Origin of the sequence: Brevibacillus sp. B_LB10_24 (assembly GCF_046036945.1) — a bacterium.
In the GTDB taxonomy this organism is placed as follows: Bacteria; Bacillota; Bacilli; order Brevibacillales; family Brevibacillaceae; genus Brevibacillus_C.
The window spans coordinates 115344-230686 of the sequence record NZ_JBJQOQ010000002.1 but is presented as its reverse complement, the minus strand read 5'-3'; the positions used below and the strand labels follow the sequence as shown (position 1 = coordinate 230686).

The 115343-nt window shown below is 52.9% G+C and carries 106 protein-coding genes and 1 pseudogene (2 of these 107 cut by a window edge); 7 read left to right on the top strand and 100 right to left on the bottom strand.

Going from position 1 to position 115343, the window contains the following annotated elements:
- From ACI7RC_RS03925 to ACI7RC_RS03725, 41 genes are all read right to left on the bottom strand, one after another.
- A protein-coding gene (locus tag ACI7RC_RS03925) for an S-layer homology domain-containing protein (RefSeq protein WP_408106921.1) crosses the window boundary here: on the bottom strand, window positions 1-3310 show its 5' portion. 1301 nt of this gene lie to the left of the window's left edge; 3310 of the gene's 4611 nt are visible here — the first part of the coding sequence; the start codon lies at window positions 3308-3310; its stop codon lies off the left edge, out of view.
- Window positions 3311-3581: 271 nt separating this feature from the next.
- A complete protein-coding gene (locus ACI7RC_RS03920) occupies window positions 3582-3917 on the bottom strand; it encodes a hypothetical protein (RefSeq protein ID WP_408106920.1) in 336 nt (111 codons plus the stop codon).
- A gap of 109 nt (window positions 3918-4026) precedes the next feature.
- Window positions 4027-5130 carry a glycosyltransferase family 4 protein gene (locus ACI7RC_RS03915; RefSeq protein ID WP_408106919.1) on the bottom strand — a complete coding sequence of 368 codons (1104 nt, stop codon included), beginning with the start codon at window positions 5128-5130 and terminating at the stop codon, window positions 4027-4029.
- A 15-nt stretch (window positions 5131-5145) separates the two neighbouring features.
- Window positions 5146-5889, bottom strand: a complete 744-nt coding sequence (locus ACI7RC_RS03910; RefSeq protein ID WP_408106918.1) for a WecB/TagA/CpsF family glycosyltransferase — start codon at window positions 5887-5889, stop codon at window positions 5146-5148.
- Window positions 5890-5962: 73 nt separating this feature from the next.
- Window positions 5963-6418, bottom strand: a complete 456-nt coding sequence (gene fabZ, locus ACI7RC_RS03905; protein ID WP_408106917.1) for a 3-hydroxyacyl-ACP dehydratase FabZ — start codon at window positions 6416-6418, stop codon at window positions 5963-5965.
- A 147-nt stretch (window positions 6419-6565) separates the two neighbouring features.
- Entirely contained in the window at window positions 6566-7084 is a 519-nt protein-coding gene (locus tag ACI7RC_RS03900; protein WP_408106916.1) for a CDP-alcohol phosphatidyltransferase family protein, read from the bottom strand.
- A gap of 126 nt (window positions 7085-7210) precedes the next feature.
- Window positions 7211-7456: a DNA-directed RNA polymerase subunit beta gene (locus ACI7RC_RS03895; protein WP_408106915.1), complete on the bottom strand. Its 246-nt coding sequence runs from the start codon at window positions 7454-7456 to the stop codon at window positions 7211-7213.
- Between the two features lie 73 nt (window positions 7457-7529).
- Window positions 7530-8348: a flagellar hook-basal body protein gene (locus tag ACI7RC_RS03890; RefSeq protein WP_408106914.1), complete on the bottom strand. Its 819-nt coding sequence runs from the start codon at window positions 8346-8348 to the stop codon at window positions 7530-7532.
- Between the two features lie 13 nt (window positions 8349-8361).
- Window positions 8362-9351, bottom strand: a complete 990-nt coding sequence (locus ACI7RC_RS03885) for a flagellar hook-basal body protein (protein ID WP_408106913.1) — start codon at window positions 9349-9351, stop codon at window positions 8362-8364.
- A gap of 12 nt (window positions 9352-9363) precedes the next feature.
- Complete coding sequence (gene mreB / locus ACI7RC_RS03880; protein WP_408106912.1) at window positions 9364-10380, bottom strand: rod shape-determining protein; 1017 nt, start codon at window positions 10378-10380, stop codon at window positions 9364-9366.
- Between the two features lie 98 nt (window positions 10381-10478).
- The gene (gene spoIIID / locus ACI7RC_RS03875) at window positions 10479-10763 is read right to left on the bottom strand and encodes a sporulation transcriptional regulator SpoIIID (RefSeq protein WP_019121103.1); all 285 of its coding nucleotides are present in this window, start codon (window positions 10761-10763) and stop codon (window positions 10479-10481) included.
- 173 nt (window positions 10764-10936) lie between these two features.
- A complete protein-coding gene (locus ACI7RC_RS03870; RefSeq protein WP_408106911.1) occupies window positions 10937-11662 on the bottom strand; it encodes a peptidoglycan DD-metalloendopeptidase family protein in 726 nt (241 codons plus the stop codon).
- Between the two features lie 90 nt (window positions 11663-11752).
- Window positions 11753-12754, bottom strand: coding sequence for a stage II sporulation protein D (gene spoIID / locus ACI7RC_RS03865; protein ID WP_408107042.1), 1002 nt, complete (start codon window positions 12752-12754; stop codon window positions 11753-11755).
- A 128-nt stretch (window positions 12755-12882) separates the two neighbouring features.
- Window positions 12883-14211 (bottom strand): UDP-N-acetylglucosamine 1-carboxyvinyltransferase, encoded by a 1329-nt coding sequence (gene murA / locus ACI7RC_RS03860; RefSeq protein ID WP_408106910.1) that lies wholly within the window; start codon window positions 14209-14211, stop codon window positions 12883-12885.
- 19 nt (window positions 14212-14230) lie between these two features.
- A complete protein-coding gene (locus ACI7RC_RS03855) occupies window positions 14231-14986 on the bottom strand; it encodes a YwmB family TATA-box binding protein (protein WP_408106909.1) in 756 nt (251 codons plus the stop codon).
- A 137-nt stretch (window positions 14987-15123) separates the two neighbouring features.
- A complete protein-coding gene (locus tag ACI7RC_RS03850) occupies window positions 15124-15360 on the bottom strand; it encodes a DUF1146 family protein (protein WP_019121098.1) in 237 nt (78 codons plus the stop codon).
- 98 nt (window positions 15361-15458) lie between these two features.
- Entirely contained in the window at window positions 15459-17009 is a 1551-nt protein-coding gene (gene nuoN / locus ACI7RC_RS03845) for an NADH-quinone oxidoreductase subunit NuoN (protein WP_408106908.1), read from the bottom strand.
- Window positions 17010-17013: 4 nt separating this feature from the next.
- Window positions 17014-18564 carry a complex I subunit 4 family protein gene (locus ACI7RC_RS03840; protein ID WP_408106907.1) on the bottom strand — a complete coding sequence of 517 codons (1551 nt, stop codon included), beginning with the start codon at window positions 18562-18564 and terminating at the stop codon, window positions 17014-17016.
- Window positions 18554-20464 (bottom strand): NADH-quinone oxidoreductase subunit L, encoded by a 1911-nt coding sequence (gene nuoL / locus ACI7RC_RS03835; protein WP_408106906.1) that lies wholly within the window; start codon window positions 20462-20464, stop codon window positions 18554-18556. The genes ACI7RC_RS03840 and nuoL overlap by 11 nt, the downstream gene beginning before the upstream one ends.
- Before the next feature lie 25 nt (window positions 20465-20489).
- The gene (gene nuoK, locus ACI7RC_RS03830; protein WP_408106905.1) at window positions 20490-20801 is read right to left on the bottom strand and encodes an NADH-quinone oxidoreductase subunit NuoK; all 312 of its coding nucleotides are present in this window, start codon (window positions 20799-20801) and stop codon (window positions 20490-20492) included.
- A complete protein-coding gene (locus ACI7RC_RS03825) occupies window positions 20801-21310 on the bottom strand; it encodes an NADH-quinone oxidoreductase subunit J (RefSeq protein ID WP_408106904.1) in 510 nt (169 codons plus the stop codon). Before ACI7RC_RS03825 ends, nuoK begins: the two co-directional genes overlap by 1 nt.
- A gap of 2 nt (window positions 21311-21312) precedes the next feature.
- Window positions 21313-21726 carry an NADH-quinone oxidoreductase subunit NuoI gene (nuoI, locus tag ACI7RC_RS03820; RefSeq protein WP_019121093.1) on the bottom strand — a complete coding sequence of 138 codons (414 nt, stop codon included), beginning with the start codon at window positions 21724-21726 and terminating at the stop codon, window positions 21313-21315.
- Between the two features lie 48 nt (window positions 21727-21774).
- Window positions 21775-22782 carry an NADH-quinone oxidoreductase subunit NuoH gene (gene nuoH, locus ACI7RC_RS03815; protein ID WP_408106903.1) on the bottom strand — a complete coding sequence of 336 codons (1008 nt, stop codon included), beginning with the start codon at window positions 22780-22782 and terminating at the stop codon, window positions 21775-21777.
- On the bottom strand, window positions 22782-23903 hold the full coding sequence (locus ACI7RC_RS03810; protein WP_408106902.1) for an NADH-quinone oxidoreductase subunit D: 1122 nt from the start codon (window positions 23901-23903) through the stop codon (window positions 22782-22784). The genes nuoH and ACI7RC_RS03810 overlap by 1 nt, the downstream gene beginning before the upstream one ends.
- A 3-nt stretch (window positions 23904-23906) precedes the next feature.
- Window positions 23907-25373 carry an NADH-quinone oxidoreductase subunit C gene (locus ACI7RC_RS03805; protein ID WP_408106901.1) on the bottom strand — a complete coding sequence of 489 codons (1467 nt, stop codon included), beginning with the start codon at window positions 25371-25373 and terminating at the stop codon, window positions 23907-23909.
- Window positions 25370-25888 (bottom strand): NuoB/complex I 20 kDa subunit family protein, encoded by a 519-nt coding sequence (locus ACI7RC_RS03800; protein WP_408106900.1) that lies wholly within the window; start codon window positions 25886-25888, stop codon window positions 25370-25372. The genes ACI7RC_RS03805 and ACI7RC_RS03800 overlap by 4 nt, the downstream gene beginning before the upstream one ends.
- Window positions 25879-26250: an NADH-quinone oxidoreductase subunit A gene (locus ACI7RC_RS03795; RefSeq protein WP_019121088.1), complete on the bottom strand. Its 372-nt coding sequence runs from the start codon at window positions 26248-26250 to the stop codon at window positions 25879-25881. The genes ACI7RC_RS03800 and ACI7RC_RS03795 overlap by 10 nt, the downstream gene beginning before the upstream one ends.
- Window positions 26251-26631: 381 nt before the next feature.
- Window positions 26632-27372 (bottom strand): DUF6042 family protein, encoded by a 741-nt coding sequence (locus tag ACI7RC_RS03790; protein WP_408106899.1) that lies wholly within the window; start codon window positions 27370-27372, stop codon window positions 26632-26634.
- 121 nt (window positions 27373-27493) lie between these two features.
- Window positions 27494-27898, bottom strand: coding sequence for a F0F1 ATP synthase subunit epsilon (locus ACI7RC_RS03785; protein WP_408106898.1), 405 nt, complete (start codon window positions 27896-27898; stop codon window positions 27494-27496).
- Window positions 27899-27925: 27 nt separating this feature from the next.
- The gene (gene atpD, locus ACI7RC_RS03780) at window positions 27926-29335 is read right to left on the bottom strand and encodes a F0F1 ATP synthase subunit beta (protein WP_408106897.1); all 1410 of its coding nucleotides are present in this window, start codon (window positions 29333-29335) and stop codon (window positions 27926-27928) included.
- A gap of 47 nt (window positions 29336-29382) precedes the next feature.
- Window positions 29383-30246 carry an ATP synthase F1 subunit gamma gene (atpG, locus tag ACI7RC_RS03775; protein WP_408106896.1) on the bottom strand — a complete coding sequence of 288 codons (864 nt, stop codon included), beginning with the start codon at window positions 30244-30246 and terminating at the stop codon, window positions 29383-29385.
- Between the two features lie 78 nt (window positions 30247-30324).
- Window positions 30325-31836: a F0F1 ATP synthase subunit alpha gene (gene atpA, locus ACI7RC_RS03770; protein ID WP_408106895.1), complete on the bottom strand. Its 1512-nt coding sequence runs from the start codon at window positions 31834-31836 to the stop codon at window positions 30325-30327.
- A gap of 37 nt (window positions 31837-31873) precedes the next feature.
- Window positions 31874-32392 (bottom strand): F0F1 ATP synthase subunit delta, encoded by a 519-nt coding sequence (locus ACI7RC_RS03765; protein ID WP_408106894.1) that lies wholly within the window; start codon window positions 32390-32392, stop codon window positions 31874-31876.
- Window positions 32389-32892, bottom strand: coding sequence for a F0F1 ATP synthase subunit B (atpF, locus tag ACI7RC_RS03760; RefSeq protein ID WP_408106893.1), 504 nt, complete (start codon window positions 32890-32892; stop codon window positions 32389-32391). Before atpF ends, ACI7RC_RS03765 begins: the two co-directional genes overlap by 4 nt.
- A gap of 97 nt (window positions 32893-32989) precedes the next feature.
- Window positions 32990-33217: a F0F1 ATP synthase subunit C gene (gene atpE / locus ACI7RC_RS03755; RefSeq protein WP_408106892.1), complete on the bottom strand. Its 228-nt coding sequence runs from the start codon at window positions 33215-33217 to the stop codon at window positions 32990-32992.
- Window positions 33218-33264: 47 nt separating this feature from the next.
- Window positions 33265-34068 (bottom strand): F0F1 ATP synthase subunit A, encoded by an 804-nt coding sequence (gene atpB, locus ACI7RC_RS03750; RefSeq protein ID WP_486303975.1) that lies wholly within the window; start codon window positions 34066-34068, stop codon window positions 33265-33267.
- A 49-nt stretch (window positions 34069-34117) separates the two neighbouring features.
- Window positions 34118-34486: an ATP synthase subunit I gene (locus ACI7RC_RS03745; protein WP_408106891.1), complete on the bottom strand. Its 369-nt coding sequence runs from the start codon at window positions 34484-34486 to the stop codon at window positions 34118-34120.
- A gap of 10 nt (window positions 34487-34496) precedes the next feature.
- Window positions 34497-34706 carry an AtpZ/AtpI family protein gene (locus tag ACI7RC_RS03740; RefSeq protein WP_408106890.1) on the bottom strand — a complete coding sequence of 70 codons (210 nt, stop codon included), beginning with the start codon at window positions 34704-34706 and terminating at the stop codon, window positions 34497-34499.
- Window positions 34707-34839: 133 nt separating this feature from the next.
- Window positions 34840-36030 (bottom strand): acetyl-CoA C-acetyltransferase, encoded by a 1191-nt coding sequence (locus tag ACI7RC_RS03735; protein WP_408106889.1) that lies wholly within the window; start codon window positions 36028-36030, stop codon window positions 34840-34842.
- Window positions 36031-36156: 126 nt separating this feature from the next.
- Window positions 36157-39318 (bottom strand): phosphodiester glycosidase family protein, encoded by a 3162-nt coding sequence (locus tag ACI7RC_RS03730; RefSeq protein WP_408106888.1) that lies wholly within the window; start codon window positions 39316-39318, stop codon window positions 36157-36159.
- Between the two features lie 143 nt (window positions 39319-39461).
- Window positions 39462-40913 carry an aminotransferase-like domain-containing protein gene (locus ACI7RC_RS03725; RefSeq protein WP_408106887.1) on the bottom strand — a complete coding sequence of 484 codons (1452 nt, stop codon included), beginning with the start codon at window positions 40911-40913 and terminating at the stop codon, window positions 39462-39464.
- Between the two features lie 148 nt (window positions 40914-41061).
- Here ACI7RC_RS03725 and ACI7RC_RS03720 point away from each other — a divergent pair, with 148 nt between their 5' ends.
- A complete protein-coding gene (locus tag ACI7RC_RS03720; RefSeq protein WP_408106886.1) occupies window positions 41062-41676 on the top strand; it encodes a LysE/ArgO family amino acid transporter in 615 nt (204 codons plus the stop codon).
- Between the two features lie 102 nt (window positions 41677-41778).
- On the opposite strand, the gene wecB is transcribed toward ACI7RC_RS03720, so the two are convergent.
- The 35 genes from wecB to ACI7RC_RS03545 all read right to left on the bottom strand — a co-directional run bounded on the left by wecB (window position 41779) and on the right by ACI7RC_RS03545 (window position 79615).
- Entirely contained in the window at window positions 41779-42945 is a 1167-nt protein-coding gene (wecB, locus tag ACI7RC_RS03715; protein ID WP_408106885.1) for a non-hydrolyzing UDP-N-acetylglucosamine 2-epimerase, read from the bottom strand.
- A gap of 9 nt (window positions 42946-42954) precedes the next feature.
- On the bottom strand, window positions 42955-43584 hold the full coding sequence (gene upp, locus ACI7RC_RS03710) for a uracil phosphoribosyltransferase (protein WP_408106884.1): 630 nt from the start codon (window positions 43582-43584) through the stop codon (window positions 42955-42957).
- Window positions 43585-43806: 222 nt separating this feature from the next.
- Window positions 43807-45057, bottom strand: a complete 1251-nt coding sequence (locus ACI7RC_RS03705; RefSeq protein WP_408106883.1) for a serine hydroxymethyltransferase — start codon at window positions 45055-45057, stop codon at window positions 43807-43809.
- A gap of 43 nt (window positions 45058-45100) precedes the next feature.
- The gene (locus ACI7RC_RS03700; RefSeq protein WP_408106882.1) at window positions 45101-45670 is read right to left on the bottom strand and encodes a TIGR01440 family protein; all 570 of its coding nucleotides are present in this window, start codon (window positions 45668-45670) and stop codon (window positions 45101-45103) included.
- A 1-nt stretch (window position 45671) separates the two neighbouring features.
- On the bottom strand, window positions 45672-46127 hold the full coding sequence (rpiB, locus tag ACI7RC_RS03695) for a ribose 5-phosphate isomerase B (protein WP_408106881.1): 456 nt from the start codon (window positions 46125-46127) through the stop codon (window positions 45672-45674).
- 67 nt (window positions 46128-46194) lie between these two features.
- Window positions 46195-46653, bottom strand: a complete 459-nt coding sequence (locus ACI7RC_RS03690; protein ID WP_408106880.1) for a low molecular weight protein arginine phosphatase — start codon at window positions 46651-46653, stop codon at window positions 46195-46197.
- A gap of 35 nt (window positions 46654-46688) precedes the next feature.
- Complete coding sequence (locus ACI7RC_RS03685; RefSeq protein ID WP_408106879.1) at window positions 46689-47252, bottom strand: manganese efflux pump MntP; 564 nt, start codon at window positions 47250-47252, stop codon at window positions 46689-46691.
- A gap of 53 nt (window positions 47253-47305) precedes the next feature.
- Complete coding sequence (locus ACI7RC_RS03680) at window positions 47306-48373, bottom strand: L-threonylcarbamoyladenylate synthase (RefSeq protein WP_486303976.1); 1068 nt, start codon at window positions 48371-48373, stop codon at window positions 47306-47308.
- Between the two features lie 160 nt (window positions 48374-48533).
- Entirely contained in the window at window positions 48534-49196 is a 663-nt protein-coding gene (gene spoIIR, locus ACI7RC_RS03675) for a stage II sporulation protein R (RefSeq protein ID WP_408106877.1), read from the bottom strand.
- A gap of 89 nt (window positions 49197-49285) precedes the next feature.
- Window positions 49286-50197, bottom strand: coding sequence for a peptide chain release factor N(5)-glutamine methyltransferase (prmC, locus tag ACI7RC_RS03670; protein WP_408106876.1), 912 nt, complete (start codon window positions 50195-50197; stop codon window positions 49286-49288).
- On the bottom strand, window positions 50184-51257 hold the full coding sequence (gene prfA / locus ACI7RC_RS03665) for a peptide chain release factor 1 (protein WP_408106875.1): 1074 nt from the start codon (window positions 51255-51257) through the stop codon (window positions 50184-50186). The genes prmC and prfA overlap by 14 nt, the downstream gene beginning before the upstream one ends.
- 109 nt (window positions 51258-51366) lie before the next feature.
- Window positions 51367-51867 carry a sporulation protein gene (locus ACI7RC_RS03660; protein WP_408106874.1) on the bottom strand — a complete coding sequence of 167 codons (501 nt, stop codon included), beginning with the start codon at window positions 51865-51867 and terminating at the stop codon, window positions 51367-51369.
- A gap of 83 nt (window positions 51868-51950) precedes the next feature.
- Window positions 51951-52568 carry a thymidine kinase gene (locus ACI7RC_RS03655; RefSeq protein WP_408106873.1) on the bottom strand — a complete coding sequence of 206 codons (618 nt, stop codon included), beginning with the start codon at window positions 52566-52568 and terminating at the stop codon, window positions 51951-51953.
- A 234-nt stretch (window positions 52569-52802) separates the two neighbouring features.
- Window positions 52803-53003, bottom strand: coding sequence for a 50S ribosomal protein L31 (gene rpmE, locus ACI7RC_RS03650; RefSeq protein ID WP_408106872.1), 201 nt, complete (start codon window positions 53001-53003; stop codon window positions 52803-52805).
- A 107-nt stretch (window positions 53004-53110) separates the two neighbouring features.
- Window positions 53111-54376, bottom strand: a complete 1266-nt coding sequence (locus ACI7RC_RS03645) for a radical SAM family protein (RefSeq protein ID WP_408106871.1) — start codon at window positions 54374-54376, stop codon at window positions 53111-53113.
- A gap of 80 nt (window positions 54377-54456) precedes the next feature.
- On the bottom strand, window positions 54457-55365 hold the full coding sequence (locus ACI7RC_RS03640; RefSeq protein WP_408106870.1) for a peptidoglycan DD-metalloendopeptidase family protein: 909 nt from the start codon (window positions 55363-55365) through the stop codon (window positions 54457-54459).
- A gap of 59 nt (window positions 55366-55424) precedes the next feature.
- Entirely contained in the window at window positions 55425-56738 is a 1314-nt protein-coding gene (gene rho / locus ACI7RC_RS03635) for a transcription termination factor Rho (RefSeq protein ID WP_408106869.1), read from the bottom strand.
- A 46-nt stretch (window positions 56739-56784) separates the two neighbouring features.
- Entirely contained in the window at window positions 56785-57747 is a 963-nt protein-coding gene (glpX, locus tag ACI7RC_RS03630; RefSeq protein ID WP_408106868.1) for a class II fructose-bisphosphatase, read from the bottom strand.
- A gap of 14 nt (window positions 57748-57761) precedes the next feature.
- Window positions 57762-59033, bottom strand: coding sequence for a UDP-N-acetylglucosamine 1-carboxyvinyltransferase (locus ACI7RC_RS03625; RefSeq protein ID WP_408106867.1), 1272 nt, complete (start codon window positions 59031-59033; stop codon window positions 57762-57764).
- Between the two features lie 107 nt (window positions 59034-59140).
- Window positions 59141-59785, bottom strand: a complete 645-nt coding sequence (gene fsa, locus ACI7RC_RS03620) for a fructose-6-phosphate aldolase (RefSeq protein WP_408106866.1) — start codon at window positions 59783-59785, stop codon at window positions 59141-59143.
- A gap of 12 nt (window positions 59786-59797) precedes the next feature.
- Window positions 59798-60652, bottom strand: coding sequence for a class II fructose-1,6-bisphosphate aldolase (gene fba, locus ACI7RC_RS03615; protein ID WP_408106865.1), 855 nt, complete (start codon window positions 60650-60652; stop codon window positions 59798-59800).
- An 84-nt stretch (window positions 60653-60736) separates the two neighbouring features.
- A complete protein-coding gene (locus tag ACI7RC_RS03610) occupies window positions 60737-61102 on the bottom strand; it encodes a response regulator (protein ID WP_019121051.1) in 366 nt (121 codons plus the stop codon).
- A 151-nt stretch (window positions 61103-61253) separates the two neighbouring features.
- Window positions 61254-62849 (bottom strand): CTP synthase, encoded by a 1596-nt coding sequence (gene pyrG, locus ACI7RC_RS03605; RefSeq protein ID WP_408106864.1) that lies wholly within the window; start codon window positions 62847-62849, stop codon window positions 61254-61256.
- Window positions 62850-63055: 206 nt separating this feature from the next.
- Window positions 63056-63574, bottom strand: coding sequence for a DNA-directed RNA polymerase subunit delta (gene rpoE / locus ACI7RC_RS03600; protein ID WP_408106863.1), 519 nt, complete (start codon window positions 63572-63574; stop codon window positions 63056-63058).
- Window positions 63575-63697: 123 nt separating this feature from the next.
- Window positions 63698-66955 (bottom strand): fused isobutyryl-CoA mutase/GTPase IcmF, encoded by a 3258-nt coding sequence (icmF, locus tag ACI7RC_RS03595; protein WP_408106862.1) that lies wholly within the window; start codon window positions 66953-66955, stop codon window positions 63698-63700.
- 25 nt (window positions 66956-66980) lie between these two features.
- Window positions 66981-67616: a TetR/AcrR family transcriptional regulator gene (locus tag ACI7RC_RS03590; RefSeq protein ID WP_408106861.1), complete on the bottom strand. Its 636-nt coding sequence runs from the start codon at window positions 67614-67616 to the stop codon at window positions 66981-66983.
- Window positions 67617-67720: 104 nt separating this feature from the next.
- A complete protein-coding gene (gene meaB / locus ACI7RC_RS03585) occupies window positions 67721-68686 on the bottom strand; it encodes a methylmalonyl Co-A mutase-associated GTPase MeaB (protein WP_408106860.1) in 966 nt (321 codons plus the stop codon).
- A 14-nt stretch (window positions 68687-68700) separates the two neighbouring features.
- Complete coding sequence (locus tag ACI7RC_RS03580; protein WP_408106859.1) at window positions 68701-69843, bottom strand: acyl-CoA dehydrogenase; 1143 nt, start codon at window positions 69841-69843, stop codon at window positions 68701-68703.
- A gap of 21 nt (window positions 69844-69864) precedes the next feature.
- Window positions 69865-71004 (bottom strand): acyl-CoA dehydrogenase, encoded by a 1140-nt coding sequence (locus tag ACI7RC_RS03575; protein ID WP_408106858.1) that lies wholly within the window; start codon window positions 71002-71004, stop codon window positions 69865-69867.
- A gap of 40 nt (window positions 71005-71044) precedes the next feature.
- Window positions 71045-71896 (bottom strand): 3-hydroxybutyryl-CoA dehydrogenase, encoded by an 852-nt coding sequence (locus tag ACI7RC_RS03570; protein WP_408106857.1) that lies wholly within the window; start codon window positions 71894-71896, stop codon window positions 71045-71047.
- A gap of 13 nt (window positions 71897-71909) precedes the next feature.
- Window positions 71910-73091: an acetyl-CoA C-acetyltransferase gene (locus ACI7RC_RS03565; protein WP_408106856.1), complete on the bottom strand. Its 1182-nt coding sequence runs from the start codon at window positions 73089-73091 to the stop codon at window positions 71910-71912.
- A 216-nt stretch (window positions 73092-73307) separates the two neighbouring features.
- Window positions 73308-75389, bottom strand: coding sequence for a (Fe-S)-binding protein (locus ACI7RC_RS03560; protein WP_408106855.1), 2082 nt, complete (start codon window positions 75387-75389; stop codon window positions 73308-73310).
- A 215-nt stretch (window positions 75390-75604) separates the two neighbouring features.
- Window positions 75605-76561: an S-layer homology domain-containing protein gene (locus ACI7RC_RS03555; protein ID WP_408106854.1), complete on the bottom strand. Its 957-nt coding sequence runs from the start codon at window positions 76559-76561 to the stop codon at window positions 75605-75607.
- A gap of 160 nt (window positions 76562-76721) precedes the next feature.
- On the bottom strand, window positions 76722-78065 hold the full coding sequence (kamA, locus tag ACI7RC_RS03550) for a lysine 2,3-aminomutase (protein WP_408106853.1): 1344 nt from the start codon (window positions 78063-78065) through the stop codon (window positions 76722-76724).
- A 125-nt stretch (window positions 78066-78190) separates the two neighbouring features.
- Window positions 78191-79615 (bottom strand): sigma-54 interaction domain-containing protein, encoded by a 1425-nt coding sequence (locus tag ACI7RC_RS03545; protein ID WP_408107040.1) that lies wholly within the window; start codon window positions 79613-79615, stop codon window positions 78191-78193.
- Window positions 79616-79818: 203 nt separating this feature from the next.
- Here ACI7RC_RS03545 and ACI7RC_RS03540 point away from each other — a divergent pair, with 203 nt between their 5' ends.
- Window positions 79819-79965 carry a hypothetical protein gene (locus ACI7RC_RS03540; RefSeq protein WP_408106852.1) on the top strand — a complete coding sequence of 49 codons (147 nt, stop codon included), beginning with the start codon at window positions 79819-79821 and terminating at the stop codon, window positions 79963-79965.
- A gap of 94 nt (window positions 79966-80059) precedes the next feature.
- Here the strand turns inward: ACI7RC_RS03540 and argS are convergent, their stop codons facing one another.
- The 4 genes from argS to speE form a co-directional block, all read right to left on the bottom strand.
- A complete protein-coding gene (gene argS / locus ACI7RC_RS03535) occupies window positions 80060-81730 on the bottom strand; it encodes an arginine--tRNA ligase (RefSeq protein ID WP_408107039.1) in 1671 nt (556 codons plus the stop codon).
- A 9-nt stretch (window positions 81731-81739) separates the two neighbouring features.
- Entirely contained in the window at window positions 81740-82159 is a 420-nt protein-coding gene (locus ACI7RC_RS03530; RefSeq protein ID WP_408106851.1) for a YwiB family protein, read from the bottom strand.
- A gap of 87 nt (window positions 82160-82246) precedes the next feature.
- Window positions 82247-83119, bottom strand: a complete 873-nt coding sequence (gene speB / locus ACI7RC_RS03525; protein ID WP_408106850.1) for an agmatinase — start codon at window positions 83117-83119, stop codon at window positions 82247-82249.
- Between the two features lie 15 nt (window positions 83120-83134).
- Complete coding sequence (gene speE, locus ACI7RC_RS03520; RefSeq protein WP_408107038.1) at window positions 83135-83968, bottom strand: polyamine aminopropyltransferase; 834 nt, start codon at window positions 83966-83968, stop codon at window positions 83135-83137.
- Between the two features lie 220 nt (window positions 83969-84188).
- Between speE and ACI7RC_RS03515 the strand changes: the two genes are divergently transcribed.
- Window positions 84189-86237 carry a transglycosylase domain-containing protein gene (locus tag ACI7RC_RS03515; RefSeq protein ID WP_408106849.1) on the top strand — a complete coding sequence of 683 codons (2049 nt, stop codon included), beginning with the start codon at window positions 84189-84191 and terminating at the stop codon, window positions 86235-86237.
- 86 nt (window positions 86238-86323) lie between these two features.
- On the opposite strand, the gene ACI7RC_RS03510 is transcribed toward ACI7RC_RS03515, so the two are convergent.
- The 16 genes from ACI7RC_RS03510 to mnmH all read right to left on the bottom strand — a co-directional run bounded on the left by ACI7RC_RS03510 (window position 86324) and on the right by mnmH (window position 106529).
- Window positions 86324-86581 (bottom strand): hypothetical protein, encoded by a 258-nt coding sequence (locus ACI7RC_RS03510; protein ID WP_408106848.1) that lies wholly within the window; start codon window positions 86579-86581, stop codon window positions 86324-86326.
- Window positions 86582-86837: 256 nt separating this feature from the next.
- Window positions 86838-87341 carry a YwhD family protein gene (locus ACI7RC_RS03505; RefSeq protein ID WP_408106847.1) on the bottom strand — a complete coding sequence of 168 codons (504 nt, stop codon included), beginning with the start codon at window positions 87339-87341 and terminating at the stop codon, window positions 86838-86840.
- Window positions 87342-87460: 119 nt separating this feature from the next.
- On the bottom strand, window positions 87461-87745 hold the full coding sequence (locus tag ACI7RC_RS03500; protein WP_408106846.1) for a hypothetical protein: 285 nt from the start codon (window positions 87743-87745) through the stop codon (window positions 87461-87463).
- A gap of 20 nt (window positions 87746-87765) precedes the next feature.
- The gene (locus tag ACI7RC_RS03495) at window positions 87766-88050 is read right to left on the bottom strand and encodes a hypothetical protein (protein WP_408106845.1); all 285 of its coding nucleotides are present in this window, start codon (window positions 88048-88050) and stop codon (window positions 87766-87768) included.
- A 31-nt stretch (window positions 88051-88081) separates the two neighbouring features.
- Window positions 88082-90490, bottom strand: coding sequence for a lipase/acyltransferase domain-containing protein (locus tag ACI7RC_RS03490; RefSeq protein WP_408106844.1), 2409 nt, complete (start codon window positions 90488-90490; stop codon window positions 88082-88084).
- Between the two features lie 66 nt (window positions 90491-90556).
- Entirely contained in the window at window positions 90557-94447 is a 3891-nt protein-coding gene (locus tag ACI7RC_RS03485; RefSeq protein ID WP_408106843.1) for a collagen binding domain-containing protein, read from the bottom strand.
- A gap of 533 nt (window positions 94448-94980) precedes the next feature.
- Entirely contained in the window at window positions 94981-95814 is an 834-nt protein-coding gene (locus tag ACI7RC_RS03480) for a stalk domain-containing protein (protein WP_408106842.1), read from the bottom strand.
- Window position 95815: 1 nt separating this feature from the next.
- Entirely contained in the window at window positions 95816-96373 is a 558-nt protein-coding gene (locus tag ACI7RC_RS03475) for a hypothetical protein (protein ID WP_408106841.1), read from the bottom strand.
- 223 nt (window positions 96374-96596) lie between these two features.
- Window positions 96597-97103 (bottom strand): YwgA family protein, encoded by a 507-nt coding sequence (locus tag ACI7RC_RS03470; protein WP_408106840.1) that lies wholly within the window; start codon window positions 97101-97103, stop codon window positions 96597-96599.
- Window positions 97096-98391 (bottom strand): HD domain-containing protein, encoded by a 1296-nt coding sequence (locus tag ACI7RC_RS03465; protein ID WP_408106839.1) that lies wholly within the window; start codon window positions 98389-98391, stop codon window positions 97096-97098. Before ACI7RC_RS03465 ends, ACI7RC_RS03470 begins: the two co-directional genes overlap by 8 nt.
- Before the next feature lie 90 nt (window positions 98392-98481).
- A complete protein-coding gene (locus ACI7RC_RS03460) occupies window positions 98482-101568 on the bottom strand; it encodes an efflux RND transporter permease subunit (protein WP_408106838.1) in 3087 nt (1028 codons plus the stop codon).
- On the bottom strand, window positions 101565-102836 hold the full coding sequence (locus tag ACI7RC_RS03455) for an efflux RND transporter periplasmic adaptor subunit (protein WP_408106837.1): 1272 nt from the start codon (window positions 102834-102836) through the stop codon (window positions 101565-101567). Before ACI7RC_RS03455 ends, ACI7RC_RS03460 begins: the two co-directional genes overlap by 4 nt.
- The gene (locus ACI7RC_RS03450; protein ID WP_408106836.1) at window positions 102833-103153 is read right to left on the bottom strand and encodes an ArsR/SmtB family transcription factor; all 321 of its coding nucleotides are present in this window, start codon (window positions 103151-103153) and stop codon (window positions 102833-102835) included. Before ACI7RC_RS03450 ends, ACI7RC_RS03455 begins: the two co-directional genes overlap by 4 nt.
- 116 nt (window positions 103154-103269) lie before the next feature.
- On the bottom strand, window positions 103270-104199 hold the full coding sequence (locus ACI7RC_RS03445) for an RluA family pseudouridine synthase (protein WP_408106835.1): 930 nt from the start codon (window positions 104197-104199) through the stop codon (window positions 103270-103272).
- A gap of 107 nt (window positions 104200-104306) precedes the next feature.
- The gene (locus tag ACI7RC_RS03440; RefSeq protein ID WP_408106834.1) at window positions 104307-105419 is read right to left on the bottom strand and encodes an aminopeptidase; all 1113 of its coding nucleotides are present in this window, start codon (window positions 105417-105419) and stop codon (window positions 104307-104309) included.
- Window positions 105420-105449: 30 nt separating this feature from the next.
- On the bottom strand, window positions 105450-106529 hold the full coding sequence (gene mnmH / locus ACI7RC_RS03435) for a tRNA 2-selenouridine(34) synthase MnmH (protein ID WP_408106833.1): 1080 nt from the start codon (window positions 106527-106529) through the stop codon (window positions 105450-105452).
- Window positions 106530-106630: 101 nt separating this feature from the next.
- Between mnmH and selD the strand changes: the two genes are divergently transcribed.
- The gene (gene selD, locus ACI7RC_RS03430; RefSeq protein ID WP_408106832.1) at window positions 106631-107680 is read left to right on the top strand and encodes a selenide, water dikinase SelD; all 1050 of its coding nucleotides are present in this window, start codon (window positions 106631-106633) and stop codon (window positions 107678-107680) included.
- A gap of 64 nt (window positions 107681-107744) precedes the next feature.
- Here selD and ACI7RC_RS03425 read toward each other — a convergent pair.
- Window positions 107745-108333 (bottom strand): annotated as a pseudogene (locus ACI7RC_RS03425) (transposase).
- A gap of 256 nt (window positions 108334-108589) precedes the next feature.
- Here ACI7RC_RS03425 and ACI7RC_RS03420 point away from each other — a divergent pair.
- Window positions 108590-109846: a dicarboxylate/amino acid:cation symporter gene (locus tag ACI7RC_RS03420; protein WP_408106831.1), complete on the top strand. Its 1257-nt coding sequence runs from the start codon at window positions 108590-108592 to the stop codon at window positions 109844-109846.
- Window positions 109847-109931: 85 nt separating this feature from the next.
- On the opposite strand, the gene ACI7RC_RS03415 is transcribed toward ACI7RC_RS03420, so the two are convergent.
- Both ACI7RC_RS03415 and ACI7RC_RS03410 read right to left on the bottom strand, forming a co-directional pair.
- Window positions 109932-110147, bottom strand: a complete 216-nt coding sequence (locus ACI7RC_RS03415) for a hypothetical protein (protein WP_408106830.1) — start codon at window positions 110145-110147, stop codon at window positions 109932-109934.
- 59 nt (window positions 110148-110206) lie between these two features.
- Entirely contained in the window at window positions 110207-111157 is a 951-nt protein-coding gene (locus tag ACI7RC_RS03410) for a DMT family transporter (protein WP_408106829.1), read from the bottom strand.
- Window positions 111158-111332: 175 nt separating this feature from the next.
- Between ACI7RC_RS03410 and ACI7RC_RS03405 the strand changes: the two genes are divergently transcribed.
- Window positions 111333-112784, top strand: a complete 1452-nt coding sequence (locus tag ACI7RC_RS03405) for an aminotransferase-like domain-containing protein (RefSeq protein WP_408106828.1) — start codon at window positions 111333-111335, stop codon at window positions 112782-112784.
- A gap of 471 nt (window positions 112785-113255) precedes the next feature.
- Complete coding sequence (locus ACI7RC_RS03400) at window positions 113256-114542, top strand: MDR family MFS transporter (RefSeq protein ID WP_408106827.1); 1287 nt, start codon at window positions 113256-113258, stop codon at window positions 114540-114542.
- On the opposite strand, the gene ACI7RC_RS03395 is transcribed toward ACI7RC_RS03400, so the two are convergent.
- Window positions 114539-115343: the 3' portion of a THUMP domain-containing class I SAM-dependent RNA methyltransferase gene (locus ACI7RC_RS03395; RefSeq protein ID WP_408106826.1), read on the bottom strand. The gene runs 353 nt beyond the window's last position; the window shows 805 of its 1158 coding nt (coding positions 354-1158); its start codon lies off the right edge, out of view — the gene reads right to left on this strand; its stop codon occupies window positions 114539-114541. The two genes, ACI7RC_RS03400 and ACI7RC_RS03395, sit on opposite strands and share 4 nt — an antisense overlap.

Genomic DNA, 115343 nt, shown 5'->3' with positions numbered 1-115343 from the left:
TAAACTTCACCGTATTCAAGCCGCTTTTCAGCGGAACAGTCGCTTCGAATACATAGTAGGTTTGCGGAACCATCTTGCCCAGATCATCGTCGTATTCGTAATCGGGCTTGGTGGTATTCAGCACGGTCGCTTCTGTCTTCCCGAACAGCACCTTGTCTGCTTTCTCCGCGAAAATCCGAATCGGTACGTTATTGGTGTTGACGATGATATACTGGTCGGTTTCCCTCTCTTTTACAGGCGAGATCACCATCCAGCTTGCAGAGCTCTGCGAAATCGTCACGTCATAGCGGACGACAGAACCCAGATCATCCTGAGCGACGATGGTATAGACTGTATCTCCGCCTTTGTACAAGGTCAGCGGGAACTGCGCCAAGAGCTGCTCCTGATCTTCCGGCAGCGTAACAGCGCGCTGAACTTTATCTACCAGACTCCCGTTCTGGGAACTGCTCATGTCTGCCTTGAAGCTGCCGCTGCGAGACGTCGATGTAAAGTTGCGAGCATCAAAGATTCCCTCAAGGTCACTGTCCACCGAAGCTTCCCTTTTTGTTTTGATGTATTCCTGGCTGTCTTCGATCTCCCAATCACCGTTTTTGTAGCGGTAGTCGATGATCCGCTTGCCGTTTTTCTCGACGTAGACGCGGGTAGCGTTTTTCGCGTCAAAAGAAAAACTGCGCAGGAACGACGCTTCTGTGCGATACGCGATGTCTGTCGTCTTTTTAGTCAGTTCTGTACGATTGTTGTTTTGTTCTACCTCCAGCTTGACATTTTCAACGCTGGGCAGTTTGGAGGTAAAAAACGATACATTGTAGGTAAAGGTTACCTTCGGCTCATCCGTCAGCTCGACCTTGAGCTCGTTGTTGCCTTTTTTAAAGGTCAGCTTTGATTTCGGAAGGCGAAACTCATTTTTTCCATTGGATACATTTACATCACTATCATCAACGGTTATTTCGGTGCCATTTAATTTTACCTTGAAATTCCAGTTGCCGCCCTGTTTTTGCAGCGGATAGTTGTACACTTTCGCGTCCAATTGGCGGATCTCATTCTCATCTTGCAAGGTAAAGCCATCTTCAAAGGCTCTTACGTCACCGAGTTTATCTACATAAGTAAACTGCAGATATGGAGCGATGTGAACATTGACCGGCAAGCTGATTTCTTTCTCGTTCGCTCCACCCTTGTCGTAGTAAATGGTGATCTTCCCTTGGCCTGATGGAAGCTTATTTAGCTGCAGCAGGAATGTTCCGTAATCAGTCTGGCCTGAAACAGCTTGCTCATTGGATATTTCGTAATCAACCCCTGATGTCAGGGCAGTCGTATTGTAATAGACACTGATTTTGGAATTGTCGGGTACGCCGCCTGTGCCCATTTTAAAGGTCTTGACGATGGCCTTGTACGGAGACTCGGAAATGATGTTCTCCGCAGTCGTCGATAACTGCATTCCCGTCAGCGGGTGGGTAACGCTGACAAATCGCGGTTTGCTTTCGTCCGCATAGGTAAATTCGTATTGATAGTTGGCAATTTCTACAGGGTTGTTAACGGTCATGTCCCCGTTGGTATCAGCTGTCAAATAATTGTAGCTCAGTTTTGCCCGGTATGTTTTCCCATCCTCAAGAAAGCCGGTTACATCCGAGTCGATCTTATACAGCGAGAAATTGCTTTGCCCGCTGGTGCCTGCCGTCTGTGTCACCGTAAACGTCTGGCTGTTAGCCGAGTTGCCAACCTCTTGGATCGTCAGTGTAAACTTGTCAAACTCCTGCTGAGTAGGAATCTCGACAAAACGAATCAGCGCCTGACCTGCCAAGGCTAACGTACCTGTCATCGGGCTGCCCGTGCCGGGAACGGAAACAATCCGATCCGGTTTCAGCTCTACTCCTCCCATAGAAACCTGGTAGAACAGATCGGAACCATTGGCAGTAGTGGTCACCACAAGAATTTTCCGTTTAATAACGCCTACCTCTTTGTTGGCATTATAGGCTCGGATCTCCAGTTCATTTTCCCCAAGCTGAGAAGGAAGCCTTAGACTAAATACGCCTGTTCGGCTGGCACTTGTCTTGATGACATCACCTGTACGGGTATTGGTCACTTCAACTGTGTCAGCGTTTCTGGCGTCACCTTCCATATTTAAAGTCAAACGGTTGGCAGATGGAATGGTGATCACCGTCAGCGCGGAATCATTCAGCGGAGTATCTTCCACCTTTAGATTGCTCACAATCGGCGTGTTGTTGTACTGTACGTAAAATTTGTAGATTTCCTTTGTGATGTTGCCTACCTTTTCATAGAAGGCGATCTGATTTAATCCCGGCTGAAGATTGACGTCGTTAAACATGTATCTCGATCCGGTAATGGTAGGCGCCATGCTGCTCAAATCCTGGGTTTGGCCGTTGCTCGTCGTGATCTTCAGCCGCAGGTTGCTGCCGATTACACCAGCGCCAAAATAACCGGTTAACGTGATCTTGGAATCGCCGTAAATGACCGGATCGCTTATGCTTTTCCCTTTATCCCCGAAGCCTTCGACCGTAATCGGGGTTTCGCCGGAAGCGTACTTATAGTATATAGTAGAAATTTCACCAGTATTCACGGCATAGACGACAACCGTGTTGGTGCCCGGATCCAGGTCAATATCCTTCACCTGGAATGTGAGGTTTCCGCTATCCGGGTAATCAAATGGCCCGAACGTCTTTTTCACAATCCCGCCTACTCTGACTTCAAAGCTGGGCTTTTTGTCGCTTGCCCGGCTGTAAACCATGTTTAATTGCGGAATAGTACTGCTATTGGATACGATTGGATCGTTAAAACTGGTACCCTTGCCATCAGCCGGCCGATTCTGAATCTTCAAGTTCACGTCTTCGTAAAAGTCATCGTAGTAAATATAAGACTCGATGTACCGAACGTAAAACTTCCCGATTTCAGATGAGCCTTCCGGTTGGATGGTGACGATCGTTGACTTGCCGTCTTTTCGCAGCGGCAATTCCTTGTCAAGAGTTACGGTATTTCCGACAAATGGAACCGTCGTCACAATGGCGTTGTCCACCTTGACTGTTGCTTTCTTGGTATCGAAAGTGGCATCATTATACTGGAACTTCACATCGTATAAGCGGCTATTCGTTACGAAAATTGGATTGGAATCCGAATTGGGCTTCGTGCCGTCAAACGATTTATAATCACTGTTATTGATATCTATGGTCCAATCACTGTTCGTTTGCGTTGCCGCATCCGCAACTCCAGCCCCAGCCGAGAACAAACTGGAAACCAACAGCATGAACGCCATGACAGCAGCCAGCCACGGCTTAGCTTTAAGCTTTATGCAATGCACTCTATTTCACCTCTCCATATGTATGATCCATGTTTCCGGGAATTTCTCATTGAGATACGCTTTGAAATTCCACCTCCACCCGCGGTACATATTCACTCTTTCTAATCTCTCTATACTATTGTTTATCGGCTAGTTACCCGCCAAATTTTAGGCCAAAACAGAAAAGGAGCCCGCGGAATCGCAGGCCTCTTCGTCACTATTCAGTTGGCGATAGCCTTTTTTATGACTTTAACTTCCGTCTCTAAACTGGTCAGCCTTTCTTCAATTCCGTCTAATTTCTGTGCCTGCTCGGCATGGAGATCATGTCCAATTTGTTCCCAGCGTATTTACGGAAATCAATAAATTCTGTTCGAAATTGATCATGTCCGACCTTACGGGCAAGTACGTTTATTTTGATATCGACCACATTCGTTTTAATTTCTCCAACGTCTAACTTCACCCCGGCTACGTCGGTCTTCAGGATATCCACGTCCGTCCTTAACCCGGCTACTTCCGACTTCAGAACATGAACATCCTTCCGTAATTCTGTGATCTCAGTGCCCATTTTATCCTGTGAGGTCCTGACGCTTTTTACTTCCGTCAGTATCTCCTGCAACAATATCTCCATCCTTCGCCCACCTCCCTTTTGCTATTTTACTTAAGCTTATTCTATCAAAAGTTAGTACCTTTCGAAAAAAGAAAAACCGCCAAACCGGCGGTCAGATTAGGCCCTTACACTATGAACTTCTTCTCACGTATTTCAACTTCAACCGCCGATAGGCATTGATCAGCGGGCGATGGCGCCGGCCGACCAGGCCGACTACTTCTGTAGCCATGTGGATAATGAACAGCAGCACAGCAATCGTAATAATCGAAGTCCACAGGGCGGCTTTTGTATTTGGCACCACTTTCGTCAGGAGTATCGCCGTGGCGCCGAAGAAAATGCTCATGCCGTAGATCGTGACGACCGTCGCCCGGTGGGACAGCCCCATGTTCAGCAGGCAGTGGTGCAAATGCCCCTTGTCAGGACTGGAGATCGGTTTTTTGTTGATGATCCGGCGGACAATTGCGAAAAACGTATCCCACAGGGGAACGCCCAGTACGACGATCGGAATGATAAAGGAGACGAACAGCGCCTGCTTGAAGCCCATGATGGATAGCGCCGCAAGGTTAAACCCGAGGAACAGCGATCCCGTGTCTCCCATAAAGATGCGCGCCGGATGGAAATTAAAAAACAGGAATCCGACGATCGCGCCGAGCAGTACAAAGCAGTAGATCGAAACGTTAAAATCCGCCATGATGATCGCCATCACGGCCATCGTAGCAGTCGCGATCCCGGAGACGCCGGCAGACAGTCCGTCCAGCCCGTCGATCAGATTGACGGCATTGGTCACGCCAATGATCCAGATCATCGTGATCGGGATCGCCAGCAAGGCGAGCCAGCCCTTGGAAAAATCGATGCTGCCGCCAAAAGGCAGTTCGACAATGCCGACCTTCAGTCCAAAGGGAATTACCACCACCGCCGTCGCCACCAGCTGTCCGAGAAGTTTCCACTTGGGAGACAACTGCAGCTTGTCGTCGATCATCCCGACGAGCATGACGATGGTTCCCCCGAAGAAAATGCCGAGCATTTCCGACGTTTGCGGCACGAAGGCGAAGAATGCAGCGGCAAAGGCGATATAAATGGCCAAACCGCCCATCCGCGGCATGATTCTCGTATGAACTTTTCTATGATCAGGCGTATCCACCGCTCCGATTTTTATTGCCAATTTTTTTACGTATGGTGTCGCAATCAACGCGATTATCAATGACGTGATAAATCCGTATAGATAGATTGGCATATGAGTTCTCCTCTCCTACGATGGCGATTGCAATCGCTGCCCCCGCTTTTCGCGAAGAACTTTCCAGACAAACCGCGGAATCGCAAGCTGCCGCTTCCAACGGGAAGGTTGTTTCATCAATCGGTACAGCCACTCCAGATGCAGGCGCTGCCACAAGACGGGTGCCCGTTTTACTTTCCCGGCAATGACGTCAAGACTCCCGCCAACTCCGATCATCAAAGGCACTTGCAGCAGGTCCCGGTACGCAGCAATCCACTCTTCCTGTTTGGGAGCGCCGAGCGCAACGAGGAGAAGATCCGGCTTATGCTTAGCTATATTTTGAGCAATTTCAGCCGATTCTTCCTGCCTAAAAAAACCATCTCTGCGACCGACGATGGCAGCGCCCGGATACCGGTTCGCCAGTTTTTCAGCAGCCAGTTGGTTGACTTCGGGTGAGGCCCCGAACAGGTACACCTTCCAGCCATGCTGATCAGCACGCTCCATCATGGCTTCCACCAGTTCAATACCCGTTACCCGGTCTTTGATCGGAAGCCTCAGCCACTTTGCAGCGTATACGATGCCTATGCCGTCGGGTACTACATAGGCTTGATCCAATATGGATTGGAAACGCTGATTATTTTGAGCCAGCATGACGATTTCAGGATTGGCCGTGACGACATGGGTCCCTTCACCTGACATTACCCGCTCCGCCAAATCCGAAACCGTTTCATGAAAACTTTTGGTTGAAAAAGGCACGTTTAAAATTCTTGCTGTATGCATAGCAAATTATCTCCAACTGGATAAGTTGTATCCTAGCAATTCTACTCCAAAAAAAAGACACATTCAAGATAAATCATGAATGTGTCTCATTTTGGGAAAGGGCAAACATCAGTTCACCCTCAGCCACCACTTTGCCGGCGACCCGGGCAATTCCCTGTCCCTTGCCGAATGAAGCACGCAGGCGAGTCATTTCCACTTCCAGCTCCAGAACGTCCCCCGGCTTTACCTGATCCTTAAAGCGGAACCCGTCGACACCGGCAAAAAAAGCCAGTTTTCCTTTATTTTCCTCCATACTCAAAACGGCGACGGCACCGACCTGGGCCAAGGCTTCTACGATCAAAACACCTGGCATGACCGGATAACCGGGAAAATGCCCTTGAAAAAACGGCTCGTTAATCGTCACGTTCTTCATGCCGACCGCTCTTTTCCCGATCTCAAGCTCAACGATGCGGTCGATCAGCAAAAACGGATACCGATGGGCAATAATCTCCTGAATTTGGACAATATCGAGAACAGCTTCGCGCTCCATTGGCAAAGCCCCCTTTCCAACATTTGAACCAACCTGATGATGCATGAACCAATCCTTGAGGAATTAGACTATACCTACTCCCGTTACACCTGTACGGGTTTAAGATAAAGGGGCACTTCTTTTACCGGAAGTGCTCTTTTCCCATCCTCAGTAAATCTTGTTGAGCAAACGAAATTTCAGTATGTATATCGCACTCGTGATAAAGGAAAAAGCGATGACAAGCCAGAGAAAGAACTCCGCATACGGAAAGCGGAACATGACCAGCGTGAATACCAGATAAAACAACACGGTCGTAATTTTGCCGTATACGTTGGCCGGAACCGTCTTTTTGCCGCGAAAGTGGAAGATGGCAGAAGTGACAATCATCCCGACATCACGCGCAAAGAAAAACAGGGCGGCCCAAACACTAATCCGCTCTGTCAGGTAAAAAGACGTGATAACGGTGAGCATCATCAGCTTGTCTGCGAGTGGATCCATCATCGTTCCAAATTCGGTTACCATTTTGTATGTACGAGCGATATAGCCGTCCACTATATCGGTTAAACCGGCCAAAATCAATATGAGATAGGCGATTTGAATGTGATTCGGCAGGGACGAAAAAAAGACGAGCAGGTAAACAGGGATCAGTACGATGCGGAATACAGTAAGCGCATTCGGAACATTCATCGACATCCCTCCGTATCTAAGAGCACTCATTTATTATACCCATAACGGTGTAGCACATCAACCGTCTGGGGCTGGCAGCGCAAAAAGGGCCTTCCCCTGCATGAAGAAGACCTTCGGTGACGGCAGCTACGTCGTAGAAAAAATCAGATCGTAGATATGCTTGTACGTCCGGATGTCAAACACTTCCGAGATAGGAGACTTGCCGATGACTCCATAACCGATCATCAAGCCGACGACGAGGGATAAAAAGAGTAAAAAGGGAACACTTAGGATCTTGGCGGCAATGAAGACCCAGGTCCCGCTTTTTTTCTCTTTGGTGTGTTGGTCATTCTCCATCTCTTTCGGGCGGCGGCGACGTTCTGTCTGTTCCATCAGCTTTTCCTCCCACCTTGTAGAAAACTTGGGTTCCGCCCCGTTTTGGCGAAACCCTGACTAACCATTAAGATTAACGGCTGCGCAGCGAATTGGCAATCCCCATCATTTGATCGCTGATCGCGATCGCCCGCGAATTCAACTGAAATGCCCGCTGCTGCACGACCAGCTGTGACATCTCCTGATTGGGGTCGACGTTGGATACTTCCAGAGCCCCCTGCAGGATGACGGGTGTGCTTTCCGGATTAGCCGGGTTGATATTCAGCGTGTTTAGCGCGGGCGGATTTGCTACCGGGTCGTTCAGGAGGTATTCGTTGTCGCCCACCTGGATGTATTGATCAGGGTCAGGCGCTTGAAATACCGGGATGTGAGCACCGTAGATATCAGGCTCGCCATTGACCAAAATCTGTCCATCCCGCTGAATTTCAATGCTGCCATCGCCCTGTATTTCGATTGGATTCCCCAGCTCATCGACGAGTACTCCGCCATTTGCGGTCACCAGCTGAATCGGTCCGTCAGCCCCCGGTCTTTGAAAGTGAAAATTGCCGTTGCGGGTCAGCCTGTATTCGTTGCCAAACTGCACGAGGAAGAACCCTTCACCGTCAATCATCAGATCAGACGGGACATCTGTCGTCTTCACGCTTCCCTGGCTCATGTCGATCCGGGTCATGCCTGTTTTCACCCCGCTGCCGACCCGAAGGCCTGGAGCAGAGGTGCGGTTGCCCTTGTCGGTGACAGGTTGATCGTTCATCGAATCCGTCAGCAATTCAGAAAAGGACACACTTCGCCGCTTATATCCGACCGTATCCACATTGGCCAGGTTGTTCGCCGTGTTGTCGAGGGCGTTCTGAACGCTGCGCAGAGCTGCTGCGGAAATATTGAGAGACTGCATCTATGTACCTCCTCTACCCGTTAACCCGGCCGATATCGTTAACGGCCTTGTCCATCGTACCGTCCAGCGTGGTAATCACCCGTTGATTTGCCTCATAGGCCCGCAGAACGGCCAGCATATCGGTCATCGTGCGGGTGGGGTTGACGTTGGCTCGTTCAACCCATCCCTGACGCAGCGCGAAGTATCCGTTCACTTCCGCATCTGCCGGATCGATCGGCTCCAACTGCGCTTCTCCCTGGTAGCGATAGACGTTGTTCCCCTCCCGTATCAGCTCATACGGGTTGTCTACGCGGGTCAGCCCGATTTCCACCACATCCAGTGAATGGGGATTGGTGAGCGGAACGTCTCCTCCCGCCGGGTCAGCCGGATTCGGATAGGACAGCCCGCCGGTGGCTGAGATTTTCAAGTCTTGCCCCACGCTCCGGGTGTTGCCGAATCCATCAGGCAGATGGTTTATCTGAATGGGTTGGCGCTCCCGGTCCAATACGTAATAGCCATCTGCCGTCACCAGGTAGCCATCCGGGTTTACGTTAAAATTCCCGCTGCGCGTGTAGCGAACCTGCTCCACCTGGACGGGCCCTGTCAATTGCTCCTGGTTTTCCAATTTGGCGACCGTGAAAAAGAGCTTTGGCTGCACCGGTTTGCCATTGATCTGCGCTGCGTTTTCGGGAACAGGCAGATTGTCTGTCAAAGCGATGTCATAAGGGTTATCCGTCTGCTGTATGTCCCCCTGCGCAAAGTTGGGCAGGGCCTCGGACATGTACACTCCGGTATGCAGGCCCCCGATCGGCACAGGTTGTCCGAGCGGATTGGGCCATCCTTGAATATCGGGCCCTTGCTGGTCGCGAATCCGCATGATCAGCTGCTCCGGAAAAGAACGGATGACTCCTTCGTCCTCTTTATAGCCGGGTGTATTGATATTCGCCAGGTTATTCGACAGCGACTCTTGCTGGCGCTGCATGGTGAGCATTCCCGCAGCAGCAGTGTATAATCCCCTAATCAAACGAGTTCCTCCTCATCCCATGTAGTTTCTTCTGCGAGAAGGTCTGGGGGCCTTGTCCAGGTAATCAAGCATCATCCCCGTTCCCTTTGCCACACACATCATCGGATCGTCAGCGACCAGAACGGGAACTTTCAGTTCGTTCGCCAGAAGCTGGTCAATTCCGTGCAGCAGGGCCCCTCCTCCAGTTAAAAATACGCCTTTATCAATAATATCGGCAGAAAGCTCCGGAGGTGTTCGTTCCAAAACATTTTTAGAGGCTTGTACAATATCGTGAACCGACTCAGCCAGGGCTTCTTGGACTTGGTGCGAACGGATCGTAATGGTCTGGGGAAGCCCTGTGACCATATCCCGTCCGCGTATGTCCATTTCATCCTGGCGTCCGCCGTAGACCGTACCTATATTTACTTTAATATCTTCCGCCGTACGCTCCCCAATTAACAATTTGTAAGTATTCTTTATGTATCGCATGATTGCCAGATCAAATTTGTCTCCTGCCACCTTTATGGAAGAAGCGGTAACGATATCACCCATCGAAAGAACTGCAACGTCTGTAGTTCCCCCGCCGATATCGACAACCATATTGCCCGACGGTTGGAAGATTTCCATGCCTGCGCCTACTGCTGCTACCTTTGGTTCTTCTTCGATAAACACTTCCCGTGCGCCGGCACTCCGTTCTGCAGCTTCCCGAATAGCCTTTTGCTCTACAGACGTGATATTGGTCGGACAGCAGATCAAAATACGCGGCCGGGCAAACAGGCTTTTTCCCCCGATCTTTGCCAGGAAGTGTTTCAACATGGCTTCCGTAATTTCAAAATCAGCGATGACCCCATCTCGCAAAGGTCGGATGGCGACGATATTGCCAGGCGTACGCCCAACCATACGGTGCGCCTCATTCCCCACGGCCAATACCTTTCTGGTATGATTGTCAATTGCCACTACCGATGGTTCATCCAGTACGATTCCTTTTCCTTTTACAAAAATCGCGACATTGGCCGTGCCTAAATCAATTCCGATATCTTTGCTAAACATGAAAGGGCCTCCCTACTTACAAATACATAATCACTACTTTATCATAGGCGGTAATTCGTGGGAGGACAAGCAAAACATTTAACAGTTTTATGCATTTCTTATACACTTTCTTCCTGCTCGCGCTTCAGTTTCCGGTTTTTCCGTTTGTACTTGATCTTCGTCGCCTCTCCTCCCCGCAAATGCCGGATCGACTTGTGATATTCCAGGATTTCTTTTACCTGGTTGGCCAACTCTGGATTTATCTCGGGCAGCCGCTCTGTCAAATCTTTGTGCACCGTGCTTTTCGAAACGCCAAATTCTTTGGCGATCATGCGAACCGTATTACGAGTTTCCACAATATATCGACCAATTTTAATGGTTCGCTCTTTGATGTAATCGTGCACGCCCTTCGCCTCCCTGTATCGGAATTGTCTGATACAATATATGGGTAGGAAGGGACACATATTCTACGTTTACAAGCCTGACAAGCTGATTTCAGGCATTCTTTTTCTGACAGCATGTACACACGTAAAGAAAACCTGCCAAGATTGACAGGTTTTCCGGCGGAACATCCTTTTTACTGTGTTTGGGTTTTTTCCAGAAACTGTTCAGGATTGACCGATTCGCCCTTGACGCGGACTTCAAAGTGGAGGTGTACGCCAGCGTCTTTTTCATACACGCTGCGTCCGGCACTTCCCAATTTTTGCCCTTGCGTGACTTTATCTCCGACGTTGACGGCGATGTTCTCCAGGCTCTGATAGACGGTCACCATATCGTTCTCATGCTTGATCTCCACAATGCCGCCGACAAGCGGATCGTTGTTTTCCCGTTTTACGACCTCGCCGGCCAATACTGCGGTTACATCAAACGGTTTTCCGTCTTTGGAGACGAAGTCTACTCCAGTGTGGGGGGTTACCGACTTGTCGTACTGCACGAGCGCTTTCATCTGTTCTTCCTTGGGCGCCTGATCGTCGAAGAAGCGCATGCCCATCTCGTAACTTACGTCTTTTGCCACTGGCAATGCCAATGACTCAGGCGTCTTGCTCACTGCTACGGCGTCACCCTCATGTCCGTCATGTGCGGTGCTGCCGTCTTCAGGAGTTGTGACAGAGACTCCTTCCTTGCCCTGGGAGTTGTCGACTGGCGTATTCGCTGCGTTTCCTTGGAAGTACATCACAATAGCCAAGATGATTGCCGCGGTGCCGATGTAGATTGCCGGAAACGCCCACTTCTTGCCCAAAAATCTCTTCCAAGCCGACTTTTTGAAAGGAATTGGTTGATTTTGATTCTTTTGATCTTCCACTTTTTATCACCTCTATCCCCCAGTATCGCCAGATTTCTGCTGTCTAAACCTGAGGGAAAAGAGAATAATGCGAAAATTTTTCTTGTTCGCTTAGCTCGGCAGGATTTTATGGTAGTCTTCCAAAGAGACCCCCTGATAAAAGTATTTGACGATTTGCTCCGCCCGCTTTCCTTCCTTGGCCATGCCGTTGGCTCCCCACTGGCTCATGCCGACACCATGTCCGTAGCCCTGTGTCGTGATCTGCAAGCTGTTGTTCTTCAGCGTCATCGCAAACGCCGTGGAGTTCAATCCCAGCCGCTCCCTTACTTCCTTTCCTGTAAATACTTTATTGCCGATCTGTACCCTGCCTACCCGGTTTCCCGTCGTCCGCTCGATGACCGAGTAAATACTCCCCGTGCTGATTGCCTGAGCGTCCAATGATACTCCCAGTTTTTGCTCAAAGTCTGCCAGGCTCATCTCCGTGACGACCTGATACTTCGGCGATTCGCGGTCCCAGGGACTCGCCACGCTGCGAAGATAGGGAATCGATTGATTCCAATACTCGTTGGCATTTTCGGTAAACCCATTGCTCGTGGAGAAAAACGTCGCATCGATCGGTTTTCCTTCAAAGGTGACGATCATGCCTGCTGTCCCTTTTACCGCCTGGCGAATGCGGTCCCTTTTCGCGTCGTAATTTTCCTTCCAGATCGCTTTTAGTTCCTCATCGTCCAGGTACTTCTGGTGCTGGATCGTATCAAGCACCTGGGCTCCTTGCGGCACATCCTCAAATTTCCCTTCTGCCAGGCGCCTCACGATGTAGGTTCGGGCAGCCAGTGCCTGTGCCTTTAGGGCTTCCAGTTCGAATTCGGCCGGCATTTCCGCCGCTACGACGCCTTCGATATACCTTTCTAATGGAATCGTCTCCGTCTTCTGTTTCTCTGAACGGTATACTTTTACTTCCGGCTGCGGCTCGTTGCTGGCTGTCGTCCCTTGTTCACTCGAAACCGGCGGGGCAACACTAGCATTCGGAGAAAAATAGAGAACGATCCCGGCCGGCAGCGCGATCAGCAGTATCGGTAGAACCGTAAGCAGAAAAAGCAAGTAACGTCGCAACATTATCTCCACCTCCTGCATTCCTCAGGACAATCTGACCATTATAGTCTATGACTTGTGCAGAAGGGGTAGAACAAATAGTCTATGAAAAAGGAAAAAGACTTCCAAAACGGAAGTCTTGTGCGTTCCTATATGAGATTTGCAGACAGATCGCCTTTCAGGACCGTTGGTTTTACCGTATGGGAAACCGGCACCTCGACCATCGATACGCGTTTGATCGCCGCTCCCAGCCCCTGGAATTTTTCGGTAAAATCGATGTAACCCCGGTCCAAATGATGCAGCCCGGTTATTTCCGTCTCACCGTTCGCGATCAGTCCTGCCAGCACCAGTGCGGCACCAGCCCGCAGATCCGTCGCGCACACCCTGCAGCCGGTCAGCTTTACGCCGCCTTCCACAATGGCGCTGCGTCCCTCGATTTTAATATTGGCACTCATGCGGCGGAATTCTTCCACATGCATAAAGCGATTTTCAAAGACGGTTTCAGTAACGATGCTCGTCCCTTCCGATGCTAATAGCAATGCCATCATCTGCGACTGCATGTCGGTAGGAAAACCCGGATACGGCAGCGTCTTTACGTCGACAGCCTTTAACGGGCCCTTGCGGCGCACGCGAACGCCGTTTTCCATCTCATCCACCTCTACGCCCATCTCGCGAAGCTTGGCTGTAATGGATTTCAGATGGTCGCAGATGGCATTTTCCACAAAGACGTCTCCGCCGGTGATCGCAGCAGCCACCATAAAGGTTCCCGCTTCGATCCGGTCCGGGATTACGGCATGGGTGCAGCCGCGAAGCTTCTCCACGCCTTCAATGCGAATAGAACCTGTCCCGGCGCCGCGAATCTTTGCCCCCATGCCGTTCAGGAAGTTGGCTAAATCCACGATCTCCGGTTCTTCTGCGGCATTTTCGATCACAGTCGTTCCTTCTGCGAGCGCAGCAGCCATCATGATGTTTTCCGTAGCGCCTACGCTGGCGATGTCCAGATAAATCTTCGCCCCTTTTAACCGTCCGGCTACGGACGCTTCGATGAAGCCTTGGCCAATGTCGATTTTGGCCCCCATCGCTTCAAACCCCTTCAGGTGCTGATCGATCGGTCTGGTGCCGATTGCACAGCCTCCGGGCAAAGCGATGCGAGCTTTTCCGCTGCGGGCCAAGAGCGGCCCCATAACGAGAAACGAAGCTCGCATTTTTCGGACCAATTCGTATGAAGCTTCAATTCCTTCCAGCTTCGTGGCGTCAATCGTCAAGGTTTCACTGTCGTATGTAATATCGATCTGCAGGGTTCTGAGCAACTCGCAGATCGTGTGAACATCGTCCAGTCCTGGTACGTCGTGAATGACGCACACACCCTCTTCAGCTAGAATCGATGCGGCGATGATCGGGAGGACGGCATTTTTTGCCCCTGATACTTTCACAGTTCCCGTTAAAACCTTACCACCGCGGACAACGATTTTTTCCAATGTGTATCCCTCCGCGTGCTTAATATTCCGCTGTGATGATAGGTGTCCCGACGGTGATACGCGTCACATTATTTCTCTTGTCTAGATGTGTGGCCACCTGTACATTCATTTTTTCATGGTTCGTTGTGATGAAATGGCCCCACAGTTCCGTGTAAGCGGAAACACTCGTTACCGTTTCATCCTGCAGGCGCTCAATTTCATTGGCTTGGAGAGATGTTAGCACAGCAAAAATCTTGCCCTCCTGCTGATCATCAATCAGTGTATCACTGTACATTCCACGAATACAAGTACTAAATTGCGGAATCACCCCGGCACGCCGGAGCGTCTGGTCCGCCATTTGCAGCAATTGCACTACATCTTGTAAATGTGAGCGTTCTCCTTGGATGGACAATACTAGATGTGTCAGATATTCTTCTCCATTAGGTACCCCAATCAGCCGAAATTGAAACTTTGCACCGCCTGTCTTTATACCTGTTTCGTATACTTGCAGCTCATTTTCCCTCATTAAATGATGAGAAACAGGCACTGAGAGCATTTTACTCCATTTGCTGCCGAGAGCAATTAGGTCTTTGGTACTGTTTACACGTTCAAGCTGCACCGATGTCCGATATAGGATCTCCGTAGTCTGCGCACCCGTAGATTCCACCGCCTGAATCATGGCAGCTGCCTGCGTTGATGCGGCGCTGTCATTGCGTTCTTTAGCTGCTGCCGGCAGATAGTACGCCAGCAGCAATGCCAACAAGGCCAATACCGCCTGCATTGTTCTTTTGGACATCGCAACCCTCTCCCCGTGCATTTCTTTCTCTCTGCTTTTATAAGAATAGTCTGCACGGAAAAATGGTGGGATATACCAGTTGCAGCGACCAAAATCCGACTTATGTGAGTGCTCCCGCCGGTTGTCGAGGCGCGGCCTTATTTAAACAAGTCTTGCAGCAGCAGGGAAGAACTTAGGTAATCGAGGAAAAACCGGGCTACGCCATGCCCCAGGAAGATCGATAAGAGGATTTGCAGCAGCTTCACCTGTGCGCTGTCCGGTTTTTTCACGAACAGATCCAGCCGGAAAGCCTGCAGTGCCCACCAGCTGAGCGCAATGCAAACAAGCGAAATAAAAATAGTCAGCAGTGCCGACAAGCCAAATGACCCGAACATCCATCACGACTCCTTACCGTTATGTATGGAAAAGGGGGAGGCAGGTTGGCTGCCACCCCTCACTTGCATGCGGTCGGAAAAAGATCCCGACCGTTTTGTTATGATTCTTTGCTTGGTACTAATAGATTACCAAAATCAAAGCCGGAGTTAAAGTGATGATGAACATATTGGGTGATAAGCTCAGGCGCCGCCCCGAACACAACAGTGGCAATCGCCGTCACGGCGACGATAAATACGACCCCTTTCGGCAGGCGAAGCGGCGCTTCCGTGTTGCCGGGACGCATATACATCTGCCGGATAAAGCCAAAATAGTAGTAGTACGAGATCACGCTGGTTCCGATCATCACGGCCGCCAACCAGTATTGATGCACCGCCACCGAACTGATGAAGATATAGAACTTGCCGAAAAATCCGGCCGTTACCGGGATCCCGGCCAGTGACAGCATAAAGATGGTCATGGCCACCGCCGCCAGGGGCGAACGGTGATACAACCCGGCGAAGCTCTTCAGATCTTCGCTCTTCCGATCATAGGTAACCGCCATGATGATGGCAAAGGCGCCAAAGCTCATCAACAGGTAGGCGAACAGGTAAAAAACCGTCTGTTCAAAAAACAGCTGTGTCAAAGTCACAAACGGCACCAACAAGTACCCGGCTTGGGCGATGCCTGAATAGGCCATCATCCGCTTCACATTCGTCTGACGCAGAGCCAATGTGTTGCCGAAGATCATCGACAGGGCGGCAATGACAGACAAGAAGAAGGTCGGCTGCTCGAAGAAGACCCGGCCGCCGCTTGCCGCCGAATAGAGATTCGGGTCGATCAACCCTACAAAGGAGACCAGCAGCAGGCGAATCACGATGGCAAAACCCGCCGCCTTCGACACGACCGTCAGGAACGCAGTGATCGGAGTAGGCGCTCCCTGGTAGACATCGGGTGTCCACATGTAATTGGGTACCGTCGAAATCTTAAAACTGAGTCCGACGGCCAAAAATGCGAACGACAGCAGGATCAAGAAGCTGAATCCGCCGGCATACGCCTCCGCTAAACGCTGAGAGATCTGATAGAGATTGGTCGATCCGGTCAATCCGTACACATAGGACATCCCGAACAGGATGATCGCCGAGGAAATCGCTCCGGTGACAAGGTACTTAAACGACGCCTCGTTTGATTGCAGCACTTTTTTGCGCAGGCCCACCATGATGTACGAGGAGATCGATAGTAGCTCCAGTCCGACGAACAGCGTGATCAGGTCCGCTGAGGAAGCCATGATCATCGCGCCGAGCAGGGCGGTCAGCATCAGGTAGTAATACTCGCCGCGATGCGTCACCTCGTCGGATATTTTCATATAGGACTGCGACATGATCAAGCTAAAAGCCACACCGCCCAGGAAGATCAGCTTAAAGGCGTTGCCAAAGCTGTCCACCCGCAGCATGTCGTTCATATAGGAAAACGGTTCTTGATGAATCTGCGCATTCCACAGGACGAATCCCCCCGCGAGAATGACGCCGGCCAAAGCCAGCCAGCCGAGGACGGCCCGGTTCCGTTTGCCGAGGCCCAGGTCAATCAGCGACAGCAGGGTAGCAAATCCCAGTATGGTGAATTCCGGCAGAAGGTAGCTCCAGTTGTATTGAAAGATATCTTTTACATCCATGTGTCTACCCTCCTATCCCATGTACAATAGGTACGATTGTTTTCAGCGTCTCTTGCAGCGGATCACTTAGAACGGCGGGATAGATGCCGATCAGGATAATGAATCCCAGCAGCACGACCATCGGCACCACTTCCAATGGCTGGGCGTCTGCCAGGCGAACCCAGCGTTCCGGCGTCGGACCAAACGTCGTCCGCAGCACGGCCCGCAGCAGGTACGCTGCCGTCAGGATAATGCCGAGCGTTCCCACCGCTGCCAGAATTGGCATGGCTCCAAACAATCCGAGGAAGGAGAGAAACTCGCTGATAAACCCGGACATCCCCGGCAATCCGAGGGAGGCCATTGCTCCGGCGAGGAAGATGCCGCTGATAAACGGCATTGACCTGGCTAATCCGCCGAGCTCCGTGATCGTGGAAGTACCGGTCCGCTCCCAGACAACGCCGATCAGGAAGAACATAAGCGCCGAGATAAACCCGTGCGAGATCACCTGGAAGACGGCCCCCTGGAAGCCGATCGTGTTCATCGCGGCAAAGCCCAGCAGAACGACGCCCATATGACTGATACTGGAGTAAGCCATGACCATTTTCATATCTTTCTGCACAAAAGCGAGCACCGCCCCGTACAGGATGTTGATGACTCCCAGCACCGCCATCCAGGTGGCAAAGCTGTAGGCCTCTGCAGGGAAAAATCCGATGCCCATCCGAAGCAGTCCGTAGGCGCCCATCTTCAGCAGAATACCGGAGTGGATCATGACCACCGGCGGCGGCGCCTGTACGTGAACCTTCAGCATCCACGTATGGAACGGAAAGATCGGCAGCTTGATCCCAAACGCGATAAACAACGCGATGAACAGCCCAAACTGCAAAGCGGGAGACATCAGCTCCGGCGGAAGCTCACCGGATGCAAACGATGCGGCCAGCTCGCTCATGTTCATCGTCATCTGCATGTCTTCGTTCGGAACGTTCAGGAACAAGGCGATAAACGCGATCAGCATAATCGCCGAGCCTACGCCGTTGTAAAGCAAAAACTTGTTGGCCGCTTTCTCTCTTTCCGCGTATCCCCATATCCCGATCAGGAAATAGGCCGGGATCAAGGTCAGCTCGAAGAAGATGAAGAAGAGAAACAGACTCTGCGTGGCAAATACCCCGAGCATCCCGATGAAGAGGATATGGAACAGGATGAAGTACTCTTTCAGACGCCGTTTTATATTCCAGGATGCGATAGCTGCCATCGTGGCGACAATCGCAGTCAGCAGCATCAGCGGCATCGAGATCCCGTCGACACCCATCTCGTAGTCGATCTTCAGCGAGACCAATTCGCCCGTCGGCGAGCCGGTTAAAGGGATGGTCACCCACGGCACTTTTTCGGCAAACTGCACCGACGATGACTCATATTGAAAGCCGGCGAACATCATGAGCGACAGGATCAGCGGCAGAAGCGTACCCAGTACCCCGATCCACTTGATCGTGCCGCCTTGCCGCTTTGGCACAAACGCCAGGACGACGATCGCGAGCAGCGGTGAGAAGGTAATCAGGCTGAGCAGATAACTATTTAACATGCGCTGCACCTCCATACGCCGTAAAACCGACAATTAACAGGACGAGTCCCAGCAAGGCGATCAGCCCGTACCGCTGCACCTGCCCATTTTGCAGGCGGGTCAGAAGTGAACCTGCGGTGTTGACAATCTTCGCCACCAATCCGACGAGCCCATCGATGATGTACAGGTCAAACCATCGAAAAGCCCGCCCGATGCTTGTCAGCGGCCGGACAAACACCGCCTGGTAAACCTCATCGATGTAATACTTGTGATACGACAACTGGTACAGTCCGGGTGCATAGCTCACGACGCTCTGAACGGGCAGCGACCGCTTGCCGTACATGATGTAGGCCAGGTAGATCCCAAGCAGAGAGACGACGATCGCCGCAATCTGCAAGAACCAAGGAGCGTGTCCTTCTTCCTGCCCCAGCGTCCCGTATATCAGATCCCCTACCGAACCGGACAGCAGCCATTCATTCAGGATCGGAGCAAACGGCGTGTTGATAAAGCCGGATACCAACGCCAAGGCTGCCAGAATGATCAGCGGGATGGTCATGACGGCCGGCGACTCATGTACCTCTTCCGACCCTGCCGATTTGCCCGTAAAGGTCACAAAGAACAAGCGGAACATGTAAAACGCAGTAAAGAACGCGGCCACCAGCGCCAGCACAAGCAGATCGTAGCGGTGAGCCAGGTAGACGGCGCCGAGTATATTCTCCTTCGACCAAAACCCGGAAAACGGCGGAATACCGGCAATCGCCAGGCAGCCGATGAGAAATGTCCACGCGGTAATCGGCGTTTTTCTCCACAAGCCGCCCATTTCGAAAATGTCCTGCGTATGAACGGCATGAATCACGCTGCCCGCAGCGAGGAACAGCAGCGCCTTGAAAAAGGCGTGAGTCATCAGGTGAAAGGCGCCCGCGGCATAACCGGCAGCGCCGGCTACTCCCAAAGCCAGCATCATAAACCCGAGCTGACTTACGGTGGAGTACGCCAGCACCCGCTTGATGTCCCGCTGGGTCAAGCCGATGGATGCGGCGAAGATCGCGGTAAACCCGCCGACGTAAGCGACGATCGTAAGTGCTGCATCAGACGCGATGAACAGCGGATATGCGGACGCCACCAGGTAGACCCCGGCCGCCACCATTGTCGCCGCGTGAATCAAGGCAGATACCGGCGTCGGACCCTCCATGGCGTCAGGCAGCCACGTATGCAGCGGAAACTGGCCCGATTTGCCCACTGCCCCGATAAAGATCAAGGATGCTGTCAAGGTAATCTGCCACATTTCCAATTTACCTGCGGAGATCGCATTAAAGATATCCGAGTAGTTGAAGTAACCCGTCCACCAGAACAAGAGGATGATTCCGATAAACAGGGCTACATCACCAATCCGCGTCACCATAAACGCTTTTTTGGCAGCGGCTTTTGCTTCCGGCTTAAAATAGTAGTAACCAACGAGCAGGAAAGAGCAAACTCCGACCAATTCCCAAAATATGTATACTTGCAGCAGGTTGGGGGAAATGACCAGGCCGAGCATCGAAAATGTAAACAGCGACAGGTATTGATAAAACACGGGAAAGCGTTCGTCGCCGTGCATATATCCTTTGGAGTAGATCTGCACCAGCAGGCTGACGATTGTCACGATCACCAGCATCATTGCGTTTAACTGGTTTACCTCAAACCCCATCGTCACGACACTGTCGCCCATTTGCAGCCATCTTACATTAAGGCCGTAGTCGATGGCTCCCTCCCCAAACCGGGCGAAAAATGTCATGAGCGCCATTACTAAGGAAATGGCCGCAGCCAAAATCCCGATATAGGCGGATCCCTCTTTCAACTGCCGTCCGAACGAGACGATCACAATGAAAGCCAAAAGCGGAAAAAGAGGAATGAGCCAGGCGTATTGCATCATTGTATCCATAAGTTCTCCTTCCTTTTTCCTTGGTCTATTGTTTCATCGTATCCATTTCGTCGACTTGTACCGTATTGCGGTTGCGGTAGAGGGAGATGAGGATGGCGATGCCCACAGCTACCTCTGCGGCTGCTACGGTCATGTTAAACAGGCTGAATATCTGCCCGGTAATGTTGGCGTACAATCCGTATTTGGCGAACGCCACCAGGTTGATGTTGACCGCGTTTAGCATGAGTTCGATAGACAGCAGTACGATGATTGCGTTTCGTTTGGTCAACGCGCCGAACAACCCTACCGAGAACAGGATCAGCGCAACCAGCAAATAAGAAGAAATCGGCACACCCATTACTCTTTCCCCCCTTCTTTCTTCGCCATGATTATCGCACCGACCAGCGATACCAATAGCAGGACGGACAGAAGCTCGAACGGAATGACGTACTTCGTAAAGACATCAATCCCGATCTGTTTGACATTGCTTACGTCTGGAGTCCCCTCTGCAGGCACATTCGGCCAGGGAGCGTTCTGAATGGCAAAGAACATCAGGATAAAGAAAACAGCGACGGCGACAAAGCTGATCCAGCTTTTCTGCGCTCGGCTTTTCCCTTCATCGGTAGCGTCGTGTTTGGTCAGCATAATGCCGAACAGCATGAGGATCGAGATCGCCCCGGAGTATACCAGCACTTGGGAGATCGCCACGAATTCCGCCTCCAGGAGGACGAATAATCCGGCAATGCTCAAAAACGTAATCCCAATCGAGATAACCATATGAACCACCCGGGTAAAGCTGATCATGAAGACCGCTCCCCCGATCGTCAGGAGAGACAGGATAAAGAACGCAGCAAATGAGCCAGTCATCACTAGTTCTCCTCCCTGACGTTGGTATTGTTGTCGTCGAGCCACTCCAGGTTCTTGAATAATTCATCCCTGCTGTATGCGGCCAGTTCGAAATTATTGGTCATGACGATCGCCTCCGTCGGACAAACCTCTGTGCACAGATCACAGAGGATGCAGATCTCGAAGTTGATGTCGTAGGTGTCAATCACTTTTCCTCGCTTCTCCGGGTCGGGATGCGGTTTTCCCGTCAACTGGATGCATTCGGTCGGGCAGATGCGCGCACATTGGTTGCAGACAATGCACTTCTCCGGCGAAAAGTGTTGAATTCCCCGAAACCGCGAAGGCATCTGGATGGGCACGTCCGGGTACATATGCGTCACTTTCTTTTGGGAAAGCTGCTTCAGAGTGTACCCCAATCCCTTGGCGAATCCTAGCATGTGTTTCACCCCTGAATGTTAGACTTGTTCCTTAAGTATGGCATTGCCCTAAAACATGCCGTTTTGATAGGAAATCACAGCTGCTGTCAGCAGAATGTTGAACAGGGCAAGCGGCAGCAGGCCTTTCCAGGCAAAGGACATCAACTGGTCCGCCCGCAGGCGAGGCATGGTAGCCCGGACCCAAAACTGGAAGAACACGTAGAGCGAAAACTTTAAGATAAACCAGACAATCCCCGGGATAAAACTGAGCGATGGATGTATCGGCAGCCATCCCCCGAGGAACAGAATGGTGATGAGCGTTCCCATTCCAAACATGTACACGTACTCCGCGAGCATAAACATGGCGAAGCGAAAACCGGAGTACTCTACGTGGTAGCCCGCTACCAGCTCGGATTCCGCTTCCGGCAGGTCAAACGGCGTGCGGTTCAGCTCCGCCTGAGCCGCAATGACAAACACGACAAAGCCGAGAAACTGCGGAACGATATTCCACACGTCCTGTTGGGCCAGCACGATCTCCCTCAGGTTGAGGCTGCCCGTCATCAGGACCACGCCGACCACCGACATGACCAGCGGCACCTCATAGCTGATCATTTGAGCAGCCGACCGGAGCCCGCCGATCAGCGAGTACTTGTTGTTGGACGCCCACCCGGCTGTAATGACTCCCAGGACAGTGATGCCGGATAAAGCTACGTAGTAGAGCAATCCGATTCCGAGGTCGGCAAACTGGATTTTGTCCGTAAACGGCATGACTGCCAAGACCCCGAAAGCCGGGGCGTACGCCAGTATCGGAGCCAACGCAAACAGCGCTTTGTCGGCGTGTTTGGGACGGGTATCCTCTTTGAGCAAAAGTTTGGACACGTCGGCCACGGTCTGCAAAAGTCCCAGCGGCCCCACGCGATTGGGCCCGTAGCGAAGCTGCATCCAGCCAATAACCTTGCGCTCGAAGTAGATGGCATATGTGACGAAGCCGAGCAAGACGACCAGCAAAAGGACGGCACTGATGGCAAACAGAGTCGTATTCCACAAGGAGGGTGTCTGATTCAGCCATTGCAGCATCAGCAATCAACCTCCCCGAGAACGATGTCAATGCTTCCCAAGATCACGACCATATTGGATATGTTGACTCCCTTCAATAGCTCGGGCAGGATTTGCAGGTTGACAAATGAAGGCCGGCGAAACTTCATGCGCCACGGTTTGTCTTTCCCCTGGCTGGCGATGTAGACGCCGATCTCCCCGCGTGGAGCCTCTATCCGCACATACGTTTCGCCTGCAGGAGGACGGATCACCCGAGGGACTTTCCCGATGATCTCTCCTTCGCTTGGGAACTGCTCTAACGCCTGATCCAAAATGCGCAAGGACTGTTCAATCTCGGCCATCCGCAGTTGATAACGGGTGAAGCAGTCTCCCCCTGTGGCGGTAGGAACGTCAAACTCAAAGCGGTCATAGATGCTGTAGGGCTCGTCTTTGCGCAGGTCCCACTTCACGCCGGTACAGCGCAGCATGACACCGGAAAGCGAGTAATCGAGCGCCGTCTGCTGGTCGTATTGGCCGATGCCTTTGATCCGGTTTAGGAAGATCTCGTTGCCGGTGACCAGATTATGGTAGCCGGGGAGCTGTTTCTTCACGTGTTCGACCACGTCTTTTACTTTTTCGATCCATCCCGGGGGAGCGTCCCATTTTACCCCGCCGACGCGCATGTAGTTAAACGTCATGCGTGCACCGCACAGTTCGTTAAACAGCTCGAGGATCATTTCCCGGTCACGGAAGGCATATAAAAAGGGACTCATCGCGCCCATGTCCAAGAGAAACGTCCCCCACCAGACGAGGTGGCTGGCCACCCGATTCAGTTCCATCGCGATCACCCGGAGGTACTCGGCCCGCTCGGGAATCTCCAGACCCATCATCGTCTCCACGCCGTGGCAGATGATGTAGTTGTTGGTCATCGCCGAAAGGTAGTCCATCCGGTCCGTATAGGGGATGATCTGCGTATACGTAAGGTTTTCCGCCAGTTTTTCCGTGCCGCGGTGCAAGTAGCCGATGACGGGATCCGCTTCCGTGATCGTCTCCCCGTCCAGCTTGACCACCAGCCGGAATACTCCGTGTGTGCTTGGATGCTGCGGCCCTACGTTCAGCAGCATCTCTTCCGTGCGAATATCTGTTGCAGGAGAGGTACTCATCCTCTACACCTCCTCGTCGTACTGCACATAATCTTTGCGCAAAGGGTGCCCGACCCAGTCATCCGAGAGCATGATCCGGCGCAAATCGCTGTGGCCGGGAAAATCGATTCCAAGCAGATCATAGGTTTCCCGCTCGTTCCAGTTGGCTCCGGACCACAGGGGCATCACCGACGGCACACTTGGCTGTTCGCGATTGGTCTTTACTTTGACGGCAAGGCTTTGCCGATTTTTATAGGAATAGAAGTGATAGTAGACCTCCATGCGGTCATCGTAATCCACTCCGTGCAGATCTGACAAGTACTCAAAATGGAGCTCCTCCTCATCCCTTAAGAACTTGGCCACCTCAAACCAGTGATCGTTTTTTACGACCAGGGTGGGAACCTCTTTTGCCAGCTCATTAATATAAGAAGTTTCTAACACTTCCGCACCGAATTTGTCTCTGATCAGCTTCACGTATTTGTCCAGGTACGGCTGGTTTTTGGACGGCGGTTTTGGCGCTTCCTCCTCCGCTGCTCCGCCTCCGGCCGCTTTCGCTTTGGCTGCTGCTGCGGCTGCTGCTTTCGCCTTTGCCGCCGCTGCTGCCTTGGCCTTCGCATCCGCGTCTGCCGACGGGGCGCCGTCTTCCGCTGTTTCTCCGGCTTCTGCCCCCTCACGAGCCGCTTTCGCCTTGGCTGCTGCTGCCGCTGCGGCTGCCGCTTTTGCTTTCGCCGCCGCTGCCGCCTTGGCCTTCGCATCCGCGTCTGCCGACGGGGCGCCGTCTTCCGCTGTTTCTCCGGCTTCTGCCCCCTCACGAGCCGCTTTCGCCTTGGCTGCTGCTGCCGCTGCGGCTGCCGCTTTTGCTTTCGCCGCCGCTGCCGCCTTGGCCTTCGCATCGGCGTCTGCCGACGGGGAGCCGTCTTCCACTGTTTCCCCGGCTTCCGCCGCCACACGCGCTGCTTTCGCCTTGGCTGCTGCTGCCGCTGCGGCTGCCGCTTTTGCTTTCGCCGCCGCTGCCGCCTTGGCCTTCGCATCGGCGTCTGCCGACGGGGAGCCGTCTTCCACTGTTTCCCCGGCTTCCGCCGCCACACGCGCTGCTTTCGCCTTGGCTGCTGCTGCCGCTGCGGCTGCCGCGTTTGCTTTGGCCGCCGCTGCTGCCTTGGCCTTCGCATCCGCGTCTGCCGACGGGGCGCTGCCTTCTGCCGGCTGCCCGGTATCAGCCGCCCCTGGAGAACCGCCTTCCGCGATTTTCCCGGCTTCGGCTGCCTGTTGGACGCCGCCTTCTGCCGTTTCTCCAGCCTCCGCCGCCGCGGCCGGCTCTACGGACGATTGGGAAGCCAGATCTTTCTGCCCGTCAACGGAAGGAGCGGCTGCCTCAGACGCACCCGCTTGATCTGCTTCTTTCATTTTTCTCAACGCTTCCGCTTTGGCTTTCGCTTCAGCTGCCGCCTTCGCTTTTTCTTCAGGGGTGGGCTTGCGTTTTTCTTCACTCATTGACTGGTCACCTTCTTCCCAGTCCTCGCTTCATAGCGGATTTTTTCCTGCAGCTTGTTAATTCCGTAAATCAGTGCTGCCGGGTTCGGCGGGCACCCCGGAATGTAGACGTCGACGGGGACGACTTGGTCTACCCCTTTTACTACGCTGTATGATTTAACATACGGTCCTCCGGCAGTGGCACAGGAGCCCATCGCAACCACCCATTTGGGTTCCGCCATCTGATCGTACAGGCGGCGAAGCAGCGGGGCCATTTTTTTGGTGACGGTGCCGGCGACGATCATCACGTCGGATTGGCGCGGAGAAGCGCGGAAGATAACTCCGAAACGATCAAGGTCGTAGTGAGGAGCCCCGCCGTTCATCATCTCAATCGCACAGCAGGCCAAACCAAAAGTAAGCGGCCACATCGAATTGCTGCGAACCCAGCCCTTCAATGTATCCATCGTGGTCATCAGGACGTTTCGGTTCAGTTCTTCTTGCAGCGAAGGATCAATGCTCTCAAGGTTTAATTCCATTCCAGCACCTTCTTCCTCCAGGCGTAAATCAGCCCGATCACTAACAGCACGATAAAGATCAACATTTCAATCAGCGCGAACAATCCCAGTTGGTTGTAAGCGACAGCCCATGGGTAGAGAAACAGCGTCTCTACGTCAAAAATGACGAAGAGCAGGGCAAATACGTAATACTTCACATTAAACTGCACCCAACTGTCTCCAACCGGAATGTTCCCGCTCTCATACGTGGTCTGCTTCTCGGATGTGGGATTGTTGGGGCGAAGCATAGGTCCGATGATGCTGACCGTTGCAACCGGAAGCAGTACGCCAAGTACCAAAAAGATGGTAACAATCAAATAATTGTTTGCGTAGAGCGCACTCATCATGTCCCTCCGTTATGCTGTAAGTTTTGGAACAAATACTCATTTATCAATAAAATTCCTAGATAATTATAACAAATCGTTACAGCAGTGTAAAATGAAAGCCCTTACCTTCTCGAAATATTCTGCCCATTACTTATAAAAATAGGTAAAAGGCTTGGAAATTTCCCTATATTCCGTGAAAATTTGATGAACTCTGGTCCCTTCTTCCGTTATTTTTCCGAAGATTTCGCTGCGGCTACTGAATGGATTTTTCCTCGGTTTCCGTTACAACAGAGGTATAAAACTTTTCGAATATTCTATTATCCATAATTCGTCAGCAAAAAAACTGCCCCGCAAAGCTCTTATGCTCCGTGGGACAGCCTTGGTTTTCGATCGCGTTCTTTACTGCAGTGCCTGCGGATTAGCCGTTCCGAGGAAGTCCTCGTAGATGCGCTCCCATACGACGGTAAATTCCATCTGTTCATCATCAGGAATGGCCAGGAAGTTCTCAATCGGCTCTTCCAGGTACGGCGTTAATTTGATCAGGACTTCGGTCAGCATGGCATCATCAATGTTAAGCAGCTCTTTCAGCTCAGCCTTGGAGTAGCTAAATTCATTTTCATCCTTTTCGTGCAGGATGAGGACAAGCTTGCTGAAGATCGGGTGAACGATCGCCTCCAGCTTGATGTGGTTCAAAGCTGCTTTCTCTTCGTCCGTCAAAGTAAAGTGTTCTTGTACATCCGGGAACGGATCGACCGGAACGTCCCAGACTTCCCCTTTGTCCAGCACGAGCCCCCATTGGGTCAAGAGTTCGATCGCCTCATCACGCGTCTTGGGATACGTGAAATTGGAGCGTTCGATAAATCTCTTGTGGTTTTCCAGTTTTTCGATATACCCCTGGTACGACTCTTCCGATTTAAACAGGTTCTTGTCGAGATCTGAAAAGGTTCCCCTTAATCCGTTGATCTCTGTTAATCCTTGTTTCATCGCGTCTTTGGAATCGTACTTGGTTACCACATAACACATCGCATGAAACAACAGCGTCAGCTCATGCGACAAGATATTTGCCCAACCATTTTCATTAAAGCCGTTAGGGATCGGTGTGATATCGTCGTTACTACGGATATCTCGAATCGTTTGCATCTGTTTCACTCTCCTTGTCTCCGCCAAAAACACATTAGGTATATTATACACATAACGCAGGGCCATTTACCAATCATACATGAAAAACCCCCGTCGTCGCAAACGCGGGGGTCTCATCAACCTACTTATTATTTGCAACAAAAAGGCGTGTCATCGCTCGCTGCAAGGCCAATTCCGCACGGCGCTGATTGAGATCTGCCTGCTTTTCGTTTAGGCGTTGTTCGGCACGAGCTTTCGCCGATTGGGCCCTTGCGACATCAATGTCGTCAGGCAGCTCGGCAGTTTCTGCCAAGATCGTCACCTTGTCGCCGCGAACCTCTAAAAAGCCGCCGCTTACGGCAATTAACGTCTCTTTGTCGCCTGTGGTTTTCACCCGAACAGGCGCAACCTTAAGCGGAGTTACAAGCGGTATGTGATTTGGCAAGATACCCAGTTCCCCTGCCACACCACGAGCAATTACCATTGTTGCTTCGCCGCTAAAGACAACCCGTTCGGGAGTTACGACTTCAACTGTCATCTTGCTCACTTCACGTCTCCCCTTTCCAGGGTTGTCTTACTCCATGCTTTTCGCTTTTTCTACTGCTTCTTCAATCGTTCCTACATACAGGAACGCAGACTCTGGCAGATGGTCGTGCTTGCCTTCAAGGATTTCCTTGAAGCTGCGTACGGTTTCTTTCAGAGGCACGTATTGACCCGGGTTACCGGTGAACTGCTCGGCAACGTGGAAGGACTGGGACAGGAAGCGCTGAATGCGGCGTGCGCGTCCAACTACTTGTTTGTCCTCGTCGCTCAGCTCGTCCATGCCGAGGATCGCGATGATGTCTTGCAGCTCTTTGTAGCGCTGCAGGATTTTTTGCACACCGCGAGCCACGTCGTAGTGCTCCTGACCAACAATGTCAGGGGACAGCGCGCGGGAAGTGGATGCGAGCGGGTCTACCGCAGGGAAGATACCCAACTCGGCGATGGAACGCTCCAGGTTGGTTGTCGCGTCCAAGTGAGCAAACGTCGTCGCAGGAGCCGGGTCAGTATAGTCGTCCGCCGGTACGTAGATCGCCTGGATGGACGTTACGGAACCTTTTTTCGTAGAGGTAATGCGCTCTTGCAGCTGACCCATTTCGGTAGCCAGCGTCGGCTGGTAACCTACCGCGGATGGCATACGGCCCAAGAGAGCGGAAACCTCGGAACCCGCTTGGGTAAAGCGGAAGATGTTATCAATGAACAGAAGAACGTCGCGGCCTTCTTCATCACGGAAGTACTCCGCCATGGTCAGACCGGTCAAGGCAACGCGCAGACGCGCGCCAGGCGGTTCGTTCATTTGACCGAATACCATCGCGGTTTTCGGCAGAACGCCCGCGTCTTTCATCTCATGGTACAGGTCGTTCCCTTCACGGGTACGCTCCCCTACACCAGCAAATACAGAAATACCACCGTGCTCTTGCGCGATGTTGTTGATCAGCTCTTGGATCGTAACGGTTTTACCTACACCCGCACCACCGAACAGACCGATCTTACCACCCTTGATGTACGGAGCCAAGAGGTCGATTACTTTGATCCCTGTTTCCAGGATTTCAACTGTAGTCGCCTGCTCTGCGAACTCAGGTGCTTTGCGGTGAATTGGGTCGCGACGATCTACCTGACCCATATCTTTCAGGTCGATCGGATCTCCCAAAACGTTAAATACGCGTCCGAGGGTTACTTCCCCTACCGGAACGGAGATAGGTGCACCGGTATCTACTGCTTCCATGCCGCGAACCAATCCGTCGGTAGAAGACATCGCTACGGTACGAACCAGGTTATCGCCCAGGTGAGTAGCAACCTCAACAGTCAGATCGATATCGCGCTCACCGGCGCTTTGTGCTTTATGTTGAATCTTGATCGCATTATAAATGGCAGGCAGGTGTCCGCGGTCGAACTCGACGTCAACAACCGGACCCATTACCTGAACAACGCGTCCATTCGCCATCTTACTTCTTCCCTCCTAAAAGCTAAATTGGGAGCTATTCGCTGCCATTACGCCTGTGCGTTTGCACCTGCAACGATCTCGGAAATTTCTTGTGTAATGGCTGCCTGACGGGCACGGTTGTAGATCAACGTGTAGCGGTTGATCATCTCCGTCGCGTTGTCTGTCGCGTTGCCCATTGCTGTCATACGGGAACCTTCTTCGGAAGCCTTCGCTTCCAGAAGCGCACTGTACACCAGTGTCTCCGCATATTTTGGCAGCAGATCAGCCAGTACTTCTTCCGAGGACGGCTCATACTCGTAATTCATTGTGCGCGCCGTATTGTTTTCGACAGGTTCCAGCGGCAGCAGTTGTTTTACGGTAGGTATTTGCGAAATTGCACTTTGGAACTTGTTGTAGCACAGGTACAGCTCGTCAATCTGTTCATTCGCGAACATCTGGACTGCGGCACTGGCAATCTGCTTGATATCGGCAAATTCCGGGCTGGCTGGCAGACCGGTAACCTCTTTGGCAATCGGGTAGTTCCGCTTGTTGAAAAAGTCGCGACCTTTACGACCGATGACAAAAATGCCGTATTCATCCTTGGACTTGTGCTTCTCGCCGATCGTAGTAGTCACTTTTCGAAGCAGGTTGGCGTTGTATCCACCGGCAAGTCCGCGGTCGGAAGTGATGACAATGTAACCGGTCTTTTTCACAGGGCGGGATTGGAGCATCGGATGCTTGGAACCGGAAGTCCCGCTCGCAATGCTTGCGATCACTTCCTGGATCTTGTCCGCATAGGGACGTGCCGCCTCAGCCTTCTCCTGGTTGCGGCGAAGCTTGGCAGCCGCCACCATTTTCATCGCCTTCGTGATTTGTCGCGTATTTTTTGTACTTTTGATTCTGCGTCGTATCTCACGTATTCCTTTAGCCACTCGTTTTCACCACCTTGAGGATGCATGCCGGGTTCAACCAGGCATGCATCTGATGTCTATCCGGTTACGGGTTAACGATTAGCGAGTTACCGAAAAGCCTTTTTTGAACTCTTCGATCGCTGCATTAAATTCTTTCTCATCCGGGAGCTCATGCGTCGTACGGATATGCTCCAGCAGTTCCGGTTTGTTGGAATCCAGGTAAGACAGAAGCTCCTTCTCAAAGCGGCCTACGTCTGCTACTGGAATATCATCCAAATAGCCTTTGGTTGCCGTGTAGATCGAAGCGACTTGCTTCTCAACAGGCATCGGCTCAAACTGGCCTTGCTTCATGATTTCCATCAAGCGCTCACCACGGGTCAGACGAGCCTGGGTCGCTTTGTCCAGGTCGGAGCCGAACTGGGCAAATGCAGCCAACTCACGGTATTGAGCCAACTCAAGCTTGAGCGGACCCGCTACTTTTTTCATCGCCTTGATTTGCGCCGAACCGCCTACGCGGGATACGGAAAGACCGGTGTTCACCGCTGGACGCTGACCTGCGTTGAACAGGTCTGTCTCAAGGAAGATCTGACCGTCCGTGATGGAGATCACGTTCGTTGGAATGTATGCGGAAATGTCACCCGCTTGGGTTTCGATGAACGGCAGAGCCGTAATAGAACCGCCGCCCAGTTCATCAGACAGCTTCGCGGCGCGCTCCAGCAAGCGGGAGTGCAGGTAGAATACGTCACCAGGATACGCTTCACGGCCCGGAGGACGACGGAGCAGCAAGGACATTTCGCGGTAAGCGGCAGCCTGTTTGGACAGGTCGTCGTATACGCACAGAACATGCTGTCCTTTGTACATGAAGTATTCACCCATCGTTACGCCGGTGTAAGGAGCCAGGTACAGCATCGGAGCCGGGTCGGAAGCTGTAGCGGATACGATGATGGTGTATTCCAAAGCGCCTGCTTTACGCAGGGTTTCTACGATGTTGGCAACGGTGGATTGCTTTTGACCGATAGCCACGTAGATACAAATCATGTTTTGCCCTTTTTGGTTGATGATCGTATCGAGGGCAACTGCGGTTTTACCTGTTTGGCGGTCACCGATGATCAATTCGCGCTGTCCGCGGCCAACAGGGATCATCGCGTCGATCGCTTTGATACCGGTTTGCAGCGGCTCGTGAACCGACTTCCTCGCCATTACGCCAGGAGCGTTGTTTTCTACCGGGCGGAATTCCGTCGTGTTGACCGGGCCAAGACCGTCGATCGGTTGGCCGAGCGGGTTGACGACGCGGCCGAGGAGCGCTTCCCCAACGGGAACCTCCATGATCCGTCCTGTGCGTTTTACGGTATCCCCTTCTTTAATCTCGCGGAAGGGACCCATAATAACGACACCCACGTTATCTTCTTCTAAGTTGAGTACCATACCCATGACGCCGTTTTGGAACTCGAGGAGCTCCCCCTGCATGGCTTTTTCCAAACCGTGAATACGAGCGATACCGTCACCGACGGAGATAACCGTACCTACGTCGACAACTTCAATTTCCGCTTTATAATTCGCAATCCGCTCTTTAATGAGCGAGCTGATTTCTTCTGGTCTGATCGAACTCACTTATGATTCACCCCATTCATCCAAGCATCGTTATAAATTAATGTGCGAAGTGTTCCAGCTTGCTTTTGACGCTGCCGTCGTAGAGGCGGTCGCCGATCTTGATGACAATCCCGCCCAGGATGGCCGGGTCGACAACAGTCTCAAAGCGAAGCCGCTTGTTCAACAGCTTCCCAAACCGCTCCGCAATTTCTGCCTGTTCTTCGCTGCTGAGCGGCTTTGCGCTGGTCAACAGGGCGTCTGCGATGCCGCGCTCTTCGTTGGCCAACTTGACATAGGCATTTGCGATGTTTTCCAGATCCGACTCGCGGCCGTTGTCGATCAACACAGCCAGGAAGTTGGACGTTACTTCTGCCACATGTGCTTCAAACAGTTGAGATATCAACTCTTTTTTTGCTCCAACGGAAATATGTGGGTGCATCAAAATCTTGGTGATATCTTCGTTTTGACGAACGGCATCCACAATGCTTTTCAGTTCCGTTTCAACCTGGTCGATCAGTCCCCGCTCCTTCGCCACTTCAAACAGGGCGCGAGCATAACGCTTGGCTACAGCGCTCATAGGCGATCTCCCACTTGCTTGAGAAATTGGTCAATACTGGACTTCTGTGCTGCCTCATCCAGTTCTTTTTCGATAATCTTCGAAGCCAAGAGTACAGACAGCCCTGTCACCTGCTCACGCAGTTCGGCTTTGGCCTTCTCCACTTCGCGGGACAGATCAGCCTGTGCCTCTGCTTTCAAACGTTCGGCGGTCGCTTTTGCTTCTTCCACGATGCGTGCCGACTCATCGTTAGCTTGCTTGGTTACGCGATCCAGGATCGCTTTTGCTTCATTGCGCGCTTCATCCAACAAGCGGCGCTGTTCGCTGAGGAGCGTTTCCGCCTCTTGGCGGTTGCGCTCTGCGGCGGAGATTTCATTTTCAACATGTTGACGGCGCTTTTCCAGCATTGCCGAAATTGGTCCAGTGGCAAACTTGCTGACAGCGATCAAAAGGATAATGAAGACTATCACCTGGAACAGCAGTGAACCCGATTCAAGGGTTACGGCTCCAAAATCGAGCATCTCGTTCACTCCTTCCTGACCTACAGGAGAATCTTACACTGTACAAAAGAGAGGCGAAGGTCATGCCCCCGCCTTTTATTGCTTTTTAACCGTTGGCTTACAGACGACCGAACAGGATGAAACCGATCGCTACCGCGATGATCGGCACAGCCTCGACGAGACCGAGACCCAAGAACATGAGACCCATCAAGTTGCCGCGTGCTTCCGGTTGGCGAGCAACGCCTTCAATTGTACGAGAGATAACGAGACCGTTACCGATAGCCGCACCCAATGCAGCCAGACCAAATATTACACCAATCGCAAGAGCAATACCCAATACATCCATTTAGAAATACCTCCTTAGTATCGTTGAAACGAGAAGTTTATAAAAAATTAGTGACCATCGTTAGCTTGCTGCGAGATGTACACCATCGACAGCGCCATGAAGATAAACGCCTGGATCGAACCGACGAATACGGAGTACCCTTCCCACAGGAACAACGGGATCGATGCGAACAGGCCGCCAGCAAGCAGGAAGCCAATCAAAACCTCACCCGCAAAAATGTTACCGAAAAGACGCAGCGGCAGAGTCAACGGCTTGATAATGAGTTCCTCCAAAATGTGGATCGGATTGAAGAATACGTGCTTAAACCAACCGCTGAAGCTTTTTCTGATGCCGATGTAGTGTGAGTACAACAGCACACATAAAGCGAGGGCAAAGGTAACGCTCGGCGCCGCAGTCGGCGACTTCCACCAGGCGATATGGATACCCTCGCCGGCAGCCAGCTCCTCTTCAATCACGGCACGTTTCGCTGCTTCGGCCTCCGGATTGCCGGATACCGTCAGCATCTCCATCACTCCTTCGCTGACTTGACCCGTGTGATGGGTGGTGATATTGAGGATAACACCCAACTGATTGGAGAAGAAGATGTAGATGAACAAGGTCAATCCGAGTGTGACGAATTTCGCAGCCGTCTTTGCGTCCATAAAATTGCCGGCGATGTTTTTGACAAAGTCAAACACCCACTCAATCACATTTTGCCGGCCGGAAGGAACTCCTGCATGCATTCGGCGTGTCATGAAAAATAGAAACAAAAAGACAATCACCGCAGTTATTACGGTCATGATCATGGTCGGAATGTCAAATACCATCCCCAACCATCTGAAGCGCAAAGTATAATGCTCCAATTTTTTCACCCCTTTCACCGGCAGATAGCTTGCAAGAAATAGCAGACAGTATAACAATCTATTTTAAGGAGCGGTATACGAAAAGAAGACTAAGCAGTTGAATGAGGAATAAACCTATAAGAACACCTGATAAAATAAACAAATGGGGAAAGCGAACGGTAAGAAAGACGAGAAATCCGACGACTGCAAGCCGCTGCAGCATCCCGGTCCCCTTCGGCCGGACTGCCGGGTCTACCGCCGCCTGGCCGATCCGCCAGGTTTTGCTGAAGAGAACGGCACCATTCAGAAGACTTCCGCCCATGCCCAGAAACAGACTTTGCAGGAACAACTTGTACTCAGGCAACAGTACCCAGAGTATCGCAACGACTGACATGCAGGTAAAAGCATAGCGAAAAGTCCTGCGCATCGCCAAAGTAAACGTTTGCATGGTCATCTCCCTAGAAATAAGCGCGTATGAGCCGGTAGACGCTGTACACTCCAACGCCCAGTCCAATCAGCAAACCGGCCAGCAGGAGCCAGGGCTTGGTCCCTAACAGGCCATCCATATACTTTCCAATCCAAACACCGGCTATAACACAGACGGCCATGTCCACGCCAATAACGCTGACCAGACCGATCGCTTGCCATGGTTTGTCGATTTTCGCCAATATCTCGTTCTCCCTTCTCTACAAAAGGAGAGGGCATGTAAGCATAGCCCCTTTGCCCTCATCCATATTAACGAACAATTATTAGATTTGTCAACGTGGAAATCCTGTAGACACAAAGCGTTCACATTTGTTTTCAGAGTTTTTCAATCACGGTTGCAACTCCCTGTCCGCCGCCGATACAGAGCGTGGCCAGACCGTATTTTGCCTGGTCCCGCTTGTGCAGCTCGTGGACCAGCGAGACGAGGATTCGGGCTCCGCTTGCGCCGATCGGATGGCCCAGGGCGATCGCTCCCCCGTTCACGTTCAGCTTGTCGCGATCAAACCCAAGATCCTTGCCTACAGCGAGGGACTGGGCAGCGAACGCTTCATTCGCTTCTACCAGATCGATTTCCTCCAATGCGAGTCCCGCTTTTTCCAGGGCTCGTCTCGTCGCCGGCACGGGACCGATTCCCATGATGCTCGGATCGACACCGGCACTCGCGTTGGACAGGATGCGCGCCAGCGGCTTAATTCCCAGTTCCTCTGCCTTCTCCCGGGACATGATCAGGAGAGCTGCAGCCCCGTCGTTGATGCCGGACGCGTTGCCCGCCGTTACCATGCCTTCCTTCTTAAAGGAGGGGCGGAGTTTGGCCAAAGATTCGACAGTCACCCCGGCGCGCGGGAATTCATCCTGGTCAAAGCGGATCGGGTCGCCTTTGCGCTGCGGAATCGTCACCGGGACGATCTCGTCCTTAAACCTTCCCTCGGCGATCGCCCGCATCGCCTTTTCCTGACTCCAGGCGGCAAATTCGTCAAGCTCCTCGCGGCAGAGGCTGTACTGTTCACACAGGTTCTCGGCGGTGATGCCCATGTGGTAGTCATTAAATGCACACCAGAGTCCATCGCGGATCATCGAATCGACCACCTTCTGATCGCCCATCCTGTAGCCGCTGCGGGCCCCCTCAAGCAAATAGGGAGCCAGACTCATGTTTTCCATCCCGCCGGCAAGAACGATGTCCGCTTCCTCGGCGATGATCGATTGCGCTGCCAAATGAACCGCCTTCAGGCCCGAACCGCATACCTTATTGATGGTCATGGACGGTACGGTTTGCGGCAGTTCGGCAAAAATAGCCGCCTGACGAGCCGGATTTTGCCCCAATCCCGCTTGCAGGACATTGCCCATGATCACCTCTTCCACCTTGTCTTTGGCAACGCCGGCCTTGGCCAAGGCTCCTTCCAGGACGATTGCTCCCAGCCTGGTTGCGCTCACCGTCGACAGCGTCCCCTGGAAACTGCCGATGGCGGTCCTGACTGCACTTGCGATAACAACTTCCTTTTTACCCATTGTTACCACTCCTCGAAGAAATAGTATGGAATCTTCTTTACCATCAATTCTTCCCGACGCCCTTTTATACCTTCCGAACAAAAGACAAGAGACCGCGCCCTTTGCCGGGGTGCGGTCTTCCATTGGTTATTTCATGCCTAACATACGGTACAGCGCCACGACGTATTCCGCCCGGGTAGTGGGCTGATTAGGCGCAAAGTTGTCGCCGATCGGATCCATCAAGCCAAGTCCCACGACGTTGTTGATGGATGAAGCGGCCCAACTCGGCCACGATTTTTGGTCAGCCGGCGCCTTTTCCGGCTTCTTCTGCTTTTTCATCAGACGATCCAGGATGACGGCCGCCTCGGCGCGGGTCACCGGCTGGTTCGCACGGAACGTCTTGTCTTCATACCCTTTGACGATGCCGTTCGCCAGGGCGACTTGCACAGCCCCCTGTGCCCAATCCGGCACTGGATCCTTAAATGACAGCTTCGGCTTGGCCGGCAGTTTCCAGTTGTACACCCTGGACAGCAAGGTTACGAATTCCGCCCGGGTCAGCGACACTTCCGGACCAAAGACGTCCGGAGCAAGACCTTTGATGTAGCCCTTGGCCGCCATTTTTGTAATTTCTTCCTGAGCCAGGTGATTCAGGATGTCCATGAACGGCACGCTGTCCGGAATGTCCAGGTAGTACGGAATGTACGTACCGTAGGAGTTTACCTGGTAGACCCAATTGCCGTTCGGGTCCATCTGCCCAACGAGCGGGTCAAAGGTTTGGTTTGCTTCATTTACGTACAGCAAACCGACACCCTTGCGCTTGGTCCATTTCTTCGGCTTTAAGGTGATCGTCGCCGGAGAAGTGCTGAATTGGTCTGTCTTTCCTGGCTTCAGGTCGATCGGGGAGATGGTGAACCCGTTTGCCGACGCGACGTACCCAGGAAGCTGTGTTCCCGCCGACGATTTTACGTCAATTCGGGCCTTGCTGAGATAATCGGCTGAACGAGCAAACGAGAAGCTGAGATCCAGCTCGTCCCCTAAGGACAGCTTGCCCGGTTTGGCCGGATCGACGTCAGCCCCCGGCAGCTGCTTGCCTGCCTGGAACGGCAGCAGCACAGAAGCCTCGTCGAAGTAGACCGTTCCCTGGAGCGGACGGGTCTCCGACTCTTCCGGTTTGTCGACGACGTAGATGCTGCGGAGACTTACCGGATAGCTCACATTAGCAGGGAAGTAGCCTTTTACCTGCTTCCAGCCTGTCCAATCGATCTTCTCTGCCAAATCGACCAGATGCTGCTTGCCCTTGGCGTCCATAATCTCTGCCCGCAGCCAGTGGCTGCTGTTGTCGCCGTAGACCCAAAGTCCCATGCCGATCGGTTGGCCCGGCATCGCGACAGCGTTGGAACCCATGCGGCCGTAAGCGATCCGGACATCGTCCTCCGACGCCCCGGCAAAGTTGTAGGTCAGCTTGGCCGCCTTTTTGGAACGGTAGACCGGATCGCTGACCAGACTAAACGACCCAGCGTTGTTCAACCCTTCCGGATATCCCGCGTGATACAGACCGGTCAGATTGTCAAAGTTCAGCCACGGCTGTTCCTGTTCGCCGATGTTGACCGGAACGGTCGTCGAGACACCGTCATAGGAGACTGTCACGCTGCCTTGGCCGACTCCGTCATTCGCAGTAAGCTGCAGCTTGTCATTCACATTCAGCAGCGACGAATTGGATGTCACTTTGACGCTCAGCGGGGTCGCCTGCACGGTCACCCCTTGCTTTGTCTTGACTTTGACATCGAGTGTCACTGTCTGCCCTGGGGCTATGTTGATCGTCCCCGGCGAGACTATGACCTGGGCGATGTCCTGGCCGCTGAGCACACGGACGTCGCGGGTTTTCGAAATGCCTGCCGCCGTCGCTTCGATCGTGATCGTACCCGGCTTTAGTGCCGTCAGCTGATGGCCTTCAAACGTTCCCGCCTCGCTCTGTCTGACTGTCCAGGTAATGTCGGAAGGGTCAATCTTGTACGGCAGGTAATGGTTGTCGTACGCCTTTGTCGTAAAATCGGCCGTCTGTCCCATCAGCACGTCGGTCGGACCGTCGATTTGGAAATTGGACAGGGTTCCTTGCGGCGCCGTGTTGTAAACGGCAAGTCCGGTAGGTACCCGGCGCTCCGCTCCGCCCTTCGGCTGGTTGATCAGCTTTGCCTGCGTATCGCCGAGCATCCGGGCTGAGATCGTAGTGGAGCCGCCGCCGTCGAAGTTGACCGCCCGATACGCGCCTAAATCCACCATGACTTGCGACAGTTCCTGCAGCGTAAGTCCACGGCTGTTGGCTGTATCGTCATTTGCCACGATGTACAGCATCTTGCCATCCTGCGAGACACCGACTGCGGTATGGGCGTTTTTCCCCGTTATCGCGGCCTCTGCCCGAAACGACGTGAGCGGTTTTCCCTGGTCGACCAGCAGGACGCCGCCGCCTACCGCGTCGATCCAGTTCTTGCTGTTCGGGGTGGTCTGGGAGTCGATGTTGACAGTGGAGCCGACGGGCACATTCTGTTTTAAAAAGTCGGCGGCAGCCCCTTGCCCCCACAGGACAAAACCATTTGCCGGGATCGTGGCAGCCGGCTGGTCTGTGCGGACTTCGGTGGCAACGCCGTTCACGAATACGACTTCGACGACATTTTTATAGCCGCTGATCGGCCCCAGGCTTGTCTTGCCGAACTTGGGTGTATAGAGGTTAAGCTGACCTAGATGGCTTTTGCCTTCACTGGGATTGTACTCCTCTTTGTTGACCCCCCGGAGCGAAAAAGAAGTTCCGTTCTCGGCGGTCACCTTGCCCGTAAACCCGAGATGTTCTATGTAGGCCAATTTATCGTCGGTAATGCCCAGGCTGTACCAGTAGGATATGTGCCCCATCGAGGACACTACATCGGAATCCTTCACTACGACGCCGAAGGGAGCTCCCCGTTTCTGCATGTTAAAGAAGTCTGCGTTGATCGCTGCAATCGCCCCGGTCTCGTTGGCCATTTTCGTGACGGTTTGCTTCTCCGTCAACAGGCCGTTCGTGCCGTACACCGGTTTGACTTCAACGTAATCATTGTTCAAATCCACTTGTGTCACGTAAATAATCGACTGCTGGTTTCCATAAGCTTTTGAATATTTGTACAGTGTCACCCCTTCGCCAATGGGCGTCTGCCAGATAACCGACATAGAACTTGGCACTGCTGCTTCTGCTACGCTGACCGCAAACGGAACAGATGTTCCCCATAACAACGACGAAGCAACAAGGAGCGACAGCAGCCTGCGCTGCCTCTTCCTCATGTAGTATAACTCCTCTCCTCTTGTGTTTTCTCTGATGTCATACACTATCATTAGACGCTTTGATAGGTTGTAAGTTTCGTAGCTTTATAGAATTTTATATAAGATAGGAAAAAAGAGGCACAGTCCATGTGCCTCACAGCCTATTATTCCGCCAGCGTCCTCGCAATCTCTGCCAGCCTGGAAAGTCCGCTATGCAATTCGTCGGGCGCTGCATACGAGTAGGAGAGGCGCAAATACTGCGTGGCTCCCTGGTCGTAGACGCTTCCCGGGTTGATCAGAATACCGGCTTCCAGCGCCCGCTCAAACAGCTTGCGAATAGGCATCCCTACTGTAAAGCGGAGCCAGATATAGAATCCTCCGCTCGGCATGCTCCACGCGGCCATGTCGGAAAAGTGGGCATCCAGCGCCAGTTTTGCCGCTTCCCGCCGCTTTTTCAGCTGCCCCCGGACCCAGGCGATGTGTTCCTGATACCTGCCGCTTGCCAGCCACTCGGCCGCCGCCCATTGTGACAGGGAGCTGGATCCGTAATCCGTCTGCATTTTGATGTCAGCCAACCGTTCAATCACCGGCTCGGGCCCGATCAGCCAGCCGATCCGCAGGCCGGGACTCAGCGTCTTGGACATGCTCCCGAGATACAGGACCAGTCCGCTTTTGTCCGCTGCTTTCAGGGGAGGCGGTGCAGGTGTATCAAGCCACAGCTCCCGGTAGACGTCGTCTTCGACAATCGGCAGCCGCTCAGCCTCGCACACCTTCAACAATTCCTGGCGTCGCTGTGCTGTCATCAGAATTCCCGTTGGATTGTGAAACGAAGGAATCGTGTACAACATCGCCGCCTGGTGCTGCCCTAGGTACGCCTGCAGGCGCGAGGTGATCAGCCCCTGTCCGTCCATTGGCATGCCGACAAGCCGCATCCCGGCAGATTGGAACAAGTGGAGGGAAGACAGGTAAGACGGCTTTTCAAGCAAAATCGACGAGCCTCGGTGAAGGATGCCAAGCGAGATCAGCTGAAGCGCTTGAAGGGCGCCGGAGACCACCAGTACAGCCGAGGGGGAGGCCTCGATCCCCAACGGTTTGACATGAAGGCTGATCTGTTCCCGCAGCGCCGGCAATCCCTTGGGCTGTTCATACCCGAGCGATTCGAGTTTGCCCGATACGCGGCCGAGCACCTCTCTCATCCACTCTCTCGGCTGCAGCTCCGGTCCCAGTTCGCCCGTTCCCAGCCGGATGACGCCAGGATGGAATTCCGCCTTGTTGATTTCCTGAATGGTCGGCAGATTGGGCTTGTGAATACCTGCATTGACGTAGGCGTTCCAGTCTGGGGGCGGGACTGCCGTCAGCGTCGTCCAGCTGCTGTTGGCCACGACCGTGCCGCTTCCGCTGCGCCCCTCAAGGAAACCCTCCGCTGTCAATTCCTCCAATGCGGTGACGACCGTACTGCGATTGACCTCGAACGCTCTGGCCAGCGTGCGTTGTGGCGGGATCTTGCTGTTTACCGGCCACTCTGTGCTCGCGATCTTTTCTTTTACATATGCGGCAATCTGCCGATACAGCGGTACAGGCGAGGCCTTGTCCGGTTTCCAGTCTAGTTGAGCCATTGCCCTGCTTCACCTCCGCACGTTTTCCTCTATCATAGCAATTGGTTGGGTATTATACCATCCATTTGGTTGGAGACTTGCAGCCTGTTTCCGTTTACGATAGCTCATATAGGACAGCAAAGCCGTTCTATAGGAAGGAGAAATATTGATGGCGCAAGCTTTTATTCATGGCCTCATCCTCGCTTTTGGACTGATCATCCCACTGGGCGTCCAAAATGTGTTCATCTTTAACCAGGGCGCTACCCAACCAACGCTGCTGCGAGCCCTTCCAGCGGTGATAACGGCTTCTCTGTGCGACACCGTCTTGATACTGCTTGCCGTGTTGGGCGTATCGGTCGTCGTGCTGCAGGTCTCCTGGCTGGCCTCTATACTCTATGGCGCCGGCTTCCTCTTCCTGCTCTACATGGGCTGGGTGACGTGGAAGAGCGCCGCGGCAAACGCCGCCACCGGGGAAATGGTAAGGCTTCCGACCCAAAAACAGATCGCGTTTACCGCATCGGTCTCCCTGCTGAATCCCCATGCTATTCTCGATACGATCGGCGTGATCGGCACCAGTTCGCTCGGCTACAGCGGAATAGCCAAATGGGGATTCACAGCCGCCTGTATTCTCGTCTCGTACTGCTGGTTTCTCGGCTTGTCGATTGTCGGCAGGCGGATCGGTTCCATCGACCGTTCTGGCAAGCGGCTGGCCTTGATCAACCGGATATCGGCCGTAATTATCTGGGGAGTCGCCCTGTACATGGGAGCGAAGTGGCTATTCTAACAAGCGGCCGCATCCAGTTTTAACGAAAAACGTCTTGGCGTTTATCGCAGAAGAAAAGCGACAGCCCCCATACCGGAAGCTGTCGCTTTTGCCATTTTTGTCTTACACGATCGTTTGTTCCTTTTTACCCGGTCGAAACGGCTGCGGCCGTTCGCTGCAAAGGCCGAAGTGAAAAAGGACCGCATCGACAATCCGCTCGGAAGCTTTGCCGTCCCCGTAAGGATTTACTGCTTTCGCCATCGCTTCATAAGCATCGGAATCGCACAACAATTCATTCGCCAGCCGGTACACCTGTTCTTCGTCTGTCCCGGCCAATTTCAGCGTACCGGCTTCGATCCCCTCCGGCCGCTCCGTCGTATCCCGCAAGACCAGCACGGGTACTCCCAGTGAAGGCGCCTCTTCCTGTACACCGCCCGAGTCGGTCAATATCAAGTGCGCCCTGCGGGCAAAGTTGTGAAAATCGAAGGTATCCAAGGGCTCAATCAGATGAATGCGCTGATGGTCACCCAATACCTCCCGGGCCACTTCCTGTACAGCCGGGTTTAGATGGACCGGATAGACGACCGCGATGTCCGGGTGATCCTCCACCAAGCGGCGAACCGCTCGGAAGATCCGCTGCATCGGCTCACCCAGGTTCTCCCGGCGGTGGGCGGTCATCAGCACCATTCGGCGGCCTGCCGTCTGTTCCAGCACCGGGTGGCGGTAATCTTCCCGAACAGTCGTCTGCAAAGCGTCAATGACGGTATTACCGGTGACAAAAATAGATGCTTCCTGCTTGTTTTCACGGCGCAGATTGTCCGCCGCCCCCTCGGTCGGGGAAAAATGCAGGTCAGCCATGACTCCGGTCAACTGCCGGTTCATCTCTTCCGGGAACGGGGAGTACTTGTCCCACGTCCGAAGTCCTGCTTCGACATGTCCGATCGCCGCCTGGTTGTAAAAGGCAGCCAGACTGGCGATAAACGTGGTCGTGGTGTCCCCGTGAACCAGTACGATATCAGGTTTGGTCTCTTTCATCACCCGATCGAGGCTCTCCAGGCCGCGCACCGTTACATCAACCAGCGTCTGGCGTTCTTTCATAATGTTCAAATCAAGATCAGGCACAATCCCAAAAATATCCAGAACCTGATCAAGCATTTGCCGATGCTGGGCCGTGACGCAAACGATCGATTCGATCTGCTCCGGACGGCGTTTCAACTCGTGGACCAGCGGGGCCATTTTAATCGCCTCAGGCCGAGTGCCAAACACCGTCAACACTTTGATCTTTTTCATCAGCTTCACCTACTTCGTTCCGAACAAACGGTCTCCGGCATCGCCCAGTCCGGGGACGATGTAGCCGTGATCGTTCAAACAGTCGTCTACCGCTGCGACAAAGATGTCTACATCCGGATGCTCCTTCTGCACCAGTTCAATCCCTTCCGGAGCCGCCACCAGGCACATCAGCTTCAGGCTTTTCGCCCCGCGCTGCTTCAACGCTGTGATCGCTGCCGCCGCCGAACCGCCCGTGGCCAGCATCGGATCGATGACAATCAAGTCGCGTTCCTGGATATCAGTCGGCAGCTTGGCAAAGTACTCTACCGGCTTCAGTGTATGGGGATCGCGATACAAACCGATATGTCCTACCTTGGCGGCAGGAATCAGCTTGAGGATTCCTTCCACCATGCCAAGGCCAGCCCGCAGAATCGGTATCAGACCCACCTTCTTGCCTGCAAGCACGCGTGAGCGGCAGGGCGCGACCGGCGTTTCGATTACAGTTTCTTCCAGCGGCATATCTCGCGTAATTTCATAGGCCATTAACGTTGCCACTTCGTCTACCAGTTCCCGGAAATCTTTTGTCCCGGTGTTTTTATCCCGGATAAACGTAATTTTATGCTGAATAAGCGGATGGTCAAAAACGTAAACTCGACTCATTCAATTTCCCCCCGTAGTTTCCGTTTTGTCGGTGATGTGAAAGCTTCAAAAAACTCCCTTTGAAAGCTTTTATAATCATAGCGAAACAGATGAAGCACGTCAATTTTTTGAAAATGAACACACTGGCGTAGAAGGGGAGTCCCTTGGGTGAGCATGAGCCTGTTTACAAAGAAAGTCCCCGATGCGGATCGGGGACACTTTTATCGCTTATACGGATGTGGGTTAAATCGAGAGTCCTTCGTACAGCGGGAACCGGGCACAGAGGGCAGCTACGCGCTGGCGGGCTTCCTCCTGCTTGGCTTCATCCTGCGGGTTCTTCAACGACAATGCAATGATCGAAGCCACTTCCTTCATCGCTTCGGTGTCAAATCCGCGGGTAGTGACCGCCGGCGTTCCCATGCGGACGCCGCTGGTGACGAACGGGCTTTGAGGATCGTACGGAATGGTGTTTTTATTGGTGGTAATGGAGACTTCATCAAGCAGATGTTCGGCCTCTTTCCCAGTCAAGCCCAGGTTGCGGACGTCAACCAGCACCAAATGGTTGTCCGTTCCGCCCGATACAAGCTGCAGCCCTTCTGCCTTCAAGGCTTCGGCAAATGCGCTCGCATTCTCGACGATACGTTTCGCATACTCTTTAAACGACGGCTGCAGCGCTTCTCCGAACGCAACCGCCTTGGCCGCGATAATGTGCATCAGCGGACCGCCTTGTACACCCGGGAAGATCGACTTGTCGATCGCCTTGGCAAACTCCTCTTTGCAGAGGATCAATCCTCCGCGCGGACCGCGCAGTGTCTTGTGGGTCGTACTGGTCACAAAGTGAGCGTGCGGTACCGGATTCGGGTGCAAACCAGCCGCGACCAAACCGGCGATATGGGCCATGTCGACCATGAAGTACGCGCCCACTTCATCAGCGATCTCGCGGAACTTGGCGAAGTCGATGACCCGGGGATACGCGCTCGCTCCGGCGACGATTAACTTGGGTTTGTGTTCCTGGGCAAGCGAGCGGACGACATCGTAATCGATCCGGTGTGTCTGCTCATCGACGCCGTATTCAACGAAATTGTACAAGAGCCCGGAAAAGTTAACCGGACTACCGTGAGTCAAGTGTCCGCCATGGGAGAGATTCATACCCAGGACCGTGTCGCCCGGCTTGAGAATGGATAAGTATACGCCCATATTTGCCTGTGCGCCGGAATGCGGCTGTACGTTGGCGTGCTCCGCGCCAAACAGTTCCTTCACCCGATCGCGGGCAATGTTTTCGGCGATGTCCACGTATTCACAGCCACCGTAATACCGGCGGCCGGGATATCCCTCCGCGTATTTGTTGGTAAGCACGGTACCCGCTGCTTCCATTACAGCTCGGCTGACAAAATTTTCGGAAGCGATCAGTTCAATTTTGTCACGCTGCCTGCCCAATTCAAGACGAACGGCCTCAGCAACCTGGGGATCTTGGCTCTTTAAAAATTCCAACATCTTCATCTCTCCTACTACTGTTTTATATATATTTTTAATCATCTTACAAACAGCTCGTGTTGCCTGAGTTCCGTTCGTAAACAGCCCTGGCGCCGCCAATCAGTTTGGGGCGGGTGTAAGCGGCTGTTACGTGGGCTTCGCCAATCTGACGCAAGCTGGGGCGAAACGGGACCGCTACGTGTTTTAAGTGCATGCCGATCAGCGTGTCTCCAATATCGATGCCGGCGTCTGCGCGAATAAATTCCACAACAGCAGGTGACGTCAGCTTCGCATGGGCGTAAGCGGCCATCGATCCTCCTGCCGACGGCACCGGAACCACCGTGACCTGTTCCAGTCTGCCGGACTCCAGCATCTTTTGTTCAACGACGAGCGCCCGGTTTAAGTGCTCGCAGCATTGAAACGCAATGTCAAACTGATGAATCTGCCGCACCTCGTCAACAGCCCGATAGATCGCGGCAGCAACCTCTTCGCTTCCTGCTTTTCCGATGTGCTTCCCCAGCACCTCGCTCGTGCTGCAGCCGATGACCAGCAGCTTGCCTGCCTGCAGCCCGGCTGCCTCCTGCAGTTCCGACAAGATCACCTTCATCTGGTTTTCGATTTGCGTCACATCCACCCTACTTCACTCCCAGATGCTTCGCTTCAATATCGGTTACTTTATCAATCCGTCTTTGGTGGCGACCGCCTTGAAACTCGGTTTCCAACCAAATTTTCACGATCTCCCGGGCGAGTCCAGGTCCGATAACGCGCTCACCCATGGTCAGGACATTGGTATCGTTGTGTTCCCGTGTCGCTTTGGCTGAAAACATATCATGCACAAGTGCGCAGCGAATACCGGGCACCTTGTTGGCCGCAATCGACATGCCGATACCGGTCCCGCAGATGAGAATACCGCGGTCAAACTCTCCCGCAGCTACCTTTTCCGCAACCGGCAGCGCGTAATCAGGATAGTCGACAGACGTCTCACAGTCGCAGCCGAAGTCCTCGCAGGCGATGTTCATCTCTTCCAGCAGGGACTTGATCTCTTCCTTTAATCTGAATCCGCCGTGATCCGCGCCTAATGCCACTCTCATATGCTAGCCTCCCGATACCTTTGATCGATAGTATTATACCTCAAATTCCGATCTGGGACATAGAAAATTAGGATGATTTATTCGGAGGAAGCTGAGGGGCCAATTTCTCGTAAAGCATGTCCAGAATCTTGTCCAGCTCCTCGGCGCACGTCGTGTAGATCTCCAAACCGCCGCCGTACGGGTCGGCAATATCCCCGTCCATGCCTACGTATTCCGCGAGCGTAAAAATCTTGTCGCCGTGGCCGGGAAACATCTGCAGAATGTGTTCCTTGTGGCTTCGCGTCATCGTCAATACCAGGTCCGCCCAGAAGAGCAGTTCGAGGGACAAGCGCTGTGCCCGATGATCCTGCCGGATTCCGCGTACTGTCAACACTTGCCTGGCATTCTCAGAGGCTTGTTGTCCATCGAAGGCCGCCAGCCCCGCGGAACGGATCTTGGCTGCAGTCCCCTCCAGCTTTTGTCTGAACAGCGCCTCTGCCATCGGGCTCCGGCACGTATTTCCGGTGCATACAAACAAGATATGCATCACAATCCTCCTCTTCATGCCGCTCGTAAGATGTCTTAGATGATAAACTTGCAGCCTACCGCCAGCAGGATCAACCCGCCCAACATTTCACTGTGGACGCCTAACCAGTTGCCGATGCTCCTCCCAAGCATGAGCCCGCAACCGGCCATAAAACCGCCAATCAAGCCAAACAGGCCGACTGCCAAAGCCGTATTCACCTCTATCAAACCAAAAGACAGCCCCACCGACAAGGCATCCAAACTGACGGTAAAAGAAAATAAAAGCAGGCCCAACCCGCTTGTTCGTATCGTACTCTTTTCTGACGGAGATCGCAATACAGCATTCCACAACATGTGTATTCCTAAAAGGATCAGGATGGCACCTGACAGGTAATCTGCGATGTGCCCGATTAAGCCTGAAAGAAACAAGCCGATAGCAATGCCGATCAATGGCATGCAGATATGAAACAGGCCGATGGTGACGCTGACCTTTAAAACATCACGCAGGCGCATTCCGACCATACCTACTCCGATCCCCAGGGAGAAGGCATCCATTCCAAGTGCAACCGCGATCATTAACAAAGTGAGAAACTGTCCTAAATGGAATAAATGGTCTTCCACGCTTGTTCCCCCTTCCGTCCTTCCACAATATGCGGACAAGAAGGGAAACATGCTTACACGCGGATAATTCGTCCACCTGCAGCCTTTTCCAGGCGGTTCATAATCGCAAGTCCGATTCCGTTCGTCGGGAACGCCTCGGAGACGATAAATTCTACCTGATGATCGTCAAATTGGCGGAGACAGGCATAGAGCTCCCTGGCGACGCTTTCCAGATCACCGGACGAGCCGCAGGAGATCACCACATCGGCAGAGTCCTGCTGCCCCCACCACTCTGTGTTTTCTTCCACAGCCAGTACACCTGTCTTTTTGCCCTCCCGCTTGGCCTCGGCCAGCATTTGCAGCATGTGCTGCCTGGCGGCGGCAGCCTCGCCGGAAACGATCCACATCTGCCCCTCTGGAGCGTAATGGGTGTACTTCATCCCCGGGGACAGCGGCTGCATCTGTTTGCTGCCTGATACAGCGGCATCCACCAGCACCTCGCCGATTACCGCCTTGATCTGTTCGTACGTAATGCCGCCAGGGCGGTGAATGACAGGGGGTTCGGCTGTCATGTCAATCGTGGTCGACTCTACACCTACTCCGGTAGGGCCTCCATCCAAGACGCCGGCAATTCGGCCGTCTAAATCTGCAAGCACGTGAGCCGCGCTGGTAGGACTAGGCCTGCCTGAGCGATTGGCACTGGGTGCAGCGATCGGCACCCCCGCTTCCTGGATCAGCGCCAGCGCCAGCGGATGGTCCGGCATGCGCACACCAACCGTATCAAGTCCCGCCGTCACCCGTCTGGCCACTGCTTCCGTCTTGGGCAAAAACAGAGTCAGCGGACCCGGCCAAAATGCCTCTATCAGTTTGAGTGCCTTGGGCGGAACAAAGGACGCGACAGAAGGCAGCTGCGACAGCGACCCAATATGGACGATCAGCGGATTGTCGCTCGGCCGTCCTTTCGCCGTATATATTTTTTCCACAGCTTCGTCCGACAATGCATTGGCCCCCAGTCCGTAGACTGTTTCCGTAGGAAAGGCGAGCAGTTCCCCATCCCGGATGACGCGGGCTGCATCCACAATCTGTGAATAATTTATTTTTTCTTCCACATTTTTATCCACACGCCAGACTTTCGTCTCGATTTTTTTCTGCATATCTTTGTACCCTTTCCAAACCTTCATTTACACGGATTTGCTTCCCTAGTATAAAATCTATCCGCAAAGTTTTCAACAACCTGTGGGTATCTTGTGGATAACTCAAAAAAACCCACCTTGAAAGGTGGGGAAGGGGGAGCGTATCTTATCAAAATAAACCTGTCAGCCAATCCCAGATAAAGAAGCGAACTTCTACTTCCGGGGCGGCATCAGCAAGCATTTTGCCGCCTTGGCCGGCTTGGTCATGCAGTTGTTGCGGTTCATCCTGCTTCTGCGGCTCACCCTGCTTCTGCCGTTCAGCTTGTTGCTTTTGCTGCACGGCATCACCGCTGGACATATCGATAAAACAGAGCGGCGGAAAGAGTACGCACCACCAGTTTTGTCCCTCGGCTTTGCCGATTCGTATACGCAGTGCTTCATAATCCCCCGCAGGGTAAACATATGAGCCATACAGTTTGGTGGGAAATGGAACCCGGCCAAAATCAACTGCTGACTGATAAGCGAAACCTCTGTCCTGTATCGTTTGATCCACCAAGCGCTGCAGTTCAGGCAGCCTTGTTGCCACTTCGGAGCGTGCCTCTTCAAATGAGCGGATATCCTTTACCCATTCATTCATTTGTGCGACGACCGCGTCCCGCACTTCGCGCTTCAGCCACTGATCCTGAAACGAATCGCTGTTGGCGATGATGCGCAGACGGATCGACTCCTGCGGGATCGGCCCGTTATCGACGACGGATGCCGCATTCAACTGTCCTTCCCAGTTCATCAGCATGACGCACAGCACGAACAAAACAAGGTAAATCCGCTTCATGTAAATCTTCTCCCCTCAGATACTGACGCTTGTTTTCTCTCTCTTTAGCTGTCAGTATCGACGGGAATCCCGGCAAATATACTGTCTCTTCACAAAAGATTTTCGATTCGCCGGCGCCACCCCAACACGACCCGGCTGATCCCGGCCAGGTCGGGGACGATCTTCACTTCGTCGATCTCGCCTTCAGACTTCATGAGCTCTGCAACGCTCCGGGCTTGACCGATCCCCACTTCAAACGCGACCAGTGCCGCGGGCTTCAGCAGTGCCGGCAAAGCCGAACAAATGCGCCGGTAACAGTCGAGACCGTCATCGCCTCCATCCAGCGCAAGCAGAGGCTCGTAGTCCCGCACTTCCCTGTCCAGTCCCCGCACATCGGCGGTAGGGATGTACGGCGGGTTAGATACCAGGATATCCAATCTCCTGTCCGCTGCCACAAGCGGCTCGGCCAGATCGCCTTGCAAAAAGACAACCCGCCCCTCGACCCCCAACTCACAGGCATTCTGCCGTGCAATCTCAATCGCTTCGGCAGACAAGTCCACCGTAGTCACTTGCCAGGCAGGCCGTTCACAAGCCAGGGTCAGACAGATGGCGCCGCTGCCAGTCCCGATATCGGCCACATCCAGACTTTGGCTGGCAGGCCAGAGCTGATCGGCAGACTGCAGCACTTGTTCAATCAGGATTTCCGTTTCCGGACGGGGAATCAGTACGCCCGGCTTGACGGCGAAGTCGCGTCCAAAAAACTCCTGTTTGCCCAAGATGTACTGCAGCGGCTCGCGGGTCGCCCGGCGTTCACACAACAGCTTCAGCCGCTGCACCGCTTCCCCGGAGACAGGGTCCGGCAGATTGGCCAAAAAGGTGCTCCTGCTCCACCCGAGTACATGTCTCAGCAGCAGTTCTGCCTCGAATTGCGGATCCTGGCTGCCGGCGTTTTGTAAAAAACGAGAAGCCCAGAGCAGGGCTTCTCGAATCGTCTTGATGTTGTCTGTATCAAGCTGTTGCATGGCTTTTCAACAACTCCGTCTGTTCGTGCATGATGAGATGGTCGATTACTTCGTCCAGCTCACCCGCCAGGACTGAATCCAACCGGTGCAGCGTAAGGCCGATTCGGTGATCGGTTACCCTGCTTTGCGGGAAGTTATACGTGCGAATCCGTTCACTGCGATCACCTGTCCCGACCAGGCTTTTCCGGGCAGCGTCCTGCTCAGCCATCGCCTGCTGCTGGTAGAAGTCAAACAGACGGGCGCGCAGTACGCGAAGCGCCTTCTCCTTGTTGGAGTTCTGAGACTTCTCGTCCTGGCAGGATACGACGATGCCGGTAGGCACGTGCGTGACACGAACTGCCGACTTGGTCGTGTTGACGCTTTGACCGCCCGCTCCGCTGGAACAGAACGTATCGACACGTATATCCTTTTCGTGCAATTCCACCTCTAATTCCTCTACTTCAGGCAGCACGATGACCGTGGAAGTCGAGGTGTGGATCCGGCCGCCGGACTCTGTCGTCGGAATCCGCTGAACCCGGTGTGCGCCGCTTTCAAACTTCAGTTTGCTGTAAGCACCGCGGCCGCTCACTGAGAAAATGATTTCCTTATACCCGCCGATGTCCGTCGGATTCGCCTCCAGAACCTCTACCTTAAAACTGTGGCGCTCGGCAAAGCGCGTGTACATCCGGTACAAATCAGCGGCAAAGAGAGCCGCCTCGTCGCCGCCGGCAGCACCGCGGATCTCGACGATGACGTTCTTGTCATCGTTCGGGTCTTTCGGCAGCAGAAGAATTTTTAAGCGCTGTTCAAGCTGCTCCTTGCGCTCGGTCAAATCAGATATCTCCATTTTCACCATTTCGCGCATTTCATCGTCGAGCTTCTCTTCAAACATGGCCTTGGCGTCATCCAATTGCTGCACAACTGATTTATATTCACGGTACACCGTTACGGTCTCTTCCAAACCCGCTTGCTCCTTGGACAGATCCCGCAGCTTTTTGGTATCGTTAATGACATCGGGGTCACACAAAAGGTCCGTTACTTCTTCATAACGCTCCTCAACGGCAGATAAACGCTCAAACACAGCTATCACCCCAAAGTAAAACTTAATTATTTTTTCGTATAACATTACAATTATATAGGAGATCATCAAATTAGTCAAAGAAAAAAGCCCGGGGTTCCGAGCCGTTTTCTCATCGATGGTAGCCGTCGTGCGAGGTAATGTGATAATCGTATCGGGGTGCTTTCATCTTCAGTGCACTGATCACCTGGTCTTCGATATGACGCGCCTGTCCGGCAGTGACGTTATGGATCAGATCCAGTGTCACGTACGCGTTGCCGCCGTGCAGCGTAATCCGCGCACCTTCCACACCCGGCACATTTTTTGCCGCTGCTACCATGCTGCGCATATCAACATCTTTGTTTATAACGTTTTGATGACCGATAATCAGATTGGGATTTTGGTTGCGTCCCATAATCCTGTCGCGGTCAGCCCACCCTGTTCCCCTGCTGATGATGTCGCCCGTCTGATTTGGAGCAACCGAAGGATTCTGCTGCCTGTCCAAACTGCGGATGCTGGAGGTTTTACCCTGCGGCGTCGAAGTCTGGTTGCAGCCGGAGAGCGAGAGCGCCAAGAAGAACAGCGGAACAGCAACCAAATACGATAATCTCTTTGCCATGCGGTCTGTCCGCATATAAAAGCCACCTCCTGTTTTGCCTAGTTTGTGCATCCCTGAGGATGCCCATGCAAACCAGAAGGTGGAGTGATGTCCTCACACTATACGCGTTGTATCTGATCGAGGTTAGCCAGCCTTTCAGGCTTTCCCGGCACTTCATGGCAGTGTCGGCAGCGTGCTTCATATTTTTCCGCAGTCCCAACCATGATGACCGGATCGTTGTAGTCAGCCGGCCTTCCGTCGATCAGGCGCTGCGTCCGGGTTGCCGGACTGCCGCACGACACGCAAATCGCATGCAGCTTTGTCGTATACTCGGCCAGCGCAAGCAACTTTGGCGTCACGCCAAAAGGTTCGCCGCGAAAGTCCTGGTCCAGGCCTGCGCAAATCACGCGTATCCCCCGGTCGGCCAGCATTTGGCAAACCCCTATGATCTCTTCGTCAAAAAACTGCACTTCGTCTATCGCCACCACTTCCGTGTCAGGCAGGATCGCCTCCCACAGTTCCCTGGCGTTATGTACCGCCAACGCTTCTTCCATTCCTCCGTTGTGCGAAACGACGGCCATGGCGTGATAGCGATCATCAATTACCGGTTTAAACACCTGAACCCGCAGCTTGGCGATCTTCGCCCGTTTAATCCGGCGAATCAATTCTTCGCTCTTTCCAGAAAACATACAGCCGCTAATTAGCTCAATCCATCCGTTTTGCTTGATAAAATACATACCTACAACTCCAAATGTAAAATGGTCATTACCGGAAATGGCGGTAGCCTTTTCATCATACCATCTCTCGCAACGACCGCCAAGATTAGAAAAACTTGGCTTATCGCCAAGTCAAATAGCGAAAGCCTTAGTTTTTCTTATACTTTCATCCTTTAACGCGTTAGCTTTCCGAAAGTACAACAAAACCAGGTAGGGCACCCTACCTGGTCACTGTCGCTAAACTTTCTTAAGCAGTTAAGAAAGGTTGTATTTCCGTTTGAAACGGTCTACACGGCCGCCGGCATCAACAAATTTTTGCTTGCCAGTGAAGAACGGGTGGCAGTTGGAGCAAATCTCCACGCGCAGCGATTGCTTGGTCGAACCGGATTCGAATTCGTTGCCGCAAGCGCAAGTTACTTTAACCGTGTGGTAATTTGGATGAATTCCTGCTTTCATGTTATCCACCTCTTTCCGCCCTGAATCGTATACCGAAACAGAGTTATATAAACAGACATAAAAAGATAGTAGCACGATTGGTGCCGATTTGCAATAGCAGACGGGGGTTATCCCATATTTTTCCTGTTCTGTAGTTCCTTGGGCGGCACGTGGGTGAACGAACCAATCACCACGTCAGGGAGCTCCTGCTGGTAGATTTCGATCGCTTGCTTCATCCCAAACACCTCGCCCTGCGCCTTGGGGATCATCTCCAGGTAACTCTCCGGGTCGATGTTCAGGTTGCGAAGCTGAATCAAGCGGATTCCGGTGCGCCGAATAAAGTTGATCATCGCTTCCATCTCTTCTTCGCGGTCGAAAACCCCCGGGAAACACAGGTAGTTGATCGAGGTGTACACTCCCTTGGAAGCGGCGTACTCGGCTGAACGGGCCACATTTTCCAGGGTGTAGCCGCGCGGGCGGTAATAAGCATTGTAGTGCTCGTCGATCGCGCTGATGATGCTGACCCGCATCAGGTCGAGGCCTGCGTCGACGATGCCCTTGATGTGGTCGGTCAGCCCGGCATTGGTGTTGATGTTGATCAAACCCATGTCGGTCGTCTGCCGAACGCGGCGCATCGCCGGGACGATAATCCCGGCCATGGTGGACGGCTCACCTTCACAGCCTTGTCCAAAACTGATGATGCTCTCAGGGGTTTTTAGATGGTGAAGCATCACTTCGACAAGCTCGTCCTCTGTCGGTTTAAAATTCATTCGCGTCTGCGGCGAAGGGAAGCCGCTCTCTTCCGGCTGTTCAGAAATGCATCCGTAGCAGCCGGCGTTGCAGGTATACGAAACCGGCAAACTTCCTTCCCAGCGATGGAAAAAGTTATTGGATGCGGTCAAGCATTCGTACTCCAGCGCACAGTGGGACAAATGGCGTAAAATCCGATTTTCCGGAAACTGGGACAACGTCTGTTCGACGCGGTGTTGCAGTTCCTCCATCGGAAAGTTCAGCGGGTTCCATTGAAAAGGATCATCGCTTTGCCGGGCGGCTGCCCAGAATGCGCCGTCTTTCCAAACGACCGCTGTATATCCGAACAACGGAAACTTTTTCTGTTTATCCGTCTTTACGTAACCGGGCAAAAGCAAGCGGGTAAAGCCTTGCGGCAGAAGCGCGCCCACAGCCGTAAACCCGTCCAATCTCCTCATTTCTCCTGATTCCGGATCCATGCCGACCGGCACGGTGTCAGGCAGGCTGACCAATGTTGCTCCTTCAGGCAGCGGAATCAATTCTTCTTCCAGGATTTCCGTCAGCATCTCGCCATTTCTGGCAACGGCAAAAGCCTCCGGATGATCGTAAACCCTTCCTTGCTCGTCTGCGTATACCAGATACATTGTTTACATTCGCCTCTCTTTTTTGCTTCAAGTCATTGTATCGCATCTCGGCAGGCGTTGTAAACGTGAAGAACTGCCAATTACCGCAGAAAACGCAAGGGATTGACAGGCGTATCATCCTGACGCACCTCAAAATGCAGATGGTAGTTCGTGGAATCTCCTGTGTTCCCCATATACCCCAAAACATCTCCCTGGGTTACTTCCTGGCCAACAGTCACCAGAATCTTGCGCATGTGGGCATAAAAGGTATTCAAACCGTCGCCGTGATCCAGCACGACCAACTGTCCATACCCCGCACGGGTCGTCCCTGCCTCTATAACTACGCCGCTTTTTGCCGCCAATATCGGCGTATTGCCCCTATTCTCGTTCCACAGATCTATCCCTTTGTGCATTCTTCCCCAGCGACTGCCAAAATCGCTGGTAATCGTAGCGTTTTCGATCGGCCATTCCAGGGTTCTAGCGCGCAGCGAGCCGCGGCTTGAAACCTGGACTGACGGCCGCTCTCCGGCTTCTTCATTGCCAGCCGGCAAACGCTGCTGCAACGGGATGGGAATATACAAGACCTGTCCGATATACAAGTTATCTGGAATCAGTCTGACCAGAGGATTGCGGGCGGCGATAGCCGATTCGTTGACCTGGTAACGGGCGGCAATCTGATTCAACGTCTCTCCACTGCTGACAGTATGGGTTATTTCATTTCGCTTCATGGTAAGCTTTAAGCCTATTCCTACGAAGTTGGGATTTCTTATTTTATTTTGCTCTAGCAATTCCTTCAGGCTGATTCCGTTGCGGTAAGCAATCTCAGAAAGAGTATCCCCTTGTTGCACGGTGTACGAAATGATCGGGCTTCGCTTTTTCGGAAGCTCCTCCTCCTCAAAGATCGTATAGGGATTAAACGCCTGAAGCAGGGATTGTTCCACAACGGCTTGCCTTGCTTCATCCGAGCTTTGCCATGGTGCCTGCGTATCTGCTGCGTAAGCATCCATCATGCTTAACCTCCCCTCTACTTTCCTAGTAATATGCCACAATACAAAAAAAATGACGGCGTTTACTTCGCCGTCACGGTAGATGGTTTTTGAGAGCGGGTCGTCTTGGCTTCCGGCTGGGACGGTGTCTGTCCTTCCGGCTTGCTTTCGATCCCCTCCAGAAATTCCACATTTGTTTTTGTTTCCGCCAATCTTTTCAAAAAGGTCTCGACAAACTCATGACTGTCATTCATCCGCTTGCGAATCGACCACAATTTATCCAACTCTTCTTTCGATAAGAGCAATTCCTCGCGGCGGGTACCGGAGCGGCGAATGTCGATGGCGGGAAAAATCCGCCGTTCGGCCAATTTTCGGTCGAGGTGCAGTTCCATGTTCCCCGTTCCTTTGAACTCCTCGTAAATCACGTCATCCATGCGCGAACCTGTCTCGATCAAGCTGGTGGCGAGGATGGTCAGGCTGCCGCCTTCCTCAATGTTCCGCGCCGATCCGAAAAACCGCTTGGGCCGGTGAAACGCTGCCGGATCGATCCCGCCGGAGAGCGTTCTGCCGCTGGGAGGGATGACCAGGTTGTAAGCTCTGGCAAGCCGTGTAATCGAGTCAAGAAGAATGACGACATCCTTTTTATGCTCCACCAGTCTTTTAGCTCTCTCCAACACCAGTTCGGCTACCTTGATGTGGTTCTCCGGCAGCTCATCAAAGGTGGAAGCTACCACCTCACCCTTTACAGACCGCTGCATATCCGTTACCTCTTCCGGACGCTCGTCGATCAACAGCACAAAAAGGGAGATGTCCGGATGATTTTCGGTAATGCTGTTCGCAATCTCCTTTAGGAGAACAGTCTTCCCGGCTTTTGGGGGAGCGACGATCAAGCCCCGCTGACCCAATCCAACCGGTGTCAACATATCCATGATCCTGGTAGAAAGCTTAGTCGGTGAAGTTTCTAAAACCAGCTTTTTTTGAGGATAAAGCGGTGTCAGGGCGGGAAAGTGGAGGCGTTCTGCTGCCAATTCCGGATCTTGACCGTTGACAGCTTCAACCTGCAGTAAACCGAAATATCGTTCATTCTCTTTGGGCGGACGGACTTTTCCAGAGACGAGATCACCCATCCTCAGATCGAAGCGGCGTATTTGCGACTGTGAAATGTAAATGTCTTCCGAGCTGGGAAGGTAGTTGATCGGCCGCAAGAACCCGTATCCTTCCGGCAGTATTTCCAGTACCCCTTCCATGAACATCAAGCCGTCCCGTTCGGCGCGTGCCCGCAGTATAGCAAAAATCAGTTCTTTTTTCTTCATTTGTGAGTACTGGGCAATCTGGTACTCCTTTGCTAGCTTGTACAAATCAGTTAATTTCTTCTCTTCCAGTTCGGAAATGAGCATATATACACCACACTTTAGGTTCTTTTCTCTATCTTCATTACACCGCTTACAGCCCGAGAATGGGCTTTCGCTCCAGGCGATGGTTGCCTTCGATGAAACGAATCGTTCCCGTTTTCGCCCGCATGACCACCGAGTGGGTGGTGGCACGCATCCCCTGGAACCGGACACCGCGCAAAAGTTCGCCGTCCGTTACACCCGTTGCTGCAAATATAGCGTCATCCCCCTTAACCAAATCGTTCATGAACAGAACCTGGTTAGGGTCGGTCAACCCCATTCGCTTGCAGCGTTCCAATTCTTCCTCGTTCTGCGGCAGCAGCCTGCCCTGGATCTCCCCGCCCAGACATTTTAGCGCCACTGCAGCCAGGACTCCTTCCGGCGCACCTCCGGAACCGAACAAAATATCTACCCCTGTGTTCGGAAAAGCGGTATTAATTGCCGCTGCGACGTCTCCGTCGGGAATCAGCTTGATCCGTGCCCCCGCTTCGCGGATTTCGGAGATGATCCGGGAATGCCGGTCGCGGTCCAGGACGATAGCGACCAGATCGCTCATGTCCTTTCCGGCTGCTTGGGCAACCGCTTTTAAATTGTCGACAACCGGGGCGTTAATATCGATTTTCCCTACTGCATTCGGTCCTACCGCAATTTTTTCCATGTACATATCGGGCGCGTGAAGCAGGTTGCCGCGATCGGCGATAGCGATTACCGAGATGGCATTCCACGTTCCTTTGGCAACGATATTGGTCCCTTCCAAGGGATCCACTGCCACGTCGACGTAGGGCGGTACACCCTGTCCCAGCTTTTCTCCAATGTAGAGCATCGGGGCCTCATCCATTTCGCCCTCGCCGATCACTACCACGCCGTCCATCGGGATGTTTTCAAACTCCCGGCGCATGGCAGACGTAGCTGCTCCGTCGGCCTCATTTTTTTTGCCCAGCCCCATCCAGCGTGCAGAAGCAAGTGCCGCGGCTTCCGTGACGCGAACCAATTCGAGTGATAAACTGCGTTCCATCTGTGCCTTCCCCCTTAAGGTCGCTTTGTCGGCTTAAGAACTTCCCGGTAAACGTCTGCACCCAAATCCCGCAGCTTGCCGACCAGATTTTCGTAGCCGCGGTCAATGTGTTCTAACCCCTCTACTTCTGTCACGCCCTTCGATACCAATCCGGCAATGGCCAGGGCTGCTCCCGCCCGCAAGTCGCTCGAAACGACCTTGGCGCCATGCAGCAGCCTGCCTCCTTCGATCACCGCAGAGCGTCCCTCTACCTTGATCGAAGCTCCCATCCGCCGCAGTTCGTCGACATGGCGGAAGCGGGATCCGTATATGTTATCCGTGATGATGCTCGAACCCTTGACCTGGGTGAGCAGGGTTGTCATGGGCTGCTGCAGATCGGTGGGAAAACCGGGATAGGGATTGGTCTTGACATCGACAGCTTGGTATTTCTCCTGTCCGATCACGCGAATGTTATCGTCCCCGTCCTCGATCACAACGCCAATCTCGCGCAATTTGGCCGAGATCGGTTCGAGGTGCTTGGGGATGACATTTTCCAGGATGATGTCTCCACGCGTCGCTGCTGCGGCAATCATGTAAGTCCCCGCTTCGATCCGGTCAGGAATAATCGTATGACGGCAGCCACGCAGGCGTTCCACGCCCTGGATGCGGATGACATCAGTCCCTGCGCCTTTGATGTTGGCCCCCATATTGTTAAGCAGGGTGGCCACATCGACGATCTCCGGTTCGCGGGCGGCATTCTCGATCACCGTTACCCCTTCGGCGCGCGCGGCAGCCAGCATGATGTTGATCGTCGCACCGACGCTGATGAGGTCAAGGTAGATGCGGGCGCCGCGCAGACGGTTTGCCCTCAAGGTCATGACGCCATTCATGTTATCCACACGGGCGCCAAGCGCTTGAAATCCTTTGATATGTAAATCAACAGGACGGGGACCGAGATCGCAGCCTCCTGGCAGCCCCACATTGGCCTCGCCAAACTTCGCCAAAAGCGCCCCCCAGAGATAATAGGAAGCACGCAGTTTTTTTACGTGGCCATTGGGCATGACGATCGGCTTCATTGCAGAGCTGTCTATCTCCATCCAGTCATCTTCGAACAGCACGGATGCACCCATCCGCTGCAAAAGCTCTACGTAGATCTCAACGTCTTGGATGTGCGGGAGGTTCTCGATAACAACCGGACCATCAGCCAGTAAAGCAGCCGGGATGAGAGCTACAGCGCTGTTTTTCGCTCCACTTATGGATACGCTGCCCCGCAAAGGCTTCCCTCCGTTAATGATCAGTTTCTCCATTATTCGCTCTCCTCAGGCATCTCTTTCTGATTTCTTTGCAAGATTCTCTGGAAAGAAGCACCTTCTCCACGGAAAAGGTGCTTCTTAGCAATCGGAAATCGAGAACCCTACTTTTTCATGCTGTTCCAGTCTGCCAAGAATTTCTGCAGCCCGCTGTCTGTCAGAGGGTGATGTAAAAGCTGTTTGAGGACTTTATAGGGGACAGTCGCAATTTCTGCGCCAATGCGTGCCGCTTCCGTCACATGCAGGGCATGGCGAACACTGGCCGCGATGATTTCCGTTTCAATATCGTGAACAGCAAAGATTTCGACGATCTCTTTGATCAGCTTCAATCCGTCGTAGCCAATGTCGTCCAAACGGCCGACGAACGGGGACACGTATGTAGCCCCGGCACGGGCAGCCAGCAATGCCTGGTTGGCATTGAAAATAAGCGTTACATTTGTTTTAATCTTCCGCTTTGACAGTGCTTTGACTGCTTTTAGTCCTTCTTCCGTCATCGGAATTTTGACCACGATGTTTTTGGACAGCGAAGCGAGTTTCTCGCCTTCTTCGATCATTCCCTTGGCATCCGTGCTGATGACCTCGGCACTGATCGGCCCGTCCACCAGGTCGATTATTTCCTTTAAGGCTTCGATGAAATCCCGGCCTTCTTTCGCCACGAGCGAGGGGTTTGTCGTAACGCCGGAGATGATTCCCCACTCGTGAATCTCACGAATCTCTTCTACGTTGGCAGTATCGATAAAAAATCTCATGTTGGCCTCCTGTTAAATTCGATTGTTACTTCCGAACAGGCGAATTTTTCCTCTTACAACTTCCTTAATGGCTTCACGGGCGGGTCCCATGTATTTGCGCGGATCGATTTCATTTGGCTTCGCCGCGAGAATCTCGCGAATCTTCTCCGTGCAGGCCACTTGATTTTCCGTGTTTACGTTTATTTTGCCGACCCCGTATTGGATCGATTTTTTAATCGCTTCGTCAGGCACGCCGGAGCCGCCGTGCAGTACGATCGGAGCAGCGATATTTTTCGCTACCTCGTCAATAATCTCATAACTGATCTTCGGCTCGCCCTTGTACATGCCGTGAGCTGTACCTACGGCAATCGCCATGTAGTCTACCTTGGTCTCTTCCCAGAAGCGGATGGCATCTGCCGGATTTGCCAAGGCAGCGTCTTTCTCGTCGACAGACAGATCGTCTTCCACGCCGCCGATCGTGCCCAGCTCTCCTTCGACGGAAACACCAACCGCATGAGCAGCCTCTACCACTTGTTTTGTCAGGCGGATATTCTCTTCCAATGGATAGTGGGAACCGTCAAACATGACAGAGGAGAACCCTGCACGAATGCACTTCATGACTACCTCAAAGCTGCTTCCGTGGTCGAGGTGCAGAGCAATCGGCACGCCGGAAGTCTCCGCAGCAACTTTGGCCATCGCTACGGTGTATTCCAAGCCCATATACCGCATGGCCCCTTCTGACACCCCAAAAATTACTGGCGATTTTTCCTCTGCAGCCGCTTCGGTGATCGCCTGCGTGAACTCCAGGTTGTTCAGATTAAACTGTCCTACTGCGTATTTATGTTTCTTTGCGTCCTCTATAAATGCGGTCATTGGTACAAGTGGCATAACCGTACGATTCCTCCCCATACTGGACTGTGGTAACTTGAGTTATTATACCACAACCCTTTTTTGCTTAACAGGCTTTCACTGCTAACAGGCGAGCTGCTGATTGACTACCTGACGAAGCTCGTCGATGTCAAAGGGCTTCGTGAAGTGCATCAAAGCTCCCAATTGGGTCGCTTCCTTGATCATATCCAGCTCTCCGTAAGCTGTCATCATGATGACTTTGATACTTTTGTCCATTTTCTTAATATGCTTTAAAATTTCAATGCCGTCCATGCCTGGTATTTTCATATCTAAAATAACGAGATGCGGCGATTCTTTCTCTACAATCTCCAACGCTTGTTTTCCGTTTGCCGCCTGGAATGTGGAATACCCCTCTTTACCAAGTACCTCGTATAAAAGAATCCGAATGCCATACTGATCGTCGACAACCAAAATTTTCTTTCTCTGCATTTCCATCTCCCCCTATACGCCAAGGTAAGTCCCGATTTATTCTGTTATTTTCAACAATTCGCTAGCCCGAGGAAATCTCCTCCATGTCCTTTGACCTTATTTGCTGTATGAAAATAAAAAAAGGGGCCGTAGACTTACGGCACCCTCTATCTTATCTTTTATGCGTCAAAGCCGCTTTGACAAATTCCTGGAACAGCGGCTGCGGACGGTTCGGGCGGGACGTGAATTCGGGGTGGAACTGCGTCGCCAGGAACCATGGATGGTCTGCCAGTTCAATGATCTCAACCAGTCTTTCGTCAGGGGTTGTTCCAGAGAATACAAGGCCCGCCTTGGCAAGCTGGTCGCGGTAGTCGTTGTTCACCTCGTAGCGATGGCGGTGACGCTCCTGAATCAGCGTACTGTTGTAAGCTCGCTCTGCAAGGCTGCCAGGAATTGCCTTCGTCGGTCCGAGACCTAGGCGCATCGTACCACCTTTGTCTTCCACCACTTTTTGCTCCGGCAGCAAGTCGATCACCGGATGCGGGGTAAACGGGTTGATTTCGGAGCTGTTCGCCCCCTCCAGTCCCGCTACATTGCGGGCGAATTCGATGACGGCCAGCTGCATGCCGAGGCAAATGCCGAAATACGGTACGTGATTTTCCCGGGCAAAGCGAATCGCTTCGATCTTTCCTTCGATTCCGCGATCGCCAAATCCGCCGGGAACGAGAATGCCGTCGACATCGCCAAGCAGTTCGGCAACATTGGCCGCGGTAACCTCTTCGGAGCTCACCCATTTGATTTTCACGTCGGTATCATTGGCAAATCCTCCGTGATAGAGCGCTTCGGCTACCGACAGGTATGCATCATGGAGTTCCACGTACTTTCCAACGATGGCAATTTGAGTCGTGTGCTTCAGATTTTTTACTCTTTCGACCAGTTTTTTCCAATCAATCATGTCCGATTCGTCGCTGGTGAGTCCCAGGTGACGGCAAACGTAGTCATCAAGTCCTTGCTGCTGCATCATAAGGGGAACTTCGTACAGTGTCTCCGCATCAACCAGTTCGACGACAGCATTTTTATCGATATCGCAGAAAAGTGCCAGCTTGTCCTTCATCTCCTGCGAGAGCGGATACTCCGTACGGGTCACGATGACGTTGGGCTGAATCCCCAAGCTGCGCAATTCTTTTACGCTGTGCTGCGTCGGCTTCGTCTTCATCTCGCCTGCCGCTTTGATGTAAGGAATCAGCGTCACGTGAATGTACATTACATTGTCGCGCCCCACATCGCTCTTGATCTGGCGAATGGCTTCCAAGAACGGCAAGCTTTCGATATCCCCGACTGTCCCGCCAATCTCAGTGATCACTACATCCGCTCCGTCACCAGCCTTAAATACCCGTTCCTTGATCTCGTTGGTGATGTGCGGAATGACCTGGACAGTTGCCCCCAAGTAATCGCCGCGGCGTTCCTTGGCAATGACAGCTGAGTAAATCTTGCCGGTCGTCACGTTCGAGTTGGCGTTCAGATTAATATCGATAAAACGCTCATAATGGCCTAAGTCGAGGTCCGTTTCGGCGCCATCTTCGGTGACGAACACTTCCCCATGCTGATACGGGCTCATCGTTCCAGGGTCTACGTTAATGTACGGGTCAAATTTTTGAATGGTTACCTTTAGACCTTTGTTTTTCAGCAATCGCCCCAAGGAAGCTGCTGTAATCCCTTTGCCCAGCGAAGAAACGACTCCACCAGTTACAAATATAAATTTTGCCATCGTTCAAGTCCCCTCTTTCCCCTATTCCAGCGTCGACGCTTGTTCTGATGAGGATGGCTCCCCAAAAAAAGAAAAAACAAAAGGATGACCCAACCCGAATCATCAGGCAGGGGGCACTTTTGTTTTATAGCTTATCCATATTCGGCATAACTTCATGTGAAGCCCAAGCAGTATTTTATAACGCCCTATAGGCGAAAGTCAAGGACTTAGAGGTCTTCCGTTTCCTCTTCTTCTGTTATTTCATCCTCAAGTTCCTCGTCCTCAAAGATCTCCTCTTCGTCAACAAGGTCATCATCAGCATCTTCGTCTGATTCATCAAACTCGTCATCGTCTTCGATTTCGAGAATGTCATCGTCTTCGAATTCTTCTTCCAGTTCTTCTTCCAGATCGTCGTCGTAGTCGTCAAGATCGTCGTCAAGCAGGATTTTCTTGCGCTTGCCGCCTTCCTGGCTTTCCTCTACTGCCTCAGTCGGGTACCAACGCTTCAATCCCCAGGTATTGTCGCCAACACAGATAAAGCGTCCGTCGATGTTGATCTCCGTATAAACCTGTGCGATCATTGCCATCATCTGCTCTTCTGTCATACCGCGAAGCGCCGCAATCTCATTCATGAGCTCGCGAAAATTGCAAGGTTCGTTGGTCCCTTTCAGTATTTCGTATGCGATGTCGACCATCGCCATTTCGCTCAACTTCTCTGGATCAATATGTTGAAGTGTTTGACTCAACCCGGGCACGTCCTTTCGCAACAAAAAATTGACTATCATACAGTATTCATTATTTTAGACGAAAATGCAAGGCTTTCAAACAGCAGGCGGACCCGGGAATTCAGTCAACGCAACAGGCGATGTTTACATGTTGCGGCGATATTGGCCGCCCACCTCATACAAGGCAGCGCTAATCTGTCCCAAAGATGCCACTTTTACCGTCTCCATGAGTTCGGCGAAGATATTGCCGCCAGATACCGCGACTTCCTTCAACCGGGCCAGGGCACGCGGGGCTTCCTCGCTATGGTGCTGCCAAAAAGCGCGGAGATTGCGGATTTGATGTTCTTTTTCCTCCTCGCTGGCCCGAGCCAGTTCAATCTCGTAATCCTCTTCCGAAGCGTTGGGGTTGAGGAAGGTGTTCACGCCGACGATCGGCAGCTCCCCGGTGTGCTTCTTCATCTCGTAGTACATCGACTCATCCTGGATCTTGCCGCGCTGGTACTGCGTTTCCATCGCTCCGAGAACCCCGCCGCGGGCGCTGATCCGCTCAAACTCCTGAAGGACAGCTTCTTCTACCAGGTCAGTCAGTTCCTCGATGATAAAGGAGCCCTGCAGCGGGTTCTCGTTTTTCGCCAAGCCCAGCTCTTTATTGATGATCATCTGAATCGCCATGGCCCGGCGGACGGAATTTTCCGTCGGCGTCGTGATCGCTTCATCGTAGGCGTTGGTATGGAGAGAATTGCAGTTGTCATAGATCGCGATCAACGCTTGCAGGGTGGTGCGGATGTCGTTAAAGTCCATTTCCTGGGCGTGCAGCGAACGGCCCGACGTCTGAATGTGGTACTTCAGCTTTTGGCTCCGCTCATTGGCTCCGTACCTTTGCTTCATGGCTACCGCCCAGATCCTTCGCGCGACCCGACCGATCACCGTGTATTCAGGGTCCAGCCCATTCGAGAAGAAGAAGGACAGATTGGGAGCGAAATCGTCGATGTTCATGCCGCGGCTGAGGTAGTATTCCACATAGGTAAAGCCGTTGGCGAGCGTAAACGCAAGCTGGGTGATCGGATTGGCGCCCGCTTCCGCGATATGATATCCGGAAATGGAGACAGAGTAGTAATTTCTCACCTTGTGGTCGATGAAGTACTGCTGGATGTCTCCCATCATGCGCAGGGCAAACTCCGTCGAAAAAATACAGGTATTCTGTCCCTGGTCTTCTTTTAAAATGTCCGCCTGCACGGTGCCGCGAACAGTGGACAGCGTATACGCCTTGATGCGCTCCAACTCTTCCGGATTCGGCTGGCGCCCTTCCTGTTCGACAAATTTTTCTACCTGCTGATCGATCGCCGTGTTCATAAACATCGCCAGGATCATCGGGGCAGGACCATTGATCGTCATCGAGACAGACGTCGACGGCGAACACAGGTCAAAGCCCGCATAGAGTTTCTTCATATCGTCAAGGGTACAGATGCTGACGCCGCTCGTTCCCACCTTCCCGTAGTTGTCCGGTTTGTGGGAAGGGTCTTCGCCGTATAAGGTAACACTGTCAAATGCCGTACTGAGCCGCTTAGCATCGTCATTTTGCGACAAAAAGTGAAAGCGTCTGTTGGTCCGCTCCGGTGTGCCTTCGCCGGCAAACTGGCGGCGAGGGTCCTCTCCTTCCCGTTTGAACGGGAATACCCCGGCCGTAAAGGGAAACAATCCGGGAGCATTTTCCTTCAGCGACCATTTGACGATCTCTCCCCAATCGCTGAAGCCCGGCAATACCACCTTCGGGATGCGAAGTCCCGACAACGATTCGGTATACAGCTTTGTCACGATCTCCTTGTCGCGGATTTTGGTGACGAACTCGTCCCGATTGTACGACTCCTTCAACTTGGGCCACTTTTCTAAAATTTCCTTGCACTCCGGATGAAGCTTTGCTTCAAACAACGCGATCTGCCGATCGAGAAGAGCGGTGAGATCAGGTACTCCCTCTCCGGTTTCCCCGGATGCCAGCAAGGTCTCTTTGGCCCCGTTCAGCTGGAACAGCTTGCGCGCAAGATTCGACTGCTCTTCCGCAAACTGACGATAGCTGCGAAGTGTGTCGGCGATTTCCTGCAGATAGTTGACACGATTCGCCGGAATAAGCGATGACTTGTGTACGCGAACCGGGGTCGGGTCAAGGTGGTCTGTCTGCCAATCGACCCCCGTCTTCTGAGCGACCGCTCGCATCAGGGCCGCAAAAAGAACATTGGTGCCCGGATCGTGAAATTGGTTGGCAATCGTCCCGTACACGGGAATCTGATCGTCCGGCAGTTCGAATGCGTTGTGGTTGCGCCGGTATGCCTTTTTCACCTCTCTGAGTGCGTCTTCAGAGCCTTTTCGGTCAAATTTGTTGATCACGACGAGATCTGCGAAGTCCAGCATGTCGATTTTCTCCAGTTGGGACGGCGCCCCGAATTCGCTGGTCATCACGTACACGCCTACGTCGGATACTTCCGTGATCTGGGCATCTCCCTGGCCGATGCCGCTGGTTTCTACAATGATCATGTCAAAATCTGCCGCCTTGACCACCCGAAGCGCATCGGCGAGCGCCGCAGACAGCTCCGAACCGGATTTGCGGGTAGCGAGACTGCGCATGTAGACCCGGGGCGAATTGATCGCATTCATCCGAATGCGGTCGCCGAGCAGCGCCCCGCCTGTTTTTTGTTTGGACGGGTCGATCGAGAGGATCGCCACGGTTTTTTCCGGATAGGCATGGATAAATCGCCGCACCAATTCGTCCGTCAGGGAACTTTTGCCGGCGCCGCCTGTTCCGGTGATGCCGACGACCGGGACAGTTCGCTTGGGCTGCGGCAGTTTTTCGGCGACCGGCGCGAATACCGCCGGATCATCCACCGCATACTCTGCAACCGTAATCATCCGGGCAATGGCCTGGTGGCACTGTTCCTGCAGCTGTGCCAGCTCTTCCCCGGCCTGGCGTACGGTAGGAAAATCCGTTTGCCTGAGCATCTCGTTGATCATCCCCTGCAGCCCCATTTTGCGGCCGTCATCGGGAGAGAATATTTTACTCACGCCGTACGCTTCCAATTCACGGATCTCCCGCGGGACAATCACTCCGCCTCCGCCGCCGAAGACGCGAATATGACTCGCCCCCCGCTCCTTCAACAAGTCGATCATGTATTTGAAATATTCGACATGTCCGCCTTGATACGAGCTGATGGCAATCCCCTGCACATCTTCCTGTATCGCCGCCGTCACGACTTCCTCTACCGAGCGGTTGTGGCCCAGGTGAACCACCTCCGCACCGGATGACTGCAAAATCCGCCGCATGATATTAATAGAGGCGTCGTGACCATCGTATAAACTGGCAGCCGTCACAAAGCGAATCTTGTTCTTCGGGCGATACACTTCCGTCTCCATCCCTTTTTGCCTCCTTCTTTCCGCTTTACGTTTGCTTGCCGCTGATCTCCCGCAAAAGCAGCGCCGTCTGTTTTTCCGTATACTCTTCCAGCGAGTAATCCCGCTTCAGCGTCCAGCGGCGGAACACCCACATCTCACCCAGCACCATGATGTTGTGGGCCATCAATTTTACTTGTTTTTCGTCAATGCCAATCGAACCGTCGGCAATTCCTTTGCGCAGAATCTCTTCAAAGATTCCTGTTATCTCTTCTTCTCTGCCGAGTACGTAGCGCATCGTCTCTCCCGGAAGCGACTTGGTCTCCTGATAGATCAGCAGTACCCTGTCGCTCATCTGTTCCATCACGCGAAAGAAGCTGCGCAGTGCCAGTTTTAGCACCTTGAGTCCTGTGCCCTGAAACGTGATCGCTTCCCGCAAGCGGTTTTCCACTTCGGCGTGAATCGCATCACAGACGAGGTAGAGCACATCTTCCTTTGATTCAATGTATTCGTATAGCGTGCCAATGCTGAAGCCGGATGCCCGGGCGATCTCCCGGGTAGTCGTTTTATGAAATCCCTTGCGAATGAACAAATCGACAGCCGCTTCGACAATTTGGTCGCGCCGCTTTTCAATCAACTTCGGATCTTTCACCAGGGACGGTATTGTTTTTCTTCGATTAGACATCTGGATACACCTCGCGAACTGACTGAGCGTTTAGTCAGGCAAATTAATAAGGAAAGCGTCTCTTTCGCTCTATTATACGCCGGAAAGAGCGCTGCCCTCAATCTCTATTTGTCCCTCGGTGCACCTTTCTCTCCTCGAAACAAGGTTTCAGCGATCAACTCGGCAGTGCTGTACGGATCCCTGCGGCGCTCCTCCACATCGGCCAGTTGATCGGCAAAACAGCCTTCCTGTGCTGCTTGCAGCATCTGCTGATAGACGTTGTGGCTCACGATCTCCAACACCTCTTCGCGGAGGTGAGCGGCACGCCGCCTCTCCCAATCGCCGCTTTCATGCAGAAACTGCTGGTGTCGTTCGACTGCCGCCCACAGATCAGCCATTCCCTGTTGTTTGGTAGAAATCGTCCTCACGACAGGGGGGCGCCACGGTGCATCATGCTTTGCCAAATCGAGCATCTGCTCCACTTCGACTTGCAGCTTGTCGGTACCGGGCAGGTCAGCCTTGTTGATCACAAACAGGTCGGCTATTTCCATGATGCCGGCTTTGAACGCCTGTACGCTGTCGCCGCCGCCGGGATTGAGAACGACGATAGTCGAATCGGCGATGTTCATCACATCCAGCTCCGATTGGCCGACACCCACCGTCTCGATCAGGATGACGTCGCATCCGTACGCGTCGAGCACTCGCACCGCATCCTTCGTATTCCGGGATAATCCGCCCAGGCTGCCGCGCGTCCCCATGCTGCGGATAAATACCCCTGGATCCAGGGCGTGATTTTGCATCCGCACCCGATCGCCGAGCAGGGCTCCGCCCGTAAACGGGCTGGTCGGATCCACCGCGACGATCCCGAGCGAGAGTCCCTCGGCCCGCAGGAAATAGACCAGCGCATCCACCAGCGAGCTTTTTCCCGCCCCCGGGGTGCCCGTAATCCCGATCAATTTGGCACGGCCTGTGTGCGGGAAGATCTCCCGCAGCATTTGCATCCGTTCCGGATAGTCCTGTTCGATGCAGGTAATGGCGCGGGCCGCTCCCCGCACGTCACCGGCCAGTACCCGCTTTGTAATCTCCAGCATTGCACAATCCCACGCTATTCTTTAAGAAGGTAGTTGCTGATCACGACGCGTTGTATTTCGTTGGTTCCTTCGTAGATCTGGGTAATTTTGGCGTCCCGCATAAAGCGTTCCACGGGGTATTCCCTGGTGTAGCCGTATCCGCCAAAGACTTGTACGGCTTCAATCGTAACCTCCATCGCCGTGTCGCCGGCGAACAGCTTCGACATGGCGGAAGCCTTGCCGTACGGCAGACCTTGATCTTCCAGCCACGCTGCCTGATACGTGAGCAGCCTGGCCGCTTCGATCTTCGTCGCCATCTCTGCCAGCTTGAACTGGATGGCCTGCAGCGAAGCGATCGGCTTGCCGAACTGGTGGCGCTCCTTGGCGTAGGCCAGCGCGTGCTCATAAGCCCCCTGTGCGATCCCCAGCGCTTGTGCGGCAATTCCGTTGCGCCCGCCATCAAGCGTCATCATCGCGATTTTAAAGCCTTCCCCTTCCGTCCCCAGGCGATTTTCCGCCGGAATCCGGGCGTTTTCAAAAATGACTTCCAGTGTTGGCGAGGAGCGGATTCCAAGCTTTTTCTCCTTTTTCCCCATGCTGAAGCCGGGTGTGCCCTTTTCCACGATAAAAGCGGTAATCCCTTTGTGCTTCAGCGTCGGGTCGGTCACCGCAAAGACGATGTAGATTTCTGCATCCCCGCCGTTGGTGATAAAGATTTTATTGCCGTTCAAGACGTAATGGTCTCCGTCTTTTACCGCCGTCGTCCGCATTCCCGCCGAGTCAGACCCGGAGCCTGGCTCCGTCAGACAGTAAGCACCCAGCTTTTTGCCTTCTGCCAACGGCCGCAGGAACTTCTGTTTTTGTTCCTCCGTCCCGAACTTGAAAATCGGCCAGCTGGCCAGCGAGACGTGGGCAGACAGCGTAACGCCGATGGAAGCGTCGACCCGGGACAGCTCCTCTACAGCCAAAACGTAGCTCATATAATCGGCGCCTGCACCGCCGTACTCTTCCGGCCACGGTATGCCTGTAAGCCCCAACTCGGCCATCTCTTCGAATATCGCCCGGTCGAAGCGCTCCTCTTCATCGCGCTCGGCAGCGGTTGGCGCAACCTTGGTTTCGGCAAAATCGCGCACCATTTTGCGAATCATCTCTTGCTCTTCGGTTAAACGAAAGTCCATCTCTTCTCACCCCTGTTCTATTTACGAAAGCAAGTGCTTGGCTATCACCAGGTGTTGAATTTCATTCGTTCCCTCGTAGATCTGCGTGACTTTCGCATCCCGGAACAGGCGCTCTACCGGATACTCGCGCGTGTAACCGTATCCGCCAAAGACCTGGATCGCTTCCGTGGTCACCTTCATCGCTGCGTCAGAGGCGAACAGCTTGGCCATGGAAGCTTCTTTGCCGCAGGACAGCTTCTCGTTGCAAAGGAAGGCGGCGCGATAAACCAGTTGGCGTGCTGCCTCTGTCATCGTCGCCATGTCTGCCAGCTTGAAGGCGATGGCCTGCTGTGCAGCGATGGGCCGGCCAAATTGCTGTCGCTCTTTGGCATAGCGGCGGGCATGCTCCACAGCCGCTTCCGCTATCCCCAGCGCCTGGGCGGCGATGCCGATGCGCCCGACGTCCAGGTTGGCCATGGCGATGACAAATCCGTCTCCTTCTCGTCCCAGCAAGTTTTTCGCCGGTACGGAAGCGTTGTCAAAAATCAGTTCCGTCGTGTTGGAGCCGCGCAGCCCCATTTTCTTTTCCTTTTTTCCGACATGCAGACCTTTTGTGTCTTTTTCGACAATAAACGCCGATATTCCTTTTGGCCCCTTTTGCGGATCCGTAACGGCAAAGGTGATGTACGTATCTGCCTCGCCGCCGTTGGTAATGAACACCTTGCTTCCGTTAAGCACGTATTCATCCCCTTTGCGGACAGCCGATGTGCGGATGCTTTTGGCGTCCGAGCCTGAATGCGACTCGGTCAGAGCGAAGGCGCCAAGATATTTTCCTTGTGCCAGCTTAGGAAGGAATCGCTGCTTCTGCTCCTCGGTGCCAAAATGCAAGATCGGATTGGTGCCGACAGAGGTGTGGACGGATAAAATAACGCCTGCGGTGGCGCTGACTTTGGAGATCTCGTGGATCGCCAAGATGTATGAAATGTAGTCTGCGCCTGCTCCGCCCCATTTTTCCGGTACCGGAATGCCCATGATGCCGGCTTCCCCCATCTTTTGGACGATTTGACGGGGAAATTCATCATTTTCTTCCATGAGAGGGACGATGGGAGCAATTCCCTTTTGGGCAAAGCTGCGGACCATCTTGCGCATCATCTCTTGTTCCGCTGTCAGGCGGAGGTCCATAATACTCCTCCCTTTCCCAAAATGACCTCAATTTTACCTGTCAATCATACACGTAAAAACCCCGGCCGCTCTTCTTGCCGAGCCAACCTGCCTTCACGTATTTTCGCAGCAGCGGGCAAGGACGGTACTTGGAGTCGCCAAACCCTTCGTACAGCACCTCCATGATGTACAAGCACGTGTCCAGTCCGATAAAATCGGCCAGCGTGAGCGGTCCCATCGGGTGATTCATGCCCAGCTTCATTACCTCGTCGATCGCTTCAGGACTGGCGACCCCCTCATAGACGCAGTAGATCGCTTCGTTGATCATCGGCATCAGCACGCGATTGGAGACGAACCCGGGGAAATCATTGACGCTGACCGGAACCTTCCCCATCTGCTTGGCCAGGGTCTCCACCAGCGTGTAGACTTCCTCTGCTGTCTGCAGCCCGCGAATCACTTCGACCAGCTTCATGACTGGAACCGGGTTCATGAAGTGCATCCCGATTACTTTTTCCGGGCGATTGGTTACGGCGGCGATCTCCGTGATCGGCAGGGAGGAGGTGTTGCTCGCCAGCACCGCATGCGGCGGACAAATCTCGTCCAGTTGACGAAAGATTTCCGTTTTGACCGCCATATTTTCCGTGACAGCTTCTATGACGATATCCACCTCTTTGGCGTCCGCCAAATCCGTCGAAAGGGATATCCGAGACAGGATCAGCTCCTTGTCGTCTGCCGACATTTTTTGCTTTTCAACACTGCGCGCCAGGTTCTTGCTGATCGTACCCAATCCCCGTTCCGCATACTCACGCTGCGCATCGTGCAGCAGCACTTCTATACCCGCCTGAGCCGCCACCTGGGCAATCCCGCTGCCCATCTGGCCTGCCCCCACTACCATCAATTTGCTAACATTCACCCAAGACCCCTCCTCATTCATCTACACGCAGCAGCACCGCGTCACCCTGGGCCGCACCGCTGCAAATGGCAGCGATCCCCAGCCCTCCGCCGCGCCTGCGAAGCTCGTAGGCCAAAGTCATGATAATCCGGGCGCCGCTTGCGCCAATTGGATGTCCAATTGCGATCGCACCGCCGTTTACGTTTACCTTTTCCTCGTCCCAGCCGACCATCTTGCCGCTGGTCAACGTGACGGCGGCAAACGCCTCGTTCACTTCAAACAAGTCTATCTGCCGGAGATTCAGCCCGGATTTTTGCAGCAGTTTTTGAATCGCCAGCGCGGGCGTTATGGCGATGTAGGGCGCTTCAGCCCCGACTGCCGCATGGCCGAGAATCGTCGCCAGTGGTTTTTTGCCGAGGCGGGCGGCCGTTTCTTCACTGGTGATCACCATCGCTGCCGCTCCGTCGTTGATGCCCGGCGCGTTGCCCGCGGTGATCGTTCCGTCCTGCAGATAGACAGGCGGAAGCTTCGCCAGCCCTTCGAGGGAAGTGTCCGGGCGGAGAGCCTCGTCTTGGGAGACGAGCAGCGGCTCGCCTTTTTTCCGGGGAACCTCCACCGGGACGATCTCCTCGGCGAAAAGACCGTTGACTGCGGCCTTGGACGCCCTCATCTGGCTGCGGTACGCCCAGGCGTCCTGCTGCTGCCTGGTAATGCCGTACTCTCGGGCCACATTGCTGCCGTGTACAGCCATCGGCACGCCGTCAAACGGGCAGGTTAGCCCGTCAAACATCATCAGGTCGACAGCTTGACTGTCGCCCATGCGCATGCCGTACCGCGCTCCCGGCAATGCATAGGGGGCATTGCTCATGCTCTCCATGCCTCCCGCTACGATCACCTCGCCATCCCCGGCACGGATGATCTGATCCGCCAGCGTCACGGCCCTCATGCCGGAGGCGCATACCTTATTGATCGTTTGGCTGGACACGTTCCACGGCAGTCCCGCTTTGCGGGCTGCCTGCCGGGATGGAACCTGGCCCGCCCCTGCCTGAACGACCATACCCATGATCACTTCATCTGCCTGTTCGCCGGTGATTCCTGCCCGTTTTACCGCCTCCCTGATCACGACAGAGCCGAGTTCCACAGCACTAAGGTTCTTTAACGCACCGCCAAATTTGCCAAACGGAGTTCGGACAGCACTTATGATGACTGATCTCACGCCATTTCCCTCCTTACAGGGCAGGCAAATACGCCCAATCTGATCGAGCGGTCGCTCATCTATACTTTTATTTTGACCTCATTATCTGAATTAGTCAACAAATCGAAATTGACTGCCGCCTAAAAATGTGCCCATTTGTTCCAGCGAAGGGGCAGTCAGACCGCTGACCGCTCCCTTTCCGCTGGTTCCGTTCCTTTTCTCCGGCAGCTTTGGCCGTCAGATCGCGTCGGCGAGGATCTCGGCGATATCTCTCGCTTTGACTTCAGCCTCTTTTTCCTTCATCTTGATGCCGTCGTTCATCATCGTCAAACAGTACGGGCAGGCACTGGCGATCTGTGTCGGCTCCACCTCGAGAGCCTGTTCCGTACGGGCGACGTTGACGCGGGTGCCCTCTGTTTCCTCCATCCACATCATGCCGCCGCCGGCGCCGCAGCACATGCTGTCGCAGCCGCTTCGCTTCATCTCTACAATCTCTACGCCAGGGATGGCCGCGAGGATTTGCCGCGGTTTGTCATATATCTCGTTGTAGCGTCCCAAATAGCAGGAGTCGTGGTAGGTGATCCGTTCTTTTACCTCTTTGGCCGGGGACAGCCTGCCCTCTTTCAGCCATTGCTCCAGCAGTTCGGAGTGATGATAGACTTCCGCCTTCAAGCCGAATTCGGGATATTCGTTTTTGAACGTATTGAAAGCGTGCGGGTCACACGTGACGATCTTCTTCACGCCGTACGCTTCGAACAGCGCGATGTTCTCCTGGGCCAGCTGCTGGAATAAAAACTCGTTTCCGATGCGGCGGGCCGTATCCCCGGAGTTCTTTTCCTCATTGCCGAGGATCGCGAAGGAGATGCCCGCTTCGTGCATCAGCTTGACGAATGCGTGGGTGATTTTGATGCTGCGGTTGTCGTACGAACCCATCGCCCCGACCCAGAACAGGTATTCAAATTCATCCGTGTCCTTTACCGTCGGCACTGGATACGCTTCGCCCAACCCTTCGATCCACTTGGTCCGGTCTTTGCGGTTGATGCCCCACGGATTGCCCTGCCGCTCGATGTTGTTCAAGGCGCGCTGGGCCTCAGCGGGGACGCTTCCTTCCGTCATCACCAGATAGCGGCGCATGTCAATGATTTTGTCTACGTGCTCGTTCATGACCGGGCACTGATCTTCACAGTTGCGGCAGGTCGTACAGGCCCACAGCTCCTGCTCGGTAATCACGTCGCCGATCAGATTGGTCGTGTACTCCGGTGCTTTGGCCGCCGCTCCTTCTGCGGCTGCAGCAGCTTCGTTCGCCTGCATGGCCAGTTGATTGGCGGCAGCGTCCGGGAAGGCAAAGCTGGGCATCCACGGTGTGCGGGAAGTTACAACCGCCCCCTTTTCCGTCAGGTGGTCGCGCATTTTGACGATCAGATCCATCGGCGACAACAGCTTGCCCGTTCCGGAAGCAGGACACATGCTGGTGCAGCGGCCGCACTCGACACAAGCGTACAAATCGATCAGCTGCACCTGGGTAAAGTCCTCGATCTTGCCCACGCCAAAGACTTCCTGGGTCTCGTCCTCGAAGTCGATTGACGACAGCTTGCCGGGCGGATCGAGCTTTTTAAACCAGGTGTTGACGGGAGCGAACAGCAGGTGGGCGTGCTTGGACTGCGGGACGTAGACGGCGAAAGAGAGCAGGATCAACAAATGGGCCCACCAAAACACGTAGAACAAAGCCGCAGCCGCTGTCGTGCCGATCCCCGAAAAGACAATCGCGATCAGCGACGAGATGGGAGCGTAACCGGACGGCTCATGGCCCAGCCAGATCTGTTCGAAGCCGAGCGAAAGCAGCACGGAGGCCATCAGCGTAGAAATAAAGATCAGGACCAGGCCCGCTTTAAATCCTCGCTTCAGCCGCTTCAGCTTTTCGACGTAGCGGCGGTAGTAGGCATAAGCCACCGCTGCCAGGATCAGAAAGGTGGTGATCTCCTGCATCAGGCTGAAGTATTTGTGAGCGCTGCCAAAAGGGAGCTCGAAGCCGCGGACCAAACCCTTGATGATCAGCTCCAGCGCTCCGAACTGCAAAATGATAAATCCGTAAAACATGACGACATGCATAATTCCGCTCTTCGTGTCTTTTAACAGCTTCTTCTGCAAAAAGACGTTTTGCAGAATCAGATTGAGCCGGGTGCCAAAATCGTCCTTGATATCGGCCTTCTTCCCTAGCTTGATGAACAAGTAGCGGCTGTAGACAACATGGGCAATCAGGTAAAGCCCGTACGCCAATACCAGGAAAAACGCAATGAGATTCAATAAGGACAGCTCCAATTCTCTCAACTCCTGTTCTCTTTATCCTCCGTATTTTTTATATTATCAGAACTATTTAAAAAAATGAACGAGTATTCATTGCGGGTGATCCGCGTTTTACCTACTGAGCGTTCACTCAGTTTCTAATTTAATTTGAATATATCACAAGATCAGTACGGGAGGCCATAATGAAAAAAGGGCCAAAAAGGCCCGAGCGGCGGAAGCGCCTGTTATTTCTATTTTACGGATGGATCCGTTGTACTAACCTGGGGCGTCGCCGACACGCTTGCCGAGGGGTCGAGCACCGGCTGATAATTGGCGGGGATGTAAGCTTCCGCTTTGGGTTCGGTGATCATCTCCCCATTCATGCTGCCGGGGGCCGGGTCGCCGAGGGAGTAGCTGATGATCGCCTGTCCGTCCTCGGTAAAGCGAATCGCGTCAACCTTGATGCTGTAGCCGGTCGTCGGCTTCTGGCCGCGCGACAGCACAACCTTGTTTACCTCCTCAGTCACTTTCTCGACAGTTAAGCTTACCTCTCCCGAGGGAGACGGTTTTTCCGTCAAAGACTCCTTCAGTTGGAGCGCATTGTACACCCAGAGGCTGGCCTCTCCTCGGGTCAGCTCGCGCTTCGGGTAAAATTTGTTGTCCTCGCCTGGCGTCATGATCTTATACAGAACCAGCCGCTGTATCCTGCCGCTGTAGCTCGGATCGATCTCATCACCGTCTGCAAATACGACCAACATCATCACATGTACAATTGGGACATCACCCTTCAACTCCAATGCTTGAATCAGCAGATCGGCAAATTGCTCGCGGGTGATGGTGCTGTTCGGGTCGATGTCCTCGGGAATCTCAAGCCCGTTTACCTTGGCACTGATAAACGCCTCTGCATACCACGCGTCATTGGGTACCTTCGTAAAGAAATCGGATGCTGCGGGAGCTTTTATAAAGCTGACGGCAGCGAGATTCAAATCGAACGCCTTGACGAGCAATTGGATGCTCTCTGCGTAGGTGATCTTCTCCTGCGGCACAAAATGCCCGGCGCCTACACCGTTGACGATGCCCCGTTCCGCTAAAGACGTGATCGGCCCTTGCTGTTCGGGGGTCAGATCGGTAAAGGCGAATGCTGAACTGACGGATAAACTGGATATTAACGCTGCCGTCGTGATGACGGAAAGGATTTGTTTTTTCATCTCTGCACCTTGCCTTTCTTCAATTTCAATCCATATTTTCAATTTTTCTCTATACCTCCGGAGTTACTTTTTTGACGAAAGAAGGTGCTGAACCGTTTCAGAAAATAAACAAACAGCACGCCTTGATTTCAAGACATGCTGCTTTCGCACAGGCAAACGATCACTTGGCCGCAGTTTCTTTTGGCTCCTGTTTCTTTTCCGCCTGTTCCCGGCGTACATCTGCCAGGGACTTCACTTTGGTCGCTTTGATCCGTTCATTGCGAGCAAGTCCGGCTGGCTCCAGATTGTTCGCCTCATCCTTCATCAGGGCGGCGATGCCGACTGCTTTTCCTTTTGCAGCCTGACAGTACTCGCAATTTTCTTCATCGTGGGCGTGGTAGTTTTTCGGTTCCGGATAAGAGGTGATTACCCCTTCAAAGTTGCGCAAAACGACTTTGTCTGACGACTGGGAAATGATGTAGTTGGGTGCAACCGGGATTTTCCCGCCGCCATGCGGTGCGTCTACGACGAACGTCGGAACGGCGTAACCGGAAGTGTGCCCGCGAAGGTGCTCCATAATCTCGATCCCCTTGCTGACAGGCGCACGGAAGTGACCGATTCCTTCCGACAGGTCGCACTGGTAAATGTAGTACGGGCGAACCCGGATCTTCACCAGTTCGTGCATCAGTTTTTTCATGGTGTGCGGACAGTCGTTGATTCCGGCCAGAATGACCGATTGATTGCCCAGCGGCACCCCGGCGTTGGCCAGCATCTCACAGGCTTTGGCTGCTTCTTCCGTTATCTCGCGCGGATGGTTGAAGTGAGTGTTCAACCAAACCGGGTGGTATTTTTTCAGGATGTTGCAGAGGTTTTCCGTAATCCGCTGCGGGAATACGACGGGAGCCCTCGTGCCGATGCGGATAATCTCCACGTGCGGGATTGCCCGCAGGTTGCTGAGGATGTACTCCAGAATGCGGTCGTTAATGAGCAGCCCGTCTCCCCCTGAGAGCAGCACGTCCCGCACTTCCGGAGTATTGCGAATGTATTCGATGCAGGCATCCAACTGCTTCTTGGGCACGCCCATCCCGATCTGACCGGAAAACCGGCGGCGCGTGCAGTACCGGCAGTACATCGAGCACTGGTTGGTCACCAAAAACAACACGCGGTCAGGATAGCGGTGAGTCAAGCCGGGAACCGGCGAGTCATCATCCTCGTGGAGCGGGTCTTCCATATCGTATCTGGTCCGGATCATCTCCTGGGACAGCGGAACCGACTGCATTCTCACCGGGTCGTTGGGATCATCCGGATCCATCAGCAGAGCGTAATAGGGGGTGATATTAAGGGGTATCGTCTGGTTGGAGATACCCACGCCTTTTTCTTCGTCAGGAGTCAGGTTGATTACCTGCTTCAAGTCTTCTACAGTTTTGACCGTATGGGTTAATTGCCACATCCAATCGTTCCACTGTTCCTCCGTTACATCTTTCCACAATTCAACCGAGCGCCAATCACGCATGACTGTTGCCATCCACAATCCACTCCTTTTTCCGTTCTCGTACGAATAGGAAAACGATTTCGAAAAAAGGAGTTGCAAACTTCATGCCAAAGTAAAACGGCGAAAAAAACGGCTATATATTTGCTTTTTGGACGTCTTCAATCCGCTGCAGGTGCCGAATTTTTGGCACCCTCTTGTCTTTGGTTCAGCTTGTATTGAAGGGTCTGCCGTGGGATCCCGAGCCGTTTTGCCGCCTGCAAAATGTTCCCCTGGGTAGCCTGCAAAGCCTGGTTGATCATGGCTTCTTCCGTGGCCTGAAGGACCTCCCGAAGGCTTCCGGCCTTATCCTGAAGCGGCGGGAGAGATGGCACTGCCATGCCTGAATCCTCCCGCTGGACCGCCCTGTCGACGACGTACTGCGGCAGGTTCTCCGGCTTGATGACCACCCCTTCGACCAGATTCATCGCTGCCTCGATGACGTGCTCCAGTTCACGGACGTTTCCAGGCCAATCGTAGTGGTAAAACAGTTGCCTGACGTCGCTGTCGATACCGGTGACGTTCAACTGAAAGGAACGATTGTATTTATCGATAAAATGGCTGGTTAACAGCTCAAGGTCTTCCTTTCGACGGCGCAGCGGAGGAAGCTCAAAAGAGACGACGTTGATCCGGTAGTACAAATCGGCGCGCAGCAGTCCCAGATTGACTGCTTCCTGGGGATTTTCGTTGGTCGCCGCGATGATCCGCACGTCCACTTCCATCGACTGTGTATGGCCGATCCGGCGGATGATGCCATCCTGCAGAACGCGGAGCAGTTTTGCCTGCAGATCGAGCGGCATGCTGTTCAATTCGTCCAGAAACAGCGTTCCCCCATTCGCCAGTTCAAACAAGCCCGGCCGGTCATCGGCTCCGGTAAAGCTCCCCTTCGTCGTCCCGAACAAGATGCCCTCCAGGAGCGAGGACGGCATTGCCGCACAGTTTTGGGCAATGAACGGACTGCCGCTGCGGGATGACGCCTGGTGAATGGATTGCACCAACAGCTCCTTCCCCGTGCCGGTCTCCCCGGAGATCAAGATCGGCGAATTCGTCCGGGCCGCACGCCGCGCCCGTTCTTTGATGAGGATCAACTCGGAGGATTTCGTCAAAATATCATCAAACCGGTACACAGTGCCATCGGAGGAAAAACGCCGGGCTCGTTTCGGCTTTCTCACCTGGGCCTGCAGGTCAATCAGCTTCTCCGACAGCTCACGCAGTTTCCGGATGTCTTTTGCTACCTCGACCGCCCCAACCAGCCGCTGCCCGACTCGCACCGGGAGCGTCGTATTAACCGTTTCGACCCGCATGCCGCGCCAATTGGTATACGTTTGCGGCTGGTTGTAAATCGGCTCGCCGTCTTTGATGACCCGCAGCAGTGTGCTCGATTCCCTGTCCAGCGAGGGGAAGACCTCCAGCACGGGCTTGCCCAGGACCTCCTCGGGGGTTAATCCGTCCAGTTTGGCAGCCACGTGGTTGTAGAAAATGGTGATGCCGTTCGCATCCACCACGTGAATCCCTTCGTCAATTGTCCCTAGAATAGCCTGCAGCATCTCTTTTGTGTCAGAAATGGGCCAGTTGGTCACGGTTTTCCTCCTTCCCGTCCGCCTTGTGCCGAAGATTCGTCACACAACTGCCAACTTTCCGGCAGTTCAAACTTTCTTTTTTCTTATCTTATCATTGTTGACAGGCTCGGGTCATGCATGAAATACGGCTGCGACGTGAAACTAACAAGGAATAAGAAGGAGGTTTGGACATGACAAGCGATAAATACGGCAACACGAAAAACGATATGGGGTATAACGGGAGCGGCATGCACGGGTATACGCTGCATAAAAAAGAGGGGAAGATTGACAAATACGCTGGAAAAGGGACGAAGGCAAGAAAGGCGGAATCCGAGTAAAACGGATCCATCTTATGGAAAAAACGCGGGAAAAGATGAACGGCATCAGGTGCAGTTCATCTTTTCCCGCGTTTTCCTTTTAAATTCGTCTGCGTTACATTTTTTCCGGAGCCGAGACCCCGATCAGGCGAAGCCCGTTTTGTACGACTGTTTGCACCGCCTGGACAAGGGCAAGCCTTGCCTGTGTTTTGCCTGGATCGTCGGTCAAGACGCGTTCGGCATTGTAAAAGCTGTGGAACAGCGTCGCCAATTGGTGCAGGTGGCGAACCACCCAGTGAGGAGCAAGTGAACGGGCGGCTTCCGCCACCTCCTGCGGGAATGCCCCTACCTGCTTGAGCAAGTCGATCTCCTTCTCGGTTTGGATCTGGTTGAAGTCGGCCTGCTGCAAATCAAACGAAATGCCGTTCTCTTCCGCCTGCCGCAGGATGCTGCAGATACGGGCGTGGGCGTACTGCACGTAAAACACGGGATTTTCGTTCGATTTGGAAACGGCAAGATCCATATCAAAGTCGAGGTGGGAGTCAGGGCTGCGCATGGCAAAGAAATAACGTGTCGCGTCTGTCCCGACTTCTTCCATCAAATCCCGCATCGTTACCGCTTTTCCGGTACGCTTGGACATCTTCACCTTTTCGCCGCCCTGATACAGGCTTACCATCTGGTTGATGATCACCTCGAGCGTATCCGGCTTGCCGCCCAAGGCCTGGATCGCCGCTTTCATCCGCGGAATGTAGCCGTGATGGTCGGCGCCCCAAATGTTGATCAGCTTGTCGTAGCCGCGCGACAGTTTGTCTTGGTGGTAGGCGATGTCGGGAGTCAGGTACGTATAAGAACCGTCGTTTTTCACCAGGACCCGGTCTTTGTCGTCGCCGTAGTCCGTAGAGCGGAACCAGACGGCTCCATCCTGATCGTAGACAACGCCTTTGTCCCGCAATACCTCTACGATTTTCTCGACAGCCCCCTTCTCGTACAGAGAGGTTTCGGAAAACCAGACGTCGAATTGGACGCCAAAATCAGCCAGGTCGTGCTTCAGCTTGGCCAATTCCCGGCTTAGGCCGTAACTGCGGAAAAAGGCGAACCGCTCTTCTTCCGGAAGGTTTGCGTATTTGTCTCCTGCTTCTTTCGCCAATTCCTGGCCAAATTCTACGATGTCCTGGCCGTGGTACCCGTCCTCCGGCATCGGAAAATCTTGTCCCAGCGCTTGGAAGTAGCGAGCCTCGATCGACTTGGCCAAATTGTTGATCTGATTCCCGGCGTCGTTTATGTAATACTCGCGGGTGACCTGATAGCCGGCCATATCGAGCACGTTGCACAGACTGTCTCCTACGGCGGCTCCGCGGGCGTGGCCCAGGTGAAGGCTTCCTGTAGGGTTGGCGCTGACAAACTCGACGTTGATCTTCTCTCCTCGTCCAGCGTCTGTCCGGCCATAGTCGGCTCCTGCCGCGAGGACTTGTCCGATCACCTCGGTCAAATAGCTGTTGTTCAGATAAAAATTGATAAAGCCCGGTCCGGCGATCTCTACTTTCTCGATGGAGGCTTTCGATTTATCCAGTTGGGCCACGATCGCTTCGGCAATTTGCCGCGGCGGTTTTTTGGCAACTCTCGTCAACTGCATCGCAATGTTGGTGGCATAGTCACCGTGGGCTTTCTCCTTGGGAATTTCCAACACCACTTCCGGCAGCTCGCTCTCCGCAACCAGGCCGGCCAGCACCGTTGCGCGACCAATCTCTGCCTTCAATCTTTGCTTCATTTGTTCGACCACGCTCATGCTCATCCACTACTCCTTCCATTCAATCCCTAATGTCAAAACAGATTCTCCGAGGTATTCATCCTGCAGCCAAAGCTGATAAGCAAGCGAGATGCCAGTCGGCCTGTCACCCGTTCGCTCAATCCGCAGCTTTCTCGTATGAGTCTTCAGCCAAAAGCGGCCATGCGGGGTGACGTAAGCCGATTCTGTGCTGCGATTTTTGCTAAACACCTGTTTCATTTGCAGAGAGCCCTGGCGAAGCAGGGTCACATCGCTTTCGGCGACTCTGATGACAGCGCCGACCTCGCCGATCCCTTCCAGGTCCTCCTGATAGGAGAAGTACCAACCGGCCGCTTTTTCTACCGCCTTTCCTTCGTATCGGTTATCCGTGACCGTCGTCTGTCCGCCGCTGCTCTGCCTGATTGTCAGATGTAGGGTAACCTCTTGCATGACCTGTCCTCGTTTCCCTGCCCGTATTTCCTCATTGTTTCATTGTACCAAAAAAGCGCTCCCTTACAAGAAGCGCTTTCCCAACATCTATTTCACAAAGCCGAGAATCAATTCACGCACGATTTTCGAAGCGACGATCTGGGTCATTTCACTGTGGTCGTAGACCGGGGCCACTTCCACGAGATCACAGCCGATCACGTTTGCTCCATTGTTCGCCATGTAGTGAATCGTATCGAGAAGCTCTCGTGAGGTAATGCCTCCCGCCTCGGTCGTGCCTGTCCCCGGAGCCGCTGAAGGATCGAGCACGTCAATGTCGATCGTCAGGTAGATCGGCCGGTTGCCGATCTGTGGCAGTACGCTCTTGACCGGTTCCAGCACATCGTACTTATACAGATTCATATTCTCCTTCGCCCATAAAAACTCTTCCTTCATTCCGCTGCGGATCCCGAAGGAGTAGACGTTTTTCCCTCCGATCAAATCACACGCCTTCTTGATCGGCGTGGAATGGGAGTACGGGTACCCTTCGTAATGGTCGCGCAGGTCGGTATGGGCGTCAAAGTGGAAAATGACGAGATCCTGCTTGTACCTCTGATATACAGCCTGAATGACCGGCCAGGTCACCAGGTGCTCCCCGCCCAGCCCGATCGGCATCTTGTCGTCGTCTAGTACCTTGCTGACGAACGATTGGATGGCATCCAGGCTTCCTTCCACATTTCCGAAGGGAAGCGGGATGTCTCCGGCGTCAAAGTACTTGACGTCCTCCAATAGACGATCCAGGTACGGACTGTACTCCTCCAGTCCAATCGAGACCTCGCGGATACGTCCTGGACCGAAGCGGGAGCCGGGACGAAAGCTGACGGTCCAATCCATCGGCATGCCGTAGATGACCGCCTGGCTTTCTTCGTAGTTGTTGTGACTGCGGATAAACACCTTCCCGGAATAAGCCTCATCAAAACGCACAGTGATTTCCCCCTCTTAGTCGCGAGTCAACTCAGCCACAAACTTCGGCAGGTTAAAGACCGAACGATGCAGCTCTGGAGTGTAGTACTTGGTGTCCAAATCCTTGATCTTGCTCGCATCAACTTCCAACGGATCGTGTTGTTTGGAGGCAATCGTGAAGCTCCACAGTCCAGAAGGATAGGTAGGAATGCTGGCTGTGTACAGGCGGGTAACCGGGAAGATCGATTTCAGATCCTTGAAGACGCGTTTGATCAAATCCCGGTTAAACCACGGCGATTCTGTCTGTGCCACCATAATGCCGTCTGGGGACAGCGCGTCGTAGATTCCCTGATAGAAGCCTTTTTCAAACAAACCTACCGCCGGGCCGATCGGCTCCGTCGAGTCTACCATGATCACATCATATTCACCTTTACTCTCATGGATGTGTTTGATTCCGTCTATTACCTTCACATCCACACGCGGATTTCCAGACAGTTCGCTGGCGATTTGCGGGAAGTACTTTTTGCAGGCCTCAATGACGCCGCCGTCGATCTCCGCCAGAACTGCTTTCTCCACGGAGGAGTGCTTGACGATTTCGCGGATGGCTCCGCCGTCTCCACCGCCGACGACCAGTACCTTTTTCGGATTGGGATGGGTGTTCAGTGCCACATGAGTAATCATCTCGTGGTAGACAAATTCATCCTGGTCAGTCGTCATCACCATTCCATCAAGGAGCAGCATGCGTCCCAGCTGTTTGGTATGAACGATATCGAGCTGCTGAATTTCCGTCTTTTCGCTATGTAAGGTCTCCGTTATCTTCATCGTAATGCCGAAGTTTTCCGTTTGCTTTTCCGTATACCACAATTCCATTTCCATTTTGGCACTGCCTCCTCATTACTAGCCTTCAGCTTATCAAGAAAATTATAGTGGTTACCTCCAAAAATGCAAACCCATTTTTATTGAAAATAGTAGGGAAGTATAGACAAAAATAGATTTTCCCATACTGGTAAAGGATTCTTCTACAGTATCGCCATTTTGAACGGAAATCCTGCAGATGCGTGTTAGCTTTGCTGAAAGGACGTGATGACAATTGGAAGTGGTCCGTGAAAGCGAATGGATACGCTGGCTTCGGCGAGCCAAGCGGCTGATCAAGCTGGCTGTGTACATGACCCTGCTCGGTTCTTTTGCCATTTTACTTTTGCTCCTATTCTTGCGGTCACAGCCGTTGCCAGCCGCGGCCATTCATCAAACGACCATCATCTACGACAGCAACGGAGAAGTCCTCGACTCCCTGCACCAAGGGGAAAACAGGACCGTCGTGCCGTTCAAAGACATTTCCCCCTGGCTGGCTCAGGCGACCGTAGCCATTGAAGACCGCTATTTTTGGCAGCATTACGGCTTCGACTTGAAACGCCTGGCAATGGCTGCTTACGTCGATTTAAAAAACATGAGCAAGGCACAGGGAGCCAGTACGATCACCCAGCAATTGGCAAAAAACCTCTACCTGACCAATGACAAGACATGGGACCGAAAAATCAAAGAGGCTCTGCTTAGCGTTCAGCTGGAGCTAAACTACAGCAAAGAAGAAATACTGGAGAAGTACTTAAACCAGATCTACTACGGCCACTCGGCATACGGGGCGCAAGCGGCGGCCCAAACCTATTTTGGCAAAGATGCCAAAGAGCTGACGTTGGCGGAAAGCGCCATGTTGGCGGCCATTCCCAAGGGGCCGACGTACTACTCGCCGCTGACGAATTACGAAAATGCCAAACAGAGGCAAAAGCTGGTGCTCGAAGCCATGCAGCGCGACGGCTACATCACCGCCGAGCAGGCCGACCATGCATATGAAGAGAAGCTGGTCTTCACCACCAAGGAAGATCGAAAAGATCCTTCCTATGCTCCGTACTTCCGGGACTACATCGCCTCGCTGGTACAGGAAAAGTACGGCATTGACGGGGAAGCCTTCCGCCACGGGGGACTCAAGATCTATACGACTCTGGACCTTGACATGCAGAAGAAGGCGGAGGAAGCGATCGCCAAAAACTTCTCCAACGGCAATCCCGATCTGCAGACCGCACTGATCGCCATGGAGCCGTCCACAGGGAAAATCAGGGCGCTCGTCGGCGGCCGCGACTACGCCAAAAGCCAGTACAACCGCGTCTTCAGCCAGCGGCAGCCGGGCTCCTCTTTCAAAGCCTTTCTCTATCTGGCAGCTCTGCAGCAAGGATACACACCACTGACGGAGATGAAAAGCGAGCCTACTGTTTTTACCTATGACAACGGCAAGCAGTACATTCCCAGCAACTTTGGCGGCCATTACTTCTACGACTACATTACCATGCAGCAGGCCATCGCTACTTCTGACAACATCTACGCCGTCAAGACGATTGAGCAGCTGACGCCCAAGGCCTTAGTGGATGAGGCCCGGGCCGTCGGCATTACCAGCCCGCTGCAGGAGGTGCCCTCGCTTGCGCTCGGGGCCTCCCCGGTCTCCCCTTATGAAATGGCGATAGCCTACAGTACGATTGCCAACAAGGGATGGCGGGTCGAGCCGATTGCGATCGAGAAAATTGTCGACAGCGACGGCAGCGTGCTGGCAGAGGAAAAAGAACAGAAAACCCAGGTCGCCGATCCTGTCGCCAGCTTCCTGCTGACACAGATGATGCAGACCGTTTTCGAACCGCAAGGAACGGCGCACCGTGTCGCCGATCGGCTGAATCGCCCGGTAGCGGGAAAGACCGGCTCCACTGACTACGACGCCTGGCTGGCCGGGTTTACGCCCCAGCTAACGACAATCGTCTGGGTCGGCTATGACGAAGGGAAAAAAATCGACCCCGTCAAAGACGCGATGCTGGCTGCCCCGATTTGGGCCGATTTTACCGAAAGCGCCCTGCAGGATCAGCCGCCTGCCCTGTTTGACAGTCCGGTCGGCACCGTTTCCGTCTACATCGACCCGGCTAACGGCAAGTTGGCGACGGAGCATTGCCCCAACCCGCGCCTCGTCTACCTGGCAAAGGGCACTGAGCCCACGGAGTACTGTACCGAACACCTGCCCACTCCGGAAACGCCGCCAAAGCCGCCCAAACCGCCGGAAAAACCGTCGTTTTGGCATCGCATGGGCAAACTGTTGACCCCGTAATCCAGCGGCAGAAACCCGCACCTTAAAAAATGCAGCCCTGCTCCTGAAAGAGCCTGGCTGCATTTTGATTTTGTTTACCCTTTGCCTTACTCCTCGCCGCCGATTACCCCGTTACCATCGGTAAAAACGTGATCGTTCACAATCTGAATCAAACCGGCCCGGTCCAGCTCATCAAGCACCTCAAACAAGCTCTCCCGCTTGCCTGCCGGAAGTCTGCGGATAAACAGGTTGATTTCTTCAGGTGACACATTGCTTTTAAAGTGCACGCCGCCGTGGCGGGCAAAATGGTCGTTTTCCTCATGGACTCCGCCGAGCTCCGAATGATCACCGTTTATTTGCACCATATGACACCCCTTTTGTCGAGTTTATGGACAAGACTCTGTTATAGGATGTCACCTTTTTACCATTTGATAACCGGAAATTCTGATTCGACAAAGACAAACAGGGAAAGACGACGGTATCCTTCCCTGTTTGCTGACCTAGTATAAGATGTATGCAGTTGCATCGTTAGTTTACCTGAGTTAAATTCCCGGTACAATTGATTTCACAATTTGTTCACAGATTCGACCATTTTACCTATCTGTTTGGCCGCAGCGCCCCCTAGGACAGCCCTTCCTTTAATTCATCAGAAGAGTTGTTCCACATCTCCAGGTTATGTTCCATCAACAGCTTTTTCAGGGCCTTCTTGCTCGTCTCGTCCAATTCCGACACCATAATCCGCCTTTTCATCGAGTAGTCCATGCGATTCACATGGTCTGCCAGGATTTTATAGCCGCGTCGGGCCTCCCGGTCGATCTCCATGTAGCAGGACGTAACCCCGGCGTAATACGGTCCGGACTCGTTCCGGTCTACGGTGACCCAGACCAGCCAATACGGCTTGCCATTCGGCACCTCGTCCTTGTTGGCCGTCCATTTAATCCCTTTTTCCACAGCGCTTTTGGCGTGCATCGCTCCCATGTCGATATAAGCCTCGTCGCCGTCGATAATGACGGAGGCGACCGAATTCAGGTCGATGACTCCTTTGCCGTAGCCGCCGTGTACTTCCGTCTTGCTGCTTAAAATGGTAAATCCAGAATTTTTCTTGTTATTGTTCAGCAAATCCATAACGGATACCTCCATTAGCCTCTTCCCTTCATTTTACCCCGAAACATGAATTGTGTGCAATTTACTAACCGGCAAACATGCTTTGGAAGCATGGAAATATCGCGTGGAGATTTCCCCTTTCAACTTTTCGACTGCCGTTTGGCGATGTTTACGAACATACTCAATAGAGCAGCCAACAGCATCTGTACGAGCAGTATTCCGATGACGAGCGGAACATTGCCAAGGTCATATGCTCCTGAAAGAAGCATGACTCCTACGGTTGCAGCCGCCATGACAACCGGCGGCAGCCACACCCTTTTGTAGTGCAGGCCGGCATAAACGGATGCGGCAAGCAGCACGATAAATACCGGAAACAACAGCAGCAGCACTCCGGTTGAAAGCCCCTCTGTGAATTCCCCCCACATGGTCATTCCCTCCAGCTATCTCACCCTTTGGATGTGATCATTTTCTCCTTTATCTTTCTGCAAATGATGGTAAACAGCGCAGTGTATATCGTCGTAGGAATCGAGAGTCCGATAAAAAATCCGTAGTCCCCGCCTCCTGCGGCAGAAAAGACAACGATCAGCAGAAAAATCATCAGACTGATCAGTGGTCCTACCCAGAGCCGCTTTGCCAGCAGGGAGAGAATCACCGCTAACAGAAATATCCCCCAGTTCAACAGTACGCCGCTAAACGCTCCAACGTACAGACCCGTAAAAAAGTAGTTCACCAACGCTCACCCTCGACATGATTTTGATATTCTATTCAGTTCGGGCTTGATAGCGCTTTACAACCAGCCCGGAATTGACGCTGCTCAGCGTCCTGATCTGTTGTTTTTGCTTTACCTGCAAGCTTCCCCGCTCTTTGTCCTCGAAGACGACCAGCGTATCTCCGTGCACCTCCACCTGGAAGGAGTTCTCCTGCGTTTGCTCGATTCCTTTTTTTGTAATGACAAGCTCCTCACCGGCCTGTGAGAGTGTCACCTCCGGAAATTCTCCGTCCTGGCGGTAGATGACGAGATAGTCAAAGGATTTGGTCTTTTCCGACGCCAGTCTGATGCCTGGTTGAACCTCCTCTTTCCCTGAAAGCAGCCGGGCTACCTGCTGAATCACAGAGCGGTTAACAGGCAGTTTGGCATGTTCCTCCTGTACATAGTATTTCTTTGCCACATCACTCTTGCTGTAGGCTGCGCTGACAAGGGGAACCGTTCCGTCACCGCCTGCCACTCCGTAAAATGGGATAAAACGCTGGCTGGCCTGTTCGAAGTCGTAGCCCAACAGGGTCTTCTGCCCATCGCCGATAATGGCGTACTGCTGTACGTTAAGCTGCGCCTGATCCCACTTCTGATGCAGCCGGTCGCTTTGCTCCGCGAGCGGACGATAGGTCAGCCTGATCCTCGGATCGGTCAAAGTTTCGTCATAGGTGTACGGCCGCTGTACATTTACGCCGATCAAGTTGAGGTATCCCTGCTTTTTGACGTACTCGCGCGACGGCAGCAATTCGTAGACGGCCGGAGCGTATTCGGCGATGGCTTTTCCCGCATCTGCGCTGAACAGGCTGATCGAGTTATTCTCCGTAATCTTTATGCCGATCCCGAAGGTATAACCCATCTTGATCGCCTGATACGCTCTGGGTGAACCCAGAAAGGGCGTGCCCATGTATATAATCCTTTTCGTTTTGTGTTGATATTGCGTATTTTGCAGCAGGGCCTCCTTGGTTACGAGGCCGCCCATACTGTGGACCACCAGCTGAACCTGCTTGGCCTTTGACTTGGCGATTGCCTCATCGATCTTTCGCAGCAGGCTGCCGGCGTTGTCCGCGCTGCTCATCCGCCAGTCATAAGGGAACCCGAAGAGTGATTCTCCTTTTTTGTAGCCCATCTTCTGCAGGTGTTCAGCCATGCTGTTGTACTGCTCCGCCTCTTTTTTCACGAGCGAATGGTACGACAGATACGAAATACCTCGCAGCCCGTCGTCTTCCGCTTCCGGGAGGATTTGAATCCCGTTGTTTTTGGGAACCATCTTGACACTTCCTGGAGACTGAGGCGTCAGCGCGAGCAATCTGCGGTGTTCGCTGTCCTTGGGACCGAGCATGGCCGTAAAATTGAGCCAGGCTTCCGAGGTTTTCCCCCGTTCATTTGCCAGCAGGCGGGATCCGCCGATGCCGGGAACCAAGATGACCGGAATGGTATGTACTGTCACGGACAGCTGATACTCGTGATCTGCAAGTTCGGAGCGCTTGTCCATCTTTATTTTGATGTAATACGTCCCGGGATCGCCGTTGTACGTGATCGATTCGTTCAAATTTTTTGCATACTCCGACTGCGCAATCTGTCTGCCGTCCTTGTCCAGCAGGTACAAGTCGAGGTCAACGCCTGTGGGCATGCCAGTCAACAACAGCTCGATTGTCGAGGCCAAGGGCACCTGCAGTTTAAAGTAGTCGATGTCGTCCTTGTCGTGGATGTTGGCCCGCAACACGCTGTTTGGCTGGATTTCTACGGCGTCCGCCAAGCTGTTGTTCGGCTCGTACTTGTCAGGTACGATCCTGCTCCCCTCCGGGACAAAATCCGCCATTAAATGGTAGTAATCTTTTTTGCTGAAACTGCCGCCTGCACCCCGTACCGCAATGTAGTACCACTGTTCCTGCTTGACCCTGATTCCATCGATCCGTTCGTCTGCCGATCCTTTTCGCTCCGATCTTCCCAGTTCTTTCTGTTCAGAATCGTACAGATAGAGGTTGTAATCTTGTCCGGCGGGAATCTGGTCCAGCTTGACCTGCAGCGTACCGTTGCCGGGAGCCCTGATCTTCCAGTAGTCGACATCATCGGCACTCTGTATGCGCCCGTAGGCATCGCTTCCGGAAAAAGTCCAGTCCGCTTGTCTCGGCGTATCGTTCGGCTCGATCTCAAACCGCTCATACCTGCCAGTCGCGCTGCCGGAACGCTTCCCTTCCTGCCCGATGAGCTCGGTGATCGCGTCTTCGTCCTCCGTCCCGTACACGTCCTTATAAAACTCCTTCTCTTTTTGATCGAGCGGGACGCGCGCTTCCGGCTGCACGCTGCGCTTCCCGTGATCCTCAGCGGCCATCAACGCAGATGCCTGCAGCACCGGCAACATCGCAAACGAAAGGACCAATAACAGCAGCAGCACCTGTCTAATCCGGTTGTTCAATGAAAACCCCCCTTTGCTTTCCTCACCACTAAGGTAGGAAAAGACAGATAGGGGGCGCAAAGAATTTTAGTGGGTGGTGTGATTGCGGATGCCTTGGCGTTCCCACGCGTTGGCGATGATCCGAAAGACCGCTCGATAATCATCCGGGTCGCGTCCGGTTCCACGTGTCTTATCGGGATAAGCAAATCCTTTATTCACCTGAAAACCGAACTGTACAGAGAAGTAGACGGCGTACCGCGCATCCTTTTGAAATCCCTTCTGTTTGTCTCCCATAAGCGGAGTATCTACTCCCACTTCCCGCAGTCCCAGCTTCTCGATCATTTGCCCGGGACCTGTCCACAAGGTGGACGACTTTGCCGTCAGGGACAGCTTTGACTGCAGTGTGGTTGACTGTCTGCCCGTTTCGGAAATCCAGGCAGCCGCCGACTCGATACGCGGGTACTTGCCGCTCACTGGATGCTTGTGCCTGGACTCCAGCTGCAGATGGGCGAGAATGCGTTCCCCCGCGTAAAAATCATCAGGCTGGCTGTCTTTATACCGGTCCCGTTGATGGTACTCACTCCACTCGGCCGTGTGCAGAATGATCCCCTTGGCATTAGGCTCGAATACCTCAAAACGGGTTTCATCTCCCTTCACTACGATGGCAAACAAGCCCTCAATCCTGTCAGAATCCCTGCCTGGTGTACACACTTTTTCATCCGGCAGCGGTTCGCCGTCCTCCGCTCCGCTGTTCGTCACGCATTGCTGGAAACTCACCATAAAATCTACCTGGTACGGAACCAGTATGGTGAAAGTATCCACGGCAGCCGTGTATTTCGTTGTCTGCAGCGTCTGCCGCCAGGTCGTCTGTGTGGGAACGGTCGTCCCGGTATACTGATTGGATTGGGAGGCTTGCTTGGGATTCAGCGAGAACCGCTGATCTTGGCCAGGGCCGGTTACTCCCAACTCAACGCTCGGCCAGTTTGTCCCGACGCTCGTTTTGCCGCTCCACTTCGGCGGGTCGGCCGTAACTTCCACGTCCTCATTCTCGGCGCCTGAATACTTGCTGTACAGCTCGCTGACCTTGTTTTGAATCGCCGCGTTAATCTGAGCGTCAATGGCGGAAAAAGCCGCGTCGATCCTCCCCTGGTCAATGACTACTTCAATCCTGGCCGGCTCACGCTCCCATACCCCGTCTGACTGGCTGACCAATAGGCGGTTCTCCGAGTCGTAGATGTTGATTTTTACTTGGCCGCCGTCTACGTCTCCCCCGGGCGGCGGCTCTGGCGGGGAGGCATCGTCTGCGATCACGACCGTTACCGTATAGGTACATCCAATGGAGTTTGGATAGAAGTTATCGTTTACGACTGCCTTGATGGTGTACGTGCCTGGTGGAGCATCTAGCTTCGTATACCCTGCATCTTTCATGTCCTCCAGATCATTGGGATGAGAAGCGATCCAGTCAACGCTCACCACTGTAACATTTACGGCCGTATTCGGATCTGGCGAAACCAAAACCCCAAATGATGCCCTACCGTTACTTGCCTTAATTTGGATGGTTTGTCCATTTACATTGTTATGTCTTCCGCCTGCCGAATCGTATACATGAATGTATAGACTGGAACAATCTCTCTGATCGGTAATTTCAACCGTAAAGGTAAAGGTACAGTCATTCAATGACGGGTACCGCGAATCGTTTACCTTGGCCGTAACGGTATAACTTCCCTTCTGCAGCCCGGTCATGGTGTACTCTTTGTTTTTATCCGAAGCTGTATTCGAGAATGGTCCACTCCAAACCGCGTTAATAGGCTGGGATGCATCCCCTGATTTGGACAGCCAAAAGGTGACTTCTACTTTATCCCCGACGATCTTTTCTTTCCCGCCATTGGGTATATCATAACGAGACATTTTGATTGTAGGACTTTTCATGTGCATGGCAACATCGGAACAGTTCAGCCCTTTTAGCACAATCTGGAACGTCTTCCGGCAAGGCTCGCCGTTCACGTAGACTGTGACCTCCAGGGTGTAGACAGCATCGACCTTATCGTCAAACGTATGGGAGAACGGATTTTTGCCTAGGACTGTCCGAAGCGTAGTCCCGTTTTTCTTGAGTACCCAATCCCCCGTTACTGTGACGTTGGATTGCGGATAGACCGCTTGCAAGACCAATTCATTCGTCTGTCCTCTCTCCATGCGGATGGTATAAGGGCTGGATCCCTGGAGTCGGGTATCTTTTCCATCCACTGTCGCATGAAAGAATATTTCCTCACATTCAATGGTTTTGACATTGATTGTGACGGTCTTGCTGCAGTCAATCACCCCAACGGATGAGTTGATTTGATATTTCGCCGTTAAGGTGTACGTGCCTTTATCCGTAAACTTGTAAATGAAATTGGTGATATTGGTTGTCGATTTTAACACCTGACCGGCACTATTCTTCAAGGTCCATTCAGGTGACGAGATCTGTTTCTTATCGTAAAATGCTTCAAAGTAAACGTTACTGTTTCCTGGCATGATCGTTAGAGCGTAGTTTCCATCTGAATCCTTCGTCATAGGCAGCTCCGTTTGACCATCTAGCCAGGCTTCGATTACAGAGTTTTTACAGATGTTATCTGCAGTGCCGACAACCCGAACTGTAATTTCCCAATGGCATTCCCGCCACTCGTTCTCGTACTGGCCGTCGTAGCGCAACTTGATCCGGTAAATGCCCCCTGGCTTGTCAAAAACGATAGACCGGTCATCAAAACCGGTTGCCGGAAGCTTCAAGTTATTTGTCGGAACAGTTCGAATCTTGTCTCCCCAGACCATATCCATGATCACGGGCGTAGTGTCCCCTGGACGGTACACTTCCCAATACAAATAGGCATCTGCCATCGTGCCGTCTGTATCCCGAAAACGGGCATACAGGCTAAGGCTTCCTCCCAGGTCGACCTCAATGGTTGATCCGTCAGAGATTTGCTTGCCGTTTTTGGAGTTTTGGTAAACGATCGGGCAGCCTACTTGTCCATCCCACACGAAGGTCTTGATCCAGCATTCCTTGCCGTCCTGGCTGACGTACTTTATAGTGATTGCTTGATTGCGGCTTACGGAGAAATCATGGGAGCCTACGTTCTCTGCGACCTTGACGTTGTTGAGGTAGAAGGAACCTTTTTGGGAGCCTGGGGCTTCCACGGAAATGAGATAGACATCTGTGGGGAGGGCGTAGCCTGGGCTGCCACTTTGTAAATCAACGTTCCGATTCGTCTTGCTGCCAAACATCCAGACGTGGAGTGATAGCTTTGATTGTGCGGGATCGCACTCAGCTACGGGTGGTGCTTCGGGATAAATATCCTTTGTCCAGCATTCTTTCTCATCTTCGGACTTATAAAACAACGTTGTAGGGCCTTTGATGAGAATGTTCGAAAAGGTGTTGCCACTCATTTCAAATCCATCTATCTTCAACGTTCCGGAACGGGGAAACGAAAGCGTGATCGTGTTTACTCCTGCTGGCAGCTTGTACTCTCCATTACTGGGAATGGACTTATTGGATTGACCGGGGAGTTGAAGGGTGGCGTTTATCCAATCCGTACAGATCTGTGTTGCTTCAACCTTATACTTGATCTCAATCGGAGTGGAGCGGCCATAATCGTCCCTCGCCTCAAAGGTTAGTGTATGTGTATCGCCGGATTTAAGTAGGGCGGGATCGCTGATCGTGAACTTCCAGGAGTACGGTGCGGCTCCGTAGGCCATTTCAGTTGACGTGCCGCCCAAACTAGGTTGGTCTTTTGAATCAATCGCCGTTTTTAATGTGTTATGGGTTCCACTATTGCCATAGGTAGTCGTATTGACAACCACATTAATGGGTTTATCTGCTTGAGCTATAAAGAGCTGGTTTGTTACCGTTGAATTGGAAACAACGGGTGTCCCATTTAGGGTAATTGAGTTATAGACCGGCTTCGGAGTGGTTTTCCATACGGTACTGAACAATGGTCTGTTCACGCCATCACCAACCCTGGTTTCTGTGAAGCCGCCCCCGCCGCTTAAACGGACGAGTCCGCCAAAATCAACCCAGGTTTCTCTACCATTTACCGTATATTTTTTCAAAATAGGATTGATTTTTCCGTTATTCCATATCCAATCAGCATTTCCATTGGCTGCATCGGCCACTTTCTTAATGGCTCCATAATCCCATGGAACAACGTTGTAACCAGACTGCCTGCTTAGATCCCACTCTCCATCTCCTTTTGACGAATCGGGTTGAAGGTCAAAAGTGACGCCGTTAATGGTATTCCCTGCTGGCCCACCATTCAGTGAAAACTTTTCCTCATGCCACAAGGTTTTTGCTTTTCTCTGATCAGGGTTTCCTAATCCTGTTGGGCTCAGATCACCATAAAATAAAACTGCGTCCGCTAAATTCAAGCTATATGGGTATACCCCGTAATCTGGTGTACCTGAAGCAAAAGATATACTCGGAAAATTTACCAAAGATGAAATGAAGATGGTAAATGCTAGGATAACACTAACTACTTTTTTCATTTGTGCCTCTCATTTAACCAGTAGGTGTCAAGTGACGGTACATCTATACTCACTCCCCCAACACCCGGAACCCCTTTGAACATTGAAAACGAAACATATCCCCCCTTTCCATAAAAGGGAATGCGTATTGTGTCACCTGCCTTGTATTTTTTATCTATTTGATAAATATCGTGTTCCCTTACACCATACAAACCGTCACTAAGGTCTTTATAGATAAAAAGCACACTATAGCCATCTGGGATTTTAGGCATCTCAGTAATAAATACATTTCCTTCAATTCTTGCTTTCTTTGCTACTAATTCCATAGCAGGTTGGGCAACTGGATCAACCGGCATTAGTGGGATATTTGTTGGTCTAATTGGTATCTCCTCTAAAGGTGTAATCGTTACCGTTTTCAGTTCAGGGTCCCAATCTACCTTTTGATCAAACGTTTCACTGACGAACCGTAACGGAACGAAGGTACGCCAATCTTTCAATATGGAAGGTGCATCCAAGCGAACTGTCCGGTTGTCAATATCAACCGTATTTTCACCAATCACCAAGTAAATCTTGGTTCCTTGTCGTTCCATCGTGACCATATTTTTTGTTCCATCCCACTTCACATTCGCTTGGAGTGCCTCACTCACAAACCTCACCGGCACCATCGTCCTGCCAGTTTTAAGATCAAGATAAGGCTTGGCATCAGGAAATTCGATTTCTTTCCCCTCAACAATAACCTTAATCTCATCTGTGGAACTACTAACGGTTTCTTCAGCTTTTGCGGTTTGGCCAAAGAACCCCAAGCCCGCGACTAACGACGTGACAACCAACAAATTCAAAAACCGCTTCACACTAAATCCCCTCCACTTTCCATTCCTTCTCCGTATAAAACTCATCCATTTTCCTGATCAAAGAAGCCGCCTGCTCATACGTCATATTCTGCTCGCCATCCCCCGCCGGTTTCGCCCAGGATTCGACTTGCTCCCAGGAAACCACCTGCTCATTCGCCTTGCGATTGATCCCCAGCATTACGAGCTTGGCTGCCTCTTTCAGCGTGAGCGGGAGATCCGGTTTGATCTGACAGGAGCAGTCGATCACGCCTTTCGCCTGGGCCAGTGCGTAATACTCGGAGGACCAATGGTTCTCCGCCCCAGCCGGGACGCGAAGGCCGCCCTGCTTCTCCCCGTATACTTCCATCACCATCTTCATGAACTCCGCTTGCGGGATCTCTGCTTTGGGATCGGTGCTGTCTTTGAGATATCCGACTGACCTTGCCCAATCCATACTCGAGGTATGTACGGCAGCCGCCGGTGTCGATCCAGCACTTTGGGTCGCCATCGCCATCATCCCGCCAAAAAACGAACAGAGTCCCACCGCCGCCAGCACCAGTGCAAACCCAAGCGATTTCATTGGATTACGTTTTCCTTTTTTCATAGCCATTTCCTTTCCTTTTCCCTTTGGAGATCCAAACGACACGTGTTTCGCCGAAAATTCAGTCATCTACTGCCCGCGTAGGCTCCTGCTCCATTTTCCACTATAATGTTGGGACAATAAAAATTGATGCCGCAATCCTGTGACGTTTCACAAATAAAAAAGATTGACCCGCCAAGGATCAATCTTGTATTCCTGCCTATTATTGTCTAATCATTCCACGAAGCTCACCCATAAACGAGAGCGCCTTTTGAATTTCCTCTTCCGTATACTTCTGCATGCTTTTCAAAGTGAAGACTTTGCTTTTCATCTGTTCGTAGGGAAGGTGCTCAAAGTAGAGGACCGTCGAAACCAGCTCCAAAAATCGCGAGTTTTCCTGGTTCATCCGGGAGATAAGCCGCTCGCCGTAACCGATGTCCACGTTGTGGTACTGCAAAAATTCGCGCCCGTCCTCGTTTAACTTGTAGCGGTAAAGGTCGATTGCCCCTTTGCTTTCTTTGGTCTCGTCCAACATGCCGAGGCTGCAGAGCTCATCTACACGGAGTGTCAATTCCTCAGAGTACGGCCCGTACATGTGAAATTCAAAGCGTTCGTCGAAATCCACCTGCAGTTTTTTCGCTATGTACACCATCTTATGCAGCTTCTTTCGTCCCGTCACTTCACCCGCTACCTCGACGAGCCGCATAATTTTGGCATGTGCCTTAAGCATCCTCCATCACTCCTAGACGTTCTCGAATCAAACCGGCGGCATCTTCCGGCAAAGACATCAGCTTATCATAAGGGAAATAGAGTTTATGATCAAAACGGCGCTTTCCGCTAATCGCCTGGACGATATCCGATTTTCGCGACAGCTCGACCAGGTCGCCTGAAGACATCCGGAGCATGATCGGGATTCGTTCCTGCTCTTCGCCAGGGCGATAAAAGTCATAAGGAAGGTCCGAGGTCGAGTCAACCTCTACATAATACGCCGGGTCAATTCCCGCTTCAAGGAAAAGTTTTTTGATCTCTTCCAGATTGATAAAGTCCCTTGGATTATATTCGACGTACTGAAACAGATTCCTGTCCATAAATCGGGCGCACAGATCGGAGAGGATCGGATCTTTTTCCAATCGCCACTGCCCCATATAGTAGAAAGCTACGTTCTCATCTAGCGTCAAGTAGTCGGCCAACGAAATTTTCCCGCGAAAAAACGGGAGATAATGCCTAGGTTCCTGCTCAAAAATGTATCCGGAGTCATACAACTGCCTTGCCCTTTGGAAAATTTTGCACAAGATCACTTCAGCGCTGCGGGTTACCGGATGAAAGTACACCTGCCAGTACATTTGATAGCGGGACATAATATAATCTTCCACCGCGTGCATGCCGCTAAACTTAAATACGACGCCGTCTTCGTGAGGGCGCATGACCCGAAGAATCCGTTCAATGTCGAAGTTGCCGTAATTGACCCCGGTGTAGTACGCGTCACGCAGCAGGTAATCCATCCGGTCGGCGTCGATCTGACTGGAAATCAAACTGACGATCAATTTATTCTCATAGGTCTTCCCGATGACTTCCGCTACCTTCTGCGGAAAATGCTCGCCCACGGTACGCAGAATCCGGTTGATCTCGGTATCGCCGGTTAATATCTTCCGCGACCACTCTTCGTGGTCAAAGCGAAAGACCTTCTCGAATGTATGGGAAAACGGCCCGTGCCCGACATCATGCAGCAGTGCAGCGCAGAGACACAGCAGCTTTTCTTCGCGTGTCAGCTGCACCCTGCCCTCAAAGGTCTCCAAAATCCGCCGCATGATCTCGTAGACGCCGAGCGAATGATTAAAGCGGCTGTGTTCGCCGCCGTGAAAGGTCAGATAGCTGGTGCCGAGCTGCCTGATCCGGCGCAAGCGCTGAAACTCCCGCGCATTGATCAAATCCCAGATCAGCTTTTCCCGCACGTGAACATAACGGTGAACGGGGTCTTTAAAGACTTTTTCTTCACTTAAAAGCTGTGGTTCCTGCATCGGGCATGCCCCCTTTTGCGACCAGCGGTATTTTCTGGGTACAGTATAGCACAAAACAATCATTTTCCTGCGAAAAAAAGAGGCAGGCAGCTAAACTGCCGCTGCCTCCTCCGTCCTTTTTGCCTTTCTCTTTTCCTTGCGGATTGCCAGTACCGTGTAGAAAGAGGGTACGACGATCAATGTCAGCATTGTGGAAAACAGCAGTCCAAAAATGATCGTCACGGCGAGCGGTTGAAACAGCACGTCGCCGGAAATGACCAGCGGCATGAGACCGGCCACTGCTGTAAACGTGGTCAACAGGATGGGCCGAAGCCGCGCTTCCCCCGCTTGAATCACCGCATGCTTCAGCTCTACGCCGGCATGCCGGGCGTCCTCGATAAACTCGATCAACACAATTCCGTTGCGGACGACAATCCCGGATAGCGAAATGACTCCCATCATCGTCATAAAGCCGAGCGGGATCTGCGTGAGGAACAGCCCAATCATGCTGCCCGCAGTCGAGAGGTAGACGGTGCTCATCACGAGAATCGGCAAACTCAGCGAATAGAACTGCATCGCGATCAAAATGACGATTAAAAACACTACGATGACAGACAATTTCCCCATGTCGATAAATATATCGGCCTGTTCGGAGGTTTCCCCGCCTGTCTCCAGGCGATACCCTTCCGGCAAGGACATTTCCTGCAACAGCGGCTTCACATCATTCATGACCTCTGTGGCGGTCCGTCCCTTCACATCGCTGTAAACAGTCACGGCCCGCGTCAAATTGCGGTGTTTGATCGATTGGATGCTGAATTCCGGCTTGATTTGGGCGATTTCGGACACGGGTATCTGCTGTCCTAGTGCGTTCGGCACTGTCAGGCGCTGGAACAGCGTTGACATGTCACTGCCCTGTTTATCGGCGTAGAGATGGATATCGTACAGATCTTTGCCATTGTCAAACTGGCCGACGGGGATTCCCTCGCTGACCAGCCGCAGCGTCCGTGAAAGATCGGCCGAATTGACCAGCTTCTGATCCATCAGTTCGCGGTTTACTTGAAACTCCAGTGTATAGCGTTCGATGCCAAGGTTGTCATTCACTTCGTACGTGCCGGGCACTTTTGCGATTCTTTGCTTCAGTTCTTCGGCTAGTGAACGTAAAACGGCCATGTCCTCCCCATAAATACGGATCACAATTGGATCACCCACCGGTGGACCCGCTTCCAACTGCTTCAAGACGATATTTGCCTGTGGATACAACCCGACTAGCTGCTTCCTCCACTCCTCCAGCTTTTCTTCCAGCTTCACCTGTTTTTTATCGAACCTTGCGACCAACTGGCCGACCTCGATGCCGTCACCTGCTCCTGTGTCTCCGCCGAACATCTTCGGTGCGCTTCCCCCGCTGTATCCCGCGACCGTTTTAATCCCGGGCTGTTGAAGCATCCAGTCCGAGATGCCTTTGACAACCTCGGTTGTCGCCTCGATGCTGCCTCCAACCGGCAGATTGACATTGATTATAAATTGGTCGCGATCATCGAGAGGAAACAGTTCGACGGGCGTAAACGGCACCAAACCGTATCCACAAGTCCCGATCAGCACGCCGATCAACCCTGTCCGCAGCGGTCGCTTCAGTGCTTTGGGCATCAGCTTGTCGGCATACCATCTGGTCAGGCTGTTGATCTGCTTGCCCAGTAATCCGGGCGTTTTGCGGTATCTGTCTGCACTTTTCTTTCGGCGCTCTTCATTCCACTTGCGGTATATGGGGATAATCGTCAGCGACATCACCATAGATGCCAGCATCGCCGAAGAGATAATCACCGGCACCGGTTTGATAAACTGCCCGGCATTCCCCTTCAAAAACATCAGCGGCATGAATGCGGCGATCGTCGCCAGCGTGGCCGTCACGATCGAAATAGCCACCTCTTTGGTACCATTTACCGCCGCTTCAAAGGGCCGTTCACCTAAAACAGACAGGCGGCGCTCGATGTTGTCATTCACCACGACGGCGTCATCGACCAGGATGCCGAGCACGATAATGAGGGAAGCGATCGAAATCATATTCAGCGAAATCCCCAGTATCGGCAGCAGGATGAACCCAATCGCAATGGAGATGGGAATAGCCAGGGCCACGACGAACGAGGTCGTCAGATTCAGCCCAAGTGTACAGACGACGAGAACCGAGATGATAGCGATCAGCATCTCGCGGGAAAGCTCGCCAAACAACTCATCCACACGCTCGTTCTGCGAGTAGATCGAAGTTTTTTCGGCCCAGACCGGCAGCGACTTTTCCAGTGTCTGCATCATTTCGTTCACGCGCCGCTGCAGCGAGGGGACATCGCTGCCTGTCTCCGCGTTGATGCTGAGCGAAATGGAAGGTCTGCCGTTAAAATACGCGTAAAGATCCGCTTTTTTCGTGGTCAGCACCGCTCTCCCCACATCTTTGAGGTAAACCGGAAAGCCCTCATGGGTACGGGAGATGATAATATTGTTCAACGCGGCCGCATCGTATGTATCGGATAGTTTTAGCTGGTAGGTCCGATCTTGGACAACCAGGTCGCCCAGCGGCGTCTTTTCGTTTTCCGCCTTGATCGCCGACATGACTTGCCCCCAGGAGATCCCGTACTGCTGCAGTCTCTGGGTGTCAATGTCGATTCGCACCTCCTGATCAGGCAAGCCGGTTATCCCTACATCAGCAACTCCGGGGATGGTCCGAAGCTGTTCCCGCCAATTTTTCACCAGATCCCGCAAGCTGTAGACCTGTTCGAAGGTATCGGCGGAAAGAGCAATGGTTTCGACAAAGGTTCGATTCAGGTCGTCATTGATGATCGGCTGTTTGGCGTCGTCGGGCAAATCCGCTTCCGCGTCTTTCACTTTCTTCCGCAGTTCATCCCATTTTTGCTTGGGATCTACGCCGTCTTTTGTTTCCACAACAATGGTCGACAACCCTAAGCTGGAGGTTGACGTGACTGATTTCAAACCCTGCAGCTCATTGATTTTTTCCTCGATTTTTTTCGTCACCGTCTGTTCTACTTTTTCAGGTGAGGCACCCGGCAGGGCGGTTATCACCATCGCCATGTTGATGATGACTTCCGGCTGCTCGCGCTTGGGCAGTTGGAAAAAGCTGAACAATCCGATCATGATCAGCATGACAAAGAACAACAGAGTGATTTTGCGCTTTCTGACGGCATAATCGATCACGGCTGGCTACCCCCTGCCGACTCGACCGGGTCTTTGTCAAACAGGCGATCCACGCCTTTGACGATCAGCAAATCACCTTCCTGCAAACCGGAGGAAATCTCCAGTTTATTATCGTGCAATTCTCCGATGGTCACTTGCGTTTTGACCGCTTTTCCGTCCACCGCGAGGAAGACGAACGGCTTCTCTTCTCCCCGGCTGATTACCGCCTCTATCGGGACAAAGATGCTTGGGCTGCCTGTCAGTTCGCGATGAGCAATGACAACCTGCCCCGCATACCAGTCGTGCTGCGGGTTCGGCACGTTTATCTCTACGCCGATCGTCCCTGTGCTTTGATTGGTTGCCGGGTAAATTTTGCTCACGGTACCATCCCGCTTCTCCCCGTAGAGCTCAAGCGTTACGCTGTCGCCTGTCCTCCAGGCTGCGATCTCCTTGTCCGGTACGGGGAGCACGACCTTCAAAGCATCAATATTGCCAATCTTGTAAATAGGCGTGCCGGCATTAATCAGTTCGCCAACCGAGGATAATTTGGCGATGACGGTCCCCTCGATCGGCGCTTTCAACCTGGTCTTGTCAAGGGAAAGCGCAGCCTGCTCCTTGGCAATAACGGCAAGATCGTAGGCAGAACGCGTCTGCTCGCGAACCTCTTGACGGGCTCCCTGCGTCACCAGTGAATACGCCTGCTCCGCCGTCTGCAAATCTTTCTCGGCAAGCACGAATCGATTATGCATGTTCTCGTAGTCATTTTGGGAGATTGCGTTCTGCTGGTAGAGGACTTGAAAACGCTCATAATCGCTTTTTGCCTGGTTGTAAGCGACAGTCGCTTTGTCGAGAGCGGCTTTTGCCTGCGTAATCTCTTGTTCACGCGCCCCGTTCGTCACTTCTGCCAGGCTGGCCCCCGCTTGCACTACCCCGGCATTGGCGCGGGCGAGCTGCAGTGACAGCTCACTGGTATCAACCTGGGCCAAAACCTCCCCTGCCTTTACCTTGTCTCCTTCGCTGCGGTCAAGCCGTGTCAAACGGCCCGGCACCTCAAACGAGACTACTGCTTCTTCGCTGGGTTCAAGCGTCCCCGACAGTTCAAAAGAACGGACCGACGGCTCTCGTTTTACCTGTGAAACCTGTACTTTTTTCACTTCCTGCTGCAGCGGGTCAGCACTGTCTGACCCCTGACTGCTGCACGCGGTCACCAGCATGGATCCGATGACAACGGCAGTGATCCATCCCTTTTTGCACAACATGGCATCCACCCCATCTTTTGAACCCGTCACGCCAATTCTTCTTCGATGGCGGCTATCAACTGTTTGATTTGAGCGAGTGCAGGTCCGACTTCCAATGAATAATAGTTTTCTTTCCCTTTTTGTTGAATTTCAACGAGCCCGGCATCCCGAAGCAATTTTAAATGATGAGAAATGGCGGGGCGTGAAAGCGATAGTTGTTCTGTAATCTGTTTGACATTCAATTGTTGGCAGAAACCGAGCAGCAAGATGATTTGCTGCCGGGCCGGGTCACCCAATGCATGAAACAACGGCGTGCATTTTTGGAACAACTGCAAGCCCGGACAGTCTGCCCACGGGTCTTTCTCCATCAATTAATCTCCTCTCCGGAAAAGGTAAATGGGACAATCATGTTTATACGTTTAAACCTATCGACCTATTACATTATATGCGGTACAGATTTCCTTGTAAATATGTTCCTGTTCCTTTACAGCACATTCTCTCCCCATCGTTCCCGAATCAACTGCGCCAAATCTTCCGGGAGTGATGCCGTGCACTCTACCTGTTCACCACTGAGCGGATGGGAAAACGACAACTGGTGGGCGTGCAGGGCTTGCCGGCGCAGTCCACTGTGTTTTGAGCCTCCGTACAGACTGTCGCCGACAAGCGGATGGCCAAGATGGGCAAAATGCACCCGGATCTGGTGTGTCCTGCCCGTCTCCAGTTGGATTCGCAGCAGCGTGGCGTCTGCTTGCCGGGCCAGTACCTGGTAATGTGTGATCGCTGCGTCGCCCCGCGGGCTGACCCTCCGCTTCGATGGATGGCGCGGGTCGCGGCCTATCGGCGCCTCAATCGTTCCCCGTTCCGCTTCAACGCTTCCCTCTGCTACGGCAAGGTATGTCCGTCGCAGCTTGCCTTCCCTGATGAGCTGGTCGGCCAGTCGATGAGCATAACTGCTTTTAGCCAGAAGGACGGCCCCCGATGTCTCCTTGTCCAGACGGTGGACGGAATGCGGCATTGCTGTGCCTCCGCTTTGCAGATACGCAGCGAGCCGGTGAATTAGCGTGTCCGTCTGCCCGCTCTTTACCGGGTGAACCAGCATGCCCGCCGGTTTGTTCGCGACCATGAACCACTCGTCTTCAAAGAGGATCTCAGGCACGTCGAGCTCCTCCGAATGTCCGGGCGGCAGCGGAGCCGGGGAACGAGGCTGGTCGGCTATCTTAACGGAGACGATGTCCCCTTCCTTCACCTGACGCTGCAGATAAACGGGTTTGCGGTTTAGCTGAATCCCTTTGCTCCGGGTCAGCCGCTGCAGCATGCGGCCGGAGACGGATAGTTTTTGCCGGGCTATCTGCTCTACTGTCAAGCCCGCATCTGCCGAAGCTGCAGTATACGTGAGCCACGATGACGATGACAATGGACTTCCCCCTGACGTCAAAGAATTTCTCTGTACATTGTAGCGAATCACGGCCCGGAAGCAAAACAGCCCGGACACTTACGCCCGAGCTGGATCAAAGCTTGCTATTACGATTTCAAGTTTTCCGGGTTGAGACCGAGTAATGCTTCATGGACAAACCGGCCGTCTTTGCGGATCAACACGCCGTCAAACCAGATTTCCCCGCCGCCGTACTCGGGACGCTGGATATTTACCATATCCCAGTGTACTGTGCTGCGATTCCCGTTATCGGCATCCTCGTAAGCCTGCCCGGGCGTAAAGTGGAAACTGCCGGCAATCTTTTCGTCGAATAAGATATCGTTCATCGGGTGCAGGATGTACGGGTTGACCCCGATGGCGAACTCCCCGATATAGCGGGCTCCTTCGTCGCTGTCCAGGATTTGATTGAGCCGTTCGGTATTGTTAGCGCTCGCCTCCACGATTTTCCCTTGCTCGAAGGTGAGCCGCACCTGGGAAAATTTTGTTCCGTGGTACTGGCTCTCGGTGTTGAACGTAATCGTTCCCTGCACCGAATCACGCACGGGCGCGGTAAAGATTTCGCCGTCCGGAATGTTGTTTTCCCCGGCACAGATCACGTTGGGAATCCCTTTAATGGAGAAAGTCAGATCGGTTCCCGGTCCGACCAGCCGGACCTGATCGGTTCCATTCATCATTTCCCTCAGCGGCAGGAAGGCAGCCTTCATTTTTTTGTAGTCGACCGTGCAGACATTGTAGTAAAAGTCGGCAAAACCGTCTGTAGACATGTTGGCCTTTTGCGCCATCGATGGAGTCGGGTAATTCAGCAGCACCCATTTGAGGTTGGCGGTGATGTGATCGCTGATCGGCTTCATCACCTTTTGCTGGATAAGCCTTTTCTCCACCGGCACATCCGACATCTCGCTGTCATTGGAAGCTCCGGCGATCACGATGAATGCCTGCATCTCCTGCCACATCGGCTCCTCCCAGCGTTTGATGAACCCGGCCCGCTCTTCCGATGTGTGCATCATCAACTCCCGCTGAATCGCCATATCCAGGAGGCGGACATGCGGGTAAGCCCCCCGTACGTACGCCTGCTTGACCAGTTCCTTGGCCAGCGCGGCTCCTTCCCCCCGCACCTCGATCATGACATTTTCCCCTGCCCCGAGCCGGACAGAGTAATCCAGCAGATTTTCCGCCAGTTTTGCGATCCGTGGATCCAACATAGACAACCGCCCCTTTCTGTTGATTCCGCGTTATTGTATCACATGCAGCCCATTGGGGAATCGCTGTTCAACGAATTTTATGATGTCGGCTTCCGCATCCTCCAGCCGGGTGGCGTCCACCTCGTAAAAATCCCCGGTATAGCCATCGCTTCCCTGCTTATGGGTATAACGCGGGTCGTAGTAATGGACCAGCAGAGAGGCGATCGCCGTCTTGTAATCCCCTGTTTCAAGCGCCTGCCGCAAAAGATGGGCCTGCTCCGTGGGAATTCTCCGGGCGATCTTCTGGAAGGCATCCATCGTATTCTTTCGAAAGTCAGGGCGCCAGGAAAACGGCACGATGTACTCGTCGTACAAACGCTGCACTCTCACCTCGAGCGGCGCAGTGATGTCGAGGTGAATCGAATCTGACTTCAACTCGTACAGAAATGCGGGTACGATCGCATTTCCGATGCGTTTGCTCTCCGCCTCCATAAAGAAAAACGGGGCATCCTTGTACTTTTGCAGCGTCTCAAACAGGCGTGCATCAAACATTTTCTGGTTGGCCGGACGCCCTTTGCCGATATGTCCAAACACGGAGCCGCGGTGGCCCGCCATCCGTTCCAGATCCAGCACTGGCAGGCCCTTCGCTTCCAGACGGCGCAAGAGCTCGGTTTTCCCTACGCCGGTAAGACCGTGCAGCAGAATCAGCGGTACCTTTAATTCGAAAGGTTCGATCGTCTGTACCACGTGCTGGCGATAGGCCCGGTATCCGCCGATCAACCGCCTGACCGGGATTCCGGCAAAGGTGGCAAAAGTAGCCATCGCCCGGCTGCGCATCCCGCCCCGCCAACAAAAGATCGTCGGCGGCTCACCTGCCTCCAACTCCCGCTCGCGAATCGTCTGCATCAGCATCTCCATTTTGGGAGACACAATCTGCATCCCGAGCCACTGGGCGGCGGCTTGTCCCTCTTGCTTGTATTTGATGCCGACCTGCGCCCTTTCCGCATCGCTAAATAATGGTATATTTACAGCCCCGGGAATCGTGTCGCGGGCAAACTCACTCGGAGAACGTACGTCAATCAAATTGCCGTAGCCTTTTATCAACATCTCTTCCACATTGATTTCTTGCAATGAAAAAATCCCCTTTATTCTGGTATGCTAGAGAAGAAGCCAAGTATCTTTGGATTGATACCCTTACCTTACATTATACATGAATTAAAGGAGGTCAAAACGTGAGTGCTTCTGTAAAACTTACATCCCTGACGACCAAAGGGGGCTGCGGCTGCAAAATAAGTCCCGACGCGCTCTCCTCTGTACTAAAGAACCTGCCCCGCCCGGGACAGGACGATCCCAGGCTCTTGGTCGGGGTGGAAACCTCGGACGACGCCGGCGTGTACCAGCTGACCGATGAGCTCGCCATTGTGCAAACCCTGGACTTTTTTACCCCCATTGTCGATGACCCGTACTGGTTCGGGCAAATTGCCGCCGCCAACGCGCTCAGCGACGTATTTGCGATGGGAGGAACACCGATCACCGCGCTCAACATCGTCGGATTTCCGATCAGCAAGCTGGATCCGGCGATACTGACGGAAATCCTGCGCGGCGCAGCCGACAAGGTGGCTGAAGCAGGAGCGGCATTGGTCGGCGGTCACTCGATCGACGATCAGGAGCCAAAATTCGGCCTCTCCGTTACCGGGACCATCCACCCTTCCCGGATTCTGACCAACGCCGGGGCAAAGCCTGGCGACGTGCTGATCCTGACCAAGCCGATCGGCGTCGGAATCCAGACGACCGCGATCAAGCGAGATGCCCTGACTCCGGAAGCGACCCAGACGGTGATGTCGGTCATGGCCACCCTGAACAAGCAGGCCGCCCAATGCATGCTCGCCTTTCCGGTTAACGCATGTACGGACGTCACCGGCTTCGGCTTGCTGGGACACGCGCTGGAAATGGCCGAAGGGAGCAGCGTAGGCATACGCCTTCACACTGCCAATGTACCGATATTGCCCGGCACGCGTGATTTGGCCGAGCGAGGCATCGTCCCCGGCGGCAGCAAGTCCAATTTCCGCTGGGTAGCAGACCGCGTCCGCTTCCCGGAAGAGATGGCTGAAATCGACCGCCTGATCCTCTGTGATGCAGTCACGTCAGGCGGCCTGTTGATCAGCCTCCCGGCAAATGAGGCCGAAGGGCTGCTCGCTTCCCTGCATCAGCACGGAGTCGAGTGGGCGCGGATCATCGCCGACGTCACGGCTGACCACCCCGGAACGATCGTGGTCGAGTAAAGAAAAAAACAGCGCCGCCCCTGGTCATAGCCCCGTCAAGTAGACAGTAAAAAAAGACGTTAAATTAAGCGGCGATCGATTCCCGGTACTCAACCGGGGAGAGGTCGCCAAGTTTTTCCTGGAACCGTTCTGTATTGTAGAACTGAATGTATTCAGCGATCAGTTTTCGGGCGTGAGTCATATCCTTTGGCTTCTCCAGATACAATTTCTCCGTCTTCAAATGCGAGAAAAACGATTCAACACAAGCGTTGTCGAAGCAGTTTCCCCGCCTTGAATGGCTTCCTATAAGGCTAACGGTTTCGTTATTATGTAGATCCAAGACCACAGATAGATACATTCATCGACTTTATCCAACTTCCCTCCCCGTGCAGATTTGGATTGAGCTTTTTTAGGTATTCAACCTGCGCTTTCAGGTAGTTGTTCTCTTCCTCTATACTGTTGAAATGCTTCTTGATCCAGCGTCCCCGGTAATCCTCAAACGTCTCTCCGTTCTGGTGTTTGTTGACCCACTCTACGATTTGAGAATGGCTCCTAATCCCTAGCTGCTTCATGATCATGGTGTAACTCCATTGTTCCTCTAAACGTAACCGTACAGCTTCTCTTTTCGTCTCTTCTCCATATCTTAGAAACTTCTGACCCTTCTTCGGTGGCAAAAAAATCCCCTCCGGTAACAGTGTCCTTAAACTCCTTCATAACATGGTGTCTTTTTTCACTGTCTACCGTAAGGGGATAATACCACCGCTAGAGCGCTGTGCCTGTCTTTTGTCTGCGGTTAATCAATGAAGCGACCAAAGCAACCGATTGAGGATTAATAATTTTTTCTTATAATTCTATCTAAATTTATTATTTAACTGAATCATCCAAAAATGCTAAAGTGTTTATAATATAAAAGTCTTATCGGAGGTGCCTATGAAAAAATTTTTTGCTTTTCAAGTTTTAATTGCTTTGTTCATTGGAGCTCTAATCGGTCACTTTTTTCCTGAATTCGGGCAAGCTTTAAAACCAATTGGGACGGCCTTTATTAACCTTATAAAAATGATTGTTGTACCAATTGTTTTTACTACCATTGTAATTGGGTCAGCAGGTAGTGGGAACAGGAAAAAAATGGGCTCATTAGGTCTTAAAACCATTATTTGGTTTGAGTTTATTACCACAGTTATTTTAGCCATTGGTCTTTTGCTTGCTAACCTATTAAAACCCGGTGAAGGACTTAATTTGTCTCATCTTGCCCATAAAGATATTACGGCATTAAATGATAGCGCTTCCAAAATAATCGACTTTAAAGCAATGCTCGTTAACATCATTCCAAGCAACATTGTTGATGCGATGGCAAGAAATGATTTATTAGCCGTGCTATTCTTCGCTATTTTGTTTGGTATGGCTGCTGGAGCAATCGGCAAAGCATCAGAGCCTGCAATGAAATTTATGGAGTCAGTTGCAAACATTATGTTTAAATTAACACAGATGGTAATGACAACCGCACCGATTGGTGTGCTTGCTCTTATGGCAGCCTCTGTAGGCCAGTATGGTTTAGTCCTTTTACTGCCTATGGCAAAGTTGATTGGTGTTGTATATCTAGGACTTGCTATTATTATTTTCGGTCTGTTTCCGCTCATTGCTTACTTCCTTAAAATTCCTTACTTTAAAGTGTTTCGGATGGTATGGGATTTGTTTCTTATCGCTTTTTCAACAACAAGTACCGAAACCATTCTACCGCAGCTGATGGAAAGAATGGAGTCATACGGTTGTTCGAAACGCGTTGTTTCATTCGTTATTCCGTCCGGATTATCACTGAACTGTGATGGATCGACATTGTATCTTTCTGTATGCTCTATTTTCCTAGCACAAGCATTCGGCATCCCGATGGATTTTGGACAACAGTTGATTTTAATGGGCGTTCTTGTCGTAACATCTAAAGGAATTGCTGCTGTTCCATCCGGTTCACTGGTAGTACTCTTAGCTACCGCCACTGCTGTCGGCCTTCCTGCAGAAGGAGTCGCAATTATCGCAGGAATTGACCGTGTGTTGGATATGGCACGTACTGCGTGTAATACACCTGGACACGTTCTTGCATGTATTGTTGTTTCGAAATGGGAAAAAGAGTTTCGTCAGGAAGAGGAATGGATTCATAATCAAGCGAAACAGCCAAACATTGGACAAGCATAAGATAAAAGGAGATCATATGTTTTTCCAGGGGGAAGAACTGTGATCTCCTCACTTTTTTGGTTGTTTTATTGACGAAGGGAAAGACTTATGAAAAGCCGTTAATGAGCGCCTCGTCTGTCAATTTCGGACTGATAGAGTTTTCTACTTTTTCAAGTTCGAAATTAAGACCAGAAGCAAGGAGACGGAGTGATTCTTCAAGGCCGACGCGGCCGATTTTTCCTTCAGAGGCAAGATTATTAAACTCTTCCTCTGTCATTCCGACTCCAACTTTTTTCTGTAGTGAAAGTCGGCGTTTTTTCACGTCTACCGTAAGGGGATAATACCACCCCCATCTACACAGGGGCGGTGCTGTTTTTGAGTTTATCTGTGTATATCCGCCCGCGGGATCTCCCGTTTTGGCACCTGCCGGACCGCAGCTTTTCGACCCAAAGCCACCAGGATGACGACAATGACTGCTGTCCCTATCGTCTGGCTGGAGACGATCTCGCCAAGCAGGAAAGCAGACGCCATTATCGTCATAAACGGCTGCAAATACTGCACCTGGCTTACTTTGGCGACACCGCCCAGGGCCAAGCCGCCGTACCAGGCGAAAAAGGCAAAGTACTGGCTGATCAGGCAAACATAGGCGAAACTAAGCCACGCTGCCGGGGTGGCAAGGAGAATTTTTTCAGAAAGGGAACTTGCTACCGGCCAGATCAGGAACGGCGCCGAGATAACCAGTGACCAACTGATGACCTGCCACCCGCCCAGTTCACGGGCGAGTCTTCCTCCCTCTGCATACCCGATTGCGGCAGATATTACGGCCCCGATTAACGCCAGATCGGCTACCTGCAATCGGCCAAACCCTGCGCTAAACGCGTAGAATACAACTGTCGCGCTCGCAGCCGCACTCGCCAGCCAAAAGCCGATAGACGGCCGTTCCCCGCCCCGCAGGGCAGCTACGGCCGCCGTGGCAATCGGCAGCATCGCGATGACCACCGCCCCGTGTGAAGACGGGACCCGCTCCATCGCCCAGGAGGAGAAAAAGGGAAAACCGATCACCACTCCAAAAGCGACGATCGCCAGGCTTTTGATCTGCGTCCAGTTGGGGATACGCTCTCGGCGAATCCACAGCACAAGGCCGGCCAATACTGCAGCTACCAATGCACGACCCAACCCGGTCACCGTCGGGTTAAAATATTCCACCGCAACACGGGTAGTGGGAAGTGACAGGCTGAACCCGACGACACCCAGCAGACCGTAAAACATGCCAAGCCCTTCTTTTCCCTTCTTTGCGTTGCTTGCCGCTGAAACGTCCGTATTTGGTTTCATCTCACCGATACTCCTTTTCCCTTGTTCTTTATCGTGTATCACCATCCTACCTGCCAGCTTGGAATCCTGCTCCAGCCAATTGGCTGTCATTTTGACCAGCCAATTTTCTCTTTTCTTCTCATCAGCTATCGGTTTATGATACAGGTATCAAGAACAGTCGGAAAAGAGGGACAATATGCCTTGGAAGCCTGATTTGGCAAGCGATGAGCCGATCTTTCGGCAAATCGCCCGCCACTTTGAAACGAGCATCATCCGAGGTGATCTCCCGCCGGGCACTTCACTTCCCCCGCAGCGAAAGTTGGCCCGCCAATTCAATGTGAACCGCAGCACGATCACGCAAGCCTACGATGAACTTCATTCGCTCGGACTGGTCCAATCGCAGCAGGGCAAGGGAACCTGGGTAAGCGAAAACATGTGGGGCGTTTCTTACCGCCGGATCCCCCATTGGCATCAGTATACAAGCGGAGGAGCCTTCCTGCCTTCGCGTCCGCTGGCAAAGCTGATCCGCGAGGCGAGCCTCTACCCCGGCGTAATCAATTTGGCAGAGGGCGGTTTGTCTCCGGAGTTAATGCCTACGGAAGATATCGAAAAGCTGCTGCGGCAAATTTCATTGCCCCCCTCTCTTAGTTATGCCAACCCGAGGGGAGACGGTGAACTGCGGGAGACCCTGGCTGTCCATTTAGCCGAAGAGCACGACATGCACGTCGATCCGGACGAAATCCTCATCACGACGGGAGCGCAGCAGGCCCTGCACCTGATCGCGCAATGCCTGCTCAGTCCTGGTGACGCCATCGCCATGGAGGGGCCTTCCTTTGCCTATTCCCTGCCGTTATTCACATCAGCGGGGCTCCGCCTGTTTCAGCTGCCGCTTGACGAGCAAGGCTTGCAGCCAGAGGAAGTCATTTCGCTGCATCGAAGACACAAGATCCGCATGATCTTCACCAATCCTACCTATCAAAATCCCACCGGCACCGTACTTGGAGAAGCCAGAAGGAAGCGTCTGCTTGCCATCTGCGAAGAATTGCGGCTGCCGATCGTCGAAGACGACGCTTACGGATCGCTGACGCTCATCGGCTCTGGAAAACCTCCCCGCCCTTTGAAAGCAATGGATATGGGAGGATCTGTCCTCTACATCGGCAGTCTTTCCAAAACTCTCGCCCCGGGGCTGCGGATCGGCTGGCTGGCAGGACCGAAATCGGTCATCGAGCGGCTGGCGGACGCCAAGCACGTGATGGATTCGGGAACGGGGATCATCTCGCAAAAATTGGCTAAGGCGTATCTCTCATCGCCATTACGGCAGCAGCGTCTCGACGAACTGACTGTCGCTTTGACCGAGCGGCGGGACTGCATGCTGGAGGCGCTGGAGGCAAACCTCAAGGAGTTGGCGGATTGGACCCGCCCCAAGGGAAGCTTCTACGTCTGGTGCCGCCTGCGCAAAAGCGTCAATGAGGCGGACTTGCTTGAACTGGGGATCAAACACGGGGTTGTCTTCTCTCCCGGCGGGATCTATGGGGCAGAACGGGGATATATCCGCCTTACTTATGCCCAGGCCGATCGCCGGGACATTACGGATGGAGTACGTTGGCTGCGAGAAGCGTTGGTTGAAGCAAACACATTTCTTAAATAAGGCTTTGCTCGCATAACTCAAAAAGAAATGACCGCCCTTGAGTTGGCAGGCTAAGGCGGTCCTGTATTCGTTATAAAAACCGATAAAAAAATTTTTCTTGCGTTTTTCACAGATTATGACATATGCTAATCATGTAAATATTATTTATCGAACGATAACGGGAGTGTTGTACTGATGCGAATTCCTGCAAAATCAATGATTTGATGGGGCCTTTTCGGGGGTCCCGTCCCTCAGAAAACCTATCATATCGATTGAATGGCAGGATGCATTCGTCCGCTTCCGTTTCCATACGTGTCACTGTGTGGAGGCGAACGCTTCTTTCCGTGTATGTACTACACCGGATGGGCTTTCGCCTTCCCTTTTTATCCAAAATTTCCAAAAATGGGAAATAATTGTGGCCGTGATCCCAATTGGTTGGGCGGTTAGCGAAAATCCTGCAACACCGAAACAAACAGTTGGGAGGAGAAAGACGTGTTCTGGTCGACGTGGGATTTAAATTTAAAAGTGAGATTGATCGGGGAAACGATCTTCCATACGTTTTACTGGATGTTTTTTCCCTTTATGGCGCTTTATTTTTCCGATGCATTCGGCAAGGATCTGACCGGTATTTTGTTGATGTTCCCGCCGCTGCTCGGAATCATTGCCAGTCTGTACGGGGGACAGATATCCGACCGGGTCGGCCGCAGGCCGGCGATGCTGTTCGGCGCTGCTACGGAATGCCTGATGTTTGCCCTGTTCGCTCTCTCCTGGTCACCCTGGGTTGACTACGCCGCATTTATCGGCTTGAATATCGCAAGCTCCATTTACTGGCCTGCCAGTTCGGCGATGGTTGCCGATTTGACCAAGGAAGAGGATCGCCGCGAGGTCTACGCCACTTTTTACACTGCAATGAACATTGGTGTTGTGCTGGGGCCGGTCCTGGGCTCGTTCTTTTTCTTCCAGCACCGTCCGCAGCTGCTGCTGGTCTGCTTTTTTGTCAGCCTTGCCTTTACACTTACGCTATTTTTTGTCATCAAGGAGTCCCTGCCTAACAAAGGGCATGCCAAACAAAAGGCTGGCAGCCTCAAGGAACAATGGCAAAGCTACGCCGTGATTTTCCGCGACAAAGTGTTTGCCTTGTACATCCTTGCGGGAATACTGGTAGCCGTCACCTTCATGCAACTGGATCTGTACATGGGCGTCTACTTGAAGGAACACGTTCCCTTGCAAAATCTTATCTCATGGGGGGATTGGTCGTTTTCCGTGGGCGGAACCGAGACTTTTGGCTGGATGATGAGTCTTAACGGGTTGATGGTCGTCCTGTTTACCCTGGCGGTCACCCGCCTGTGTGCCGCATGGAGCGACCGCCGTTCGTTGATTATCTCCTCAGTATTATCCGGGCTTGGCTTGTTTGCCATGTCTTTGACTGTGAATATCTGGCTGTTGTTCGCCTGCATGGTTCTTTTTACGGTCGGGGAATTGATTCGCACGCCGGTCACGCAAAGCTTCGTCAGCAAATACGCTCCGGAAGATCAGCGCGGACAGTACATGGGGGCGTCCACCCTGCAGTTTTCCATCGGGCGGTTTATCGCCCCCCTGACTATAGCTCTGTCCGAGTGGTTCGCCCCGATCGGGGTCTTTGGCATCATCCTGCTGTTGGCGCTGGTGGCTGCAATGCTTTACCATCGGATGTTTACCCTGCTGCCCGCCGTCATGGTAAAGGACACAGGAACGACGCGGCAACAGGATTCCGGCCAGCGGCAGGAAGAGATCATTTAATCGGGAGATCCGTCAGACCTCGGCTTGGGCGGCCTGGGGCCGAAAAATTGATAGTAGTCTACTTTGATATTCCCGTTGTAAAGCTTCCGCTTTTTGCTGGCTTTTCGCCCGAAGTGCTGCTCAAACTGCTCGTCCGAAGTAATGATGTAAAACGACCAAGTATCGAGCTGGCCAAACACCTTGCCCATTTCCCGATAGAGCCGTTCCACCTCGGCCCGTTCGCTGAGACGCTCGCCATAGGGAGGGTTGGTAATAATGCAGCCGTATTTTTTCTTGGTCCGCAGATCGCGCATCTCCATCCGCTGAAAGTGGATCGACTCATCGACTCCTGCTTCCCGGGCGTTGCGGCGTGCCACTTTCAGCACCTCGTCATCGTAGTCAGTGCCGATGATCTCCATGGGCCGATCATACTGGGCCAAATCATGGGTCTGTGCTCTGGCCTCCCGCCAAAGTGTTTTGGGAATGACGGGCCAACTCTCCGACGCGAATTCCCGGTTCATGCCAGGGGCGATATTCTGGCCGATCAATGCCGCTTCGATCGGAATTGTGCCCGATCCGCAAAACGGGTCGATCAGCACACGATCGGGGTTCCAGCGGGCTAATTGAATCAAGGCGGCGGCCATCGTCTCTTTTAACGGAGCGGTTCCGATCCATTCCCGGTACCCCCGTTTATGCAGTCCGGCCCCGCTGGTATCAATCGTTAAGGTGGCGATGTCTTTGAGCAGAGCCACCTCAATTTTATAGAGCGGCCCATCTTCGGGGAACCACTCCTGCTTGTACCGCTTCTTTAAACTCTCCACG

What these genes read in the sequence shown, in the direction of transcription:
- ACI7RC_RS03920 (WP_408106920.1), bottom strand. Translation starts at nt 3,917, where the DNA reads ATGGAGATATTGTTGCAGGAGATACTGACGGAAGTAAAAAGCGTCAGG.
- ACI7RC_RS03915 (WP_408106919.1), bottom strand. Translation starts at nt 5,130, where the DNA reads ATGCCAATCTATCTATACGGATTTATCACGTCATTGATAATCGCGTTG.
- ACI7RC_RS03910 (WP_408106918.1), bottom strand. Translation starts at nt 5,889, where the DNA reads ATGCATACAGCAAGAATTTTAAACGTGCCTTTTTCAACCAAAAGTTTT.
- fabZ (WP_408106917.1), bottom strand. Translation starts at nt 6,418, where the DNA reads ATGGAGCGCGAAGCTGTTCTCGATATTGTCCAAATTCAGGAGATTATT.
- ACI7RC_RS03900 (WP_408106916.1), bottom strand. Translation starts at nt 7,084, where the DNA reads ATGAATGTTCCGAATGCGCTTACTGTATTCCGCATCGTACTGATCCCT.
- ACI7RC_RS03895 (WP_408106915.1), bottom strand. Translation starts at nt 7,456, where the DNA reads ATGGAACAGACAGAACGTCGCCGCCGCCCGAAAGAGATGGAGAATGAC.
- ACI7RC_RS03890 (WP_408106914.1), bottom strand. Translation starts at nt 8,348, where the DNA reads ATGCAGTCTCTCAATATTTCCGCAGCAGCTCTGCGCAGCGTTCAGAAC.
- mreB (WP_408106912.1), bottom strand. Translation starts at nt 10,380, where the DNA reads ATGTTTAGCAAAGATATCGGAATTGATTTAGGCACGGCCAATGTCGCG.
- ACI7RC_RS03855 (WP_408106909.1), bottom strand. Translation starts at nt 14,986, where the DNA reads ATGTCCAAAAGAACAATGCAGGCGGTATTGGCCTTGTTGGCATTGCTG.
- ACI7RC_RS03850 (WP_019121098.1), bottom strand. Translation starts at nt 15,360, where the DNA reads ATGTTCGGGTCATTTGGCTTGTCGGCACTGCTGACTATTTTTATTTCG.
- nuoN (WP_408106908.1), bottom strand. Translation starts at nt 17,009, where the DNA reads ATGGATGTAAAAGATATCTTTCAATACAACTGGAGCTACCTTCTGCCG.
- ACI7RC_RS03840 (WP_408106907.1), bottom strand. Translation starts at nt 18,564, where the DNA reads ATGTTAAATAGTTATCTGCTCAGCCTGATTACCTTCTCACCGCTGCTC.
- nuoL (WP_408106906.1), bottom strand. Translation starts at nt 20,464, where the DNA reads ATGGATACAATGATGCAATACGCCTGGCTCATTCCTCTTTTTCCGCTT.
- nuoK (WP_408106905.1), bottom strand. Translation starts at nt 20,801, where the DNA reads ATGGGTGTGCCGATTTCTTCTTATTTGCTGGTTGCGCTGATCCTGTTC.
- ACI7RC_RS03825 (WP_408106904.1), bottom strand. Translation starts at nt 21,310, where the DNA reads ATGACTGGCTCATTTGCTGCGTTCTTTATCCTGTCTCTCCTGACGATC.
- nuoI (WP_019121093.1), bottom strand. Translation starts at nt 21,726, where the DNA reads ATGCTAGGATTCGCCAAGGGATTGGGGTACACTCTGAAGCAGCTTTCC.
- nuoH (WP_408106903.1), bottom strand. Translation starts at nt 22,782, where the DNA reads ATGCTGCAATGGCTGAATCAGACACCCTCCTTGTGGAATACGACTCTG.
- ACI7RC_RS03810 (WP_408106902.1), bottom strand. Translation starts at nt 23,903, where the DNA reads ATGAGTACCTCTCCTGCAACAGATATTCGCACGGAAGAGATGCTGCTG.
- ACI7RC_RS03805 (WP_408106901.1), bottom strand. Translation starts at nt 25,373, where the DNA reads ATGAGTGAAGAAAAACGCAAGCCCACCCCTGAAGAAAAAGCGAAGGCG.
- ACI7RC_RS03800 (WP_408106900.1), bottom strand. Translation starts at nt 25,888, where the DNA reads ATGGAATTAAACCTTGAGAGCATTGATCCTTCGCTGCAAGAAGAACTG.
- ACI7RC_RS03795 (WP_019121088.1), bottom strand. Translation starts at nt 26,250, where the DNA reads ATGAGTGCGCTCTACGCAAACAATTATTTGATTGTTACCATCTTTTTG.
- ACI7RC_RS03790 (WP_408106899.1), bottom strand. Translation starts at nt 27,372, where the DNA reads ATGCAAACGATTCGAGATATCCGTAGTAACGACGATATCACACCGATC.
- atpD (WP_408106897.1), bottom strand. Translation starts at nt 29,335, where the DNA reads ATGGCGAATGGACGCGTTGTTCAGGTAATGGGTCCGGTTGTTGACGTC.
- ACI7RC_RS03765 (WP_408106894.1), bottom strand. Translation starts at nt 32,392, where the DNA reads ATGAGCGCTGTAGCCAAGCGTTATGCTCGCGCCCTGTTTGAAGTGGCG.
- atpF (WP_408106893.1), bottom strand. Translation starts at nt 32,892, where the DNA reads ATGCTCGATTTTGGAGCCGTAACCCTTGAATCGGGTTCACTGCTGTTC.
- atpE (WP_408106892.1), bottom strand. Translation starts at nt 33,217, where the DNA reads ATGGATGTATTGGGTATTGCTCTTGCGATTGGTGTAATATTTGGTCTG.
- ACI7RC_RS03745 (WP_408106891.1), bottom strand. Translation starts at nt 34,486, where the DNA reads ATGCAAACGTTTACTTTGGCGATGCGCAGGACTTTTCGCTATGCTTTT.
- ACI7RC_RS03735 (WP_408106889.1), bottom strand. Translation starts at nt 36,030, where the DNA reads ATGGGTAAAAAGGAAGTTGTTATCGCAAGTGCAGTCAGGACCGCCATC.
- ACI7RC_RS03730 (WP_408106888.1), bottom strand. Translation starts at nt 39,318, where the DNA reads ATGAGGAAGAGGCAGCGCAGGCTGCTGTCGCTCCTTGTTGCTTCGTCG.
- ACI7RC_RS03725 (WP_408106887.1), bottom strand. Translation starts at nt 40,913, where the DNA reads ATGGCTCAACTAGACTGGAAACCGGACAAGGCCTCGCCTGTACCGCTG.
- ACI7RC_RS03720 (WP_408106886.1), top strand. Translation starts at nt 41,062, where the DNA reads ATGGCGCAAGCTTTTATTCATGGCCTCATCCTCGCTTTTGGACTGATC.
- wecB (WP_408106885.1), bottom strand. Translation starts at nt 42,945, where the DNA reads ATGAAAAAGATCAAAGTGTTGACGGTGTTTGGCACTCGGCCTGAGGCG.
- upp (WP_408106884.1), bottom strand. Translation starts at nt 43,584, where the DNA reads ATGAGTCGAGTTTACGTTTTTGACCATCCGCTTATTCAGCATAAAATT.
- ACI7RC_RS03705 (WP_408106883.1), bottom strand. Translation starts at nt 45,057, where the DNA reads ATGTTGGAATTTTTAAAGAGCCAAGATCCCCAGGTTGCTGAGGCCGTT.
- rpiB (WP_408106881.1), bottom strand. Translation starts at nt 46,127, where the DNA reads ATGAGAGTGGCATTAGGCGCGGATCACGGCGGATTCAGATTAAAGGAA.
- ACI7RC_RS03690 (WP_408106880.1), bottom strand. Translation starts at nt 46,653, where the DNA reads ATGCATATCTTGTTTGTATGCACCGGAAATACGTGCCGGAGCCCGATG.
- spoIIR (WP_408106877.1), bottom strand. Translation starts at nt 49,196, where the DNA reads ATGAAGCGGATTTACCTTGTTTTGTTCGTGCTGTGCGTCATGCTGATG.
- prmC (WP_408106876.1), bottom strand. Translation starts at nt 50,197, where the DNA reads ATGCAACAGCTTGATACAGACAACATCAAGACGATTCGAGAAGCCCTG.
- ACI7RC_RS03660 (WP_408106874.1), bottom strand. Translation starts at nt 51,867, where the DNA reads ATGCGGACAGACCGCATGGCAAAGAGATTATCGTATTTGGTTGCTGTT.
- ACI7RC_RS03655 (WP_408106873.1), bottom strand. Translation starts at nt 52,568, where the DNA reads ATGTATTTTATCAAGCAAAACGGATGGATTGAGCTAATTAGCGGCTGT.
- rpmE (WP_408106872.1), bottom strand. Translation starts at nt 53,003, where the DNA reads ATGAAAGCAGGAATTCATCCAAATTACCACACGGTTAAAGTAACTTGC.
- ACI7RC_RS03645 (WP_408106871.1), bottom strand. Translation starts at nt 54,376, where the DNA reads ATGTATCTGGTATACGCAGACGAGCAAGGAAGGGTTTACGATCATCCG.
- ACI7RC_RS03640 (WP_408106870.1), bottom strand. Translation starts at nt 55,365, where the DNA reads ATGATGGATGCTTACGCAGCAGATACGCAGGCACCATGGCAAAGCTCG.
- rho (WP_408106869.1), bottom strand. Translation starts at nt 56,738, where the DNA reads ATGCTCATTTCCGAACTGGAAGAGAAGAAATTAACTGATTTGTACAAG.
- glpX (WP_408106868.1), bottom strand. Translation starts at nt 57,747, where the DNA reads ATGGAACGCAGTTTATCACTCGAATTGGTTCGCGTCACGGAAGCCGCG.
- ACI7RC_RS03625 (WP_408106867.1), bottom strand. Translation starts at nt 59,033, where the DNA reads ATGGAGAAACTGATCATTAACGGAGGGAAGCCTTTGCGGGGCAGCGTA.
- fsa (WP_408106866.1), bottom strand. Translation starts at nt 59,785, where the DNA reads ATGAGATTTTTTATCGATACTGCCAACGTAGAAGAGATTCGTGAGATT.
- fba (WP_408106865.1), bottom strand. Translation starts at nt 60,652, where the DNA reads ATGCCACTTGTACCAATGACCGCATTTATAGAGGACGCAAAGAAACAT.
- ACI7RC_RS03610 (WP_019121051.1), bottom strand. Translation starts at nt 61,102, where the DNA reads ATGCAGAGAAAGAAAATTTTGGTTGTCGACGATCAGTATGGCATTCGG.
- pyrG (WP_408106864.1), bottom strand. Translation starts at nt 62,849, where the DNA reads ATGGCAAAATTTATATTTGTAACTGGTGGAGTCGTTTCTTCGCTGGGC.
- icmF (WP_408106862.1), bottom strand. Translation starts at nt 66,955, where the DNA reads ATGGAGACGGAAGTGTATCGCCCGAAGAACAAGATTCGCTTTGTGACG.
- ACI7RC_RS03590 (WP_408106861.1), bottom strand. Translation starts at nt 67,616, where the DNA reads ATGTCTAATCGAAGAAAAACAATACCGTCCCTGGTGAAAGATCCGAAG.
- meaB (WP_408106860.1), bottom strand. Translation starts at nt 68,686, where the DNA reads ATGCTGGAGATTACAAAGCGGGTACTGGCCGGTGACGTGCGGGGAGCG.
- ACI7RC_RS03580 (WP_408106859.1), bottom strand. Translation starts at nt 69,843, where the DNA reads ATGGACTTTCGTTTAACCGAAGAGCAAGAGATGATTCGCAAAATGGTG.
- ACI7RC_RS03575 (WP_408106858.1), bottom strand. Translation starts at nt 71,004, where the DNA reads ATGGACCTCCGCCTGACAGCGGAACAAGAGATGATGCGCAAGATGGTC.
- ACI7RC_RS03555 (WP_408106854.1), bottom strand. Translation starts at nt 76,561, where the DNA reads ATGAAAAAACAAATCCTTTCCGTCATCACGACGGCAGCGTTAATATCC.
- kamA (WP_408106853.1), bottom strand. Translation starts at nt 78,065, where the DNA reads ATGGCAACAGTCATGCGTGATTGGCGCTCGGTTGAATTGTGGAAAGAT.
- ACI7RC_RS03545 (WP_408107040.1), bottom strand. Translation starts at nt 79,615, where the DNA reads ATGCTGCAGGCTATTCTAGGGACAATTGACGAAGGGATTCACGTGGTG.
- ACI7RC_RS03540 (WP_408106852.1), top strand. Translation starts at nt 79,819, where the DNA reads ATGACAAGCGATAAATACGGCAACACGAAAAACGATATGGGGTATAAC.
- argS (WP_408107039.1), bottom strand. Translation starts at nt 81,730, where the DNA reads ATGAGCGTGGTCGAACAAATGAAGCAAAGATTGAAGGCAGAGATTGGT.
- ACI7RC_RS03530 (WP_408106851.1), bottom strand. Translation starts at nt 82,159, where the DNA reads ATGCAAGAGGTTACCCTACATCTGACAATCAGGCAGAGCAGCGGCGGA.
- speE (WP_408107038.1), bottom strand. Translation starts at nt 83,968, where the DNA reads ATGGAATTGTGGTATACGGAAAAGCAAACGGAAAACTTCGGCATTACG.
- ACI7RC_RS03510 (WP_408106848.1), bottom strand. Translation starts at nt 86,581, where the DNA reads ATGGTGCAAATAAACGGTGATCATTCGGAGCTCGGCGGAGTCCATGAG.
- ACI7RC_RS03505 (WP_408106847.1), bottom strand. Translation starts at nt 87,341, where the DNA reads ATGGATTTGCTGAACAATAACAAGAAAAATTCTGGATTTACCATTTTA.
- ACI7RC_RS03500 (WP_408106846.1), bottom strand. Translation starts at nt 87,745, where the DNA reads ATGTGGGGGGAATTCACAGAGGGGCTTTCAACCGGAGTGCTGCTGCTG.
- ACI7RC_RS03475 (WP_408106841.1), bottom strand. Translation starts at nt 96,373, where the DNA reads ATGAAATCGCTTGGGTTTGCACTGGTGCTGGCGGCGGTGGGACTCTGT.
- ACI7RC_RS03470 (WP_408106840.1), bottom strand. Translation starts at nt 97,103, where the DNA reads ATGCTTAAGGCACATGCCAAAATTATGCGGCTCGTCGAGGTAGCGGGT.
- ACI7RC_RS03465 (WP_408106839.1), bottom strand. Translation starts at nt 98,391, where the DNA reads ATGCAGGAACCACAGCTTTTAAGTGAAGAAAAAGTCTTTAAAGACCCC.
- ACI7RC_RS03450 (WP_408106836.1), bottom strand. Translation starts at nt 103,153, where the DNA reads ATGGAGAAAGACCCGTGGGCAGACTGTCCGGGCTTGCAGTTGTTCCAA.
- ACI7RC_RS03440 (WP_408106834.1), bottom strand. Translation starts at nt 105,419, where the DNA reads ATGTTGGATCCACGGATCGCAAAACTGGCGGAAAATCTGCTGGATTAC.
- ACI7RC_RS03420 (WP_408106831.1), top strand. Translation starts at nt 108,590, where the DNA reads ATGAAAAAATTTTTTGCTTTTCAAGTTTTAATTGCTTTGTTCATTGGA.
- ACI7RC_RS03410 (WP_408106829.1), bottom strand. Translation starts at nt 111,157, where the DNA reads ATGAAACCAAATACGGACGTTTCAGCGGCAAGCAACGCAAAGAAGGGA.
- ACI7RC_RS03405 (WP_408106828.1), top strand. Translation starts at nt 111,333, where the DNA reads ATGCCTTGGAAGCCTGATTTGGCAAGCGATGAGCCGATCTTTCGGCAA.